Annotated in this window: 108 protein-coding genes, 1 tRNA gene and 2 pseudogenes (1 of these 111 cut by a window edge); 78 read left to right on the top strand and 33 right to left on the bottom strand. The window is 67.1% G+C overall.

From position 1 onward, the window contains the following. Window positions 1–298 carry the final stretch of a homoserine O-acetyltransferase MetA gene (gene metA / locus IEW15_RS05250; RefSeq protein WP_188575636.1) on the top strand. It extends 623 nt beyond the left edge of the window, so 298 of the gene's 921 nt are visible here — the last part of the coding sequence; its start codon lies off the left edge, out of view; its stop codon occupies window positions 296–298. A gap of 8 nt (window positions 299–306) precedes the next feature. Here metA and IEW15_RS05245 read toward each other — a convergent pair whose 3' ends face one another. Further along, window positions 307–1236, bottom strand: a complete 930-nt coding sequence (locus tag IEW15_RS05245; RefSeq protein ID WP_188575634.1) for a LysR family transcriptional regulator — start codon at window positions 1234–1236, stop codon at window positions 307–309. A gap of 108 nt (window positions 1237–1344) precedes the next feature. On the opposite strand from IEW15_RS05245, the gene IEW15_RS05240 reads away from it, so the two are divergent. Both IEW15_RS05240 and IEW15_RS05235 read left to right on the top strand, forming a co-directional pair. Then, a complete protein-coding gene (locus IEW15_RS05240) occupies window positions 1345–1821 on the top strand; it encodes an ester cyclase (RefSeq protein ID WP_229707837.1) in 477 nt (158 codons plus the stop codon). Next, window positions 1818–2741 (top strand): NADP-dependent oxidoreductase, encoded by a 924-nt coding sequence (locus tag IEW15_RS05235; protein WP_188575631.1) that lies wholly within the window; start codon window positions 1818–1820, stop codon window positions 2739–2741. Before IEW15_RS05240 ends, IEW15_RS05235 begins: the two co-directional genes overlap by 4 nt. A gap of 18 nt (window positions 2742–2759) precedes the next feature. Here IEW15_RS05235 and IEW15_RS05230 read toward each other — a convergent pair whose 3' ends face one another. Then, complete coding sequence (locus tag IEW15_RS05230; protein WP_188575629.1) at window positions 2760–3227, bottom strand: Rrf2 family transcriptional regulator; 468 nt, start codon at window positions 3225–3227, stop codon at window positions 2760–2762. 162 nt (window positions 3228–3389) lie between these two features. Between IEW15_RS05230 and IEW15_RS05225 the strand changes: the two genes are divergently transcribed. Continuing rightward, entirely contained in the window at window positions 3390–4373 is a 984-nt protein-coding gene (locus IEW15_RS05225; RefSeq protein WP_188575627.1) for an NAD(P)/FAD-dependent oxidoreductase, read from the top strand. Here IEW15_RS05225 and IEW15_RS05220 read toward each other — a convergent pair. Next, complete coding sequence (locus tag IEW15_RS05220; RefSeq protein WP_188575625.1) at window positions 4288–4995, bottom strand: glutathione S-transferase N-terminal domain-containing protein; 708 nt, start codon at window positions 4993–4995, stop codon at window positions 4288–4290. The two genes, IEW15_RS05225 and IEW15_RS05220, sit on opposite strands and share 86 nt — an antisense overlap. After that, on the bottom strand, window positions 4988–6292 hold the full coding sequence (locus tag IEW15_RS05215; protein WP_188575623.1) for a DUF763 domain-containing protein: 1305 nt from the start codon (window positions 6290–6292) through the stop codon (window positions 4988–4990). The genes IEW15_RS05220 and IEW15_RS05215 overlap by 8 nt, the downstream gene beginning before the upstream one ends. Window positions 6293–6466: 174 nt before the next feature. On the opposite strand from IEW15_RS05215, the gene IEW15_RS05210 reads away from it, so the two are divergent. The 7 genes from IEW15_RS05210 to alkB all read left to right on the top strand — a co-directional run bounded on the left by IEW15_RS05210 (window position 6467) and on the right by alkB (window position 16030). Continuing rightward, a complete protein-coding gene (locus tag IEW15_RS05210; RefSeq protein ID WP_188575621.1) occupies window positions 6467–7450 on the top strand; it encodes a zinc-dependent alcohol dehydrogenase family protein in 984 nt (327 codons plus the stop codon). Between the two features lie 124 nt (window positions 7451–7574). After that, window positions 7575–9248, top strand: a complete 1674-nt coding sequence (gene ilvD, locus IEW15_RS05205) for a dihydroxy-acid dehydratase (RefSeq protein ID WP_188575619.1) — start codon at window positions 7575–7577, stop codon at window positions 9246–9248. Between the two features lie 173 nt (window positions 9249–9421). Then, the gene (locus IEW15_RS05200; RefSeq protein ID WP_229707836.1) at window positions 9422–11932 is read left to right on the top strand and encodes a membrane-bound PQQ-dependent dehydrogenase, glucose/quinate/shikimate family; all 2511 of its coding nucleotides are present in this window, start codon (window positions 9422–9424) and stop codon (window positions 11930–11932) included. Window positions 11933–11947: 15 nt separating this feature from the next. Next, window positions 11948–12979: a cation diffusion facilitator family transporter gene (locus tag IEW15_RS05195; RefSeq protein WP_188575616.1), complete on the top strand. Its 1032-nt coding sequence runs from the start codon at window positions 11948–11950 to the stop codon at window positions 12977–12979. 51 nt (window positions 12980–13030) lie between these two features. Further along, window positions 13031–14452, top strand: a complete 1422-nt coding sequence (gene pyk / locus IEW15_RS05190) for a pyruvate kinase (protein ID WP_188575614.1) — start codon at window positions 13031–13033, stop codon at window positions 14450–14452. Window positions 14453–14559: 107 nt separating this feature from the next. After that, on the top strand, window positions 14560–15333 hold the full coding sequence (locus IEW15_RS05185) for a 2OG-Fe(II) oxygenase (RefSeq protein ID WP_229707835.1): 774 nt from the start codon (window positions 14560–14562) through the stop codon (window positions 15331–15333). 16 nt (window positions 15334–15349) lie between these two features. Continuing rightward, on the top strand, window positions 15350–16030 hold the full coding sequence (gene alkB / locus IEW15_RS05180; protein ID WP_188575613.1) for a DNA oxidative demethylase AlkB: 681 nt from the start codon (window positions 15350–15352) through the stop codon (window positions 16028–16030). A 20-nt stretch (window positions 16031–16050) separates the two neighbouring features. Here alkB and IEW15_RS05175 read toward each other — a convergent pair whose 3' ends face one another. Next, window positions 16051–16299: a DUF2218 domain-containing protein gene (locus IEW15_RS05175; RefSeq protein WP_188575611.1), complete on the bottom strand. Its 249-nt coding sequence runs from the start codon at window positions 16297–16299 to the stop codon at window positions 16051–16053. A gap of 294 nt (window positions 16300–16593) precedes the next feature. Continuing rightward, window positions 16594–18537 (bottom strand): TonB-dependent siderophore receptor, encoded by a 1944-nt coding sequence (locus IEW15_RS05165; RefSeq protein ID WP_188575609.1) that lies wholly within the window; start codon window positions 18535–18537, stop codon window positions 16594–16596. Between the two features lie 233 nt (window positions 18538–18770). Between IEW15_RS05165 and IEW15_RS05160 the strand changes: the two genes are divergently transcribed. Beyond that, window positions 18771–19715, top strand: a complete 945-nt coding sequence (locus IEW15_RS05160; protein ID WP_188575607.1) for a helix-turn-helix transcriptional regulator — start codon at window positions 18771–18773, stop codon at window positions 19713–19715. 103 nt (window positions 19716–19818) lie between these two features. Beyond that, window positions 19819–20865, top strand: coding sequence for a zinc-binding dehydrogenase (locus tag IEW15_RS05155; RefSeq protein WP_188575605.1), 1047 nt, complete (start codon window positions 19819–19821; stop codon window positions 20863–20865). Between the two features lie 51 nt (window positions 20866–20916). Here the strand turns inward: IEW15_RS05155 and IEW15_RS05150 are convergent, their stop codons facing one another. After that, window positions 20917–22218 carry a hypothetical protein gene (locus IEW15_RS05150; protein ID WP_188575603.1) on the bottom strand — a complete coding sequence of 434 codons (1302 nt, stop codon included), beginning with the start codon at window positions 22216–22218 and terminating at the stop codon, window positions 20917–20919. A gap of 260 nt (window positions 22219–22478) precedes the next feature. Beyond that, complete coding sequence (gene thpR, locus IEW15_RS05145) at window positions 22479–23231, bottom strand: RNA 2',3'-cyclic phosphodiesterase (protein WP_188575602.1); 753 nt, start codon at window positions 23229–23231, stop codon at window positions 22479–22481. 66 nt (window positions 23232–23297) lie between these two features. On the opposite strand from thpR, the gene IEW15_RS05140 reads away from it, so the two are divergent. After that, window positions 23298–24710, top strand: a complete 1413-nt coding sequence (locus IEW15_RS05140; RefSeq protein WP_229707833.1) for a patatin-like phospholipase family protein — start codon at window positions 23298–23300, stop codon at window positions 24708–24710. A gap of 21 nt (window positions 24711–24731) precedes the next feature. On the opposite strand, the gene IEW15_RS05135 is transcribed toward IEW15_RS05140, so the two are convergent. Then, the gene (locus IEW15_RS05135; RefSeq protein WP_188575601.1) at window positions 24732–25079 is read right to left on the bottom strand and encodes a winged helix-turn-helix transcriptional regulator; all 348 of its coding nucleotides are present in this window, start codon (window positions 25077–25079) and stop codon (window positions 24732–24734) included. Between the two features lie 134 nt (window positions 25080–25213). On the opposite strand from IEW15_RS05135, the gene gstA reads away from it, so the two are divergent. From gstA to IEW15_RS05120, 3 genes are read left to right on the top strand one after another with little or no spacing between them, the layout of a single operon-like run. Then, on the top strand, window positions 25214–25840 hold the full coding sequence (gstA, locus tag IEW15_RS05130) for a glutathione transferase GstA (RefSeq protein WP_188575599.1): 627 nt from the start codon (window positions 25214–25216) through the stop codon (window positions 25838–25840). After that, entirely contained in the window at window positions 25837–26226 is a 390-nt protein-coding gene (locus IEW15_RS05125; RefSeq protein ID WP_188575598.1) for a nuclear transport factor 2 family protein, read from the top strand. Before gstA ends, IEW15_RS05125 begins: the two co-directional genes overlap by 4 nt. Window positions 26227–26231: 5 nt before the next feature. After that, window positions 26232–26444 carry a tautomerase family protein gene (locus IEW15_RS05120; protein WP_188575596.1) on the top strand — a complete coding sequence of 71 codons (213 nt, stop codon included), beginning with the start codon at window positions 26232–26234 and terminating at the stop codon, window positions 26442–26444. A gap of 194 nt (window positions 26445–26638) precedes the next feature. On the opposite strand, the gene IEW15_RS05115 is transcribed toward IEW15_RS05120, so the two are convergent. Continuing rightward, window positions 26639–27112 carry a MucR family transcriptional regulator gene (locus tag IEW15_RS05115; protein ID WP_188575594.1) on the bottom strand — a complete coding sequence of 158 codons (474 nt, stop codon included), beginning with the start codon at window positions 27110–27112 and terminating at the stop codon, window positions 26639–26641. A 525-nt stretch (window positions 27113–27637) separates the two neighbouring features. Here IEW15_RS05115 and rpiB point away from each other — a divergent pair. The 11 genes from rpiB (at window position 27638) to IEW15_RS05060 (ending at window position 36511) form a co-directional block, all read left to right on the top strand. Further along, window positions 27638–28081 carry a ribose 5-phosphate isomerase B gene (rpiB, locus tag IEW15_RS05110; RefSeq protein ID WP_188575592.1) on the top strand — a complete coding sequence of 148 codons (444 nt, stop codon included), beginning with the start codon at window positions 27638–27640 and terminating at the stop codon, window positions 28079–28081. A gap of 135 nt (window positions 28082–28216) precedes the next feature. Further along, window positions 28217–29515 (top strand): serine hydroxymethyltransferase, encoded by a 1299-nt coding sequence (glyA, locus tag IEW15_RS05105; RefSeq protein WP_229707831.1) that lies wholly within the window; start codon window positions 28217–28219, stop codon window positions 29513–29515. 53 nt (window positions 29516–29568) lie between these two features. Continuing rightward, window positions 29569–30063, top strand: a complete 495-nt coding sequence (nrdR, locus tag IEW15_RS05100) for a transcriptional regulator NrdR (RefSeq protein ID WP_188575590.1) — start codon at window positions 29569–29571, stop codon at window positions 30061–30063. Window positions 30064–30151: 88 nt separating this feature from the next. Beyond that, a complete protein-coding gene (gene ribD / locus IEW15_RS05095; protein ID WP_188575662.1) occupies window positions 30152–31270 on the top strand; it encodes a bifunctional diaminohydroxyphosphoribosylaminopyrimidine deaminase/5-amino-6-(5-phosphoribosylamino)uracil reductase RibD in 1119 nt (372 codons plus the stop codon). Between the two features lie 33 nt (window positions 31271–31303). After that, complete coding sequence (locus IEW15_RS05090; protein WP_188575588.1) at window positions 31304–31936, top strand: riboflavin synthase; 633 nt, start codon at window positions 31304–31306, stop codon at window positions 31934–31936. 71 nt (window positions 31937–32007) lie between these two features. Continuing rightward, window positions 32008–33156, top strand: coding sequence for a 3,4-dihydroxy-2-butanone-4-phosphate synthase (gene ribB / locus IEW15_RS05085; RefSeq protein ID WP_188575584.1), 1149 nt, complete (start codon window positions 32008–32010; stop codon window positions 33154–33156). A gap of 7 nt (window positions 33157–33163) precedes the next feature. Continuing rightward, window positions 33164–33613, top strand: coding sequence for a 6,7-dimethyl-8-ribityllumazine synthase (locus tag IEW15_RS05080; protein ID WP_188575583.1), 450 nt, complete (start codon window positions 33164–33166; stop codon window positions 33611–33613). A gap of 145 nt (window positions 33614–33758) precedes the next feature. After that, window positions 33759–34223: a transcription antitermination factor NusB gene (nusB, locus tag IEW15_RS05075; protein WP_188575660.1), complete on the top strand. Its 465-nt coding sequence runs from the start codon at window positions 33759–33761 to the stop codon at window positions 34221–34223. Between the two features lie 47 nt (window positions 34224–34270). Then, complete coding sequence (thiL, locus tag IEW15_RS05070) at window positions 34271–35302, top strand: thiamine-phosphate kinase (protein WP_188575581.1); 1032 nt, start codon at window positions 34271–34273, stop codon at window positions 35300–35302. A gap of 136 nt (window positions 35303–35438) precedes the next feature. Further along, window positions 35439–36008, top strand: coding sequence for a DUF4865 family protein (locus IEW15_RS05065; protein WP_188575579.1), 570 nt, complete (start codon window positions 35439–35441; stop codon window positions 36006–36008). A gap of 38 nt (window positions 36009–36046) precedes the next feature. Further along, window positions 36047–36511, top strand: a complete 465-nt coding sequence (locus IEW15_RS05060) for a hypothetical protein (protein ID WP_188575577.1) — start codon at window positions 36047–36049, stop codon at window positions 36509–36511. Between the two features lie 189 nt (window positions 36512–36700). Here the strand turns inward: IEW15_RS05060 and IEW15_RS05055 are convergent, their stop codons facing one another. Next, window positions 36701–37225 (bottom strand): outer membrane protein assembly factor BamE, encoded by a 525-nt coding sequence (locus IEW15_RS05055; RefSeq protein WP_188575575.1) that lies wholly within the window; start codon window positions 37223–37225, stop codon window positions 36701–36703. A 243-nt stretch (window positions 37226–37468) separates the two neighbouring features. Here IEW15_RS05055 and IEW15_RS05050 point away from each other — a divergent pair, with 243 nt between their 5' ends. The 13 genes and pseudogenes from IEW15_RS05050 to IEW15_RS04990 all read left to right on the top strand — a co-directional run bounded on the left by IEW15_RS05050 (window position 37469) and on the right by IEW15_RS04990 (window position 47961). After that, window positions 37469–38074, top strand: a complete 606-nt coding sequence (locus tag IEW15_RS05050) for a ubiquinol-cytochrome C chaperone family protein (RefSeq protein WP_188575573.1) — start codon at window positions 37469–37471, stop codon at window positions 38072–38074. Between the two features lie 127 nt (window positions 38075–38201). Further along, entirely contained in the window at window positions 38202–38846 is a 645-nt protein-coding gene (locus IEW15_RS05045; RefSeq protein WP_188575572.1) for a DUF177 domain-containing protein, read from the top strand. Between the two features lie 119 nt (window positions 38847–38965). Next, complete coding sequence (rpmF, locus tag IEW15_RS05040; RefSeq protein WP_188575570.1) at window positions 38966–39151, top strand: 50S ribosomal protein L32; 186 nt, start codon at window positions 38966–38968, stop codon at window positions 39149–39151. 80 nt (window positions 39152–39231) lie between these two features. After that, entirely contained in the window at window positions 39232–40290 is a 1059-nt protein-coding gene (plsX, locus tag IEW15_RS05035; protein WP_188575568.1) for a phosphate acyltransferase PlsX, read from the top strand. Continuing rightward, window positions 40287–41264 (top strand): beta-ketoacyl-ACP synthase III, encoded by a 978-nt coding sequence (locus tag IEW15_RS05030; protein ID WP_306432585.1) that lies wholly within the window; start codon window positions 40287–40289, stop codon window positions 41262–41264. Before plsX ends, IEW15_RS05030 begins: the two co-directional genes overlap by 4 nt. 189 nt (window positions 41265–41453) lie before the next feature. Next, the gene (locus tag IEW15_RS05025; protein WP_188575566.1) at window positions 41454–41792 is read left to right on the top strand and encodes an integration host factor subunit alpha; all 339 of its coding nucleotides are present in this window, start codon (window positions 41454–41456) and stop codon (window positions 41790–41792) included. 50 nt (window positions 41793–41842) lie between these two features. Then, window positions 41843–42136, top strand: a pseudogene (locus IEW15_RS26720) (MerR family transcriptional regulator); the annotation flags it as partial. 793 nt (window positions 42137–42929) lie between these two features. Continuing rightward, window positions 42930–43007: transfer RNA gene (locus IEW15_RS05015), tRNA-Pro, on the top strand. A gap of 95 nt (window positions 43008–43102) precedes the next feature. Continuing rightward, a complete protein-coding gene (locus IEW15_RS05010) occupies window positions 43103–44326 on the top strand; it encodes an NAD(P)/FAD-dependent oxidoreductase (RefSeq protein WP_372402772.1) in 1224 nt (407 codons plus the stop codon). An 85-nt stretch (window positions 44327–44411) separates the two neighbouring features. After that, on the top strand, window positions 44412–44813 hold the full coding sequence (locus IEW15_RS05005; RefSeq protein ID WP_188575563.1) for a response regulator: 402 nt from the start codon (window positions 44412–44414) through the stop codon (window positions 44811–44813). Further along, window positions 44810–45568, top strand: a complete 759-nt coding sequence (cutA, locus tag IEW15_RS26465) for a divalent cation tolerance protein CutA (protein ID WP_188575560.1) — start codon at window positions 44810–44812, stop codon at window positions 45566–45568. Before IEW15_RS05005 ends, cutA begins: the two co-directional genes overlap by 4 nt. 51 nt (window positions 45569–45619) lie before the next feature. Beyond that, entirely contained in the window at window positions 45620–46888 is a 1269-nt protein-coding gene (locus tag IEW15_RS04995) for an HD domain-containing protein (RefSeq protein WP_188575558.1), read from the top strand. Between the two features lie 17 nt (window positions 46889–46905). Beyond that, window positions 46906–47961: a nucleotidyltransferase family protein gene (locus IEW15_RS04990; protein WP_188575554.1), complete on the top strand. Its 1056-nt coding sequence runs from the start codon at window positions 46906–46908 to the stop codon at window positions 47959–47961. Window positions 47962–48041: 80 nt separating this feature from the next. On the opposite strand, the gene IEW15_RS04985 is transcribed toward IEW15_RS04990, so the two are convergent. From IEW15_RS04985 to IEW15_RS04970, 4 genes are all read right to left on the bottom strand, one after another. Then, the gene (locus IEW15_RS04985; RefSeq protein ID WP_188575551.1) at window positions 48042–48791 is read right to left on the bottom strand and encodes an SDR family oxidoreductase; all 750 of its coding nucleotides are present in this window, start codon (window positions 48789–48791) and stop codon (window positions 48042–48044) included. A gap of 159 nt (window positions 48792–48950) precedes the next feature. Further along, on the bottom strand, window positions 48951–49883 hold the full coding sequence (locus IEW15_RS04980; protein ID WP_188575549.1) for an AraC family transcriptional regulator: 933 nt from the start codon (window positions 49881–49883) through the stop codon (window positions 48951–48953). 34 nt (window positions 49884–49917) lie between these two features. Further along, a complete protein-coding gene (locus IEW15_RS04975; protein ID WP_188575547.1) occupies window positions 49918–50490 on the bottom strand; it encodes a flavin reductase family protein in 573 nt (190 codons plus the stop codon). After that, window positions 50487–51464, bottom strand: coding sequence for a LysR substrate-binding domain-containing protein (locus IEW15_RS04970; RefSeq protein ID WP_229707829.1), 978 nt, complete (start codon window positions 51462–51464; stop codon window positions 50487–50489). The genes IEW15_RS04975 and IEW15_RS04970 overlap by 4 nt, the downstream gene beginning before the upstream one ends. 89 nt (window positions 51465–51553) lie before the next feature. Between IEW15_RS04970 and IEW15_RS04965 the strand changes: the two genes are divergently transcribed. Then, complete coding sequence (locus IEW15_RS04965; protein WP_188575545.1) at window positions 51554–52183, top strand: FMN-dependent NADH-azoreductase; 630 nt, start codon at window positions 51554–51556, stop codon at window positions 52181–52183. Window positions 52184–52209: 26 nt separating this feature from the next. Here the strand turns inward: IEW15_RS04965 and IEW15_RS04960 are convergent, their stop codons facing one another. From IEW15_RS04960 to IEW15_RS04945, 4 genes are all read right to left on the bottom strand, one after another. Continuing rightward, on the bottom strand, window positions 52210–52818 hold the full coding sequence (locus IEW15_RS04960) for a histidine phosphatase family protein (RefSeq protein ID WP_188575543.1): 609 nt from the start codon (window positions 52816–52818) through the stop codon (window positions 52210–52212). A gap of 111 nt (window positions 52819–52929) precedes the next feature. After that, window positions 52930–54267 carry an O-acetylhomoserine aminocarboxypropyltransferase gene (locus IEW15_RS04955; RefSeq protein ID WP_188575541.1) on the bottom strand — a complete coding sequence of 446 codons (1338 nt, stop codon included), beginning with the start codon at window positions 54265–54267 and terminating at the stop codon, window positions 52930–52932. Next, on the bottom strand, window positions 54264–54782 hold the full coding sequence (locus IEW15_RS04950; protein ID WP_188575539.1) for a CoA-binding protein: 519 nt from the start codon (window positions 54780–54782) through the stop codon (window positions 54264–54266). Before IEW15_RS04950 ends, IEW15_RS04955 begins: the two co-directional genes overlap by 4 nt. A gap of 4 nt (window positions 54783–54786) precedes the next feature. Continuing rightward, a complete protein-coding gene (locus IEW15_RS04945; protein ID WP_188575537.1) occupies window positions 54787–55605 on the bottom strand; it encodes an enoyl-CoA hydratase in 819 nt (272 codons plus the stop codon). A gap of 361 nt (window positions 55606–55966) precedes the next feature. Here IEW15_RS04945 and rplM point away from each other — a divergent pair, with 361 nt between their 5' ends. The 8 genes from rplM to dnaE all read left to right on the top strand — a co-directional run bounded on the left by rplM (window position 55967) and on the right by dnaE (window position 65355). Beyond that, on the top strand, window positions 55967–56425 hold the full coding sequence (rplM, locus tag IEW15_RS04940; RefSeq protein WP_188575535.1) for a 50S ribosomal protein L13: 459 nt from the start codon (window positions 55967–55969) through the stop codon (window positions 56423–56425). Between the two features lie 55 nt (window positions 56426–56480). Then, complete coding sequence (gene rpsI / locus IEW15_RS04935; protein ID WP_306432587.1) at window positions 56481–56927, top strand: 30S ribosomal protein S9; 447 nt, start codon at window positions 56481–56483, stop codon at window positions 56925–56927. Window positions 56928–57111: 184 nt separating this feature from the next. Beyond that, window positions 57112–58014, top strand: coding sequence for a LysR family transcriptional regulator (locus IEW15_RS04930; RefSeq protein ID WP_188575530.1), 903 nt, complete (start codon window positions 57112–57114; stop codon window positions 58012–58014). 138 nt (window positions 58015–58152) lie between these two features. Next, complete coding sequence (locus IEW15_RS04925) at window positions 58153–58452, top strand: YciI family protein (RefSeq protein ID WP_229707828.1); 300 nt, start codon at window positions 58153–58155, stop codon at window positions 58450–58452. Between the two features lie 3 nt (window positions 58453–58455). Continuing rightward, on the top strand, window positions 58456–59094 hold the full coding sequence (locus IEW15_RS04920; RefSeq protein ID WP_188575528.1) for a DNA-3-methyladenine glycosylase I: 639 nt from the start codon (window positions 58456–58458) through the stop codon (window positions 59092–59094). 93 nt (window positions 59095–59187) lie between these two features. After that, window positions 59188–60231 carry a helix-turn-helix transcriptional regulator gene (locus IEW15_RS04915; protein WP_188575526.1) on the top strand — a complete coding sequence of 348 codons (1044 nt, stop codon included), beginning with the start codon at window positions 59188–59190 and terminating at the stop codon, window positions 60229–60231. A gap of 88 nt (window positions 60232–60319) precedes the next feature. Then, on the top strand, window positions 60320–61747 hold the full coding sequence (locus IEW15_RS04910; protein ID WP_188575523.1) for an amidase: 1428 nt from the start codon (window positions 60320–60322) through the stop codon (window positions 61745–61747). Window positions 61748–61848: 101 nt separating this feature from the next. Further along, window positions 61849–65355 carry a DNA polymerase III subunit alpha gene (dnaE, locus tag IEW15_RS04905; protein WP_188575521.1) on the top strand — a complete coding sequence of 1169 codons (3507 nt, stop codon included), beginning with the start codon at window positions 61849–61851 and terminating at the stop codon, window positions 65353–65355. A gap of 10 nt (window positions 65356–65365) precedes the next feature. Here the strand turns inward: dnaE and IEW15_RS04900 are convergent. Next, window positions 65366–65581: pseudogene (locus IEW15_RS04900) on the bottom strand (amidohydrolase family protein); the annotation flags it as partial. A 284-nt stretch (window positions 65582–65865) separates the two neighbouring features. Here IEW15_RS04900 and IEW15_RS04895 point away from each other — a divergent pair. From IEW15_RS04895 to lpxB, 17 genes are all read left to right on the top strand, one after another. After that, the gene (locus IEW15_RS04895; RefSeq protein ID WP_229707827.1) at window positions 65866–66837 is read left to right on the top strand and encodes a hypothetical protein; all 972 of its coding nucleotides are present in this window, start codon (window positions 65866–65868) and stop codon (window positions 66835–66837) included. Window positions 66838–67022: 185 nt separating this feature from the next. Beyond that, window positions 67023–68087 carry a LysR family transcriptional regulator gene (locus tag IEW15_RS04890; RefSeq protein WP_188575516.1) on the top strand — a complete coding sequence of 355 codons (1065 nt, stop codon included), beginning with the start codon at window positions 67023–67025 and terminating at the stop codon, window positions 68085–68087. A gap of 215 nt (window positions 68088–68302) precedes the next feature. Then, a complete protein-coding gene (gene rpsB / locus IEW15_RS04885; protein WP_188575514.1) occupies window positions 68303–69136 on the top strand; it encodes a 30S ribosomal protein S2 in 834 nt (277 codons plus the stop codon). Between the two features lie 259 nt (window positions 69137–69395). Then, window positions 69396–70319, top strand: a complete 924-nt coding sequence (gene tsf / locus IEW15_RS04880; protein WP_188575512.1) for a translation elongation factor Ts — start codon at window positions 69396–69398, stop codon at window positions 70317–70319. A 293-nt stretch (window positions 70320–70612) separates the two neighbouring features. Further along, the gene (pyrH, locus tag IEW15_RS04875) at window positions 70613–71341 is read left to right on the top strand and encodes a UMP kinase (RefSeq protein ID WP_188575510.1); all 729 of its coding nucleotides are present in this window, start codon (window positions 70613–70615) and stop codon (window positions 71339–71341) included. A 42-nt stretch (window positions 71342–71383) separates the two neighbouring features. Continuing rightward, complete coding sequence (gene frr, locus IEW15_RS04870; protein ID WP_229707826.1) at window positions 71384–71905, top strand: ribosome recycling factor; 522 nt, start codon at window positions 71384–71386, stop codon at window positions 71903–71905. A gap of 32 nt (window positions 71906–71937) precedes the next feature. Beyond that, window positions 71938–72660 carry an isoprenyl transferase gene (locus IEW15_RS04865; RefSeq protein ID WP_188575506.1) on the top strand — a complete coding sequence of 241 codons (723 nt, stop codon included), beginning with the start codon at window positions 71938–71940 and terminating at the stop codon, window positions 72658–72660. Further along, entirely contained in the window at window positions 72626–73549 is a 924-nt protein-coding gene (locus IEW15_RS04860; RefSeq protein WP_229707825.1) for a phosphatidate cytidylyltransferase, read from the top strand. The genes IEW15_RS04865 and IEW15_RS04860 overlap by 35 nt, the downstream gene beginning before the upstream one ends. Then, on the top strand, window positions 73546–74727 hold the full coding sequence (gene dxr / locus IEW15_RS04855; protein WP_188575502.1) for a 1-deoxy-D-xylulose-5-phosphate reductoisomerase: 1182 nt from the start codon (window positions 73546–73548) through the stop codon (window positions 74725–74727). The genes IEW15_RS04860 and dxr overlap by 4 nt, the downstream gene beginning before the upstream one ends. Window positions 74728–74870: 143 nt before the next feature. Then, a complete protein-coding gene (gene rseP / locus IEW15_RS04850; protein WP_188575500.1) occupies window positions 74871–75998 on the top strand; it encodes an RIP metalloprotease RseP in 1128 nt (375 codons plus the stop codon). Between the two features lie 133 nt (window positions 75999–76131). Further along, on the top strand, window positions 76132–78420 hold the full coding sequence (bamA, locus tag IEW15_RS04845) for an outer membrane protein assembly factor BamA (protein WP_188575497.1): 2289 nt from the start codon (window positions 76132–76134) through the stop codon (window positions 78418–78420). A gap of 3 nt (window positions 78421–78423) precedes the next feature. Further along, entirely contained in the window at window positions 78424–79002 is a 579-nt protein-coding gene (locus IEW15_RS04840) for an OmpH family outer membrane protein (RefSeq protein WP_188575495.1), read from the top strand. A 122-nt stretch (window positions 79003–79124) separates the two neighbouring features. Continuing rightward, window positions 79125–80150: a UDP-3-O-(3-hydroxymyristoyl)glucosamine N-acyltransferase gene (gene lpxD / locus IEW15_RS04835; RefSeq protein WP_188575492.1), complete on the top strand. Its 1026-nt coding sequence runs from the start codon at window positions 79125–79127 to the stop codon at window positions 80148–80150. A 39-nt stretch (window positions 80151–80189) separates the two neighbouring features. After that, window positions 80190–80714 carry a 3-hydroxyacyl-ACP dehydratase FabZ gene (gene fabZ / locus IEW15_RS04830; protein ID WP_372402782.1) on the top strand — a complete coding sequence of 175 codons (525 nt, stop codon included), beginning with the start codon at window positions 80190–80192 and terminating at the stop codon, window positions 80712–80714. Window positions 80715–80725: 11 nt separating this feature from the next. Next, on the top strand, window positions 80726–81595 hold the full coding sequence (lpxA, locus tag IEW15_RS04825; RefSeq protein ID WP_188575490.1) for an acyl-ACP--UDP-N-acetylglucosamine O-acyltransferase: 870 nt from the start codon (window positions 80726–80728) through the stop codon (window positions 81593–81595). Continuing rightward, window positions 81592–82410: an LpxI family protein gene (locus tag IEW15_RS04820; RefSeq protein WP_306432582.1), complete on the top strand. Its 819-nt coding sequence runs from the start codon at window positions 81592–81594 to the stop codon at window positions 82408–82410. The genes lpxA and IEW15_RS04820 overlap by 4 nt, the downstream gene beginning before the upstream one ends. A gap of 5 nt (window positions 82411–82415) precedes the next feature. Continuing rightward, window positions 82416–83621, top strand: a complete 1206-nt coding sequence (gene lpxB, locus IEW15_RS04815; RefSeq protein ID WP_229707824.1) for a lipid-A-disaccharide synthase — start codon at window positions 82416–82418, stop codon at window positions 83619–83621. Here lpxB and gltX read toward each other — a convergent pair whose 3' ends face one another. Continuing rightward, the gene (gltX, locus tag IEW15_RS04810) at window positions 83622–85019 is read right to left on the bottom strand and encodes a glutamate--tRNA ligase (protein ID WP_188575485.1); all 1398 of its coding nucleotides are present in this window, start codon (window positions 85017–85019) and stop codon (window positions 83622–83624) included. 117 nt (window positions 85020–85136) lie between these two features. Here gltX and IEW15_RS04805 point away from each other — a divergent pair, with 117 nt between their 5' ends. Continuing rightward, window positions 85137–87359 (top strand): ComEC/Rec2 family competence protein, encoded by a 2223-nt coding sequence (locus IEW15_RS04805; protein WP_188575483.1) that lies wholly within the window; start codon window positions 85137–85139, stop codon window positions 87357–87359. A gap of 159 nt (window positions 87360–87518) precedes the next feature. Here IEW15_RS04805 and lexA read toward each other — a convergent pair whose 3' ends face one another. The 6 genes from lexA to IEW15_RS04775 all read right to left on the bottom strand — a co-directional run bounded on the left by lexA (window position 87519) and on the right by IEW15_RS04775 (window position 92918). Further along, on the bottom strand, window positions 87519–88370 hold the full coding sequence (gene lexA / locus IEW15_RS04800) for a transcriptional repressor LexA (protein WP_188575481.1): 852 nt from the start codon (window positions 88368–88370) through the stop codon (window positions 87519–87521). A 252-nt stretch (window positions 88371–88622) separates the two neighbouring features. After that, window positions 88623–89855: a molybdopterin molybdotransferase MoeA gene (locus tag IEW15_RS04795; RefSeq protein ID WP_188575479.1), complete on the bottom strand. Its 1233-nt coding sequence runs from the start codon at window positions 89853–89855 to the stop codon at window positions 88623–88625. A 25-nt stretch (window positions 89856–89880) separates the two neighbouring features. After that, complete coding sequence (gene moaC / locus IEW15_RS04790) at window positions 89881–90402, bottom strand: cyclic pyranopterin monophosphate synthase MoaC (RefSeq protein ID WP_188575477.1); 522 nt, start codon at window positions 90400–90402, stop codon at window positions 89881–89883. A 7-nt stretch (window positions 90403–90409) separates the two neighbouring features. Continuing rightward, window positions 90410–91243, bottom strand: coding sequence for an indole-3-glycerol phosphate synthase TrpC (gene trpC / locus IEW15_RS04785; protein ID WP_188575475.1), 834 nt, complete (start codon window positions 91241–91243; stop codon window positions 90410–90412). Between the two features lie 5 nt (window positions 91244–91248). After that, window positions 91249–92310 carry an anthranilate phosphoribosyltransferase gene (trpD, locus tag IEW15_RS04780; protein WP_188575473.1) on the bottom strand — a complete coding sequence of 354 codons (1062 nt, stop codon included), beginning with the start codon at window positions 92308–92310 and terminating at the stop codon, window positions 91249–91251. After that, window positions 92307–92918: an anthranilate synthase component II gene (locus tag IEW15_RS04775; protein ID WP_188575471.1), complete on the bottom strand. Its 612-nt coding sequence runs from the start codon at window positions 92916–92918 to the stop codon at window positions 92307–92309. Before IEW15_RS04775 ends, trpD begins: the two co-directional genes overlap by 4 nt. Window positions 92919–93150: 232 nt before the next feature. Here IEW15_RS04775 and IEW15_RS04770 point away from each other — a divergent pair, with 232 nt between their 5' ends. Genes IEW15_RS04770 through IEW15_RS04755 form a run of 4 tightly spaced genes read left to right on the top strand, consistent with a single transcriptional unit; the run spans window position 93151 to window position 97989 of the window. Then, entirely contained in the window at window positions 93151–95457 is a 2307-nt protein-coding gene (locus IEW15_RS04770; protein WP_229707823.1) for a heavy metal translocating P-type ATPase, read from the top strand. Continuing rightward, the gene (gene cueR, locus IEW15_RS04765; RefSeq protein ID WP_188575469.1) at window positions 95454–95960 is read left to right on the top strand and encodes a Cu(I)-responsive transcriptional regulator; all 507 of its coding nucleotides are present in this window, start codon (window positions 95454–95456) and stop codon (window positions 95958–95960) included. Before IEW15_RS04770 ends, cueR begins: the two co-directional genes overlap by 4 nt. Before the next feature lie 54 nt (window positions 95961–96014). Then, window positions 96015–97769, top strand: a complete 1755-nt coding sequence (locus IEW15_RS04760; RefSeq protein ID WP_188575468.1) for a divergent polysaccharide deacetylase family protein — start codon at window positions 96015–96017, stop codon at window positions 97767–97769. Window positions 97770–97776: 7 nt separating this feature from the next. Then, window positions 97777–97989: a heavy-metal-associated domain-containing protein gene (locus IEW15_RS04755; protein ID WP_188575465.1), complete on the top strand. Its 213-nt coding sequence runs from the start codon at window positions 97777–97779 to the stop codon at window positions 97987–97989. A 19-nt stretch (window positions 97990–98008) separates the two neighbouring features. Here the strand turns inward: IEW15_RS04755 and trpE are convergent, their stop codons facing one another. Together trpE and IEW15_RS04745 are read right to left on the bottom strand one after the other, a co-directional pair. Then, a complete protein-coding gene (gene trpE, locus IEW15_RS04750; protein WP_188575463.1) occupies window positions 98009–99526 on the bottom strand; it encodes an anthranilate synthase component I in 1518 nt (505 codons plus the stop codon). Between the two features lie 76 nt (window positions 99527–99602). Then, window positions 99603–101519 carry a peptidyl-prolyl cis-trans isomerase gene (locus IEW15_RS04745; protein WP_188575461.1) on the bottom strand — a complete coding sequence of 639 codons (1917 nt, stop codon included), beginning with the start codon at window positions 101517–101519 and terminating at the stop codon, window positions 99603–99605. 355 nt (window positions 101520–101874) lie between these two features. On the opposite strand from IEW15_RS04745, the gene tpiA reads away from it, so the two are divergent. The 5 genes from tpiA to eno all read left to right on the top strand — a co-directional run bounded on the left by tpiA (window position 101875) and on the right by eno (window position 107384). Then, window positions 101875–102633 (top strand): triose-phosphate isomerase, encoded by a 759-nt coding sequence (tpiA, locus tag IEW15_RS04740; protein WP_188575459.1) that lies wholly within the window; start codon window positions 101875–101877, stop codon window positions 102631–102633. Window positions 102634–102735: 102 nt separating this feature from the next. After that, the gene (gene secG, locus IEW15_RS04735; protein WP_188575457.1) at window positions 102736–103158 is read left to right on the top strand and encodes a preprotein translocase subunit SecG; all 423 of its coding nucleotides are present in this window, start codon (window positions 102736–102738) and stop codon (window positions 103156–103158) included. Between the two features lie 228 nt (window positions 103159–103386). After that, entirely contained in the window at window positions 103387–105021 is a 1635-nt protein-coding gene (locus IEW15_RS04730) for a CTP synthase (protein ID WP_188575454.1), read from the top strand. Window positions 105022–105095: 74 nt separating this feature from the next. Further along, a complete protein-coding gene (gene kdsA, locus IEW15_RS04725; protein ID WP_188575452.1) occupies window positions 105096–105950 on the top strand; it encodes a 3-deoxy-8-phosphooctulonate synthase in 855 nt (284 codons plus the stop codon). Window positions 105951–106094: 144 nt separating this feature from the next. Then, the gene (gene eno, locus IEW15_RS04720; protein WP_188575450.1) at window positions 106095–107384 is read left to right on the top strand and encodes a phosphopyruvate hydratase; all 1290 of its coding nucleotides are present in this window, start codon (window positions 106095–106097) and stop codon (window positions 107382–107384) included. A 161-nt stretch (window positions 107385–107545) separates the two neighbouring features. On the opposite strand, the gene IEW15_RS04715 is transcribed toward eno, so the two are convergent. Continuing rightward, a complete protein-coding gene (locus tag IEW15_RS04715; protein ID WP_188575449.1) occupies window positions 107546–108115 on the bottom strand; it encodes a PAS domain-containing protein in 570 nt (189 codons plus the stop codon). A 155-nt stretch (window positions 108116–108270) separates the two neighbouring features. Here IEW15_RS04715 and IEW15_RS04710 point away from each other — a divergent pair, with 155 nt between their 5' ends. Further along, window positions 108271–109113 (top strand): FkbM family methyltransferase, encoded by an 843-nt coding sequence (locus tag IEW15_RS04710; protein ID WP_229707821.1) that lies wholly within the window; start codon window positions 108271–108273, stop codon window positions 109111–109113. Between the two features lie 75 nt (window positions 109114–109188). On the opposite strand, the gene IEW15_RS04705 is transcribed toward IEW15_RS04710, so the two are convergent. The 3 genes from IEW15_RS04705 to IEW15_RS04695 all read right to left on the bottom strand — a co-directional run bounded on the left by IEW15_RS04705 (window position 109189) and on the right by IEW15_RS04695 (window position 113076). Further along, window positions 109189–110238 carry a glycoside hydrolase family 18 protein gene (locus IEW15_RS04705; protein ID WP_188575447.1) on the bottom strand — a complete coding sequence of 350 codons (1050 nt, stop codon included), beginning with the start codon at window positions 110236–110238 and terminating at the stop codon, window positions 109189–109191. Window positions 110239–110255: 17 nt separating this feature from the next. Then, complete coding sequence (locus tag IEW15_RS04700) at window positions 110256–111692, bottom strand: undecaprenyl-phosphate glucose phosphotransferase (RefSeq protein WP_188575444.1); 1437 nt, start codon at window positions 111690–111692, stop codon at window positions 110256–110258. A 70-nt stretch (window positions 111693–111762) separates the two neighbouring features. Beyond that, window positions 111763–113076 carry a lipopolysaccharide biosynthesis protein gene (locus IEW15_RS04695; RefSeq protein WP_188575442.1) on the bottom strand — a complete coding sequence of 438 codons (1314 nt, stop codon included), beginning with the start codon at window positions 113074–113076 and terminating at the stop codon, window positions 111763–111765. Between the last annotated feature and the right edge of the window lie 220 nt (window positions 113077–113296).

The following is a 113296-nucleotide window of genomic DNA, read 5'->3' as shown; positions in this document are numbered from 1 at the left end:
CACCGTGCTGGCCGACAGTGACGACGCCGGCTTGTGCCTGCTCGACGATCCGCGGCACCGCTCGCTGCACATGTTCAATCATCTTGAATACGACCGGACCTCGCTTGCCGAGGAATACCAGCGCGATGTGGCGACCGGCGATGCCATTCAGGTGCCGAAGAACTACTTTCCCAAGGACGACCCGACCCGGGAGCCGGAGAACCGCTGGCGCAGCCACGCCCATCTGCTGATCGGCAACTGGATCAACGAGATCTACCAGACCACGCCATTCGACATCGAGGCCATCGGCGCCGATTGACGGCACGGTCAATCGCCATGGTCGCGGCCGGCATCGCCAAGGGCGGCGATTCGGCCGCGCAGCCAGTGCTGGCCGGGATGGGTGTCGTTGCGACGGTGCCATGACATGACGAACGGCACGGTCGGCAGATCCAGCGGCGGTGGCAGCATCACCAGTGCATCGGCATGGCCCGAGGCCATGATCACGCCTTCCATCAGGGTCGCGATCAGGTCCGACCGCGCCACCAGCAGCGGCGCCGCGTACATGTGGGGCAGGGTCAGGGCCAGGTGCCGTTTCAGACCCCGTCTCGCCAGAGCCGCGTCCACCTGCCCGAACTGGTCGCCTTCGGGCGAGACCAGCAGATGCGACAGCGTGAGGAAAGCGGTCAGATCCAGCGGTGCCTGTGCGGCCGGGTGATCTTTCCGCAGCACACAGACGAAGCGTTCCCTGAACAGCGGCTGGTGCAGGATCCGACCGCCGCCGGTTGCGGTGGGCGGAACGCCAACGGCGATATCGACCGTGCCGGCATCCAGCATCGCGATTGCATCGTCTCGGGCCGCGATGTCGCGGACATGCAGGGCCATGCCCGGTGCGTCATGCCGCAGCCGGTCCAGCAGTCGTGGCAGCATCAGAAGGCCCGGATGATCCGATATGCCCAGCGAGATCGCGGTTGTCGCGGTCGCGGGATCGAAAGTCCGGTCAGCGCCCAATGCCCGGTCTATCTGGGCCAGCGCCTGAGCCAGCGGTTCGGCCAGATCGATCGCCCGTGGTGTCGGTTGCAGACCGTGCGGCGCCCGGACGAACAGGTCATCCCCGATCAGCGCGCGCAACCGCGCCAGTGCCGCACTCATGGCCGGCTGGCTGCGCCCGATCCGGGTACCGGCGCGGGTGACGCTGCGTTCCGTCATCAGTGCGTCGAAGGCGATGAGCAGGTTGAGGTCGATGCGATGAAGATCCATGCGGTGGATGTTCACATATATTCTCTATCGATTTCAATGATGATGCAGCCGGGCCTATTCCTGTGGGGGTGACGCTGACATCAACTCTCATTCAGGACGACCGGACCCATGGCCATGTCGCTACACCATCAGGAACAGCCCGGCCCGCAGGGGCTGGGCGCCGACGACCGCCGTGTCGTCGAGCTGCTCTATCGCGCCTTCAGTGACGGCAATCCGGATCTTCTGGACCAGGCGGTGGCCATCGACTGGCAGGACATCCCATTGGCACCGCACCAGCAGCCGGGCCGCGCGGGGATGAAACCGCTGATCCTGGCGTTCGCTGCCGCCTTCAGCGATCTGCAGATCACTATACTCGACATGATCGGCCAGCCCGGTCGCGTGGCGGTGCGGGCCGTCATCACCGGCACCCATACCGGCCCTTGGTTCGGGGTGGCGCCGACCGGGCGATCGTTCCAGATCGCGATCCACGAATTTCATGCCATCGCCGATGGCCGGCTGACCCATACCTGGCATCTGGAGGACTGGTTCGGCTGGCTGGGGCAGGTGGGCGCCTGGCCAGTGGTGTCGACGGAGGCCGGGTCATGAAGGCGGCACGATTCCATGCCTATGGTGCCGAGGTTATTGTCGAGAGCGTGGCACAGCCCGCGATCGGCCCCGACGAGGTTCTGGTCGAGGTCAAGGCCGCGGCGTTGAACCCGCTGGACGTGAAGATGCATGCCGGCTGGATGCATGAGGTGTTTCCGGTGGATCTTCCACACACCATCGCCACCGATCTGGCCGGTGTCGTGACACGGGTGGGCGACCAGGTGCAGCGGTTCAGGCCCGGTGATCATGTTGTCGGCCGCAGCGATCCCACCCGTGGTGGCGCCATGGCCGGCTCTGCGGCGATACCCGCCGATCATCTGGTGCCCGTGCCGGCAGGGCTGTCGCTGACCGATGCCGCCGGCATTCCCACCGCCGCCGGCACCGCATGGCAGGCCCTGATCGAGATGGCGGCTCTGCGCGCGGGCCAGACGGTTCTGGTACATGCGGGGGCGGGCGGCGTCGGCGGTTTTGCTATTCAGTTCGCTCGCATGGCCGGCGCGCGGGTGATCGCAACGGCATCGGGAACCGGCATCGACATTGCCCGCCGGCTCGGTGCCGACCAGGTTATCGACTATCGCACCGACGAGTTCGCCGCGGTGGCCTCAGGGGTCGATGTCGTGCTCGACACCATCGGCGGCGAGACCCAGCGGCGGTCATTCGGCGTGCTGCGGTCCGGTGGCCGGTTGCTTGCGATCTCGGAGGCGCCCGATCCGGCGCTGGCCGCCGCATATGGGGTTGAGGCGGATTTCGTCTTCCATCGCTCCAGCGGCCGGCGGCTTCAGGCCATGGTCGACGCCATCGTGACCGCGGGCCTGACGGTTCCAATCGATCGCGTGGTGGCCCTGGATGATCTGGCCGCGGCACTGCGTCATCAGGCATCGGGCAGGGCGCGGGGCAAGATTATCATTGCCATGGGCTGATACCTAGAGCCGGCGCCATCAGCCTTGCTCCATCACCAGCCGTCCGGCCGTCGCACCGGTCAGGGCGCTGAAGCGGCGGTCGAAATCGCGCGCGATATCGGCGATGCTCACCTGGCCCAGGCGGTCGAGCAGGACGGCTTCGGCCGCCTGCATCGCCTGGGCGAGCGTGGCGTTGACCGCCTGTTCCACCAGACAATCGGGCTGGTCGACCGACGGCCCGATGGCGAACACCGGCGGATCGCCCAGCGCGCGATAGACATCGAGCAGGGTGATGTCGTCCAGCCGGCGAGCCAGGGTCCAGCCGCCGCCATGGCCTTTTTCCGACCGCACATAGCCTTGGTCGCGCAGGCCGGCCATGGTCCGGCGCACCACCACTGGGTTGGTGTTCAGCATCCCGGCAATGGTTTCGGATGTCGCGACGCCGTCATGGCGATCCATGTGGATCAGCACATGCAGCATGCGTGACAGGCGGCTGTCGGCGCGCATCGGGTGGGGTGCTCCTTCATCACGGTCGATTGGCTCGGCTGTCCCGCGATGATAGCAGGGCACCGCTATCGTAACCAGAAAAGTGGCGTGATGGCTTGTGTCGCCGATATACGTAACTTATAAAGATGCGTGATATTCAGGCATGACCGGAGACCCGCAGCCATGAACCATGACGTGATCATTATCGGGGGCAGTTTTGCCGGCTTGTCCGCCGCCATGCAGTTGGCACGTGCCCGTCGCCGGGTGCTGGTGATCGACGCTGGACGCCCACGCAACCGTTTCGCTGCCGCATCCCATGGCTTTCTGGGCCAGGATGGTCAGAGCCCGCAGGCGATCATGGATCTGGGCGCCCGTCAGCTGCTGGCCTATCCGACCGCGCGGATGATCGGGGGCGAGGCGATCTCGGCCTGGAAAACCGATGACGGCTTCAATGTCATGCTGGCCTCCGGCGAGGCGTTGACCACCCGCCGGCTGATCCTGGCCGTGGGCGTCGCCGACGATCTGCCGCCCGTGCCGGGGCTGGCCGAGCGCTGGGGCGTGGGCGTGATGCACTGCCCCTATTGCCACGGCTATGAGGTGGCGGGGCGCGATCTGGCGGTGCTGGCCTATGACGCGCGGGGTGTTCATCAGGCGATGATGCTGCCCGATTGGGGCCCGACCACGCTGCTGGTCCATGACGGTTTCACCCCCGATGCCGATCAGGTGGCCGGGCTTGCCGCGCGCGGCGTGACCATCGAGACCACGCCGATCGCGCGGCTGACCGGACCGGCACCGGTGCTGGCGGCCGTGGAACTCGTCGATGGTCGGGTTCTGCCGGTTGCGGGTCTGTTCGTCGCGCCAAACACCCGCATCGCCAGTCCTCTGGCCGAACAACTGGGCTGCGCGGTCGAGGACGGGCCGATGGGGCCATATCTGCGCGTCGACGACTGGAAGCAGACCAGCATCGCCGGGGTGTTTGCCGCTGGCGACGCGGCAGGGCCGATGCACAACGCCACATTGGCCTCTGCCGCCGGTGTCATGGCCGGTGTCGGCGCCCATCAGTCGCTGATTGCGGCGGCGATCAATCGGGCCGTTTCGGGATCTCCATCCCCCGCTGCACCGCCGGCCGCGCCAGTCCGCGCGCCAGCCACGCCGGCACATGGGTGAGGCTGGCATAATCGACCAGATCACCGGCGCTATAGAAGCCGATCAGATTGCGCACCCAGCCCAGGGTGGCGATATCGGCGATCGTATAGTCATCGCCCATGATCCAGTCGCGGCCATCAAGCCGCGCTTCAAGAACCGCCAGCAAACGCTTGCTTTCGTCGCGATATCGGACAAGCGGCCGCTTGTCTTCGATCTCGCGGCCGGCGAATTTGTGGAAATAGCCAAGCTGGCCGAAGATCGGGCCGATCGCCGCCATCTGGAACATCACCCATTGCACGCACTGCCAGCGTGCCGCCGGGTCGGCCGGCAGGAACCGGCCGGTCTTTTCCGCCAGATAAAGCAGGATTGCGCCAGATTCAAATAGACCAAGCGGCGCGCCGCCGGGGCCGTCCGGATCGATGATCGCCGGAATCTTGCCATTGGGGTTCAACGACAGAAAGGGTGGCGTCCAGGTCTCGTTCTGGCCGATATCGATCAGATGCGGTTCATAGGCGAGGCCGGTTTCTTCCAGCATGATCGAGACCTTCACGCCGTTTGGCGTGGGCAACGAATAGAGCTGAATGCGGTCCGGGTGTTGTGCGGGCCAGCGGGTGGTGATCGGGAAGGATGAAAGATCAGCCATGGATGGGCTCCTGCTGCGGTGTCGGGTCATGCTCTGCCTGGGCGTCGGTTACGGCGGACCGGCCGAAGACGGTGCGCCCGCCATAGCTGGCGGAGCGGCGGCGCTCTTCGGCTATGAAGGCGTCGACCGAGGGTCCGGTTGCATGCCGTTCCAGCCGCCGCGCCTGTTCGTCGAGGCGCCGGATGGCATCGAGCCGCTCGTCATTGCCGAGCCGCGCGGTTGAAACCGCCGCCTTCAGCACCGTGATCGTCTGATCGTAAACGGTGAGCGGCACCGGAAAAGGTGCGCCATCCTTGCCGCCATGGGCCAATGAGAACCGGGCCGGATCGGTGAAACGGCAAGGGGCACCATGAACCACCTCGGCCACCAGCGCCAGTGACCGCACCGTGCGGGCACCCACGCCCGGCACCAGCAGCAGTTCGGCGAAATCCGCCGGACCATTGCTGGCGGCGGCGGCAAGCGCGCCATGCAGGCGCCGGCTGACCACGTCTTCCGGGCGGACGTCGTGACGCGCCGGCATCACCAGATGCGGCAGCATCGGCTGGTCGGGGCAGGGTGGGGCAGCCGTCGCCACGGCCGGCACGGCCGCACGGTCGATCGCCGCCATCTCGCGCAGGATGCCGTCGGGCCCCAGATCGTGAAGCAGATCCAGTTGGCCATGCCGCGAGGCGGCGGCGCGATGGTCGGTCAGGTTGATGATCCGGCCCTGGGTCTGGCCGTCGATCGCCGCATGGGGGGCCTCGACGAAGCTGGTCAGATCTTCCGACAGCCAGTGATAGCGGCGGGCCATGCGGCTGTCGCCATTCATCCCCTGCTGCACCACCACCCAGCACCCGTCATCGCTGACGATGAAGCCATGAAGATAGAGGTCGAAGCCGTCCTGCACGGCGGCGCTGTCGACCTTGGCGACCAGCCGGCTGGCCCGTGCCAGCGCCGCACCGTCCAGGCCCGTCCTGTCGCCAACCGCCAGCAATTCCTGAGGCGTGCGTCGCGAATGGCTGCCGCGCCCACCGCAGACATGAATGCCCAGCGCCGCCCCCTGGTCGCCCAGCCCGCGTTTCAGCGCGCCCATCACCGAGGTGGTGATGCCCGAGGAATGCCAGTCCATTCCCATTACCGCGCCGAAAGACTGGAACCAGAAGGGATGGGCCATGCGGCGCAGGAATTCGTCGCGGCCATAGTGATGAATGATCGCCTCGGCGACCACGGCGCCGAGGCGCGCCATGCGCTGGGCCAGCCAGCCCGGCACCCGGCCATTATGCAAGGGCAGATCGGCACGTCCGGCCCGTTTCGCCACGATTTTTTACGCCTCTCCAGGAACAGATATCGAACGATTTTATCATATCGACCACGCCCGGGCCATGACCGGCAGCGATGACGGCGGCGTAATTCGCGGGCGACTTGATCGGTGTCAAGCTGCGCGGCACCAGGCCGTGCGACCATCGCTGCCGCATCAGGCGAGGGAGATCCGATGAAAGCGATGGTTCTGCATGGCCCAGGCCAGGCTCTTGTCCTGGAAGACCGGCCCGATCCGCAGCCGGGTGCGGCCGAGGTGGTGGTGCGGGTGGAGGCCTGCGCAGTCTGCCGCACCGATCTGCATGTGGTGGATGGCGACCTGCCCGATCTGCTGCGGCCGGTGGTGCCGGGCCATGAAATCGTCGGCATGGTCACCGCCGTGGGCGCGGATGTCGACCCGTCACGGCTGGGACGGCGGGTGGGGGTGCCCTGGCTTGGCCATACCTGCGGATGCTGCCGGTTCTGCGAGACCGGGGCCGAGAATCTGTGCGACCATCCGGTCTTCACCGGCTATACCCGCGATGGCGGCTTCGCGACCCATGTCGTGGCCGATGCCGCCTTCACCGTGCCGCTCGACGGACCCCGCGACCCGATGACGACCGCCCCCTTGATGTGCGCTGGGCTGATCGGCTGGCGGGCGCTGTCGATGGCGGGTGATGCGCGGCGTATCGGTCTCTACGGCTTCGGCGCCGCCGCCCATATCATCGCCCAGGTCTGCCGCTGGCAGGGGCGCGAGGTCTATGCCTTCACCAGCCCCGGCGATCACGCGGCACAGGATCATGCCCGGTCGCTGGGCGCGGTCTGGGCCGGAGGTTCCGACATGGCGCCGCCCGCGTTGCTGGATGCGGCCATCATCTTCGCGCCGGTGGGCGCGCTGGTGCCGGCGGCGTTGGCGGCGGTGGTGAAGGGCGGCATCGTGATCTGCGGCGGCATCCATATGAGCGACATTCCGGCCTTTCCCTATCGGCTGCTATGGGGCGAACGCCGGCTGGTGTCGGTCGCCAATCTGACCCGGGCCGACGCGACCGCATTCATGGCGGTGGCACCGAAGGTGGGCCTGCGCGTGGCGGTGACGGTGTATCCGCTGGCCGACGCCAACCGCGCGCTCGACGATCTGCGCCATGGGCGGTTCCAGGGCGCGGCGGTGCTGGTGCCCTGACCCGCCCTGGCCCGCTCTTCCGGCCGATCCGGCGGCGAGGCCTTCTCACCGGCCGGAAAACAGGAAACACTGTCCCCACAAGCCCAAGACCCGCCAAGGGTCCGCGGCAGTGGGGAGGATCGATATGCCATATAATGAACGGTCAAAGCACATCACCGGCGGCATCGCGCGGTCGCCGAACCGGGCGATGTATTATGCGCTGGGCTATCAGACCGAAGACTTCGACAAGCCGATGATCGGCATCGCCAACGGTCATTCCACCATCACCCCCTGCAATGCCGGGCTGCAACCGCTGGCCGATGCCGCGATCGCGGCGGTGAGGGCGGCGGGTGGCAATCCGCAGGTCTTCGGCACGCCGACGATTTCCGACGGCATGGCCATGGGCACCGAGGGCATGAAGTATTCGCTGATCTCGCGTGAGGTGATTGCCGACTGCATCGAAACCTGCGTTCAGGGCCAGTGGATGGACGGCATTCTGGTCGTCGGCGGCTGCGACAAGAACATGCCCGGCGGCATGATCGCGCTGGCCCGCGCCAATGTGCCCGGCATCTATGTCTATGGCGGCACCATCAAGCCCGGGCGTTGGAAGGGAAAGGATCTGTCGATCGTCTCGGCGTTCGAGGCGGTCGGCGCGCGCATGGCCGGCCGCATGGACGATGAGGATTTCGAGGGCATCGAGCGCAATGCCTGCCCGTCCACCGGCTCCTGCGGAGGCATGTACACCGCCAATACGATGAGTTCGTCGTTCGAGGCGCTGGGCATGTCGCTGATGTCGTCGTCGACCATGGCCAATCCCGACCCTGAAACCGCCGACAACGCCGCCGCCTCGGCGCGGGTGCTTGTGGAGGCGGTGAAGGCCGGCATCCGGCCGCGCGACATCATCACCCGGCAGTCGATTGAGAATGCGGTGGCCCTGATCATGGCCACCGGCGGATCCACCAACGGCGTGCTGCACTATCTGGCGATCGCCCATGCGGCCGAGGTGGAATGGACCCTGGATGATTTCGAGCGGGTGCGCCGCAAGGTGCCGGTGATCTGCGACCTCAGGCCGTCGGGCCAGTATATGGCGGTGGATCTGCATCAGGTGGGCGGCGTGCCGCAGGTGCTGAAGATCCTGCTGAATGCCGGGCTGATCCATGGCGACTGCCTGACCATCACCGGCCGCACACTGGGGGAGGAGCTTGCAGGCGTGCCCGACGCGCCGCCGGCGGGCCAGACCGTCATCCGCCCGATCGATCAGGCGCTGTATGGCGAGGGTCATCTGGCGATCCTGAAGGGCAACCTCGCGACCGGTGGTGCCGTCGCCAAGATCAGCGGCCTGAAGAATCCGGTGATCTCAGGCCCGGCGCGGGTATTCGACGACGAGGCATCGGCCATGGAGGCGATCCTGTCCGACCGCATCCGGCCGGGCGACGTGCTGGTGTTGCGCTATCTGGGCCCCAGGGGCGGCCCGGGCATGCCCGAGATGCTGGCGCCGACATCGGCAATCATCGGCCGCGGGCTGGGCGAGAGCGTCGGGCTGATCACCGATGGCCGGTTCTCGGGCGGCACCTGGGGCATGGTGGTCGGGCATGTGACGCCCGAAGCCTTTGACGGCGGCACCATCGCCCTGGTGCGCGAAGGCGATACCATCACCATCGATGCCCACCGTCAGTTGTTGGAGCTGGAGGTGGACGCCGAGGAAATCGAGAGCCGCCGTCAGGCCTGGCGCCAGCCGCCCCCACGCTATACCCGCGGCGTGCTGGCGAAATTCGCCCGTCTGGCACGCTCGGCGAGCGAGGGCGCCGTCACCGACTGATCGCACGGCATCTAATCCTTTGCGAATTCCACGGGAACGGCCGGCGCATCCGGGCGTTGGGGACATGTCACCCATGGCGGCCGCGGCACAGCGGCCGCCATGGCGCACGCATGGGGCACAGCCCGCCCCGGCGGGCGACCGACAGCTTGCCCAATTGCCGAGGAGAGGATGCCATGGCCGACAGACGCGACATGTCCGCGAACCCGGAACGGCGCGAAGACGGTGGCCGACCTTCCGGGGCCGGTGTCTGGGTGGTCAGGGCTCTGGCCCTGGTCATCTTTCTCATTGGTCTGGTGCTTGCGGGCGGCGGCACGTGGCTGCTCAGCCTGGGCGGATCGGCCTATTACGTCCTGGCGGGGCTGGGGTTGATCGTGGCCGGCGTGCTGCTGGCGCGGGGGCGTATGTCCGGCGCCCTGGTCTATGCGGTGGTGTTCGCGGCCACCGTGATCTGGGCGTTCTGGGAGGTCGGCATCGCCAATGGCTGGGCGCTGGTGCCACGGCTGGTCGGGCCGCTGGTGCTGATGATGCTGGTGGCGGCCGTGCTGCCGCTGCTGCGTCCGGGGCGGATCGGCTGGGGCGGCGCGCTGGGTGGGGTGGTCGGTCTGGCCGTGCTGGCGGTGGTCGTGACCGTGATCTCGATCCAGGCGGCGCCCGATCGACAGATGGCGGCGGTGCCGCGCGCCGACGCCGGCTCCATGCCCGACCCGTCGATCCGCGAGACGGGGGCCGACTGGCCGGCCTATGGCGGCACCTACAGCTCCAGGCGGTATTCGCCACTGTCGCAGATCACGCCCCGGAATGTCGGGCAGTTGCAGCGGGCGTGGCTGTACCATACCGGCGACCTGCCGAGCGAAGAGGCGAAAGACAGCTATGGTGCCGAGACCACGCCGCTGAAGATTGGCGACACGTTGTATCTGTGCTCGGCCAAGAACATCCTGATCGCGCTGGATGCGGCGACCGGCGAGGAACGCTGGCGCCATGATCCGGGGGTCGAGGACAAGTACATTCCCTATACCGCCGCCTGCCGTGGCGTGAGCTATTTCGAGGGTGCCGACGCGCCGGCTCCGCCCGCGGCGCCCGGCGAGGCGGCACCCGGCGGCGCCACCGAAGCCGCCACCGAAGCCGCCACCGGGTGCGCGACCCGCATCATCGAGGGCACGCTGGATGGCCGGATCATCGCGGTCGATTCCGAGACCGGCACGCCCTGCGCCGGCTTCGGCACGAACGGACAAGTCGACATCAAGGAAGGCATGGGCGATGTGGTGCCCGGCATGGTGTCGATCACTTCGCCGCCGGTCATCGTCCAGGGCGTGATCGTCACCGGCCATCAGGTTCTGGACGGCCAGAAGCGGAGCGCGCCATCGGGCGTCATCCAGGGTTATGACGCCATCACCGGCGAGCAGCGCTGGGCCTGGGACATGACCCGTCCCGATCTGACCCTGCCGCTGCCCGAGGGTGAGGCATATACCCGCGGCACCCCCAATATGTGGACCACGGCATCGGGCGACGAGGAACTGGGGCTGGTCTATCTGCCGATGGGCAATTCGGCGGTCGATTACTGGAGCAGCGATCGCAGCGAGGCCGAGAACCAGTATTCGACATCGCTGGTGGCAATCGACGTCAACACTGGCCGCCCGGCCTGGTCGTTCCAGACCGTGCACAAGGATGTGTGGGATTACGATCTGGGGTCGCAGGCGACGCTGGTCGATTATCCCACCGCCGACGGCCCGGTGCCGGCCCTGATCCTGCCCAGCAAGCAGGGCGACATCTATATTCTGAACCGCCGCACCGGCGAACCGCTGACCGGGGTCGAGGAACGCCCCGTCCCGCAGGGCGGTGTGGAGCCCGACGAACGGTCGCCGACCCAGCCGGCATCGCTGTTCCACACCCTGCGCAAATCCGATCTGACCGAGGCGCGGATGTGGGGCATGTCGCCGATCGACCAGATGATCTGCCGCATCCAGTTCCGTCAGGCCAGCTATAAGGGCTTCTATACCCCGCCGACCACGGATCAGCACTGGATCGAATATCCGGGCTATAACGGCGGCTCGGACTGGGGCGGGGTCGCGGTCGACCCGCTGCGGCGTGTGATCATCGCCAACTATAACGATATGCCCAACCACAACATCCTGGTCCCGCGTGAACGGGCCGACGAACTGGGCTGGGCGCCGCGATCGGAAAGCCGCGGCGAGATCGGCGGCCAGGAAGGCGCCGGCGATCCGCAGGCCGGCACGCCCTATGCCATCAACGTCAATGCCGGCTGGCGCCTGCCGGTCACCCTGCTGCTGTGCAAGGAGCCGCCCTATGGCGGGATCCGCGCCATCGACATGGACACCGGGCAGACCCTGTGGGACCGGCCCTTGGGCGAGGCGCGCACCAATGGGCCGTTCGGCATTCCGTCGATGCTGCCGGTCACCATCGGCACGCCCAATAATGGCGGATCGGTGGTCACCGCCGGCGGGCTGATCTTCATCGCCGCCGCCACCGACAACCTGATCCGGGCCATCGACATGGAGACCGGCGAAACCGTCTGGCAGGACACGCTGCCGGCCGGCGGTCAGGCGACACCGATGACCTATGAGGCGGGTGGCCGGCAATATCTGGTGATTATGGCCGGTGGCCATCACTTCATGGAAACCCCGATCGGCGATGAGCTGATCGCCTATGCGCTGCCCGCGCAATGAGGGGGTGTTGACGCCATGGCTGCCGGTTCAGGGCAATCCGCGACGCCGGGGGCGGGGTCGGCAAAGGCCGGATCGAAGCGCACGATCTATACGGCCCTTGCCGGCAACCTGCTGATCGCGATCACCAAGTTTGCCGCCGCCTGGTACACCGGCAGTTCGGCGATGCTCAGCGAAGGTGTGCATTCGCTGGTCGACACCAGCAATGAAATCCTGCTGCTGCATGGCATCCGGCGCTCGACCCTGCCGCCGGACGCCGTACATCCCATGGGCCATGGCCGCGAGCTTTATTTCTGGAGCTTCGTGGTCGCGGTTCTGGTCTTCGCGCTGGGGGCCGGGGTGTCGTTCTATGAGGGCGTCAGCCATGTCCTGAACCCCGAACCCGCCACCAACCTCACGGTCAGCTATATCGTGCTGGCGGCCTCGGCGGTGTTCGAGGGCTATTCCTGGTGGGTGGCGCTGGTCGAGTTCCGGCGCCGCAAGGGCGGGCTCGGCTATCTTGAGGCGGTGCGCGCCAGCAAGGACCCGACCAGTTTCACGGTTCTGCTGGAAGACAGCGCCGCCCTGCTCGGCATCGGCATCGCCTTCATCGGCATTCTTGCCGCCGACCTGCTGGACATGCCGGCGCTGGACGGTGTCGCCTCGATCGGTATTGCTCTGGTCCTGGCGGTGACGGCGACCCTGCTGGCGCGCGAAAGCATGGGCCTGCTGATCGGCGAGCGTGCGTCCCCGGCGCTTCAGGCCGCGGTGCTGGCGGTGGCCAATGGCGATCCGGCGATCCGCCGCGCCAATGGCGTGATCACCGTCCATCTGGCGCCCGATCAGGTGATGGTGGCATTGAGCGCTGAGTTCGAGGATCACGTCTCGACGCCCGATATCGAGGCCTGTATCGAGCGGCTTGAACGGCATCTGTACCGTAGCCACCCTGAAATCCGGGCCCTGTTTGTGAAACCGCAGATGCCCGATGCCTGGCGGCGGCAGATATCGTCGGCCGGCGGCACGGAAAAGGCGGGTCGCGATGGAGGATATGAGCCGGCAGGCGTAGACTGAACGACTGCTCAACCGTCATGCAGGGAGCCGGCCCCCCGGCCGGATGATGCGATGCGCCGATATCGCCGTGCCAAGATCGTCGCCACCATCGGCCCGGCCAGTGCCGATCCGGCCATGCTGAAGGTCCTGTTCCTGGCGGGCGTCGATACCTTCCGGCTGAATTTCAGCCATGGCAGCCATGACGACCATGCCCGGGTTCATGCGTCGATCCGGACGCTGGAGGCGGAAGCCGGCCGGCCGATCGGCATTCTTCAGGATCTTCAGGGCCCCAAGATCCGTGTCGGCACCATCCGCGACGGACGGATCACGGTCACCGCCGGGCAGGCGGTCAGCTTCGTGCCCGAGGGGACCGACGGCGATGCCGGGGCAATTCCGCTGCCCCATCCCGAAATCTTCGCGGCCGTGATGCCCGGCCATCATCTGCTGATCGATGATGGCCGGGTCGATCTGCGCGTGACCGGGGTCGACGATCAGCGGATCGCCGCCGAGGTGATCACCGGCGGGGTGATCTCCAACCGCAAGGGGGTCAATCTGCCCGGCACCGTGCTCGACCTGTCGCCGCTGACGCCCAAGGACCGGGCCGATCTGGCCTTCGGGCTGGCGCTTGGCGTCGACTGGGTGGCGCTGTCCTTCGTGCAGAAGCCGGGCGATCTGATCGAGGCGCATGGATTGATCAAGGGTCAGGCCGGGCTGGTCGCCAAGGTCGAGAAACCCTCGGCCCTGGATCATCTGGACGACATCGTCCGGCTGGCCGATGCGGTGATGGTGGCGCGGGGCGATCTGGGGGTCGAAATTCCCCATGAAGAGGTGCCCGGCCGGCAGAAGGAAATCGTGCGCGCCTGCCGGATGGCGGCAAAGCCGGTGATCGTGGCCACCCAGATGCTCGATTCCATGGTCCATGCCCCCACGCCAACCCGCGCCGAGGCATCGGATGTCGCCACCGCGATTTATGACGGCGCCGATGCGGTGATGCTGTCGGCTGAATCCGCGGCCGGAGACTATCCGGTGGAGGCGGTCGAGATGATGGACCGGATCATCCGCCGCACCGAGCAGCACAAATATTACCGCGCGATCATCGACGCGTCCGGTCCGGGCGAGGAACGGACCGCGCCCCATGCGATCGCCTCCGCCGCCGCCGATCTGGCGGCGGCGATCGGGGCGCCGGTGATCGTGGCCTTCACCTCTAGCGGCACCACCGCCGCCCGCATCGCCCGCAAGCGTCCGGCCATGCAGATCCTGGCGATCACGCCCGACCAAGCGGTGTCGCGCCGGCTGTGTCTGGTCTGGGGCGTGCACGCCATCCGGTCCGAAGACATCCACACTTACGAGGACATGGTCAGCCGCGCCACCGCCATCGCCGTCGCCGAGGATTTCGCGGCACCACCCGCCGAGATTCTGGTGGTGGCGGGCATTCCCTTCGCCCAGGCCGGCACCACCAACAATCTGCGGGTGGTGCAGATCGACGGACGCTGAGCGACGGGCCGCCTGCCGTGACTTTGGCGACCGGTCACGGGAAGCGCCGGCCGGTGATCGGCGCCATGATGCCGGTCTGCCCTTCAGCCGTGGAGATGCCGGCGCCGATGACCACCACCTTGGAGACAGCAATGCCCACTGCCGCCGATGCCATTGCCGGGCGGACAGGCCGCATCGACTGGGCGGCCGTCGCCACAGCCCTCGACCGTCAGGGATCGGCGATCCTGCCCGGTCTTCTGATGCCGAATGACTGCGCGGCGATCAGCGGTCTCTACCCTGATGACAGCCGCTTTCGCAGCCATGTGGTGATGGCGCGTCATGGGTTCGGACAGGGCGCGTATAAATACTTCGCGCGGCCGCTGCCCGATCTGGTGGCGGCGCTGCGCGGTCAGATCTATCCGCATCTGGCCGCCATCGCCAATGGCTGGGCGGCACGGATGGGGCTCGACGTTCGCTATCCCGATGATCATGCCAGCTTCCTGGCGCGCTGCCATGCGGCCGGGCAGACCCGGCCGACGCCGCTGCTGCTGGAATACGGGCCCGGCGACTATAACTGTCTGCATCAGGATCTGTATGGCGCGCTGGCCTTTCCGCTTCAACTGGCGGTGCTGCTGCAGCGGCCGGGCGCCGAGGCGGTGGTGGCGGCCGGCGATGCCGATTTCAGCGGCGGCGAATTCGTGCTGACCGAACAACGGCCGCGCATGCAGTCGCGCGCCGAGGTGGTGCCGCTGGGGCAGGGGGATGCGGTGGTGTTCGCGGTCAATCAACGGCCGGTGCGCGGCACCCGCGGCGATTACCGGGTGACCATGCGCCACGGTGTCAGCCGGGTGCGTGCCGGTCGGCGCCATACGCTCGGCATCATCTTTCATGACGCGCAATAGGGTTTGTCTGTCTGTCATGACCATCACCCGCCAGACCGGCCTGCTGCCGGACCTGTTCGATGACCGGGGAGCACCGGCGCTTTCGGTGCCACCGGTGGCTGTGCCAGGGCTTACCGTGCTGCGCGGGCTGGCCACGCCGCAGGATCGGGCGTTGCTGGCCGCCGTCGATGCCATCACCGCCGGCGCGCCGTTCCGGCATCTGGTCACCCCCGGCGGCTATACCATGTCGGTGGCGATGACCAATTGCGGCAGACTGGGCTGGGTCAGCGATCGCGGCGGCTACCGCTATGATCCGCGCGATCCGCAGACCGGCCGGCCCTGGCCGGCGATGCCGGAGCTGTTCAGCCGTCTGGCGCGGCAGGCGGCTGATGCGGCGGGCTTCGCGGATTTTGTCCCCGATGCCTGTCTGATCAATCTGTATGAGCCGGGCGCGAAGCTCAGTCTGCATCAGGATCGCGACGAAGGGGATTTCACCGCGCCGATCGTGTCGGTATCGCTGGGTCTGCCCGCGATCTTCCTGTTCGGCGGGCTGAAGCGCACCGACCGCCAGATGCCGGTGCCGCTGATCCATGGCGATGTCGCGGTCTGGGGCGGGGCCTGGCGACTGGCCTATCACGGCGTGCGGACGCTGAAGGCGGGCACCCATCCGCTGCTGGGCGCCCGCCGGATCAATCTCACCTTTCGCAAGGCCGTCTGAACCCGAAAGGCGATGCGGGCTCAGGCCTCGTCCAGCGTCTGCCAGACGATCTCCGGCCGGTCGCGGAAGGCGAAGCGGGCCAGATGGATGGCGATCACGTCCTGTGTGCGGGCCAGTTCCGGCAGGGCGGGTGCCGTGCAGATGATGTCGAGCCGGTCGGCCGCGACCCGCATCTCGGCCCTGGCGCCCCAGGGAAAATCAGCGCGGGCGGTGTCGCCGGTCACCTCCGCTGGCACCTTGTGGCGGAAATGCCGGCAGAGCAGGGTCATAGCGCTGGCCGAGGGTGGTGGCGATGCGCGCCTCGGAACGGGGCATGGGCTGGCTGTCCTCGGAGATGTCGGGGGCGGCTCGTTCAACGGGCCGCGCGGGGTCAGAAGCTGGCCTTCAGCGACAGCATGGCGTTGCGCGGCGCGCCGTAATAATTGAACAACCCGGCGCCGCCGACCCGGTCGTAATAGGTCTCGTCGAAGACGTTGTTGACCGACAGGGTCAGGTCATAGCCGGGCGCGAAGCCCCAGCCGGCCTGAAGATCGGTGACGACATAACCGTCCCCTCCTCGATCTTCAGCGCGCCCGCCATGTTGTAGAAGCTACTGAGCCAGCGCACCCCGCCGCCGACATGAACCCCCGCCATCGGGCCGTTCTGTTCTGAAGCGTATAGCGGGTGAAGGCATGGACGACATGCTTGGGGGTATAGGTGCTGAAGGTGGTGCCCGACGTGCTGGTCGCCGCCTTCAGATATTTGGTGCGGGTGAAGGTATAGCCGCCCTGAACCTCCCAGCCCGGCAGAATGGTGCCGGAGACCTCGGCTTCGATGCCGCGCACCTCCACCTCGGCGCCGGCGGCATAGCGGGTGCTGCCGCTGATCGCCATCGCGCGGTTGCTGTCGCGCAGTTGGAAGGCCGCCAGAGTGGCGATCAGGCCGCTATTGCCCAGCGCCGCCTTGACGCCCAGTTCGTATTGCTCGCCGCTGCGCGCCTCGATCGGGTTGCCGGCCTCGTCGAGCTGGGTCTGGGGCTGGAAGATGCCGGCATAGCTGGCATACAGCGCGATATCATCGGTCAGGTCATAGACCAGCCCGACGTCGGGGGTGAATTCGGCATCGGCATCGACCGTGCTGGTGACACCGGTGTTGCGGTCGGTGGCGGTGCTCTCGTACCACGACAGCCGGCCGCCCAGCAGCACCGTCACATCCTGAACCGGCCGCAGGGTCAACCGGCTGTACAGGCCATATTGTTCCGGCTCGACCCGGGTCCGCTCGGTCATGGCGATGTCGGGTTCGGCGATGTCGGAAGACGGGCTGTAGACATTCACCATGCCGAGCCCGCGGGCTGTACCGCTATCCAGCGACTGGACATAGCGGCGCCAGTCGGCACCGATCAGGATCTCGTGGCGCCCGCCCAGCGCCTCGAAGGGTTGGCTGTAATGGGCGTCGAGGGCGTAGCTCCGCTCCTCATAGGCGCGCTGGATGGCGATGATGTTGGTGGTGCCGATGGCGGGATCGACGGCCGTCGAGCCATAGGCATATTTCAGGTCGACATTGCGATCGGTCACCCGGCCCGAAACCTCGGCCCGCCCGCCATCGTCGAAATTGTGGGTCAGGCTGGCGATGGCTTCGTTCGAGCTGTTCTCGAACCGGTTCCAATCGGCGCCGACGAAGGTTGAGCGGCTGATATCGAGGAATTCGCCGGTGGTGGAAACCGGCAGGCCGTTGAACGGCGTGCCCTCGCGTTCCTGGCGCCACACCCCCAGCGACAGCATGGTGTCTTCGGTGATGTCGGCATCGATCGCGGCATAACCGACGCCGACCTGGGTATCGGTGGTGTCGGTGAAGCTCTCGCGGTCCTGATAGGCGCCGACCACCCGGCCATCGCCGGTGATGGGGCCGCTGACATCGGCAACACCGCGATAATTGTTCCAGGATCCGGCTTCCAGAGTGCCGCGCGCGCCGAAGGTTTCGGTCGGGCGTTTGCGGATCAGGTTCACCGTGCCGCCGGGCTCGCCGGTGCCGCCGAACAGGCCGGTGGGGCCGCGCAGCAGTTCCACCCGGTCGAAGATCGCAAGATCCGGCTGGGTGCCATAGATGCTCGACAGCGGCGCCGGCAGGCCATCGACCAGGGCATTGTCGAACTCGAACCCGTGCGAGAAAATGCTCGACCGGCCGGGATCGTTGCTCAGCGCCAGAAAGCCGGGGGTGCGCCGGGCCACGTCTTCAAGCTGGGTCAGGTTCTGGTCGTCGAGCCGCGCGCGGGTCATCACCGTCACACTGCGCGGCACCTCGCGGATCTCACGCACCGATTTGCCGCCGACGCTGATCCGGTCGGTGCCATAGCTGGTGCTGCCCTCGGTGCGGCCGGGATCGGCCGGATCGGTGCGGCGCTCCTCGATCTGGAGCGAGGGCAGGGGCTCGGCCTCATCGGCGCGCGCCATGCCGGTCATCAGCGCCGCCGTGGCCGTGGCGATCGGCACGCCAAGCGACAGGAACAGCAGCGGGCAGGATTGGCGCATGACGGGCCTCCGGATGACAGGGTTGACGCAGAATGTTGCGACTGCGTATCAATTACAATGTTGCCGGCTGGTATCGCCAGATCGATGGCTTGTGCGGGACGCGCTCAGTTTTGTGCGAATGCGTCAGCCTGCGCCCGCATGTCCGGGCAAACATGCAGGCCAGGCTTGCCTCTCTGTGGTTAATGATTGAGAATAAGTCGCAATTGCGAAATTGACACCGGGAGCGAATCATCATGCGGGCACCGGAGCCTCTGGAGAGTGCGGCGCTGGCCGGTGCGCTGACCGTCGCCCATCCACGTCCGGGGCTGATGGTCCACACCACCGATGGCATCGAATGCGACGACCGGGTGCATGACCGCGAGATCGCGCCATCGATCACCGCCGTGATCGTGCTGGACGGGCTGGTGGAGGCGAGCTTCGGCGGCCGGCGCCAGATCTGCCGGGCCGGGCCGGGCCGGGCGGCAGCTTTTGCGGTGTCTCTGGCCGAGCCCGACCGCCTGTTGCGGCAGTTTCACGCCGGCGCCCATGTCCGTAAGCTGACCCTGCGTCTTGAGCGGGGCTGGCTGGAGGCGGCAGGGATCGCCGCCGAAGCCCCGGCCGGCCGGTTCTGCGGCCGTCATCTGGCAGCCCTGCGCTGGACACCGTCGCCGCGGCTGGTGGCGCTGACGGCCGGGCTGATCGCCGCCGAACCGCCGGGCGATCCTTTCAGTCACCTGATCGCCGAGGCCAGAAGCCTGGAGACCGCGGCGGCGGTGCTGGCCGCGGTCGCAGATCATGACGCCGATGCCGGCGGCGATGCTGCGGGCGGCGATGTCCCGGGGCCGGGCGGTTTGCGACCGGCCGATCTGCGCCGGGCCGCCCGGCTGCGCGAGCGGCTGGAAACCTTGTGCGATGCCCTGGAACGCGATGGCATTGCGCCTTCTCTGACGGCGGTGGCGGCGGATTGCGGGGTCAGCGTCAGCGCCATGCAGCGACTGTTCCGCGCGGCCCATGGCCAGTCGATCGCCGGCTGGCTGCGCGGCCGGCGGCTCGATCATGCGCGCGATGCCATTGCGTCGGGCCATAGCAGCATCGCCGAGGCCGCGTTTCATGCCGGCTATGGCGATGTCGGCAATTTCACCACCGCCTTCCGGCGCCGCTTCGGCATCACACCCGGGCGGGTCGCACGCGGCGGCTGATGTGCCTCGGCACTTGACGGCGGCGGGGCCGCGGCGTGGTATGGGACGGATCGATGACAGACATCGATGGCAACAGCCCTGCCCAGACCGGAAAGCCCGCTCCATGACCACCGCTGCGCCGCCGCCGATCCCGTCCGAGACCCTGGTCATGCGCGTCGACCGGCCGGGCGGGCCGGAAGCCCTGGTGCCGGCGATGGTGCCGCTGCGCCGGCCGGGGCCGGGCGAGGTGCTGATGGCCACCCGCGCCATCGGCGTCAACCATCTGGATCTGTATTACCGCGACGGTACCTTGCCTTTCGATGCCATACCGGCACCCGCCGGTGCGCCGGCCCATGTTCCGGGGCTGGCATCGGTGGGGGAGGTTCTGGCGGTGGGCGCCGGCGTCGACCGCTTCGGGCCCGGCGACCGTGTGGCCCATGCCGGCCCGCCGCTCGGTGCCTATGCCGCCCACCGTGTGCTGCCGGTCGGCCGGCTGGTGCGGTTTCCGCACATGATTCCCTGGGATGTCGGCGCGGCGGCACTTCTGCCGGGCATCGCCGTGCATATGATGGTCTATGGGCTCGGGCTGCGGCTGGATGGCCGCACGGTTCTGGTGCGCGGGGCCGCGGGCGGAGTGGGGCTGATCCTGGTGCGCTGGGCCTCTGCCATGGGCGCGCGGGTGATCGCCATCGTCGGCACCCAGGCCAAAGCCGAGGCGGCGCGCGAGGCGGGAGCCGAACATGTCGTCATCGGCGGGTCGGCGGCGATCGCCGATGCCGGCCGTGCGGTGCTGGACATGACCGGGGGTGCCGGGGTGCATCTGGTATTCGATGCGATCGGCGGCGCCAATTTCGCCCGGCTGCCGGCATTGGTGCGGCCCTTCGGGCGGATCGTCAGCTTCGGTCAGGTGGCGGGGCCGATCCCGCCGCTGGATGTGGGGGTTCTGGGGCCGCAGCGGTCGCTGGGCCTGGACCGGCCCGGCGTGTTCGCGCATATCGATGATCGTGAGCGGCTGCGCGAGGCGACATCGGCATTGTTCACGGCGCTCGTGGAAGGCCTGCTGTCACCGACCGTGGCCGGGGTTCTGCCGCTGCGGCAGGCCGCAGACGCCCACCGCCGGCTGGAAGCCCGCGATGTCATCGGCTCGCTGGTGCTGGTGCCCGATGCCTGAGATATCCGATGCCTGAGGTGCCCGACGGCCGATATCGGGCGACGCCTGATCTCAGCCGGCGCTGGCCGACGGCTCCGCATCGCTCACCGGATCATCGGGCCACAGCATTGCCGGTTGCGGCTGCGGGCTTTCATAAACCGTGGTCGTGCCCGGTGCCCGGCGGATCCGTTCATTCTGAAGCCCCAGAAACACCGGCGGTGCGTTCAGCCGGTGCAGGGTGCATTTGGCATTGAAGAACCGGCAGGGCAGACCGTCCGGCCGATCCAGTTCGTAACGCTTGATGGTGAACACGCCCTCGATCAGCCGGTCGCCGGTCAGATAGGTCACCAGACGGTTCAGGGCGGCACCGCCCATCTTCTCGCCCTCGATCCGGTCCAGCAGGCCCTGGGCGTGGCTGATGAAGCGGGGGGTGTCGACCATCCGATAGATCCGCCCCTGACGGATCGGCCCTTCCGCCAGCGGTGCTGCGAACTGACCGATCAGAAGCTGATCATCGGTTGCGATCGTCAGCATCTGGCGGATCATCCGCACCGCCTCGCCCATGGCGACCGGTATCGTGCCGGGGCGATCGCCTTCGGGCGGATACATCTCGACATGGCTGCCGACATGGAATGCCGCCACCAGGCCGCTGCCATGATGCGGGTCCAGCCCGTCCTCGGCGGCCTGTTGTGCTGGCGTGGGCGGGGCCGGGGGCGGCGTCAGGCCGGCGGCGATGGCGGCGGCGCGGGCTGCGGCGGCCTGGGCTTCGGCCACAGCCTCGGCTTCGGTCATCCGGTCCAGTGTCGCATCGGCCAGCACCAGCAGCAGCAGGGCGAACAGGGTGGTGTCGGATTTGTGGCCGATCTGGCGGCTCCACAGCAGCAGCGTGTCGCCGCTCTGCTGGCTGACCAGATCGATATCGAGCCCGGAGCGCACCAGCAACTGCCGCGCCCGCACCACCCGTGACCACAACACCGCGGTCGCCTGTGCCGCCTGCATCGGGTCCAGCTTCTGAATGCCGCGGATCTCGAACCCGGCGATGCCGCGGTGCTGCACCTCGGTGCAGCCATAGCGGCGGACGGCGGCATCCACCGCGGCTTCCGGCAGATCGACGCCGGGGGTGAAGGGCAGTTCGATCGTGACCGGCCGCAGGCCCAGGGTCTGCAGCGCCCGGCGCATGCGGGCATAGCTGAACTTGCGCGGCCCCACCATCAGAAACGGATCGCGGGCGATCGCGTCGTGCAGATGTGACGTCGACAACATCAGCAGATCCAGCCGGACGCCATAGCTGTTCCAGGCCAGGATCTGCATGCGGCCCTGACGCCAGCGCTCGGCCAGTCGCCGGTCCAGTTCGGCGATGTGGTGGCGCATCATCCGGCGTGGGTCACCCGCCACGGCCGATCCATCGGCTGCACGGCTGCCATCGGCGGGCAAGGATGATGCGGGAGCGACAGGTGAGGCCATGCGATCTGAACTCGCGTCGAAAAGCTTAAGAGCGGGACCAGGAGACGGACCGGATCGTCTATGACCGGCCCGATCCTGGCGTCTGGCTTCACCCTAGGCCGCTGTTGGTATCGAAGTGGTTAAGACGGTCACAGAATATCCATGGGCAGCATCGTCACGAACCGCCCGGCTCAGCGGCGTCGACGGCGGCGTGACACGCCATGCGGCCAGATATCGGCGTCGCGCCACGGCGATGGCGGGCCGCCCCAACTGGTCGTCGCATGGCCGCGGCCATCGAAGCCCGGCTGCACGCGTCCGCCCGACGTGGCGAGCATCGGATACTCGCTGTCGTCGGGTGCGTCCAGTTCGGCGAAATCGTCCAGATCGTCGAGGCTGCCGCCGACATGAGCCAGGCCGCCGAAGGCACCGAGGCTGCTGTAGACCGGCCCCTCATGGCCGAGCCGGCTTTCGAACAGGTGCATCGCATCCACCGTGAACGGCGGCACGGCCGCGGCCGCATGGGTGGTGAGATAGCGGTCGAGCCGGTCATCGGCGGCGCGGCGCAGCCGGGCGAGGGTGATATGCGGCGTGAACCGGCGCCGGTCGCGGGGCAGGCCGGCACCGTCGATCGCTGCATCCACACGGCGCTGCAGTTCGATCAGTTCAGGGCCGCCATCGACGTCGATCCACAATATTCCGGGCCGTCTCGCCGGCCCGAACAGACCAAGCCCCTTGAGAGACAGGGTCAGCGGCACGACATCTATCGTGCCGAGGGCGTCGAGCGCGTCGGCAACCGACGGCCCGTCGACCTCGCCAATGAAGCGCAATGTCAGGTGCAGATTGGCCGGCGCCGTCCAGCGGGCGCCGGTGAGCCCACCCCGGAGGCCGGACAGCGCCTCCCTGACGGCTTCGGGGAGGGGAAGAGCGACGAACAGCCTGGGCATCGGGCATTTCCTTTCGCTCGCGCTGTCGGCCGGGCGATCCGGACCGCCATCGGAGACGAGCATCGCATGACCAGACCCGTCGCGCCAACCCGAACCAGCAACGATCCTCAAACTTCTGCCGCAGCGCACAACCCGCCGGTGCGCCCCGGACCGGCACCGGCAGCCATGGCGGCAGCCGATCCGACACCCAGATCGCCCCCTGTGGCGGACCCGTTGCCGGCGGCCGATCCGGTGCCGCCACGGCGCCGGCGGCGCCGGCGTGCCGATGCCGCCGCCCGTCGCGGCGATCCGGCGCCGCAGGCGCTTCGCCCGCCGGTGATCGGCGTGGCGCTGGGTTCAGGGTCGGCGCGCGGCTGGGCCCATATCGGTGTTCTGGACGGCCTGCTGCGCGAGGGCGTGACCCCGACGGTCGTGGCGGGCGCCAGCGCCGGAGCGATTGTCGGTGCGTTCTATGCGGCCGGCCGGCTGGATGAATTCGAAAGCTGGGTACGGGCGCTGACTCGGCTGAAAGTGGTGCGGCTGGGTGATTTTCGGATGGGGGGCGGTGGTCTGGTCGCCGGCGACAGGCTGGCATCGGTGCTGCGCGAGGCTTTTGGCGATACCCGGATCGAAAGCCTGCCGATGCCGTTCGGTGCCATCGCCACCGATCTGGCAAGTGGTCAGGAGGTCTGGCTGACCGAAGGCGATCTGGTCGACGCGCTCAGAGCATCGATGAGCATTCCCGGCATCTTCGCGCCGGTGCGCATGGGCGGGCGATTGCTGGTCGATGGCGGGCTGGTCAATCCGGTGCCGGTCTCGCTCTGTCGTCATCTTGGCGCGGAAGCGGTGATCGCCGTCACCCTGCATGGCGATCTGGCCGGCTATCGTCGCCGCTTGCGGATCGATGCCGCGCGGCAGGCCGCAGCGGGCCCGTCAAGCGCCCGCCCGATCGATGGCGCCGATGCGATCGCGCGGGCGGCAGATGAAGACCGGCCGTCGGGCCACGCGCACGGCCCATCGCTGCAGGCCCACCCGTCGGCCCATGCCCACGGGCTTGCGCGCGGGGCACCGGCCGGTGTGGCGAGCGCGGTGCCGGATCGTCGCGGGGCCCGACGGCTGCTGGGGTTCGGTGGCCGGTTGATCGGCTTCGGCCCCCGTGGCGCGGCCGAGATCGAACGCCGGGCAGTGGCACAGGCCGGCCGGGCCACGCATCCCGGCATCGGTGACGTGATGATGAGCGCGATCGCGATCATGCAGGACCGGATCAGCCGCAGCCGTATGGCCGGCGACCCGCCAGATCTGGTTCTGGCGCCCCGTGTCGGCCACATCCGGTGGATGGAGTTCGATCACGGCGCGCAGGCGATCGGTGAAGGGACGGCCTGTGTCGTGCGCAGCCGTGCGGCACTTCAGGATCTCCGCCATCTTCACGATCCGGCGCCAGGCACGCGGCCCGGCGACCTTGCCGACGGTGGTGACCCCGATATCGGGAACGGATCCTGATGATCATCCGCCACCACGGACCTACCGCCGTTCGGCTTTCAACTTGTGTCCCACCGCGACGATCGCGTCGAGTGCCGGGACGAGTTCGTGCCCGAGCACTGTGAGGGCATACGCGACCGACGGAGGCGTCGTCGGTTGGACGGCACGCGACAGGACGCCGCGGCCTTCGAGTTCCTTCAATCGCTGCGAAAGCACCTTGGCTGAAATCGGCGGGATGTCGGACCGCAGCTCGCTGAAGCGCCGTGGTCCGGCACGCAGGTGCCAGATCACATTCGGTGCCCACGCACCGGCGATGATCGACATGCATTCTGTCAGCGCGCAGGTCTCGGGCGGCGGCGCGCTTCGGTTCTTCCGGACTTTCAAACTCATATCGGACAGCAGTCTCAGATCGGGCAGGCGTTACCGCGGGGAAACCTGAAAATGAAGTAACCAGGGGAAACTAAATTGTCAATGGTAACGCCAATTCGTAGTCTTGGCGTTGCCCATCCACACATGAGGTTTCCATGTTGCTCTACTTCAAACCCGGCGCCTGCTCGCTCGCGTCTCGCATCACCCTGACCGAGATCGGTCGGGATTTCGACGCGATCAAAGTTGATACCGAGACCGCCAGAACGGCAATGGGGACCGATTATCTGACGGTGAACCCGAAAGGCTACGTGCCCGCTCTGGAGATTGAACCGGGGGTGATCCTCACGGAGAACGCGGCCATCTTGCAGTATCTCGCAGACATCGCTCCGGAAGCGGCGATTGCGCCCGCCGCGGGAACGATCGAGCGGGTCCGGTTGCAGGAGTGGCTCAACTTCACCGCGTCCGAACTGCATAAGAGCTTCAGCCCCTGGTTCAGCGGTCGCACACTTGAAGACGATGAGACATCCCGTGCCGAGGCAATGCTTTTCCGCCGCATCGGCGATGTCGAGCGCGCGCTGTCGGACGGACGGCCCTTTATCCTCGGCCCGACCTTCACGATCGCCGACGCTTATCTGTTCGTCGTCCTCAACTGGAGCAAGTTTATCGACATCAGTCTGGCGCGCTGGCCGGCTGTCGCCGCTTATGTCGGCCGCATTGGTTCACGTCCGGCGGTGCGCGCTGCGCTGGTGGCCGAGGGCCTTATTCAGCCGGAGGCAGCATGACGAACGACACGCTCGACCATCTCAACCAGGTCATTCAGGATTATTTCGACGCGCTCTACGACTGCGACGTCAGCAAGCTCCAGCGTGTCTTCCATCCCAGGGCCATCTATGCCACGGCGGACGAGACACCGTTCCTGTATCGGACCATGGATGAGTATTTTCCGGTTGTCGCCGCGCGGCAATCCCCGGCATCTCGCGGCGAACGGCGTCGTGATCACATCGACGGGATCGATCTTGCCGGAGACAATACGGCCGTTGCGCGCGTGCGCTGCTCCATCGGCTCACGAGATTTCGTGGATTTCCTGACATTCGTCCGGGTGGACGGAACCTGGCGGATCATCGCCAAGGTTTTCCAGATCACCGAGACCAGACAACCGGAGGTGTGACGCACATGCCCTATGTCAACATCAGGATCACGCGCGACGGCGCGACACCCGAACAGAAAGCCGAATTGATCAGGGGCGTCACCGACCTGCTGGTGCGCGTGCTCGACAAAAATCCCGCCACCACCTTCGTCGTCATCGATGAGGTCGCGATGGAAGACTGGGGCGTCGGGGGGCTTCCGGTCGAGGACTATAACAGATCGCTCGAACAGCCGTCATAGAGTGCGAGCGAGGGATCGTGTATTGCCCGCGAGGCGCCAGGGCATTCGTCCACAGCGCCAGACCAGCCGCCGCATAAGCTGCAAACCACAAGCTGTAAACCACACGCTGCAAAGGGGGGCGCCGCCGTCATGCGGAGCCCCCCTTTGCTTCGACGTCGCGACGACGGCCTGTGTATCCGGCCGCAGGGCCGGGATCAGGCCTGGGCGGCGCGGCGGCCGCCACGGGCGCGGGGTGCGTTGGTGGCGCGGCCAAGGCCGATCTTCTTGGCGAAGTCCGACCGCTGCTGGGCGTAATTCGGCGCCACCATCGGATAGTCCGGCGCCAGGCCCCATTTCGCGCGATATTCTTCCGGCGTCATCCCGTAATTGGCGCGGAGATGACGCTTCAGCATCTTCAGCTTCTTGCCGTCTTCCAGGCACACGATGTAATCGGGCGTGATGGACTTGCGCACCGGCACGGCCGGCTTCTGCGCCTCTTCGCGCACCGCTTCCTGTGGCGACGTGCCGCCATTGCGCTGATCGCTCAGCGCCGAATACACCGTCTGGATCACTTCGGGCAGTTGCTGGGCGGGCAGGGTATTGTGGCTGACATAGGCCGCCACGATCTGCGCTGCCATGCTCAGCAGTTTGTCATGGGCGATGATACTGGTCTCGGAACTATCCGACATGGAACGCTCGCTTTCCGATGGCTGTCCGCCGTTAAAGTCACCGTGCAAAAAACCGCTGAAGGGCCAGATGCGGCCGCTATGGACGCCCTGATATCGGAAGCCCGTCTATCGGTGGCATCGTCGGATCTTGATCCGCCTCTGCAAATAGCCCCCGCGGCAAATATCACCTACCGCATGATGACTTGGTCAAACAGATATCACAACAGAAATATCATCGATAGCGTGCCCTTTTGCAGTAATGGACACACTTCTTCCGGGTGTTCTTGGTGCTCAGCCTTTCTCGAACGACGAATCTGGCCCCCTGTAGCGTCCCGCCGAACGGAGCAGCGGCCGGCTGCGCGGTTCCGTGATCCGGCCATGACCGGCGCCTCATGCACCCGATGGCTGGTTACCATGTGTGCGGCGCAGTTGGCGACACGGGCGGGGTGTGTTAAGGGAAGGGGCACCGCGGCCGGCGCTCGCGCGACGGCCGTATCCGGGCCGGAGAGGTTCCGGCCGGCGTTCAGGATCAAGGAAGGGATCGGCATGTCCATTGACAGCACCCGCGTCGTGGCGATCGCCTCGGATCATGGCGGCGTCGATCTCAAATCCACGCTGAAGAAAGAGCTTGCCGCCCGTGGCCTGGAGGTTCTCGATCTCGGCACGGATGGCTCTGCATCGGTCGACTATCCCGATTTCGCCAATGCGCTGGCGGCGGCCATGGCCGAAGGCCGTGCGGCCCGCGGCGTGCTGATCTGCGGATCGGGCATCGGCATCTCGATCGCGGCCAACCGTCACCCCCATATCCGTGCGGCCCTGGTGCATGACGCCTTGACCGCGCGCCTGTCGCGGCAGCACAACGACGCCAATGTTCTGGTGATGGGCGAACGGGTGATCGGCCCTGAAACCGCGCGCGATGCCCTGGATGTCTTCCTGACCACCGCCTTCGAAGGCGGCCGTCATCAGCGGCGGGTCGACAAGCTCGGCTGACCGCTCAACCGACCGCGGTGCGGTGGCCGATGCCGAACGGCAGGCTGCCGCACCGTTTCTGCTTAGGCGGACACCCGGCCCGGCTGGCACCGGCGCCGGGTGTCCGCGCCTCACCTCCGGACAGGTGCGCGACCGATGACCGACCAGACCCCCAGCTATAATGCCCAGGCGTTCTTCCGCGCCTCGCTCGCCGATGACGCCGAGCTGATGCGCTCGATCGACGGCGAACTGACCCGTCAGCGCGACCAGATCGAGCTGATCGCCTCCGAGAATATCGCCAGCCCCGCGGTGATGGCCGCCCAGGGCACGGTGCTGACCAACAAATATGCCGAGGGCTATCCGGGCAAGCGCTATTACGGCGGCTGCGAATTCGTCGACATCGCCGAGGCGCTGGCGATCGAGCGCGCCTGCACGCTGTTCGACTGCACCTATGCCAATGTTCAGCCGCATTCGGGGGCCCAGGCCAATCAGGCGGTGTTCCAGGCGCTGCTGAAGCCGGGCGACACCATCCTTGGCATGTCGCTGGCGGCCGGCGGCCACCTCACCCATGGCGCCGCCCCCAACCAGTCGGGCAAATGGTTCCATGCGGTTCAGTATGGCGTGCGTCTTCAGGACGGCCGTATCGACATGGACGAGGTCGAGCGCCTGGCCCTGGAAAGCCAGCCGAAGCTGATCATCGCCGGCGGTTCGGCCTATAGCCGCATCTTCGATTTTGAACGCTTCCGCGCCATCGCCGACGCGGTCGGTGCCTATCTGATGGTTGACATGGCCCATTTCGCCGGGCTGGTCGCGGCCGGTGTTCATCCGTCGCCGCTGCCGCATGCCCATGTCGTCACCACCACCACCCATAAGACCCTGCGCGGTCCGCGCGGCGGCATGGTGCTGTCGAATGACGAGGCGCTGGGCAAGAAGATCAATTCGGCGGTGTTCCCCGGCCTTCAGGGCGGCCCGCTGATGCACGTCATCGCGGCCAAGGCGGTGGCGTTCGGCGAGGCGCTTCGGCCCGACTTCAAGGGCTATGCCGGGCAGGTGGTGGCCAACGCCCAGGCACTGGCCGAAACTCTGGTCGCAGGGGGCCTCGACATCGTCACCGGCGGCACCGACAATCATCTGATGCTGGTCGACCTCAGGCCCAAGGGTCTGAAGGGCAATGCCACCGAGGATGCGCTGGAGCGGTCGGGGATCACCTGCAACAAGAACGCGATCCCCTTCGATCCCGAAAAGCCGATGGTGACCTCGGGCGTGCGCCTTGGCACACCGGCCGGCACCACCCGCGGTTTCGGTGAAGAGGAATTCCGCGAGGTCGGGCGGCTGATCGTGCAGGTGCTCGACGCGCTTGCCGCCAACCCTGAGGGCGACGCGGTCGTCGAGGCGGCGGTGCGGGCCGAGGTCAAGGCGCTCTGCGACCGCTTCCCCATCTATCCGGCGCTCTGATCGGATCGGCGCCCTGATCGGGCGCCGATCGTCCTGACATATCCGGAGGTGCGATGCGCTGCCCGTTCTGTGGCAACGAAGAGACCCAGGTGAAGGACAGCCGCCCGGCTGAAGACGGTGCCGCCATCCGGCGGCGCCGTCATTGTGCTGCCTGTGGCGCCCGCTTCACCACCTTCGAGCGCGTCCAGCTTCGTGATCTGGTGGTCGTGAAGAAGGATGGCGTCCGCGAACCGTTCGAGCGCGAGAAGCTGGCGCGATCGATCCGGATCGCGGTGCGCAAGCGCCCGGTCGAGGCCGAGCAGGTGGAGCGGATGGTCAGCGCCATCCATCGCCGCCTGGAAGGCATGGGCGAGACCGAGATCGAGAGCCGGATCATCGGCGAACTGGTGATGGAGGCTCTGATCGGCGTCGACAAGATCGCCTATGTCCGTTTCGCGTCGGTCTATCGCGACTTCCGCGAGGTGGGCGACTTCCAGGCCCTGATCGGCAGCCTGGCGGGCGGCATGCCGACGCCGATGGCCGATGGCGGCGGGAATGACGATGTCTGATGCGGTATATGCCGGCCTGCAGGCGCCTGAAACGGACGGGCCGGCGGTGTCGGTCCCGGTGATCTGGTCCGATGCCGACCGGCACCACATGACCCATGCGCTGGCGCTGGCCGGGCGTGGCCTCGGGCGGGTCTGGCCGAACCCCGCCGTCGGTTGCGTGCTGGTGTCGCCCGACGGCCGGGTTGTCGGGCGCGGCTGGACCCAGCCCGGCGGGCGCCCCCATGGCGAGGCCGTGGCGCTTGCGGCGGCAGGCGGTGCGGCGCGCGGCGCCACCGCCTATGTCAGCCTTGAGCCCTGCGCCCATTGGGGCAAGACGCCGCCCTGTGCCGATGCCCTGGTGGCGGCGGCTGTGGCGCGGGTGGTGATCGCGACCGGCGATCCCGATCCGCGGGTCAGCGGCCGTGGCATGGAAACGCTGACCCGCGCCGGCGTCACGGTCGATCTGGGGCTGATGGCGGCCGAGGCCGGGGCGCTGAATGCCGGATTCTTCTCGCGCATTCTGACCGGGCGGCCGCTGGTCGCCTGGAAGGTCGCGACCACGCTGGATGGCCGCATCGCCACCCACAATGGCGAGAGCCAGTGGATCACAGGCCCGGAAGCCCGCGCCATGGGCCACATGCTGCGCGCCTCCCACGATGCGATCATGGTCGGCGTCGGCACGGCGCTGGCCGACAATCCGCGCCTGACCGTGCGGGTGCCGGGGCTTGAGGACCGCTCGCCGGTCCGGGTGGTGATCGACAGCCGCCTGAAGCTGCCCCTGACCCATGCGCTGGTACGTGAGGCTGCCCGCGGCCGCGACACGGGCGTGGCGCCGGTCTGGCTGGTGACGCGCGACGATGCCGATGTCACCCGCCGGGCCGCACTGGTTCAGGCGGGGGTCGAAGTGCTGGGTGTGCCCGACGGCGCCGATGGCCGCCCCGACCCGCTGCGGGTGCTGGAGGTTCTGGGCCAGCGCGGCATCACCCGGGTGCTGCTGGAAGGCGGCGGCGAGCTTGCGGCGTCTCTGCTCCGCGATCGGCTGGTCGACCGGGTCCACTGGTTCAGGGCGCCGGTGGTGGCCGGCGGCGACGGGTTGGCGGCGGCGCGCGCTTATGGTGTGGACCATCTGGTCGACATGGCGGCGTTCGAGCGGCTGGACGTCCTGTCCCTTGGACCCGACATATACGAAACCTATGCGGCGACCGGCACCGTCGCCCCCCGGATCTGACAGCGTCCCTCCCTTCAGAAAGCGCGTTCAGCCATGTTCACCGGCATCATCACCGATATCGGCGAGATCGTCAGCGTCACGGCCCCCGGGGCCGGGGCTGCCGAAGACCGCCGGCTGCGGATCGCCACGGCCTATGATCCAGACGGCATCGATATCGGCGCATCGATCGCCTGTTCCGGCTGCTGCCTGACGGTGATCGAGCGCGGGCGCGACAGCGGCGGGCGGGCCTGGTTCGATGCCGAAGCCTCGGGCGAGACGCTGTCGAAGACCACGCTCGGCGGCTGGATCGAGGGTCGGCAGATCAATCTGGAGCGGGCGGCGAAGGTCGGCGACGAACTTGGTGGCCATGTCGTGCTGGGCCATGTCGACGGTATTGCCCGTCTGATGTCGGCGATCCCGGAGGGCGGGTCCTGGCGGCTGGTCTTCGAGGTGCCGGCCGATCTGGCGGGCTTCATCGCCCCCAAGGGCTCCGTCACCCTCGACGGGATCTCCCTGACGGTGAACGAGGTCGACGGCATGCGGTTCGGTGTCAACATCATTCCGCACACCTGGACCAACACCACCTTGTCCGAGCGGAGGCGCGGCGATGCGATTAACCTTGAGATCGACGTGCTTGCGCGCTATGTGGCGCGATTGAACGAATGGCAGGCCGGCATCCGCGGCTGATCATCCGGCATCCCCAGCCGATCACATGTTGCGGACCTGAAGAACACGGCGCAACGGGAGAGGACGACGACATGACGGTGATCAAGGACCAGGCGGCCGACGATACGCGCGCCTATATCTCCGACATCGAGGACGTGATCGAGGACGCCCGTGCCGGCCGCATGGTGGTGCTGGTCGATGACGAGGACCGCGAGAACGAGGGCGATCTGGTCATTCCGGCCGAGATGGTGACGCCTGAGGTGATCAACTTCATGGCCAAGCACGGCCGCGGGCTGATCTGTCTGACCCTGACCAGCGAGCGGGTCGAGGAACTGGGCCTGCCGCTGATGACACAGCGCAACGCCTCGCGCCATCACACCAATTTCACGTTGTCGATCGAGGCCCGCGAGGGCGTGACCACCGGCATTTCGGCCGCAGACCGTGCCCACACCGTGAAGGTGGCGATCGACCCCGAGGCGGGGGCCCGCGATGTGGTGACCCCCGGTCATATCTTTCCGCTGCGTGCCCGCGACGGCGGGGTGCTGGTCCGTGCCGGCCATACCGAGGCGGCGGTCGACATCGCGCGCCTGGCCGGTCTCAACCCGTCGGGCGTGATCTGCGAGATCATGAACGATGACGGCTCGATGGCGCGGATGCCCGATCTGGTACCCTTCGCTCAGTTGCACGGCCTGAAGATCGGCACCATCGCCGATCTGATCGCCTATCGCCGCCGCACCGAGAAACTGGTGGAGCGCCTGACCGACGGCCTTTTCCGCAGCCATTTCGGCGGCGACTGGCGCATGATCGTCTATGCGAGCAAGATCGACGGCGCCGAGCATATGGCGCTGGTGAAGGGCGATCTGGCCGCCGCCGGCGATCAGCCGGCGCTGGTGCGCATGCATGTGGTCAATGCCTTCGACGATCTGCTTGGCGATCGCAGCAGCGGCCGCGCCGGTGCCGTGCGCGCCGCCATGGAGCAGATCGACCGCGCCGGGCGTGGCGTGCTGGTCCTGCTGCGCGAGCCGCGCCCCACAGGCCTGTCCGAGATGGCGCGGCTGCGGCTGGAAAGCCCGCAGGCGGCATCATCGCTGCGCGATTACGGCACCGGCGCGCAGATCCTGCTGGATCTGGGCGTGCGCAACATGATCCTGATTTCGAACTCGCGGCAGACGGTGGTGGGGCTGGACGGTTACGGCCTGCACATCGTCGGCTATGCCCCGCTTACCATCGAGAAGGTCTGAAGCCCCCATGGCCACGGCACCTGCATCCGATCTGCGCGTCCTGATCGTCGAGGCGCGTTTCTACGAAGACATCGCCGATGCGCTGGTCGAAGGCGCCGTGGCGGCGCTGGAAGCCGCGGGTGCCCAGGTGGAACGCCTGGCGGTGCCGGGGGCCTTCGAGATTCCGGCCGCGGTCCGTTTCGCTATGGACAGTGGCCGTTTCGACGGCTTCGTGGCGCTTGGCTGCGTGATCCGCGGCGAGACCAGCCATTATGATTATGTCTGCGGCGAAAGCGCCCGCGGGCTCAACCAGCTTGCGATCGAGCGCAAGGCCTGTATCGGCTATGGCATCCTGACGGTCGAGAATCGCGAGCAGGCCTGGGCCCGCGCGCGCGTCGACCGTGCCAACAAGGGTGGCGACGTGGCCAATGCCTGTCTGCGCATGATCGAGATCAAGCGTCAGTTCCAGCAGGGCTGAAGGATTTCCGACCATTATGACCGACAAACAGCGTGACGCCGCCGCAAAAGGGGCTCCGGCACCCGGCATCCGGGCGCCGGAACCCGCGCGCAGCCCCAAGCCCATACCGCGCGCCGGTCGCGGCGACGGCACGCGTGAAGCCGGGATGGCGCGGCGGACCGCTGCCCGTCTCGCCGCCGTCCAAGCGCTCTATCAGATCGACTTCAGCGCCCTGAAGCCCGAGGTGGTGGTCACCGAGTTCCTGAACCACCGGATCGGCAAGGTCATCGACGATGGCCTGGAGCTTGATGCCGACCGCGACCATTTCCGCGACATCGTAATGGGCTTTGCGGCGGCGGCGGCCGAGATCGACCCGATGCTTGAGGCGTCGCTGGCCGAAGGCTGGCGGCTGGAGCGGGTGGAGCAGACCCTGCGCGCCATTCTGCGCGCGGGCGCCTATGAACTGACCGCGCGCACCGATGTGCCGACAGCCGTGATCATCAATGAATACGTCAACGTGGCGCATGCCTTTTTCGCCGGTGGCGAGCCCGGTTTTGTGAACGGCGTTCTAGACCGCCTGGCGGGGCTGCTGCGCAAGGACCATCGCGGCGGGCGGCCGACGGCGCGGTGAGCGGCGGCGGCGAGGGCGGCGGCGAAGCGCCGGATGATGGGGCACCAGTGGCGCGCGCGCGCGATGAGGGCGAGCCCCGATTCGGCGAGTTCGGGGCTATCGAACGCTGGCTGCGGCCGCTGGCCCGCACGCTGCCCGGCGCGCTTGATCTGACCGACGATGCCGGCTGGCTGGCGCTGCCGCCGGGCCGGATTCTGGTGGCGGCCAAGGATGCGATGGTCGAGGGCCGGCATTATTTCCCGGGCGAGCCGCCGGAGCAGGTCGCCCGCAAACTGCTGCGCGTGAACCTGTCGGATCTGGCGGCGATGGCGGCGACACCTGTCGCCTATCTGCTGGCGCTGGCCGTTCCCGGTCCGGATGCGGGCGAGTGGATGCGGCGTTTCGCCGCGGGACTGGCGCAGGATCAGGCGCGCTATGGCGTGGCGCTGCTGGGTGGCGACACGGTTGGCACCGACGGCCCTGCGGTGATGAGCCTGACCCTGTTGGGGCATGCGCCGGCGGCGGAGCGTTTGCTCACCCGTGGCGGTGCCCGCCCGGGTGACGATGTCTGGGTGTCGGGCACCATCGGCGATGCGGCGCTTGCGGTCGAGGGCGGCTATGGTCGTATCGATCTGGCGCTGCTGGGGCTGGACGAAGCGGCCTGTGCCGCTGTCGAGGCGCGGCGCCTGCTGCCCGAACCACGGCTGGCCCTGGGATCGGCATTGGCCGGCATCGCCACCGCCTGTGCCGATGTGTCCGACGGCCTGCCGGCCGATCTTGGCCATATCGCCGAAACATCCGGCGTCGACATCCGCATGCGTGTCGATCTGGTCCCGCTTTCGCCGGCAGCACGCCGGGTTGTGTCGGCCGGGGCCGGGCTTGCCCCTGTGGCGTGGACCGGCGGTGACGATTATGAACTGGTCTTCACCGCACCGCCCGCTGCCCGCCGCGCCGTGATGATGCAGGGCACCCGCGTCGGTGTCGCCGTCACCCGGATCGGGCAGGTGACCGGGCAGGCCATGGGGCGGGGGCGGGTGGTGCTGGCCGACGCCGGTGGGCCGATTGTTGCGGGCGGGCAGCACGGACATGTGCACTTCTAACAGCTTCCTGCATGGGCGGCATGCGTGAATGACCGTTCTCGCGACGGCAACGATGGCGTAACGTCCGCGGATACACCATGTGGCGGTCCCGCCATATGGATTCTGCCGATCGATCGCGGGGGGACGAACGCAGACGATGCTGGCGCTTCAATATACCGTGCGTCTGAAGGCGGATCTGGACGCGGAGACCATCCGCAACCGGGTTGCCGAGCGCGGACAGCTTTATGATGCTCATCCCGGATTGGTGATGAAGTCGTTCCTCCTGAACGAGGAGGATCAGGTCTACGCGCCATTCTATATCTGGCGCTCGGAAGAGGACTGGAAGCAGTTCGTCTTCGGGGATCTGTTCGCCGATCTGGCGGCGGCCTTCGGGCGGCCGCGGGTGCGGACCTGGTTCGTGCTCGGCTTCGGGCATGGCACCTGTGCCGACAGCCCGCGCTTCGCGGTGCGCGAGGTGGACGTCATCCCGCCCGAGATGTCGCTGGATGCGATGCATGAGCGTGAGGCCGCCCTTCAGGCCGACATGCTGGGCAAGCCGGGCCTCTATGCCCATTCCATTGCGCTCGACGCCGATCGCTGGGAGCTTGTGCGTTACAGTCTATGGTGTAATGAGGCGGCATCGCGCGCTGCCGCGGTGGGGGCGCAATCCGATTGCGTCAACACCTATGAAGTGCTGCACTTCTCCGAGCCAGGCGGCCGCGGCTGATCCGGCTGCCCTGATCACCACCACCGGACCACTTGCCGATGCGCCCCTTGCTGATCGTGATCGTGGTCATTCTGCTTGCCGTTGCCGGCGGGGGCGGCTGGTTGCTGTATCAGGCCGATCCGCTGGGCGTGCTCCACGGCATCAGATCATCGCAGCCGTCTGCTGTGGCGCTGCCCGTGTTCATCAAGCCGGAACCGGTCAGCGTGCCGATCTTCCGCAATGGCGTGGTGTATCGCTATCTGGTGATCAACATCATGCTGGAATTGGAGCCGGGGGTCAGCAGCGACGACATCGTCCCCGCGGTCGCGCGGATGAGCCCGGTCTTTGTCAACGCGGCCCATATCGTGGCGTCCGATGCGGCCCGATTCGGGCGTGAGCCGACCCTCGATGAGATCAAGCGTGGCCTGGCCGATGCCGCCAATGCGTGGTTTGGCCGCAAAGTCGTGCGCGATGTTCTGGTGCAGGGGACCAATGATGTCGCCGCACAGCGCCATGCAGGATGAAGCGCCGATCGGAGTGATAGCTGGTCGGGTCTCCTGCGCGGCGATCATAATCTCCCGAATGATGAAACGGCCGGAAGATGATGATCTTCCGGCCGTTTCATCATTCCGTCTTCTCCATCCCACCATCTTCTCCATCCCGGCGGGCTGATGCTTGCGGTGGTATTAAGAGCAGATGCGGGGCGCGTCGGATCAGCGTCGGCCGCCCATGCCACTGGGATTGCCGGGCCGGTTGGCGCTGTCTTCCGAGTTGAACCGGCCGATATTGCCGACGAACTGTTCAAGAACCGTCAACTCGTTGCCCGAGGTCGGGGTGACCCGGTCGACATAGCTGATGGTGCGCCCGTCATCGAGGCCGAAGCGCACGATATCTGCCAGCCGGCCATCATCGCCGAACCGCAGGCCAAGCACGTCCTGTTCGGTCACGTCGGCCGAATAGAACGCAATCGTGCTGGTGCGGCGCTGGATATAATACCAGGTATCCGTTTCGAAGGTGCCGGTGGTCGACGGCGCCCCCAGAATGGCCCGCACATCCTCGCGGGTCTGTTCACCCGGCCGGAGCTGGGCGATTTCATCGGTGGCCGGCATGAAGCCGTGGGTGCGCACCACGGGCTGGCAGGCGGCGAGGGCGATCGACGCCATCACCACCGCGGCCATGGACGCGGAGCGGAGAACGGGGCGGGCGATGGAGCGGCGCCGGGGCGCAGACCGGATCATCTTGGCGATGTCACCGTTGACGCTGTGGTGCGTCGCCGCCATAACCACCCCGACGATGTGTCGATGCGGATGAGGGATCCGGGCGCATCGGCCCGGCCGGATCCGAAACAAGGTGTCGGCTGCGACGGCCCGTCTGCTTACGGGCGGCCCAAGATTGCATTCCGCGGCGCGGGGTGTCAATCGGCCGACCGGGGTGCAGATCATCTGCCGGTGGCGAGCGAGCAACAGGAGGACACGGCCCCCATGTTTCTAGACAGGCTGTTCGGCCGGACGGGCCCGCGTGCGGCTGCCGAGGCCCAGTACGATACCGCGGTGGCCCAGGCCCGCTCGATGGTGTTTTATCGCGATCTCGGCGTCCCCGACACCGTCGACGGCCGTTTCGACATGATCGTGCTGCATGTCTTCATGATCCTGCATCGGATGAAGCGCGAGGGCGATGGCGGACGGCGCACCGGTCAGGCGCTGTTCGACCGGATGTTCGCCGATATGGACCGCTCGCTGCGTGAAATGGGTGTGGGTGACCTCAGCGTCGGCAAGCAGGTCAAGCGCATGGGAGAGGCCTTCTATGGCCGCGTGAAAGTCTATGACGCGGCCGTGGCGGCGGTGGCGGGCGATGGTGGCGCCGCATTGAACGAGGCGATCGCACGCAACGTCTTCGGTATCGAAGCCGCGGGTGCGGCCCGGCCGTCGGAGGCGACACTCCAGGCCCTCGCGGCCTATGTCATGGCCAGCATCGGCGTGCTCGACGCCATGGCGTCCCAGGACATCCTTGAGGGCCGCGTCGCCTTCGCCGCTGTCCCGGCGACCCGGGCCGATGCCGAGGATGCGTCCGACGCTGGTGAGGGCTGATCCCGGCACATGCCAGGCTACCCTGCCAAGACTGGCGGAGCGCCATTCAATAGGGTAGTGTGCGCCGCCACAGCCGCTTATGGCGGTTACCACCCATCTATCTGTTCCGACACGAGGATCTGCCGCCATGACCGGCCCAACCGCAGCACCTGGTCCGTCCGCAGCGCCTGGTGCGACCCCGGAATTCTCGCGCATCATCGAGATCGATGCACTCGATCCATCAGAGCCGCGTGTGTTTCGCCATTCAGCCGATGCGGCCGAATGTGCGGCGCTGGCCCGGCGTCTCGACCTGCCGGCGCTCAATGCCTTCGATGTCACGGTCGCCATCGGCCGGGTGCGCGGCGGTGCCCATATCGAAATTACCTTCTCTGCCCGGTTGATTCAGACTTGCGTCGTGACCAATCTACGGTTTGAGTCCACGGTCTCGGACACGGTGGCGGTGGATGCGTTGGCCGAACCGGAATATGGCCGGCGTCTGGCCGCCATCGATGCCGCCGAGCCCGGGGAGGCGCCCGAACCGCCGGAGCTTCTGGTGGACGGTCGGGTCGATGTGGGGGAACTGGCGACGGAATATCTGAGCCTGGCGATCGATCCCTATCCGCGGGGGCCCGAGGCGCCGGCGGAGGCGGTCGAACGTGAAGTCTTTGCCCTTCGGGCCGGCACGTCCGGGGGCGAAAAGCCGCGTGAGCATCCATTTGCGAAGCTGGCGGTTCTCAAGCAGCAGGGCGGGAAAGGACGGTCCGACGAGGACGGTTCTTCCGGATCTGCATGACACCGGACGTGAATTCCGGGAGAAGCCTTGCCATCGCGCCGGTTTTTCGCTAACTAAGCGCGCTATTCGGCTTGTGCCCGTCACCGTACCGAAAAGTCCCATCCTGAAAGGCGAAGACTATGGCCGTCCCCAAGAAAAAGGTCTCCAAGTCGCGGCGTGACATGCGTCGTGCCCATCACGCGCTCACCGCCACCAACGCGAACGAGTGCCCGAACTGCGGCGAGCTGAAGCTCCCCCATCATGTCTGCGGCTCGTGCGGCTTCTATGACGGCCGTGACGTCGCGACGGAGGCGGCGGCCGGCTGACGCCGGTCGATGCCTTTGGGTATCGGTACGTGGCGTCGGGCCGGTCCAGGCCCGGCGAAAGGCGCGGAGGTGAGGTGGCGTTGTCCGGTGATGTAACCATCGCACTCGATGCGATGGGCGGCGATCAGGCACCAAAGATGGTGGTCAAGGGCGCCGCCATTGCGCTGAAGCGCTATCCCGGCCTCCGGTTCCTGATGGTCGGCGACGAGCCGCGGCTGCGTGCGCTGATGAAGCGCCGCAAGAAGCTGCTCGCCGCGACCGTGTTTCTGCACACCGACGAGGTCGTTCCCGGCTCGATGCGGCCGTCGGTGGCCTTGCGGCAGGGGCGCAAGTCCAGCATGGGGCTGGCGCTTCGGGCCGTGCGTGAAGGCCGGGCGCATGCCGCGGTCTCGGCCGGCAATACCGGTGCGTTGATGGCGATGGCGCGGATGATGCTGGGCATGCTGCCTGGTATCGACCGCCCGGCCATCGCCGCCACCATGCCGACATTGCGCGGCGAAACCGTGGTGCTGGATCTTGGTGCCAACACCGAATGCGACGTGCGCAACCTGATCCAGTTCGCGATCATGGGTGAGCTGTTTGCGCGCATCGTGCTCGGGTATCAGAATCCCAGTGTCGGCCTGTTGAATGTCGGCGAGGAAGAGGTCAAGGGGCTGGAGGCCGTCAGGGAGGCAGCAGCCCGCCTGAAGACCATCGATGGCATCCGCTTCCATGGCTTCGTGGAAGGCGACGATATCGCCAAGGGCACGGTCGACGTCGTGGTGACCGATGGCTTTACCGGCAACATTGCGCTGAAGACGGCGGAAGGCACGGCCAAGCTCTACAGCCATTATCTGAAATCGGCGTTCCGCCGGTCGCTGCTGGCCCGGATCGGCTACCTCTTCGCCCGGGCGAGCCTGAAGGCGCTGCAGAAGCAGACCGATCCGCGTCATCACAACGGTGCCATGTTCCTGGGGCTGGGCGGCATCGCCGTCAAAAGCCACGGCGGCACCGATGCCTTGGGCTTCGCCAATGCGATCGGCGTGGCCTACGACCTGGTGGCGCACGGCTTCAACGACCGTATCAGTGGCGAATTCAAACGGATCGCGGCGGGCCAGATCGATGGCGCCTCCGTTCAGCAGAAGGCGGCTACGGCATGACGGTTATGCGCGCGCGCGTGCTCGGCGTCGGCGGCTATTTGCCCGCCAGGGTGTTGACCAACGAAGACCTGTCGAAGATGGTCGATACCTCGGATGAATGGATCCAGGAGCGGACCGGCATTCGCGAGCGCCGCATCGCCGCTCCCGACGAGTTGACCTCGACGCTGGGGCTGCATGCCGCACGTGCGGCGCTGGCCAATGCCGGGATCGATGCGCAGGAGGTCGATCTGATCATCCTCGCCACATCGACCCCCGACGAGACCTTTCCTGCCAGCGCCACCAAGATCCAGGCGGCGCTGGGCATCACCCGCGGTGCCGCCTTCGATCTTCAGGCGGTGTGCGCGGGTTTTGTGTTCGCGCTCTCGACCGCCGACAATTTCCTGAAGAGCGGCCAGTTCCGGACCGCGCTGGTGATCGGCGCCGAGACCTTCTCGCGCATCCTGGACTGGAAGGATCGTGGCACCTGCGTGCTGTTCGGCGACGGCGCCGGTGCGATGGTGCTGCGTGCCGAGGCCGGCGCGGGGACCAATGCCGATATCGGTGTGCTGTCGACCCATCTGTTCTCGGATGGTCGACATCATGACGCGCTCTATGTCGATGGTGGCGTCTCGTCCACCCAGACCGCCGGCCATCTCAGGATGGAAGGCAAGGAAGTGTTCCGGCACGCGGTCGTCAAACTGGCCGACAGCGTGACCGAGGCGCTGACCGCCAACGGCCTGACCGCCGACGACATCGACTGGCTGGTGCCCCATCAGGCCAATGCCCGGATCATCATCGGCACCGCCCGCAAGATGGGCCTGCCGATGGACCGGGTGGTGATGACGGTCGACCGCCACGGCAACACCTCGGCCGCATCCATCCCGCTGGCGCTGGCGGAGGCGGCCGCCGATGGCCGTATCCAGCCGGGGCAGGTGGTGCTGGTCGAAGCCATCGGTGGTGGTCTGTCCTGGGGGTCGGCGCTGATCCGCTGGTAATTGTCCATCATGGCCGGCCGGGCCCTGTGCCTGCCGGTGACGCAGACGGCCCCCGGGCCGTCCCCCGCATTTCGACAATGACACAACCGCGTGTCGCAAGGCCCTGAAGCGCAAGGCGTTTGACAAGCTTGTCCGCCATGGCGCATAAACAGGGTGAAGCTGCGCGCGCAAGTATTTGAGGACAAGACGATGGCACGCACCGTCACTCGCGCGGACCTGGCCGAGGCGGTCTATCAGGAAGTTGGTCTGTCGCGGCACGAATCCGCTCAGCTGGTCGAGGCGGTGCTGGCCGTTGTCTCGGACAGTCTGGTCGAAGGCGACACGGTCAAGATCTCGTCCTTCGGCACGTTCGCGGTGCGCCAGAAGGGCGAGCGCGTCGGGCGTAATCCGAAGACCGGCGAGGAAGTTCCGATCCTGCCGCGCAAGGTGCTGGTGTTCCGGGCCTCGAACGTGCTCAAGGACCGTATCGGCAAAAGCCTGATCGATGTCGACGACCTTGAGGAAGATCTTGAGGACGCCGAAGCCTGACCAGCGGATCGGCATTGTGGACATCAGGGTGAGATGGAGGCGTTGACGAGATGACCGACACCACCGCCAATGATGGCGAACGGCGGCGCGGCGGCGGCAAGGCGCCGGGCGCGTACCGCACCATCAGCGAGGTGGCGGAGGAGATCGACGTCCCCGCTCACGTCCTCAGATTCTGGGAAGGCAAGTTTCCCCAGGTGAAGCCGCTGAAGCGGGCAGGCGGCCGGCGCTATTACCGGCCCGAGGACGTGGTGTTGCTGCGCCGTATCCGCAGCCTGCTCTATGATGAAGGCTATACCATCAAGGGTGTGCAGAAATTGCTGCGCGAGGGTGGTGTGAAAGCGGTGGCCGAGCGGGTCGAGGCTGGCACCGCGGGAACCGCGGCTCAGGATCCCGATCTGCTCGATGCCCTGGCAGCACGTCTCGATCGTGACGGCGATGATGTCGACGATGCGTCGGATGGCGACGAGGGCGGCGACGAAGATGATGCCGGGCACGACGATATCGACCTGGATGACGTCGACGATCCCGACGACATCGGCGATGACGGCCTGATCGCCGCCGCCGCCGATGACGCGCCGTCCCCGGCCGACCTGGCCGCTTCGCCGACCACCATTGCTGCACAGGCCGCGCCGCCGGTTGTCGCTGTGCCTGTGGCCGGCCTCGCCGATCTGTCGGCCGCCCGTATCCGGGCTCTGCTGGCGGAAGATGAGCGACGCCAGGGGCTGATGCGCGAGGCCTTGGCCCATCTGGAGCGGGCGCGTGCGTTGCTGCATGGCGAGGACGAGGCCGCCACCGCCGACGGACTTGTGGATGGCGATGTGGCCGGCACCGACGAAAGTTTTGCCGAAGATGTTCTGGTGATCGAGCTTCCGGGCGAAGGTGCCGGTGCATCCGGTACCGCTGGCGGCGCGAAGCCGGCAGACGGCCATGAACAGGTTCAGGCGGCAGATGAAGCCACCGCTGAAACCATCGGAGATGACACGACGTCCCCGGACGTCGATGGCGAGCGCGGGCGGGATGGGGTGGCCTGAATTTTTCAGGCCGTAACCTGTCGCAGAAGGGTTGCGCGGGATGATCCGGTTGGATATAGTCCGCGCACTTCGCAGGGGGCAGTCAAATGCCCCCAGGAAGATCGGTCGGAGCGTGGCGCAGCCTGGTTAGCGCACTAGTCTGGGGGACTAGGGGTCGGAGGTTCGAATCCTCTCGCTCCGACCATTTCTTCTCTTGGCATCATCTTCCCCGGATGATGCCCGCAGACGGCGAAGTCTGCATCATTCGACGGCCGCGGCCCTGCACAGGGTTCGCGGCCGTTGTGCTTTGGGGCTTGTGTCTGGTTCAATGCCGGCCGGCAGGCGGCCGGCAAGGGGTCGGGAGCGGCGGACAGAGGGGATGCGTCGGGTATGCGGAAGCCGGATCTGGATGCGGTGGTGGTTGGTGCCGGTGTCGTCGGGCTGGCGGTGGCCGAGCGCCTGGCGCGTGCCGGCCGCTCCGTGGTGGTGCTGGAAGCCGGTCCGCGGTTTGGTGAGGGCGCCAGCAGCCGGAATTCGGAAGTGGTGCATGCGGGGCTGTATTACCCGCCGGGCAGTCTGAAGGCCGTATGCTGTCTGGATGGTCGTGATCGGCTGAAGGCCTTCGCCGCTGCAACCGGCGTCGGCTATCAGGCGGTGGGCAAGCTGGTGGTCGCCGCCACCGCCGACGAGGCACCGCGGCTGGATGCGATCCTGGCGCGGGCTCATGCCAATGGTGCGACCGAAGTGCAACCGGTGTCGGCGGTTGCGGCACGGACGCTGGAGCCGGCGCTGGCGGTCCATGCCGCGCTGTTGTCGCCCGCCTCGGCGATCATCGACAGCCACGGCCTGATGGCGGTGTTGCTGGCGCGGCTGGAGGCCGCTGACGGCATGCTGATCACCCGCACCCCGGTGATCGGCGGCCGCGCGGATGCTCAGGGCATCCGCATCGCCACCGGCGGCGACGACCCGGCCGAGATCACCTGCGACATCCTGGTCAATGCGGCCGGGCTGGGCGCGCCCGCCTTGTCGCGGGCGATCGAGGGACCGGCGGCGGCTGCGGTCACACCGCCCCTGCGGTTCGCCAAGGGTAATTATTTCCGCCTCGATAGCGGCCGGCCGCCGTTTCGCCGGCTGATCTATCCGGTGCCCGAGGCCGGCGGCCTTGGTGTGCATCTGACACTGGATCTGGCCGGGCAGGCCCGGTTCGGGCCGGATGTCGAATGGGTCGACGACCCGGCCGATCTGGCCGTGGATGCCGGCCGGGCGCCACGGATCGCCGAGGCCATCCGGCGCTGGTGGCCCGCCATGCCCGACGTGCCGCTGGTGCCGGATTATGCCGGCATCCGGCCCAAGATCGTGAGCCCGGGCGAGGCGGATGCCGATTTCCGGATCGATGGTCCGGCAGATCACGGCGTCGGCGGACTGGTCCATCTGCTGGGGATCGAAAGCCCGGGGCTGACCGCGGCACTGGCCCTGGCCGAGCGTGTGGCGCTGGTGCTGGGCGTCATGTCGCCTGAAATATGACGGGCGGCGGCGCACGGCTTTCCCCGGCGCGCGTCCCGGCCTATTCTTCGTTCATCCACATGGGGTCGATGGCGTGGGGGCCGTGATGGCTGACCTGAGACATATACTGCTGGCGGAAGACGAGCCGGATCTGCGCGAACTGGTGCGGATCTCGCTGGCGGTGGTCGGCGGGCTTGAGGTGACGGTCTGTGAAGACGGGGCCCAGGCCCTGGCGGCTTTCGATGCCGTCCGCCACGACCTGGTGGTGCTGGACGTGACCATGCCGGGCATCGACGGGCCCGAAACCCTGGCACGGCTGCGCCGTCTGCCCGGCGGTGAGCGGGTGCCGGTCGTATTTCTCACCGCCCGCCAGCAGCCTGAGGACAATCTGGCCTTTCTGGCGATGGGGGCGCTGCACGTGATTGGAAAGCCGTTTGATCCCATGACCCTGGCCAATCATCTGCGTGTTCTGTGGGAACAGGCCAGTGTGGCAGGAGAGGACGCGTGACCGATAAGCTTGAGACAGCCATGGCCACGGCCGGCGACATCATCGCGACACTGACCGAGGAATTCCGCCAGGGCCTGCCGGCACGGCTCGATCGGGTGCGTGGCGGATTGATCGGCTGGCGGGTGTCGGGCGATCGCGAGGCGCTGGAGGAGGCCGAGCGCGCGACCCATTCCCTGGCCGGGGCCGCGGGCAGCTTCGGCTTTCCCGGTATCGGCGATGCCGCGCGTATCCTGGAGCGGCTGCTGGAGGCGGCGCAGGCCGGCCGCCCCGATGCCGGCGCCATCGATCATGCCATCGGCCATCTGCAGGCCGCCATCGACACGGCGGCAGGCGCGCCGGTGGATACCGCCGGGTCCGACATGTCCATGCAACCACCGGCCACAGGGCCGGACATCGCATCCGGGGGCGGGTTGGATATACGGGCCCGGTCGGACGGCGACCAGCCGATGGTGGTCTACATCACCTGTGGCAGCCGCGACGAGGCGACGGCCATCGGCCGGGCGCTGGTCGATGAGCGGCTGGCAGCCTGCTGCAACCTGATCGCCGGCATGACCGCGATCTATCGCTGGCAGGGCGCGATCGAGACCGGATCGGAGGTGGTGCTGCTGGCCAAGACCGTCGATCGCCTGGTTCCGGCGCTGACAGACCGTGTGCGGGCGCTGCACAGCTATGACCTGCCAGGCATCTCGGCCTGGCCGATCACCGGCGGCAATGCGGACTTCCTGGACTGGATCGCCGCCGAATGCCGTGCATGACAAGGCGGTCCGGTGCATGATCGGTGGATGGGGTCAGTGAGCGGAGCAGGCATGAGCGGACGGCAGATCACGATCTGGGACTTCGGTGTCGAGACGGTCGAAGCGCCGCATGTGCCACCGGCCGTCGATGCTTTCGATGATCTGGCCGACTGGGCACCGGTGTCGTGGCCTGACGCCGGCACCACCGCCGGCGACCTGTTCCCCGAAGCACCGCGCTTCCGCTTCCGGCTGGACGACGCCGCGATCGCTGCCGCGTTTCCGCACAGCCTGCATCGCGACCTGATTGCCAGCGCCGGGTTTCAGCGGCTGCGCGACGTATCGTTTCTGGGCGTGATCGACCGGCTGTTTCATCCCAATGGCCGGCCGTCCTTCGTCCGCCACAACCGCTTTCATCACTCGCTGGGCGTGGCGCTGCTGGCGGTAAGCTATTGCCGGATGGCGGCGGCGGCACCGCGCGACCGCGACATCCTGATCGCGGCGGCGCTACTGCATGATGTCGGCCACGGCCCGCTGTCGCATACGCTGGAGCCGGTCTTCGCCGACCGGTTCGGGATCGATCATCACGCGGCGACCGCGGCGATCATTCGTGGCGAGGTATCGCTGGGCCTGGACATCCGCGCGGCTCTCGACCGCCATGGTATCGATCCCGACGAGGTGGTGGGGCTGATCGCCCGCCGGTCCAGCCGTCCCCACGCCCATCTGTTCTCGGGCCCGATCAACATCGACACCATCGATGGCATCTGCCGGGCCAATACCTATCTGCACCGGGCCCCGGTCGATGCCCATCCGCTGATCTCGGTGCTGGCGCTGGCGCGGGTCGATCGGGCCGGCGTGCGGCGGCTCGACGGGTTCTGGCGGCTGAAGGAACAGATCTACGAGACCTTCATCTATGGCGATGTCTGCCGCTCGGCGGATGCGCTGGTCCAGCGCCATGTCGACAAGACCATCGATCGCTATCGGCCCGAGGATTTCTTTCTGTCGGAACGGGCATTGCTGGGGCGTGCCCGCGACCTTCAGACGCTGATCACCATCCTGGTCGGTCATATCCACGCCGATTTCCGGGCCGCGCGTGCCGCGGCGGCGGCTGGACGGCGGCGTGGCGCGCCGGCGCCGGTGCCGACGATGGAGACAGTGATGGGGCGCGAGCGTCGCTTCACCATCGAACCCGATGTGGTGCTGGACAGCCCGGAGGCCTATGCCCGGCGGTATCGTGAGATCAAGGCCCGGCGGAGGCGGCCGCTCTATGGCCTGTCGGCCCTGGCCGCGATCGCAGGCGATGGCGGGGGCCGGCGCCAACATGATCTGTTCGCCGCCGCATGATCGCCGGCGACCCGGCCGTGGATGGCTTGGCACACGACTGGACCGCGCTCACCGATACCGCCCCGCATCTGGTGCGGCTGCGCCGACGGACCGAGGATCTGCTGTCCGGTCTGGCGGCGGCGCTTCCGGCCATGCCGGTGCTGGACGAGGACGACCTGTTTCGCGATGCCGACACCGAGCGGCCGCCGCCGGCAGCCGGTCTGGGTGTGGTGGTCTGTGGATCCTATGGCCGTGGCGAGGCCGGACCGCAGGCGGATTTGGACAGCTATGTGCTGTATGATCCGCGAGACGCTGCCGGAAGGCGCGGCGACGGTTGCGCGTTGGCCGCGCGGCAGCTGGCCGGGCGCGTGCATCGCGCGGCCGCAATCGCCGGCATTCGCCAGCCCGCCGATGGCGGAGCCTTCGAGGCCACGCAATCTGCCGACGCGCTGATCAACACCATCGGCGGGGTCGAGGATGGCAACCAGATCACCACCCGCCGGCTGCTGATGCTGCTGGAAGGCCGCGCCCTGGCCGGAGCGCCGGTGTTCCGTCGCGGCCTGGACGGGCTGATCGCGACTTATGTGCAGGATCATCACGGCCGCGACGATCCGGCGACCTTTCTGCTCAACGACGTGATCCGTTATTACCGCAGCATCTGCGTCGATTTCGAGATGAAGACGCGGGGTGCCGCCGCCAAGGGCTGGGGCCTGCGCAATGTGAAACTGGTGTTCTCGCGCAAGCTGCTCTATGTGTCCGGGGTCGTCGCCGCGGGGGAAACGGCGGGGCTGGACGTGCCGGCCAAGCGCGCGCTGCTGTCGCGGCTGCTGGGCCGGCCGCCGATCGACCGGCTGCTCGACATCTATGGCCCGGGCCCCCTGCTGCCGGCACTGGCCCGCTATGATCGCTTTCTTGCCGCCCTGGATGATCCCGTCAACCGGGCCGCCCTCGACGTGCCGCCGGCGGAGGCGCGCGGCCTGCCGCTCTATCGCATGCTGAAGGACGAGGCGGCCGGCTTCAGCCGCGATCTTCTGACGTTGATCAACAGCCGCTACCCGGCCGATCACCCGCTGCAATTGCGACTGGTGCTATAGGGCTGGTGCTATGGGGCTTTGCGTCGCCATGACCATGCGGCCGGCCGCCTGAGGTGGCCGGCGGCTGCATGAGCGCGGATCTACCAACCCTGCTCGGTCGGCAGAACGAAGAGTTCCGCGACGTTGACATGGCCCGGGGCCTGGAGCGCGAACAAGATTGTGTCGGCGATGTCCGCGCTCTGCAGGAAGGTCATCTGCCGGGCGAGGTCGTCCATCTGCTGGCGATAGCCGGGGTCGGTGATCTGATCATAGAGTTCGGTGGCGACGGCGCCCGGTTGAATGCAGGTGACGCGGATATTGTGTTTCTGCCCGATCTCCATGCGCAGTCCATCGGAGAATGCGGTTACCGCATGCTTCGTCGCACAATAGACTGACAGACCCTTGAAGATCTTGCGGCCGGCAATCGACGACGTGTTGAAGATGTGGCCAGAATGCTGCCTGATCATCTGTGGCAGAACCGCCGCGGTTGTGTTGAGAAGACCTTTGACGTTGACGTCGACCATGCGGTGCCATTCATCGGTCTTGAGCTGGTCAATATCGGAAAGCGGCATCAGACCGGCATTGTTGACGAGAATGTCGATCGAGCCGCAAGCATCGACGAGTGTCCTGACGCCGGCCTCGACGGAGGCGGGTTCGACCACATCCATCTCGATCGCCAGGGCATTGCCGCCCCGTTCCGCGATGTCGGCTTTCAGCGCATCCAGGCGATCGGTGCGCCGGGCCGCGAGGCCGACCGTTACGCCGGCCGCGGCCAGCCTTGTGGCTGTGGCTGCGCCGATACCGCTCGATGCGCCGGTAATCAGGGCGATTTTTCCGTTGACGGTCGTCATTGGTGTCTCTCCTTGTTGCAGGCAGGCCCATGCCGGGAGGAGGGCGGGCCTTCGCCTTCGACAGGAGGACATCTATGACGTCCCGGCTTTTCCATCTCGCGGGGGATTGCTCAAGCTGTCGGGGTTTTGCTCAATTGACGACGGGACGGTCGCTTTGCCTCAGCCCCGGCGATAGTCGCCGGGTGAAAGACCCGTCTCACGCCGGAAAACCTGCGCGAAATGGCTCGGGCTTGAATAGCCGACCGTCATCCCGACCTCGATGATGCTGATGTCGGTTTCCTGCAGCAATCTCTGTGCCCTGGCGACACGCTGCCGGATGAAATACCGCGAGGGTGGAAGCCCGGTCGCGGTCTTGAACAACCGGCTGAAGTGGAACGCGCTCATCCCAACCTCATGCGCCAGACCGTCGAGATCGAAAGGTCGATCGAGCCGATCGGCCATGACGGCGACTGCCCGGCGCAGTTTCGCACCGGGCAAGGCATTTCGCGGCCGCGCCGGCGTATCCACGACCGCATAATGGCGCAGAAGATGCACGGCCAGGCTCTGCGCCAGCCCGTCGACGAACAGCCTGCTGCCACCGGCATTGTCGGCAATCAGTTCACGGTACAGGAGGCTCAGGATATGCGAGATCGTCGAGTCGCGGCCACCTGATACATCCTTCAGGGCGATGATGCCGCTGGCCCGTCCCGGCATCTCTCGCGCCACCTTTTCGAACAGCGGCACAGAGACGTATAGATGCATCACCTGAAACGATTGATCAGCTTCGGCCTGCCATCGCATTTCATAGGGCGCCGGTGATCGGGTCAGGAAGAAGTCGCCCACCTGCACGTGGCTCGCCTGCCAGTCGCCGCCGACATCCCGTTCCTCGACAACGGCCCTGCCCGACATGACCCAGACGAGCAGCGGTTCAGCGACGGCGGGAACCAGAAAGGGATGTTGGACGCGGTTGCGTGCGAAGACCTGTATGAAAACGTCTTTCCATGCCGGGCCGTCGCTGCTGATCAATCTGTTGCCGCTGATATGACGTTCCAGCCCGAGCGGCGACGTCCGCTCAGGGATGCCCGCTCCTGTCCGCATGTCATCCACAGGCATATGGACCTCCCGATTGCCGGTCGCGGCGCCACCCTCAAAGCATGCGCGGGTCGAACAAGGCCGATTTGTCGATCCGCCGTCCTGAGATCATGAACACGCCGTCACCGGTATAATGCAGGGTCGCAGGTCGACGCCGCAGTGTCGCCACATGTGCTGCGACCACCTCGAACACGAAGAAATTATGGCTGTCGACCAGCCGGTCATCCGAGATGCGGCATTCGATGCTGGCGAAGCATTCGGCGATCGCGGGCGCCTCGATTTCAGTGGAGGATGTCGGCGTCAGGCCGAAGGTCCGGAACTTGTCGATCGCCGCACCGCTGGTGTTGCCGATGCCGACCACCGCGTCGATCAGCGAGGCCGGCGGCAGATTGATCACGCAGCCGCCGCTCCGCCGGATCAGATCGAAGCTGTGATTGCCGGCCGAGATCATGCATCCCACCAGCGACGGGGTGAACTCCATCACCGTGTGCCAGCCCAGCGTCATGATGTTGGTCGCCCCACCATGGGCCGAGGTGACCAGAACCACCGGCCCGGGCTCCAGATAGCGCCGCACCAGATGCACGGGCAATGGCGACTTGGCGAAGCGGCGGTGCCGGTGGGTATTCATTCTGCGGCAGTCTCCGACAGGCCGGATTCGCCATTGAATTCGTCGGCCAGACGATCGATCAGGCGGCGCACCGCGGGAACCAGACCGCGGCGCGAGGGGAAGGCCGCATGGACGGCGCCAGAAGGCGGCCGCCAGTCGGGCAGGAGTGTGACCAGCCGCCTGGCAGTCAGATCGTGTTGAACCAGATAATGCGGCAGGATCGTGATGCCCAGACCGGCACGGACCATATGGTGCAGGGTCGGCAGGTCGTCGGCGGCGAAGCGTGGCTCGTGCGGTATCCGGACGGCTTCCCCCCCAGGGCCGGTCAGCGTCCAATGGCGGATCGCGGGCGCGACGGCCTCGATACTGCCGCGTCCGCCGGGTGGCATCTGGGCGACGGTCGGCAGGCGGGCAAGATCGTCCGGATGACGAACCGGGGCATGGCGGTCGAGCAGGGCAGGTGCCGCCACGATCGCGACCGTGCTGTGACCCAGGATGCGCACCACCAGGTCGCTGTCTTCCAGCGGCAGTGGCCGGACCCGCAAGGCGAGATCGAAACCTTCCTCGACGACATCGACCCGGCGCTGGGTGGCATCGACCTCGATGCGCACCTCGGGGAAATCGGCCATGAAGCGCGCCAGGATCGGCGCGATCGCGGTCGACAGCAATGGCAGCGGGCAACTCATCCGGATCAGCCCGCGCGGTTCGGCCTGATTATGGGCGATCACCTCCTGTGCGGCATCGGCGGCGGCAATCATCGCCTGACAATGACGGTGATAGGCGCGCCCGACATCGGTCACCATCCATGCCCGGCTGGTGCGCTGGATCAGGCGGACGCCCAGCCGGTCTTCCAGTGCCGACAGCCTGCGGCTGACGGTTGATTTCGGCAGGCCCATGGCCCGCGCCGCCGCCGCGACACCGCCATGCTCGACGATGCGGGCGAAGATCATCAGATCGTTCAGGTCATGCATGGTTCCATATATGGAACCTATCATCCAGGTTTTGTCATCTGGCGTCATGATCGTTCCACCCGTAGCTATAGGGCAGGAAACTAAAGTCCTGACCATACCTGGAGACCTGACCCATGAAGCTGCTTCAGATCCATTCCAGTGTCGCTGGTGCCCAGTCGCTGTCGCGCCGGCTGACCGACAGCATCACCAATGCCATTGCTGATGCGATGCCGGGGCTGGAGATCGTGAGCCGCAACCTCGCCGCCGATGAACTGCCGCATCTGCCGGGCGAACGCCCGCCGGTGGTCCGCGCCGGCAAGACCGAGGATCTGACCCCGGTGCAGACCGAGGAATATGCGTTGGCCGAAGCGGTTCTGGCGGAATTCCTGGCAGCCGACATCATCGTGATCGGCGCGCCGATGTACAATTTCGCCGTGTCGTCGCAGTTGAAGGCCTGGATCGACCGTCTGGCCCGTGCCGGCCGCACCTTCCGTTATGGCCCGAACGGGCCTGAGGGTCTGGCAGGCGGCCGCAAGGTGATCATCGCGTCCAGCCGCGGCGGCGTCTATTCGACCAGTGCCGCCGGTCAGGCGGCCGATCATCAGGAAAGCTGGCTGAAGCTGGTCTTCGGCTTCATCGGTATCACCGATGTCAGCATTGTCCGAGTCGAGGGCGTCGGTATGGGGCCGGACGCGCTTGCCGCGGCCTTCACGGCCGCCGAGGCCGAGATCTCGGCCCTGGCCCCGGCGGCCGTGGCTGCCTGACCGCACGATCCAGACTGGCTGCCGGGTCAGCGGCCCGGCAGCCAGCAGCGCCACGACCGGTCGCGGGCGCGCTGGAAGATCAGCGGCACGGCGTTCTGGGCCTTGTCGACCGGCATCGGGCAATCCAGCAGCCGTGACAGGGCCAGCGCGGTGCCGGAATGCGCCACGATCAGCGGCCGGCGTGGCGTGCCCATCATCTTCAGGGCGCCGGCCAGAGCATGGGCGGTGCGGTCGACGAAGGCGGGCCAGGGCTCGCCGCCTGGCGGGGTCTCCTCGTAAGGCGGCCGCTCGCCCAGCGGCGCACCTTCATACATGCCCCAGTTCCGTTCGCGCAGGCCCGGCACCAGTTGCACCGCATCGTCGCCGAAACCCAGACCGGCGGCGACGATAGCGGCGGTGACCCGCGCCCGCTGCATCGGGCTTGCCGCAACCGCATCAACGCCGAGCGGCCGCAGGGCCTCAATCGCCGCCCAGGCTTCGGCGCGGCCGGTATCGTCCAGCGGGATATCGGTCTGTCCGGCGACACGGCCTTCGGCGTTGAAGGCCGTGCGGCCGTGGCGCAGAAAGATCAGGCGGTCAACCGCGGCAAGGGCAGGGGCGGCCGGCCCGGCAGCGGCCGGGATTGATGTCGGCATGGCGATGGCGGGCTTTCGGACAGAGGCGGGTGGCGGACAGAGGCGGGCGGCGGACAGGGGCAGGTGGCAGGCAGGAAGCAGGTGGCGGCAGTGGTCAGGAGAGACGGGGGGTCAGCAGCGCGTCAGCGCCTGATCCAGATCGGCGATCAGATCCTCGACCGCCTCAATGCCGATCGAGATCCGCACCACATCGTCGCCGGCGCCGCTCTGGGCACGGTCTTCCGGCGACATCTGGCGATGCGTGGTCGATGCCGGATGCAGGATCAGCGAGCGGGTGTCGCCGACATTGGCCAGATGGCTGAACAGTTCCACGCCCTCCACCAGCCGGATGCCGGCGTCATAGCCACCGGTCAGGCCGAAGGTGAAGACCGGCGCCACGCCGCGCGGCATCTGGCGCAGGCCCAGATCGTATTGCGGGCTGCTGGGCAGGCCGGCATAGGATACCCAGGCGACCTTCGGATGATCGTGCAGCCAGGCGGCGACCAGTTTGGCGTTGGCGACATGGCGCTCCATGCGCAACGGCAGGGTCTCGATGCCGGTCATGATCATGAAGGCGTTGAACGGCGACAGGGTCGGCCCGAAATCGCGCAGCGCCACGGCATGGGCATGCACCGTGAAGGCGAAATCGCCGAAGGTCTCGTCGAAGCGCAGGCCGTGATAGCCGGGATTGGGTTCCGACAGCGACGGAAATTTGCCTGAGGTCTTCCAGTCGAACCGGCCGCTTTCCACGATCGCGCCGCCCAGCGAATTGCCGTGTCCGCCCAGGAACTTGGTCAGCGAATGGGTGATCAGGTCGGCGCCCAGGTCGAAGGGGCGGCACAGATAGGGGCTGGGGATGGTGTTGTCGACGATCAGCGGCAGGCCGTGGGCATGGGCGACATCGGCGAGTGCTGCGATGTCGGTCAGCACGCCCGACGGGTTCGACTGGCTTTCCACGAACACCGCCTTGGTCCGGGGCCCGATGGCCGCCGCAACCTGATCGGGGTCGCGCGCATCCACGAAGGTGCACCCCCAGCCGAAGCGCTTGAAGCTCTGGCTGAACTGGGTGAAGGATCCGCCATACAGGAAGCGCGACGCGACCAGATCGTCGCCGGTTTCCATCAGGCTGGTCAGGGCCAGGAACTGGGCGGCATGGCCGCTGGCGCAGGCGGTGGCACCGCGGCCGCCTTCCAGCGCCGCCACCCGTTCCTCAAGTGCCGATACCGACGGATTGCCCAGGCGTGAATAGATGTTGCCGAAGGTCTGAAGGTTGAACAGCGATGCCGCGTGATCGACGCTGTCGAACACGAAGGACGATGTCTGATAGATCGGCGTGATCCGGGCGCCGGTATGCGGCTCGGGCCGGTTGCCGGCATGGACGGCCAGGGTTGCGAAGCCGAAATCGCCGCCGGATGCCGGCCTTTCCCTGCCGTCTCGGGCGCTGTCGGGCGTCTTCGACTGATCGGTCATCGTGGTGGCCCCATGCGCTTGGCGCTGATCACGCCGGTGTTCACGCCGCTCCAGCCCAGTTCGCCGGACAGGCGGCCATATTCGATCTTCGGGCAGCGGTTCATCACCACCTTCAGCCCGGCGGCCTCGGCGCGGGCGGCGGCGGCATCATTGCGCACGCCAAGCTGCATCCACACCACCTTGGCGCCGATGCGGATGGCGTCGTCGGTGGCCGGTCCCGCCGCCTCGGAATTGCGGAAGATGTCCACCATGTCGGGCACCACCGGCAGGTCGTCGAGCGTCGCATAAACCGGCTCGCCCAGAATGGTCTGGCCGGCGGCGACCGGGTTCACCGGGATCACCCGATAGCCCTTTTCCTGCAGATATTTCATCGCGAAATAGCTGGGCCTGTTCCAGTTGGGGCTGGCGCCGATCATCGCGATCACCCGGCACTGGCGCAGGATGTCGCGGATATAGGCGTCGGGATAGCGGTCGTGGTTCACGGCGCCGGCTGGCGAGATGGTATCGGCGGTCATCGGCTCAGCGTCCCTGCCAGATCGGCTTGCGCTTGCCAAGGAAGGCATCGATGCCTTCGACCGCGTCGTTGGTCTGCATGTTGTCGGTCATCACCTTCGATGCATAGGCATAGGCATCGTCCAGGGTCATCTCGACCTGGGCATAGAATGCCTCCTTGCCGGTGCGCAGCGTCAGCGGAGATTTCGATGCGATCAGCCGGGCCATGCCCATGGTGGTGTCCGACAGCGCCTCAGGTGCCACCACCCGGTTGACCAGCCCGAAGCGGTGCGCGGTTTCGGCATCGGCCATTTCGCCCATCAGCAGCATTTCCATCGCATGCTTGCGGCCGACGGCCCGCGACAGTGCCACCATCGGTGTCGAGCAGAACAGGCCCAGATTGACACCCGGGGTCGCGAAACGGGCAGTGGTGGCGGCGACCGCCAGATCGCAACTTGCGACCAGCTGGCAGCCGGCGGCGGTGGCGATGCCACCCACCTCGGCGATCACCGGCTTGGGCAGACGCACGATCCGGGTCATCATCCGGCTGCACTGGGCGAAGAGTGCGGCGTGGGATGCCTTGTCAGGATCGGCCCGCATCTCCTTCAGATCATGACCGGAACAGAAGGCCGGGCCCTCGCCGCGCAGCACAACGGCGCGCGCGGCCGGGTTGCGCGCGATCTCGTCCAGCGCCGCCTCGATCGCGCTCATCATCGCCAGCGACAGAGCATTGCGCTGGGCCGGGCGGTTCAAGGTCAGGACCGCGACGCCATCGTCATGAATATCAAGACGGACGAGCGTATCGGCTGCGGCAGCCTGGGTGCGGGCGGGGGTCTGATCAGTCATTGGGCGCATCCTTGAACCCTGGGGGCGCCACACCCGTCCCCGGTCGTCAATGGTTGCCGGGGCTGCCTGGGGATGTGGTCGAACCGGAGATGTGGTCGAACCGGGCCTGATCCGGCGGTTGCGGAGCGGCCCTCGCTGGCCATCATAGCGCCGCAGGGGCGCCGCGTCCAAGCACCGCGCGCGGGGCCATAATTGCGCCCGATCGGCCTCAAACCGGCGGCCTGCCTGGGGCCTGCTGTGTGGTAAAATAATACCGATTTGATAATGCATTGAAAACAAAAAGTTCTTTGCCGTTGACGGCGCAAAGATCCGTGGCATACTCCGCCTCCAGTTTCCCGAACCCATCTCGGTGCCCAGGCTCATGAAGACCTATACCGCCAAGCTGGCAGACATCGAGCACAAGTGGTCGGTGATCGACGCGAACGGTCTCGTTCTCGGTCGTCTCGCCGTCCTTGTTGCCAATCGTCTGCGCGGCAAGCACAAGCCGATGTTCACGCCCCATATGGATTGCGGCGATCATATCGTGATCGTCAATGCCGAAAAGGTGGTGCTGACCGGCCGCAAGCGTGCCCAGAAGACCTATTACTGGCACACCGGTCACCCCGGTGGCATCAAGGAGCGGACCGCGGACAAGATCCTCGACGGCCGCTATCCGGAGCGTGTGATCGAGGCCGCCGTGCGCCGCATGGTGCCCCGTGGTCCGCTGGGCCGCGACGTGATGCGCAAGCTGCATGTCTATGCCGGCCCCGAGCATCCGCATGTGGCCCAGACCCCTGAGCCGCTGGATGTCGCCGCCCTGAACCGCAAGAACGTGGGGTAATCGAGCCATGACCGAAACCAACGTTCAGGCCCAGGGTCTTGGCGCGCTGAAGGACATGGCCCAGGCGGCCGGTCTGATGGCGGACGAGCAGCTTCCCGAGCCGGTGCGCGATGCGCAGGGCCGGGCCTACGCCACCGGCAAGCGCAAGAACGCGATTGCCCGCGTGTGGGTGAAGCCGGGTTCCGGCAAGATCACCGTCAACGGCCAGGAAGCCGACGCCTATTTCAAGCGTCCTGTGCTGATGATGGTCATCCGTCAGCCGTTCTCGGTTGCCAACGTCGTCGATCACTTCGACATCGTTGCCACCGTGGTCGGTGGTGGTCTCTCCGGTCAGGCCGGCGCGGTTCGCCACGGCATCAGCAAGGCGCTGATGCTGTACGAACCGAACCTGCGCAAGCCGCTGAAGAAGGAAGGCTTCCTCACCCGCGACAGCCGCGTCGTCGAGCGCAAGAAGTACGGTAAGGCCAAGGCCCGCCGCAGCTTCCAGTTCTCGAAGCGCTGATCCGGGACGCGCCCTTCGGGGCGCGGGCCGCCTCTGCCATTATGAAAAGCCGGCAGTCCTTATGGGCTGCCGGCTTTTCATTGTGGCGGATGCGGCAGGGCTGGCGGGCAGGGGACGATCTGCGCTATAGCGATCGTGGTAGGCGGCCGTCGTCCGTCAACCATCATCAACCGCGGTGCTCGGCATGGCGTCGTCTGCGAACGGCCTGAACTGGGACGATCTGCGGCTCGTGCTGGCGGTGGCCGAACATGGCAGCTTGTCTGCCGCGGCACTGGCCTTGCGGATCAGCCATCCGACCCTGTCGCGACGCTGCCGGCTGGTCGAAGACCGGTTTGGCGTGCGCCTGTTCGAGCGCATGCCCGGTGGCTGGACGCTGACCGATGCGGGCGAGGATATGCGCGCGCTGGCTCTGCGCATGCGCGGCGATATCGCCGCCCTTGAAGCACGGATCGCGGGGCGCGACAACAATCTGCACGGCAGCGTGCGGTTGACGGCCCCCGATGCGGTGTCGGATCATCTTCTGCCGGCAATTCTGGCCGATCTGTGCCGGGATCTGCCGCGGATCACCATCGATCTGATGGTGAACAATCAGACGCTGCCGCTTGCCCGGCGCAGTGCCGACATTGCCTTGCGCGTCACCAACAGCCCTGATCCGGCTCTGAAAGGCAGACGGGTCGGCACTATTGCCATGGCCGTTCATGCACAGGCGGCACTGGCGGCGCGGCATGCCGATCCGGCCCATGGCCCCTGGATCGGCTATGACGACACCCTTGCCTGTTCCGGTCCGGGCGCGTGGGTCACGGCAAAGCTGCCGCCGGACGCGATCCGCTTCCGGGCCAATACCTTGCCCGGTGCCGCTCAGGCGATCCGCGCCGGTATCGGCTTCGGCCTGCTGCCCTGTTTCGTGGGCGCGGCCCTGCCGGATGTCGTCAGGGTCGCACCGCCGGTTCCCGAGCTGTCGACCGAGTTGTGGTTGCTGGTTCATCCCCAGATGGCCCGTGTGCCCCGGGTGCGGGCGGTCTGTGATGCGCTGGCCGCTGCCTTGAAGGCGCTGGCGCCGCGTCTGTCGGGTGATGACGGCCTCTGACATGAAGGATGCTGAAACATTCTTGCAGGGGCCTGTTCAGTTTCTTGTGTCTTCCGCCCGTCGCCGTGATGGCAGACTGATGCACGAAACCAGCCGCGGCGCGGTGCCGCCGGACCAATCACCGGGAGATATCCGATCGTGTTCATCGTGCTTCTGACAGCCACCGTCCCGGCGCCCGGCAATGGTGAGGCCGCGCGTCGTCTGATGGCGGATCACAACGCATGGCTTGCCCAGGGCTTCGACGATGGTGTGTTTCAGCTCGCCGGCAGCCTGAGGCCGGTGGCGGGTGGCGCCATCCTGGTCCATGGCGTCTCACGCGACGAAATCGAGGCGCGGGTGATGGCCGATCCCTTCGTGGTTGGCGGCGTGGTCACGCCGCAGATCCTTGAGGTGGCGCCGGCACGGTCCGATGCCCGGCTCGCCTTCCTGGCCGCGTAACCCATGACCATGATGACGATCCAGGGGCCGGACGGCCTGCCGCGGTGTCGCTGGTGCGCGGCGGCGCCGGATTTTCTGCGCTATCACGATACCGAATGGGGATTTCCTGTCGGCGACGATCAGCGTCTGTTCGAGAAGCTGTGCCTGGAGACGTTTCAGTCGGGCTTGAGCTGGCGGACCATTCTGGCCAAGCGCGAGAACTTCCGTGCCGCCTTTCATGGCTTCGACATTGCGCGCGTGGCCCGCTTTACCGCCATCGACGTCGAGCGTCTGCTTGGTGATCAGGGTATCGTGCGCAACCGGTTGAAGATCATGGCGGTGATCAACAATGCGCAACGTGCCGCCGATCTGATCGATGCGGAGGGCTCGCTTGCCGCCTGTCTGTGGCGCTATGAAGCCGACCCCGCGCGTGCGGCCCCGATCGAGGCGGTGGCGACCTCGCCGGAATCGGTCGCCTTGTCGGCGGATCTGAAGCGGCGCGGCTGGTCGTTCGTTGGGCCGACCACGGTCTATGCCTTCATGCAGGCGATGGGGTTGGTCAACGATCATGTCGCGGCCTGTGTGACCCGTGCGGCCGTGACCAGAGCGCGTGCGGCCTTCACCTCGCCCGTGTCTGCGGTGATTTCCCCCAACCTGCCGTGATTTCCCCGGTCTGCCAGCCGGATAGCCCGGTTGCGGCATCCGGTGCCGCATGTCACGATATCCGGCGATCGTTCCGCAATCTGGGACAGGCCGATGACCTTCGGTATCCGGACCTTCTCGGCCTATCTCAAGGATGCCGACGGGTTTCTTGAACAGGCACCGCCGCTTGCGGCCCTCGACCAGTGCGTCGACCGGCTGGCCCAGGTGCTGGGCTTCGATTCGGCGTGGTACGGGTTCATGAGCTGGGGGCAGGCGGCGGCCGGCGGTGGTGCGCGGGCCGGAGCCGGTGGCCCCGGCGTGGTCGTTCATGGCACGGCGACCCTGAACCTGCCCGGCGGATATTTCCAGGCCTGGCAGGCGATGCGTCACGACGATCTGCTGCTCGACCAGATCAGCCGGGCGCCGCGGCAGGTGGCGATCTGGCGGCGGGGTGAGCACCACGAGACTGAGGGGCTGGCGGCGATGGCGGATCGTTACGATCTGGGCGCCGTCGCCTCGGCCACGCAGATCCGTGCCGATCTTCCGGGGGCGTTGTTTCTCGCCTGCTATCGCCGGGGTGGCGTCGGTATCCGCAACTGGCATGCGGATGAGCAGGATTTCATTTATGCAGCGGTCGAAGTGCTGGACCGCCAGATCCGTGACCGGGCGGAGCGGCCGATGGTTGCCGGTGGCACAGGCGTCGACTTGCTGGTGTCTATGGCCGGCCACTGCATCTTTGGCGGCGCGCGGCTGCGCGCGGTGCTGGGCATCGATGTCGACGGCCCGCTGCGCCATCGGTTGCAGTCGGGCTTCCGCGCCGCACTGGCCGGGCCAGACCCTGTCTCGATGGACGATCTGGGGCTGGTGGTCACGGCGATGCCGAAGGCCTGCAGCGACGATGCCGGACTTCGGGCGGTGCATGTCGCAAGCCTCACGCCGGCCAGCCGGTTGAGCCCGCGTGAGGCCGAGGTCGCGGCCCTGCTGGTGCAGGGGCTCAACCACAAGCAGGTTGCCCGGCAACTGGGCGTGGCCCCCGCAACCGTGCGCAACCAGACCAGCCGGATCTATGACAAGCTGGGGGTCGGCAACCGCGCGACCCTGGCCGCCGCCCTGGGGGCCGCGGCCCCGGCTGGCCGCAGCGGCCCGGGGCCGGCATAGGTCATTTGCACCATGGTCCTCTGATCGCGGACGGCCGAAGATCACCCTGTCCGGCAACAGACCGGCAGACAACAGGGAGGAGCCACCCATGGATCTGAAAGACTATGCCGCACAGGATGCAACCGGTCTGGCAGCACTGGTCAAGGCCGGCGAGGTCAGCGGCGCCGAGCTTGCCGATTGCGCCAACCGGGCGATCGATGCCGTAAACGGCACGATCAATGCCGTCATCCGCCGGCTGGACCCGCCGGTGGCGGGTGATGATGCCGGACCCTTCGCCGGCGTGCCGTTTCTGGTCAAGGATCTGGTTCTGGCCGTGGGCGGGATACCGCAGATGATGGGCACGCGCATGCTGGCCGAGGGTGGCTTCGTGCCCCCGGTCGACAGCGAGCTGTTCACGCGCTTTCGCAAGGCCGGCCTTAATACCATTGGAATCACGGCCACACCGGAATTCGGCTTCAACGCCACCACCGAGGCGGTGCTGAACGGACCGACACGCAATCCGTACAACACCGAACGCTCGCCCGGCGGGTCGTCGGGTGGGTCTGCCGCCGCGGTGGCGGCCGGGATCGTGCCTGTGGCCCATGCCAATGATGGCGGCGGCTCGATCCGGATTCCGGCGGCGTCCTGCGGACTGGTCGGCTTGAAGCCGTCGCGTGGCCGGATCCCGTTCGGGCCATATTATGGCATGCCGCTGCTGGGCATGGCGAACGAGTTCGTCGTCACCCGCACGGTTCGCGATTGCGCAGCGCTGCTCGATGCCGTCTCCGGCCCCGATATTGGCGCCACCCTCGGCATCGCGCCGCCGGCCATGCCCTATGCCGGTGCCATTGCCGCCGACACCCGACCATTGAAGGTGGCGCTGGTACGGCACTGGCCGAAGGCGCCGGCGGTTGAACCGCAGATCGACGAGGCGCTGTCACGCACGGCGCGTCTGTTCGAGGCGAATGGCCATATGGTCGAGGAGGCGGCGCCGGACTACGACGTCGATGCCTTCAATCGTGCGAACTTCGCGGCCTGGATGTCGTTCCTGGCCGTTGGCCTCAACGGCGTGAGTGCCGCGATGGGCCGTGAGCCGGGGCCGGATACGGTCGAGGCGGTCACCCTGGCCTGCGCCCGCGCCGGCAACCGGCTGACCGCCATGGACATCGAGGACGTGTTCATGGTGATGAATACGGTATCCAGGAGTATTGGCGCATTTCTAACGCAGTACGACGTTATCCTGATGCCGGTTCTGAAGCGTACACCACTGCCGCTGGGCTATCTTAACCAGAACGATCCGGATCTGGACGCCCAGGGCTGGTATGACCGGCTGTTCGATGCAGTGCCATTCACAGCCCCGTTCAACATGACCGGCCTGCCAGCGATCACCGTGCCGGCCGGCATGCATGACGCCATGCCTGTGCCGATCCAGATGGCGGCGGGCATGGGGCGCGAGGACGTGCTGCTGCAACTGGCCCATGATCTGGAACGGCAGCAGCCCTGGCGGGATATTCGGCCGGGGGTGTTCGCCGGCTGACACGGGCCGACATCAGCGGGGCCGGGCGAGGTTGCCGCGGGCGGGGATTTGGTCCAGATTTCGAGGGCCGATCCCCGCCGCCGTCAGGAGTGCCCGGTCCCGTGTCGCATGCCGATTTCGTCCATCTCCGCGTTCACACCGCCTATTCGCTGTCGGAAGGGGCGGTGAAGACCAAGGATCTGGTCAAGCTGGTCAAGGCGCAGAAGATGCCGGCGGTGGCGGTCACCGATACCGGCAATCTGTTCGGCGCCATGGAAATCTCGTCGACTCTGCCGAAAGAGGGCATCCAGCCGATCCTGGGCATGGTGATCCGGCTGACCCGCAGCGCCGGCGAAGACCGCTTCGGCCGCAGGCCCGAGCCCGAACCGCTGGTGCTGCTGGCCCAGTCTGGCACCGGCTATGACAATCTGGGCCGGATCGTCAGCCATGCCTTCATGAAGACGCCCACCGGCGATACGCCGCAGGTGTCGGAAGACGTGCTGGCGCAATTCGCGACCGATCTGATCTGCCTGTCGGGTGGTCCGGCGGGGCCGGTGGGCGCGCGCGTGCTGGAAGGTCGCGACGACGAGGCCCGCGCCCAGGCCGAACGGCTGGCGACGATCTTTCCCGGCCGGTTCTATATCGAATTGATGCGCCATTGCGGGCCGGGGGAAACCCCGCCAGCCCTGGAAGCCGACAGCGAGCCGGGCCAGGTCGATATCGCCTATGATCTGGATCTGCCGCTGGTTGCCACCAATGACGTGTTCTTCACCACCGAGGCGATGTACGAGGCCCATGATGCCTTGCTGTGCATCGCCGAGGGCCGGCATATCGAAGACACCAACCGGCGCCGACTGACCCCCCATCATTATTTCAAATCGGCCCGGCAGATGCGGGAACTGTTCGCGGATCTGCCGGAAGCGGTTGATAACACGCTGGTCATCGCGCGGCGCTGTGCCGCCAAAGCACCCTTCCGCAAGCCGATCCTGCCCAAATCGACCCGCGATCCGAATGCGCGCGAGGAAGACGAGTTGCGGCGCCTGTCGCGTGAGGGACTGGAGGCGCGGCTGGAAAGCATCGTCTATACCTATACCCCCGGCCTGGATGCGGCCGGACGCGAGGCGGCAGCCAAACCCTATCGCGACCGGCTGGACTATGAGTTGGACGTGATCATCAAGATGGGGTTCCCCGGTTATTTCCTGATCGTCGCCGAGTTCATCCAATGGTCGAAGACCCATGGCATTCCAGTCGGTCCCGGCCGTGGATCGGGCGCCGGGTCTGTGGTCGCGTGGTCGTTGACGATCACCGACCTCGACCCGCTGCGCTTCGGGCTGCTGTTCGAGCGGTTTCTGAATCCGGAACGCGTGTCGATGCCCGACTTCGATATCGACTTCTGCCAGGACCGGCGCGACGAGGTGATCCAGCATGTCCGTGATCTGTATGGCCACGACCGGGTCGCCCAGATCATCACCTTCGGTAAGCTTCAGGCCCGCGCGGTGCTGCGCGATGTCGGCCGTGTGCTGGGTATGCCCTTCGGTCAGACCGACAAGATCTGCAAGCTGGTGCCGAACAATCCGGCCAATCCGGTCACCTTGCAGGAGGCGATCGACGGTGAGCCGGCATTGCAGCGGGCGCGGAATGAAGACGAGCAGGTGGCGCGGCTGATCAACATCGCGCTGAAACTGGAAGGACTTTATCGCCACGCCTCCACCCATGCCGCCGGCGTGGTGATCGGCGACCGGCCGCTCGATGAACTGGTGCCGCTCTATCGCGATCCGCGCTCCGACATGCCGGTCACCCAGTTCTCGATGAAATATGTCGAGCAGACCGGGCTGATCAAGTTCGACTTCCTGGGCCTGAAAACCCTGACCGTGATCACCACCGCCGAGCGGCTGATCCGCGAGGTCGATCCGGATTTCGACATCAACCGGGTGCCGCTCGACGACAAGCCCAGCTTCGACATGCTGGCGCGCGGCGAGGGCGTCGGCGTGTTCCAGCTGGAAAGTTCCGGCATGCGCGACGTGTTGCGCAAGCTCAGGCCCGACAAGTTCGAGGACATCATCGCGGTGGTGGCGCTGTACCGTCCGGGTCCGATGGACAATATCCCGCGCTATATCGCGGTCAAGCACGGCTCCGAGAAGGCCGAATACCTGCACCCGCTGCTGAAGTCGATCCTGGAGGAAACCTATGGGATCATGATCTATCAGGAACAGGTGATGCAGGCGGCCCAGGTGCTGGCCGGCTACAGCCTGGGACAGGCGGATCTTCTGCGCCGCGCGATGGGCAAGAAGATCAAGGAGGAGATGGACGCCCAGCGCGAGAGCTTCACCAAGGGAGCGGTCGACCATGGCGTCGACAAGGACACGGCCGGGCTGATCTTCGACCAGATCGCCAAGTTCGCGGGCTATGGCTTTAATAAATCACATGCCGCCGCCTATGCGCTGGTCGCCTATCAGACCGCCTATCTGAAGGCCAACTGGCCGGTGGAATTCATGGCGGCGTCGATGACCTTGGATATGCACAACACCGACAAGCTTGCCGGATTCCGTCAGGAGCTGAACCGGCTGAAGATCGGCGTGGTGCCGCCGGATGTGAACCAGTCGGATGCCATGTTCGCCGTGCGCCGGACAGCGCGGGCGCCGCGCGGCGACATTCTGTATGCGCTGGGCGCGCTGAAGCAGGTGGGGCCGCAGGCGATGGCCGAACTGGTGGCGGAACGCCGGCGGGGCGGCGCCTATGGCGATCTGTTCGATCTGTCGGCGCGGCTGGGCACCAAGGTGATCAACAAGCGCATGATGGAAAGCCTGACCAAGGCCGGCGCCTTCGATCATCTGAACGCCAACCGTGCCCAGGTGATGAACGCCATCGACATGGTGCTGCGCTATGGGCAGGCGGCGCAGGAGGAACGCCAAAGCAACCAGGTCAGCCTGTTCGGCGGACCGGGCGGCGAAGCAGTCCCCAAACCGCCGATGCCGGCGATCGACCCCTGGATGCCGATGGAACAGTTGAAGCGCGAGCTGGAGGCGGTGGGCTTCTATCTGTCCGCCCATCCGCTGGATGCCTATGACAAAGTCATGGACCGGCTGGGGGTGGTGCGTGCCGGCGATCTGGCGGCGAAACTTGAGCGGGAAGGGGCGGCGGGGTTGAAGCTTGCCGGCACCCTGATCGCCAAACAGGAGCGCCGCTCCGCCAAGGGCAGCCGCTTCGCCTTCGCCCAGATGTCGGACCCGACGGGGGTGTTCGAGGTGACGCTGTTCTCGGAGGTGCTGTCCCAGGCCCGGGATCTGCTTGAACCGGGCGTGCCGCTGCTGATCGAGGCCAGCGGCGAATGGCGCGACGATACCGTGCGGCTGACCGCCCAGAATGTCCGGTCGCTCGACGACGTCGCCGCATCGTCGTCGTCACGCCTGACCATTCAGGTGGCGGAGGAACGCGCCCTCGCTCAGATCCGCCGGGTCATCGAGCGCGAACCGGAAGGTCGCGGCCGCATCACGCTGGAACTCGACATCGATCTTGAGGGCGAACGCCAGGTGGTCCGGCTTGAACTGCCCAAGCCGGTGTCGATCACCCCGGCCCTGCGTGCGGCGCTGAAGCTGACGCCCGGCGTGACGGATGCGATCGAGACCTGAGAGCCGTCTGTTATTGGCGCGATGGCGAGAGGAGCACCGGCAGGCGCTCGGCGGGGGGCGTGTTGCGTGAGGGGGCGACCAGGATCTCGCCATCGATGATCACCATGCCGATGCCGGGCAGGTCGCCCAGTTCCACTGCCTCAAGCAGGGTCCGGCCGGCGCTGCCGGCCGGCCGGTCCATGATCACGGGATCGGCGGCGTGGCCGGGCTGGATCAGCCCGATATCATCGTGGTGACGCCGCCATGCAGGCAATGCAGCACCCAAGCGCCATGATCGGTTCGCGGCGACCATTCGCCGAGGGTTGGATGAACATGGCTGTCGATCATGGGGCTGGCCGTTTTATGCGGCGGCTGTGGCCGGTATGCGTGGGGTGGATCATGCGGATCCCGCATGACGATGTGTTGAGAGCGCATTGTTCCGAACCAGTGTCCGGCGGATAGGATGCGGAGAACATCAACGTCGTCTGCCGGCATGATCGGTGGCGCACGCGCTTTGAGGACCGCCTGCCGATGCCTTCGCGCGGAATTACCGGATTGGCCGCCCTGTTCATCGACCGCATGACCCGCCATGGCACGACGTTTCTGGCAAGCTGTGTGTGTCTGGGACTGATCTGGCCGGCCGCCGCCGATGCGGTGCGCCCGGCAATGCCGGTGATGGTCTTCATCTTTGTATTGGGCACGCTTTTGCGGGTCGAGCCGCCGGTGGTGGTCGCCACGGCCAGACGCGCCGGCGTTTCGGTGGTTCTTCCGGTCTTCGTGATGATCGCCTGTCCGATCCTTGTCGGTGTCGCAGCGATTGTGGCCGGGCTGCGGATGGATCTGGTGTTGGCGCTGGTGCTGGCGGTGTCGGCGCCGCCATCCTCGGGCACATCGGCGGTTGCCCGCATGCTTGGTCTCGATCCGGCGGTACCCCTGGTCGCGACGCTGGCATCGATGGTGTTGACTCCCCTGACGGCGCCGGTGATCGCCGATCTGTTCTCAGCCGGCAGTTCCTCGGCGGTTGCCCCCCTTGACCTCGCGCTCCGTCTGGCGCTGCTGATCGGCTCGGCCGAAGGGGCGGCACTTCTGCTGCGTCGTTTCATGGGGCGCGCACTGAACCGCCACGCCCGCGCGGTCGATGCCGTCGTGGTGACCGCACTGATCCTGTTCGCCCTTGGGACGATGTCGGGCGTGCGGGCGATGATCGAGGACGACCCCGAATTCGCCGCGGGTGTCGTCGCCTTGGCATTCGGGTGCAACATCTTCCTTCAACTCGTGGCAGGGCTGATCTTTCCCGGCAATCTGCGGATGCGGTTCACCACCGGACTGATCGCGGGCAATCGCAATGTCGGTTTGTTGTGGTCGGCGTTGGGTGCTGCGGTCACACCGACCATGGCGTTATACTTCGCGGCGAGTCAGCTGCCGATCTTCACGCTGCCGAGGTTGATCCAGTCGGTGCTGTATCGTCTGGAAGTGGGCCGCCGGACCAGGTCCGCGACCTGATCCGGCGTTGGTCGCACCCGTCGGCGAGGGTATGTCCCCGTCCGCCGCGTTCGGGTGGGGTCCATGAAAGCCGGCGTAGTTCATAAGGCCGGCGTGGTTTATCTGGAATGGGGGAGGAAAAGACCGGCTGTTCCGTGGCACCCTGTCCATCCTGCAATGGCGCGCCACAGCAGAGGGACCGACCGATGCTCGATATCCGCTGGCTGGAAGATCTGATCGCCCTGGCCGAGACCGGCAGCTTCACGCGGGCGGCTGACCGGCGCAATGTCACGCAGTCCGGCTTCAGCCGCAGGATCCAGTCACTGGAGCAGTGGGCGCGCGCACCGCTTGTCGATCGGGCGGGCACCCCGCTTCGTCTGACCAATGCCGGCTATGAGGTACTGGGCGTCGCTCAATCGGTTGTTGGCGAGGTGACGCATCTCCGCGACCGGCTCACCTCTCATGCGGCAAGCGGGCGATCGACCACGATCCGGATCGCCGCCCCTCACCTTATGGGTGTCAATTTCTTTCAGGGATGGTTCCCGCAGGTCGAGGCCGTCCTCGGTCATCTTCCACTGGTGGTGATGTCGCTGAACGTTCAGCCATGTTTCGCGGCCCTTGATCGGGGCGATGTCGATTTCGTCATCTGCCTCGCCGATCAGGCCGGACATCTGTTTGAGCGGCTGCCTCAGGCGCTGCGTCCCGATCCCGCGGCCCGTGCTCTTCTGGGGCGCGATGTTCTCATACCGCTCACCGCATGCGACGAGGAGCAGCGGCCAAGATATCGCCTGGGCATCGGTCGGGCGCCGGTGCTGGACTACCTGGAGGATTGTTCCCTGAACTGGTCGCTCGATCTGGCGCGGGCGCATTGGCCGGACATCGATCTCTGCCACGCCGGCTCCGCGCATTATTCCGACGGGCTCCGCCTCATGGCGAGACGGGGGCTCGGTGTCGCCTGGCTGCCCGAGAGCATTACGGCCGCCGACCGGAGCGAGCGGCGGCTGGTCCGCGCGGGCGGTCCTGAATTCGATGTGCCGCTCGTCGTTCAGGCGATCCGGCGTCAGGCGCGCCTGTCCGCCGATGCCGAAGCCTTCTGGCGGGATCTCGTGGCGGGCAGGCTTGGCAGGCCCGAGGCGCCCGCCGCCGGGCTGGCGCCTCGGGCGGCGGGCCTGATGAGGACCGACCAACCGGAGCCCTTGACGGGGGCCTGCTCTGAGGCGAGGGGCGTCCGGCCGCTAAACTCTTGCCAAATGCGCCCCGGCGGGCTATAGAGCGGCCGTCCCGGTGACCTTATCGCCGGGGCGTTCACACGCACGCGAGGCCCGCGGCCCGATGCAGTGGATCAGCCGGATGTCCGGCGCGGTCCGGTTATCGGTGTCGCTCCGGTGTCTTCGTCGGGGCCCGTCGCACGACGTCTTGTCTGGTCGCGCGATGCCGGCGAAGATCTCAACCTCGCGGAGGCCGAACCGGAAAAGGACCGTTTTCCATGGCACTCCCCACCTTTACGATGCGCCAGCTGCTTGAAGCCGGCGTCCATTTCGGGCATCAGTCCCGCCGCTGGAACCCGCGTATGTCGCCGTATCTGTTCGGCACCCGCAACGGGATCCACATCATCGACCTGCGCGAGACCCAGCCGCAGATGTATCGTGCGATGGAAGCGGTGCGCGACATCGTCGCCAATCGCGGCCGCGTGCTGTTCGTCGGCACCAAGCGTCAGGCACAGGATCTGGTTGCCGAAGGCGCCAAGCGTTGCGGCCAGTACTATGTCAACCGGCGCTGGCTGGGCGGCATGCTGACCAACTGGCAGACCATCTCGAATTCGATCCGTCGTCTGCGCGAGATTGAGCAGCTCCTCGACCAGCAGGCCGATCTGGGCCTGACCAAGAAGGAACTGCTGAAGCTGACCCGTCAGCGCGACAATCTGGAATCCTCGCTCGGTGGCATCAAGGACATGGGCGGCCTTCCGGACGCGCTGTTCGTGATCGACACCAACAAGGAAGAGCTGGCGGTCCGCGAGGCGACGAAGCTGGGCATTCCGGTGATCGCGATCCTGGACAGCAATTCCAACCCCGATGGCGTCACCTTCCCGGTTGCCGGCAACGACGACTCGACCAAGGCGATCCAGCTGTATCTGGAGCTGATGTCGGGCGCCGTTCTCGACGGCATCCAGCAGGAGATGATCCGCTCGGGCGCCGACATGGGCGCGCTGTCCGATCCGGTCGCGGTCGATCTCGACGACGAGGGCATGGCTGACGAGGCCGCTGCCGAAGAGCCGGCCGCCGCCGAGGCGCCCGCTGGTGAGGCGCCGGCTCAGGCCTGACGCATCCGGCGGTTCGGATGAGCGGTCGCCTCCCCCCAGGGTGCGACCGGCGATGCGGCGGCGCCCAGGGGGTGCCGCCGTTCGTGTTTCCGGCAACCGGATGCGCACGCCCCGCGCATTCGGCGGGGCGGGGCTCGACAAGGCAGAAGACGGGTGGGTGCTGGTGGCATCACGCTGCATGGCATCCGGCCCGCGATGATTTCCGTGACGCGACGCACACAACGCGACTGCGCTCGATAGAACTTACACGAGGTGGATTATGGCTGAGATCACCGCTGCCCTGGTGAAGGAGCTTCGCGAGAAGACCGGCGCCGGCATGATGGACTGCAAGAAGGCGCTGACCGAGAACAGCGGCGACCTGGATGCCGCCATCGACTGGCTGCGCACCAAGGGTCTGTCGCAGGCGGCCAAGAAGGCGAGCCGCGTTGCTTCCGAGGGCCTGGTCGGCCTGAAGGTTGCCGGCACCCGCGGCGCCGTGGTCGAGGTGAATTCCGAGACCGACTTCGTTGCCCGCAACGAGAAGTTCCAGGACTACGTGGCCAACGTCGCCGGCGTTGCCCTGAGCACCGGCGCCGAGCTTGAGGCGCTGAAGGCCGCGTCGTTCCCGGATGGCGGCACCGTCGCTGAAAAGCTGACCGACCTGATCGCCACCATCGGCGAGAACATGAACCTGCGCCGCGCCGCGGTGCTTGAGGTGTCGGACGGCGTGATCGCGGCCTATGTCCACAACCAGATCACCGACGGTCTCGGCAAGATCGGCGTTCTGGTGGCGCTGGAATCGACCGGCGACAAGGCCAAGCTGGAAGAGCTGGGCCGTCAGATCGCGATGCATGCCGCCGCCGCCCGCCCTGAGGCGCTGGATGTCGGCGATGTCAGCACCGATGCGCTGGATCGTGAGCGTGCCGTTCTGATCGAACAGGCCCGTGAGAGCGGCAAGAACGAGAGCATCATCGAGAAGATGGTCGAGGGTCGTATCCGCAAGTATTACGAGCAGGTCTGCCTTTTGGAGCAGGTGTTCGTGATCGACGGCGAGACCAAGATCCGCAAGGTGGTCGAGAATGCCAAGGCCACCGTCGGTGCGCCGGTGACCCTGACCGCCTTTGCCCGCTTCGAGCTGGGCGAGGGTGTCGAGAAGAAGCAGGAAGATTTCGCCGCCGAGGTTCAGAAGACCCTGGGTGCGTGATCGCCTGAACAGGCAGGGTCCGGTGCAAACCGGGCCGGAGAGGGGCGTCCGCTGCGGGCGCCCCTTTTTTGTCGCCACCATCCGGCGTGGATCGGCGGTTGCGGCGGTTGCCATGCCGGGCCGGCGCGGCTATACGTTACACGGCCCGTGCCCGGCATATCCGCCGCGGTAGGTGGGCCGTGCCCATGCCATGAGCCGGCGGGCGCCATCACCGCCGGATTGCCGGACGTCAGCCCCCGAACGTGCGCGCGCCGCCAGGCCGCCGATGAGCGTCGTCGAACAGGAGACATCCCATGTCGTTCTCCACCCCGCGGTTCCGCCGGGTCCTTCTGAAGGTCTCGGGCGAAGCGCTGATGGGCAATCGCCAGTACGGCCTGGACGTCGACATGGTCGAGCGGGTCGCCGGCGAGATCCGCGGCGTACAGGCGATGGGTGTGCAGGTCTGCCTGGTGATCGGCGGCGGCAACATCTTCCGCGGCATCTCGGGTGCCGCGACCGGCATGGAGCGGGCCACGGCCGATTATATGGGCATGCTGGCGACCGTGATGAACGCCCTGGCCATGCAGAGTGCGTTGGAGCGGATCGGCGTGGCTACGCGTGTGCAGTCGGCGATCCCCATGTCGAGCATCTGCGAGCCCTATATCCGCCGCCGTGCCGTCCGCCACATGGAGAAGGGGCGGGTGGTCATCTTTGCAGCCGGCACCGGCAATCCGTTCTTCACCACCGACACGGCGGCAGCCTTGCGGGCGGTGGAGATGGGCTGTGATGCCCTGTTGAAGGGAACGCAGGTCGACGGCGTCTATACCGCCGACCCCAAGAAAGATCCGCGTGCCGAGCGCTACGACAGCCTTGGCTATCTGGAAGTGCTTTCGCGCGACCTCAAGGTGATGGATGCTTCTGCCATCACGCTCGCACGCGACAACAATATCCCGATCGTGGTGTTCAACCTGCATCACGCCGGCGGCTTCGCCGAAGTGATCCATGGTCGGGGGCCGTTCACCATCATTGCCAACGAGGCCTGAACCGTGTCCAAGGATGACATCATCAAGGACGTCCGCCGTCGGATGGACGGCGCGATCGACGCCCTGAAGCACGAACTGGCGGGTCTGCGGACCGGTCGCGCATCGACGAACATGCTGGAGCCCGTCCGGGTCGACGCCTATGGTTCCGAGATGACGGTGTCTCAGGTGGCGACGATCAGCGTTCCCGAACCGCGGATGCTGTCGGTACAGGTCTGGGACCAGAGCCTTGCCAAAGCCGTCGACCGTGCAATCCGCGACAGCGGTCTCGGCCTGAACCCCATCGCCGAAGGTGCTGTCATCCGGGTGCCGATTCCGGAACTGACCGAGGATCGCCGCCGTGAAATGGGCAAGGTTGCCGCCCGCTATGGCGAGCAGGCCCGGATTTCGGTGCGCAATGTCCGCCGCGATGGCCTCGACAAGCTGAAGAAGCTGGAAAAGGACAGCGAGATCAGCCAGGACGAGCTTCGTGGCGCGTCGGATCGGGTGCAGGCCGTCACCGACGAGCGGATCAAGCAGATCGACGACTTGGTGAGCGCGAAGGAAAAGGAGATCATGCAGGTCTGAGCCCAGAGGCAACGTCAATGGAGCCGAGCCCCATGGCGCTGGCCACCGAGCCCACCCTGCGCCACATCGCGATCATCATGGACGGCAATGGCCGCTGGGCGAAATCCCGCGGCCTGCCGCGTACGGTCGGCCATTACCGTGGCGCCGAGTCGGTCCGCAAGGTGATCGATCGGGCGATCGACCACGACATCGCCTATCTGACGCTGTTCGCCTTCTCGTCCGAGAACTGGAAGCGCCCCATGGATGAGGTCCGCGACCTCATGGGGCTGCTGCGTTTTTATCTGGATCGTGAAGTGCGGTTGCTGGCTGATCGCAACGTGCGCCTGAATTTCATCGGCGACCGATCCCGGTTGTCCAAGGATATGTGTGATCTGCTGGTGAGATCCACCGAGCGGACGGCGCATTGCACCGGTATGGTGCTGACCATCGCAATCAGCTATGGCGGGCGGGCCGAGATTGCCGAGGCGGCCCGTCAGATGGCGGCCGAGGTGGCGTCGGGTACATTGTCGATCGACCAGATCGACGAGGATGCGATCACCGCCCACCTTCAGACCAACACGCTGCCCGATCCGGATCTGGTGATCCGGACCAGTGGCGAGCAGCGGATCAGCAATTTCATGCTCTGGCAGCTGGCCTATGCCGAAATGATCTTCCTGCCGGTGCTGTGGCCTGATTTCGATGCGGCCGCCTTCGATGCCGCGATCGATGAATACAAACGCCGTGAACGTCGCTATGGCGCTGTTTCGCCGGCGTGATCCGGCGGCCCTGGCCGTCGCCGATATGGACATCACGGCCGAGGAACGCGCCGCAGCGGCCGGATTGAAGGCCGAGCGCAGACGGACCCTGGAACTGCGCCTTCTGACGACGCTGGTGCTGGGACCGCCGGTCCTGGCCCTGATCTATGTCGGCGGGCCCGCCTTCCATCTGTTCGGTGGTGTGCTTGCGGTGCTGCTGCTGAACGAATGGCGCCGGCTGGTCGACCTCAAGGGCGGTCTGTGGACCGCCATCGGGCTGGCCCTGGGCGCGGTTCTGGGGGCAGCGGCCTGGATGGCCGGGCAGGGGCGGTTCGATGTGGCGCTGGCGCTTGTGGCCACGTCCGCGGCCTGTGCGGGCTTTGTTCATATCCAGGGCGCACGCCGGCGCTGGCTTGGTGCCGGCGTGGTCTATGTCGGGCTGCCGATTCTGGCGCTGATCTGGCTGCGCGCCCGGCCACAGGGGCTGGAACTCACCCTTTGGCTGATGCTGGTGGTCTGGGCGACCGATATCGGCGCCTTCGTGTTCGGGCGGGCGATCGGCGGCTTTCGTCTGGCGCCGCGGATCAGCCCGAACAAGACCTGGGCGGGGCTTGGTGGCGGCATGTTTTCGGCGGCGGTCGTCTCGATGCTGATCACCGTTCTGGCGGGCGGGCGCGAACCGTCGGATCTGGGCTGGATCGCGGCGGCCGGCGCCATGCTTGCCGTGGTGGAACAGATCGGCGACCTTGTCGAGAGCGGCGTGAAACGCCATTTCGGCGTCAAGGACAGCGGCCGGCTGCTTCCCGGCCATGGCGGTCTGCTCGATCGCCTGGACGGCCTGTTATTTGCAGCACCCGCGCTGGTGATCATGCTGCTTCTGACCGGTGGTCTGATTGCCGAGGGATTATGACCGACACATCCGCGACCGCGTCCACGCCCCGTCATGTCTCGATCCTGGGGGCCACAGGGTCGGTGGGCCGACAGACCATCGACCTGATCGCCCGTGACCCTGAGCGGTATCCGGTCGAGGCACTGACCGCCAACGGCAATATCGACCAGCTGGCCGAGGACGCGATCCGGCTCAGGGCGCGCTTCGCGGTGACCGCCGACCCGGCGCGCTATCTGGAGCTGAAACAGCGCCTGTCCGGCACCGGCATTGCGGCAGGCGCCGGTCCCGATGCGTTGATCGAGGCCGCGGAGCGACCGGCCGGATGGGTGATGGCGGCGATCGTCGGCTCGGCCGGGCTGGCGCCCACGCTTGCCGCCGTGCGGCGTGGCGCGCTGGTGGCACTGGCCAACAAGGAGTGCCTGGTCTGTGCCGGCGACCTGTTCACAGCCGAGGTCGAACGCCACGGCGCCCGTCTGCTTCCGGCCGACAGCGAGCACAATGCCATCGCCCAGATCCTTGAGCCCGACCGGATCGATGCGGTTGAGCGCGTGGTTCTGACGGCGTCGGGCGGGCCGTTCCGGTCCATGCCGCTCGACGAGATGCGGCGCGTGACGCCTGAGCAGGCAGTGGCCCATCCGAACTGGTCGATGGGCGCCAAGATCTCGGTCGACAGCGCCACGATGATGAACAAGGGGCTGGAACTGATCGAAGCCCATCATCTGTTTCCGGTCGGCATCGATCGCCTGGATATCCTGGTGCACCCGCAATCGATCGTCCACGGTCTGGTCTATTACGCCGACGGATCGGTGCTGGCGCATCTGGGCGCACCCGACATGCGCACGCCGATTGCCTGGACCCTGGCCTGGCCCGACCGGCGTCACGCCCCCAGCGACCGGCTCGATCTGGCCCGGATCGGGACATTGTCGTTCGAGGCGCCCGACGACCGTCGGTTCCCCTGTCTGGCGCTGGCCCGCGATGCCTTGAAATGCGGCGATGGCGCCGCCACAATCCTGAATGCTGCGAACGAGGTGGCGGTGGCGGCCTTCCTGAACCGGCGCATCGGCTTCCTCGACATCGCCGGCATCGTTGCAGACACACTTGATGGCGAAGCCAGGCGCGCGCCAACGTCGATCGACGAGGTGATCGCGCTCGATCAGGCGGCACGCCGGCGCGCGACGGATCTGGTGGCGGCACGCTGACCCCGCCGTGCCCGGCAAGGCGTCAGGAGGCGCGCGCCGGGATCTGCCCGATCCGTGCCGCTCGACCCCGCCGCTCTCGGACCACCCTTTGCGCCGGCGCCCACAGGCTGTCGCCCACTTAATCGCTGGACCTGAAGCCACAGATGGACCAATTGATCCAATCGCTGAGCTACCCCATCGGCTTTGCCGTGGTGCTCGGCATCGTCGTCTTCGTTCATGAGTTTGGTCATTACTGGGTGGCGCGGCGTTGCGGCGTGACGGTCGAGACGTTCTCGATCGGGTTCGGCCCCGAGATCTTCGGCTGGACCGCCCGATCCGGCACCCGCTGGAAGGTGTCGCTCCTGCCACTCGGCGGTTACGTGAAGATGTACGGCGATGCCAATGCCAGCAGTGCCGGCGGCAGCGCCGCCGACGACCTTGAGAACGGCAAGGTGTCGTTCCAGGGGCGGCCGCTGAAGGCGCGGGCAGCCATCGTGGCCGCCGGTCCGGTGTTCAATTTCATTTATGCGATCGTGGCGCTGGCGGCGCTGTACATGATCTGGGGTCAGCAGACCACGCCGGCCGTGATCGGCACGGTGGTCGAGAGCAGCCCCGCCGCGGCCGCGGGCCTGCAGCCCGGCGACAGGGTCGTCGGCATCGACGGCCAGCCCGTCACGCGATTTGAAGAGCTTCAGACCGCTGTGATGGCTGGAAACGGCGCGCCGGTGACGCTGGCCGTCGACCGGGACGGCCGTATGCTCGCCATCGGACTGACGCCCGAGATGGTGTCGGTGGAGGACCGCTTCGGCAACACCCATCAGATGCCGCGCATCGGCATCGCGGCATCGGGCACCGAATGGGTCCGTCAGGGACCGGTGGAGGCCATCGGTGGTGCGGCGCGTGAGACCGTGTCGATCGTCGTGCTGACCTTCACCTCGGTGGGGGAGATGATCGCCGGCGACCGCGGCACCGAAGAACTGGCTGGTGTGATCGGTATCGCACAGATGTCGGGCGAGGTGGTCCGCATGAGTGTCGCAACGGTGATCTGGTTCACGGCGATGCTTTCGATCAATCTGGGTCTGATTAATCTTTTGCCTGTCCCCTTGCTAGACGGCGGACATCTGGCATTCTATGCCGCCGAGGCGGTGCGCGGCCGGCCGTTGAGCCAGCGTTCGCAAGAATATGGTTTCCGCCTTGGGCTGGTCTTGGTATTGACGTTGATGGTGGTCGCCACCTGGAACGACCTCGTCAGGTTGCGGGTGGTCGACTATCTTTCCGGCCTGTTCAGCTGACCCGGCGCTTCGGCGCGGGCTCTGCCGGACGGCCATACCGGCGGGGCGTCCCGGCGGGAAACATGAATGTTCTGATCGCGTCGGACGGGCGACACTGCCTGTCCGACAACAGGCTTGAGGTGGGAGGCCCCGCGTGCCGCGTTCTTGGCTGGCCATGACCCTGACGGCGACATTGCTCGCCAGCACGGCAATCGCGCATGCACAGGCGCCGGTGGCGCCGCAAGCCGCATCCGCCCGGATCGACCGGATCGAGGTCAACGGCAATCAGCGCATCGAGGCGGAGACCATCCGGTCCTATCTTGCGCTGCGCGCCGGTGACCCGGCCGATCCGGCATTGATCGACGACAGTTTGAAGACCCTGTATGGCACCGGCCTGTTCGCCGACGTCGCCCTCAGGGTGCAGGGCGGCACCCTGATCGTCGATGTGGTCGAGAACCCGGTGATCAACCGGATCGACTTCGAGGGCAATCGGCGGCTTGAGGACTCAGATCTTGAGCGCGAAGTGCTGCTGCGCCCGCGCACGGTCTATACCCGCACCCGCGTCTCTCAGGATGTCGAGCGGCTGCAGGAAGTCTATCGGCGCAATGGCCGCTATGGCGCCCGGATCGATCCCAAGATCATTCAGCTGGATCAGAACCGCGTCGATCTGGTGTTCGAGATCGAGGAAGGGCCGCGCACCGAGGTGCGCAAGATCAGCTTCGTCGGCAATGACCGGTTCAGCGACGGCGCACTGCGCGACGTGGTGCTGACCACCGAGGCGCGCTGGTACAACTTCTTCACCTCCAACGATACCTACGATCCCGACCGTCTGAACTATGACCGGGAACTGCTGCGCCGCTTTTATCTGAAGAACGGCTATGCGGATTTCACGGTGCAGTCGGCCGTGGCCGAACTGGCGCCCGACGGCGAAGAATTCTTCGTGACCTTCGTCGTCGACGAGGGTGAGCGCTACAAGATCGGCTCGGTCGATGTGGAGACGACCCTGCCGGGGCTCGATACGTCGACCCTTCAGGATCTGGTTCAGCTTGAGGCTGAAGACTGGTACGACGCCAGCAAGGTCGAGACCACTGTCGAGGCGTTGACCACCGAGGTCACTGATCGCGGCTTTCCTTTTGTACGGGTCGAACCGGCGGTCACCCGCGACCGCGCCACCCAGACCATCAACGTTGCCTACCAGATCGATGAAGGGCCGCGCAGCTTCGTCGAGCGGATCGAGATCAATGGCAATGCCCGGACGCTGGACGAGGTTATCCGGCGCGAATTCCGGCTGGCCGAGGGCGATCCCTTCAATGCCGAGCGGGTGCGGGTATCGCGCGACCGCCTGCGCAACCTCGACTATTTCGACAAGGTCGAGGTCACGACCGAGCCCGGCAGCGACCCCGACAAGACCGTGGTGAAGGTCGACGTCGCCGAGAAGTCGACCGGCGAAATCTCGTTCGGCGTCGGCTATTCAACCGGCTCAGGTCCGCTGGGCGATATCGGCATCCGCGAACGCAACCTTCTGGGGCGTGGCCAGGATCTGCGCGTCGGCTTCACCCTGTCGGGCGAGGAACAACTGGTCGATCTCAGCTTTACCGAGCCCTATTTCCTCAACCGCGACGTCGCGGCCGGCTTCGATATCTTCCGTCGCGAAATCGATCGCGAGGACGAGTCTAACTATGTCCAGAAGACCACCGGCGGCGCGCTTCGGGCCGACTACTGGCTGACGCCGAGCCTGCGTCATGGCTTGAAATACACTCTGCGCAACGACGAAGTGACGGATGTCGGCGAGAATGCGTCGCGTTTCATCCGGGAACAGGAAGGCGAGCGGCTGAGTTCTATCGTCAGCCAGACCTTTACCTATGACAAACGCGACAGCCGCATCGATCCACGGTCCGGCTATCTGCTGCGCTTCACGCAGGATCTGGCCGGTCTGGGCGGCGACGCCCGCTATGCCCGTCATCGCGCTGAAGCCGGCTGGTACTATCCGATCACCGATGACGTGGTCGGCAGTCTTTCGGGGCAGGTGGGTTATATCGTTGGCCTGGGCGATGACGTGCCGATCAACGATCGCTTCTTCCTTGGTGGCGACAGCCTGCGCGGTTTTGCGACGGCCGGCGTGGGCCCACGCGATTCAGTGGCCGACGATGCGCTGGGCGGCAATCTGCTCTATGCGGGCTCGGTCGAGCTGGGCTTCCCGCTTGGCCTGCCGGATGATTACGATGTGCGCGGCCGCGTGTTCTCCGATTTCGGCACGGTGACCGAGATCGATGACAGTGGCTCCGAGATTCAGGACGTCAACTCGATCCGCGCCTCCGTCGGCGTCGGCCTGACCTGGATTTCGCCATTTGGCCCTATCCGCCTGGATGCCGCCCAGGCGGTTCTCAAGGAGGACTTTGATGACACCGAGGTCTTCCGTTTCAGCTTCGGCACGAGGTTCTAACCCATGACTCCCATGATCGGCCGGCGCCTGCGTGAAATTGCGCTCGCCGCCGGGCTTGCCTTCAGCGCCACCGCCCTGGTGGCTGTCGGCCCTGCCGCCGCACAGCAGACCCTGAATGTCGCTGTGGTCGACGTTCAGAAGGTGATGGAGGAGACCAGCGCCGCGAAGAGCCTTCAGGAACAGCTCGGCAGGGTTCGGGCCGGCTTCCGTGACGGCATCGCCAAGGACGAGGAAGCGCTGCGCAAGGAGCAGGAAGACCTGCAGAAGCAGCGGTCTCTGTTGTCGCCTGAGGCCTTCCAGAAACGTCGTGAGGATTTCGAACGCAAGTTCGGCGAGATGCAGAAGGCGGTTGCCGAGCGTCGCCGGTCTTTCGACGAAACCAGCGCCCGTGCTCAGGTGGAAATCGACCGGGTGTTTCTGCAGATCCTGGCTGCGCTGGCCGAGGAGCGCAGCTACACGCTGGTGCTGCCGCGTCAGACCACCATCCTGGTCGACAACAGCCTGGACGTGACCGACGAGGTCATCCAGCGGATGAACAAGGCGGTGCCACGGCTGGATCTGCCGAAGGCCCAGAGCAAGTAGCACACGACCTCATGGCGACGATACGCGGGCTGCGTCCTGCGGCGTCGAGGGTCGATCGAACCGGCAGCGGCATCGTGATGGCAACGTCACGGTGCCGCAGCCGACATGAGGGACAGGCAGAGATGGCCGATCCGCGCTTTTTCGAAACCGCAGGTCCGTTCACCGCCGAGGCGCTTGCCGCAGCAGCGAATGGCGTGCTCGATGGTGCCCAGCCGGCGGGGCTTCTGACCGGCGTTGCTTCCATCGACAGCGCCGGTCCCGGGGACGTCACTTTTCTCAGCAATCGCAGCTATATTTCCAAGCTGGCCGAGTGCCGGGCCGGGCTGTGCATCATGGCTGCGGCCGATGTACCGCGCGCGCCCGAACATCTCCCGCTTCTTGTGGCACCGGCGGCCTATATGGCGTTTGCCCGGGTGTCACGCTGCTTTTACCCGCCGCGCTCAGCGAATCCCGGCACACATCCTCGCGCTATAGTTGAAGAAGGCGCCGTGATCGGGCAAGGTGTCGAGATCGGCCCGGGTGCTGTCGTGATGGCAGGGGTCGAGATCGGCGACGGCACCATTGTTCAGGCAAATGCCGTCATCGACCGGGGCACGGTGATCGGGCGGAATTGTGTGATCGGGGCCGGTGCCTATGTCGGCTTTGCCTGCCTGGGTGACCGGGTCTATATCTACACCGGTGCGCGGATCGGCCAGGACGGTTTCGGTTTCGCCAGCGATCCGGCCGTGGGTCATGTGCGTATTCCCCAGGTGGGGCGGGTGATCATCGGCAATGACGTCGAGATCGGGGCAAATTCCACCGTCGATCGTGGCGCCGGTCCGGATACCGTGGTGGGCGACAACTGCATGATCGACAATCTGGTGACGTTGGGCCACAACGTCCGTCTCGGGCGCGGCTGTGTGGTCGTGGCCCAGGTCGGCATTTCCGGTTCGACCGAGTTCGGCGACTATGTGGTCGCAGGGGGGCAATCGGGTTTCGCCGGCCATCTGAAGGTGGGCAGCGGCAGCCGGATCGCCGCCCGCAGCGGGGTGACCCGCGCCATCGCGCCCGGCTCGGAGATGGGGGGCTTTCCGGCCATCCCCATCCGGGACTGGCATCGCCAGACGGTCGCTCTCGCGCGGCTGGCCAAACGCAAACACGAAGACTGACATCAACAGACCGCAGGTCAGACGACGAGAACACGAGGGATGTCGACGAAGATGAGCGAGGCCCCCATGCCAGATGCAACCGTGTCGCCCGATGCTGCATCCACTGTGATCGACGCGCCGTCCGAGGTGATCGAGATCGAGCGGGTCATGGAAATGATCCCGCATCGCTATCCGTTCCTGCTGATCGACAAGGTCGTCGACGTGAAGCCGAACGTCAGCGCCGTCGGCATCAAATGCGTCACGATGAACGAGCCGCAGTTCCAGGGGCATTTCCCTGGCGCGCCGATCATGCCTGGCGTGATGATCATCGAGTCGATGGCGCAGACCGCGGCGGTCTTGGTGGTGCGCACGCTGGGGCCCGACAGCGAGGGCAAGCTGGTTTATTTCATGACCATCGAGGAAGCCCGGTTCCGCCGCCCGGTCAAGCCGGGGGATGTGATGCGTGTCATCGTCATCAAGAAACAGAGCCGTGGTAATGTCTGGAAGTTCGAATCCCGGGTGACCGTCGACGACAAGGTGGTGGCGCAGGCAACCTTCGCCGCCATGATCGTCGACCGCGCATGAATGTGGATCCGATGAGCGCAGACAATCCGGACCATCCCGCTGCCGATGTCCCTGAAACCCAGATCCATCCGTCGGCGATTGTCGAGCCGGGCGCCATCATCGGCGCGGGCAGCCGGATCGGGCCGTTCTGCCTGATCGGTTCCGGTGTGGAACTCGGCGCGGGCGCCGTGCTCCACAGCCATGTCGTGATCACCGGCGCCACCCGGATCGGCCGTGGCTTCCGGGCGTTTCCGTTCGCGGTCATCGGCCATCAGCCCCAGGATCTGAAGTACCGGGGCGAGCCCAACCGGATAGAGATCGGCCGTGACGTGACAGTGCGCGAGCATGTCACCATCAATCCGGGAACCGAAGGTGGCGGGGCTATGACCAGCGTCGGCGACCGGGTGCTGCTGATGGTGGGCGCCCACGTCGCTCATGACTGCCATGTCGGCAATGACTGCATCCTGGTGAACAACGCCACGCTGGGCGGGCATGTCCGCATCGGCGATCACGCGATCATCGGCGGGCTGTCGGCGGTGCATCAGTGGGTCCGCATCGGCCCACATGCGATGATCGGCGGGATGTCCGGTGTCGAGGCCGACGTGATCCCGTTCGGCACCGTCACTGGCGATCGGGCACATCTGGCGGGCCTCAATATCGTCGGCATGAAGCGGCGCGGATTTTCGCGCGACGACATGCACGCCCTCAGAGCCGCCTATCGCCGCCTGTTCCAGGGAGACGGCACCCAGGCCGACCGTCTGGCGGCTGTGGTGGCCGAGTTCGGCGGCAATCCTGTGGTCGATCAGCTGATCGATTTCGTCCGTGCCGAGGCCGACCGGACGCTGACCCGCCCCCGTGCCAGAACCGAGGTGGCCAGGACCGAGGTGGATGGCGCATCGTGAGCGGCGATACGCTCGGTGTCATCGCCGGCAATGGCCGACTGCCTGAACTGGTGATACAGGCGGCGCGTGATGCCGGGCGGGCGGTTTTCGTCGTGGTGCTGGATGGCACCGAAAATCCGGCACGGTTCGCGGATCTTCCCCATGCCGTCATCCGCATCGGTGCGGCGGGGCGGATCATTGCGGCTCTGAAGCAGGCGGGTGTCGGCGATCTGGTTCTGGCGGGCGGGATCAAGCGCCCGTCCTTCTCGACCGTGATGCCTGATGTGCGCGGCGCCCGGCTGCTGGCCCGGGTCGCGACACGGATCGGGCAGGGCGATGACGCGCTGTTGAAGGCGGTGATCGCCGATCTTGAGACCGAGGGCTTCCGGGTGGTCGGCGCCGATCAGGTGGTCGAGGGTCTGAACGCCCCCCCCGGCATCTGGGGCCGTGTTCAGGCCGATGATCAGGCGCGCGCCGATGTCCGCCGTGGCATTGAGGTGCTGGAGGCGCTGGGCCGGCTGGATATCGGCCAAGCCGTGGTGGTGCAGCAGGGTGTGGTTCTGGGGGTGGAGGCGATCGAGGGCACGGCGGCCTTGATTGCCCGCGCCGGCGACCTTGCCCGCCCGGGCGCGCGCCCGGTGCTGGTCAAGACCGCCAAGCCCGGTCAGGAACGGCGTGTCGACTGGCCGACGATCGGGAGCGAGACCATCGATCAGCTGGCCCGCGCGGGCTTTGCCGGCCTGGCGGTCGGTGCCGGGCGGGTTCTGGTGATCGATCGGCCGGCGCTGATCGCCGCAGCCGATCGGGGCGGGCTGTTCATCATGGGGGCGACATGAACCCGGTGTCACCCACAGTTGGCGCCGGTTCCGACCAGGGGCCGCTGATCGCCATCATCGCCGGTGAGGCGTCGGGTGACCTGATCGGCGCACGGTTGATCCGGGCGCTGGTTGAACAGACCGGCGGCCGGATGCGGCTGATGGGGGTGGGTGGCGAGGCGATGGGGGCCGAGGGCTTCGACAGCCTGTTTCCCATGGAGGAACTCAGCCTGTTCGGGCTGCTGGAGGTGCTGCCGCATCTGCGCAATCTGCGCCGCCGCCTGGATCAGACCGCTGGCGCGATCGCGCAGGCGCGGCCGGACATCGTGGTGACCATCGACAGCCCGGGCTTCAACCGCCGGCTGGCCACGCGACTGAAGCCGCTGGGGCTGGTTCTGGTGCATTATGTGGCACCGACGGTCTGGGCGTGGCGGCCGAAGCGGGCGGAGAAATTCGCTGCGATCTTCGATCATCTTCTGGCCTTGCTGCCGTTCGAGCCGCCCTGGTTCACCCGCGTCGGATTGCCCTGCACCTTTGTCGGCCATCCGGCCGTCGAGGATGCGGTGACGACGGGCGACGGGCCGGGCTTTCGGGCCCGGCATGGCATCGCTGTGGAGGATACGGTGGTGCTGGCGCTACCCGGCAGCCGCAAGGGCGAAATCAGCCGGCTTCAGGGGCCGATGGGCCAGGCCTTGTCGATGATGGCCGCGACCCGGCCCGGATTGCGCGTGGTGGTGCCGGCGATCCGGGCGGAGGCGGATCGGGTGCGGGCTGCGGTGGCGCAGTGGGGCTTGCCGCAGCCGGCGGTGGTGGTCGACGATGCCGCGGGCCGGCGCGATGCTTTTGCCGCCGCCGATGTGGCGATCGCCGCATCCGGCACCGTCACGCTGGAACTGGCCCGGCAGGGCGTACCGATGGTGGTGGTCTACCGGGTGAACGCCCTGACCGGAGCGATCGCCCGCCGGCTGGTGCGGGTGCCGCATGTCAGCCTGCTCAATCTGGTGATGGCGCGGGAGATCGTGCCCGAGCTGTTGCAGGCCGAGGTGACGGCGGACCGGATCATCGCGCTGGCGGCGCCCCTGATCGACCAGCCGGCGGCGCGCCAGACCCAGGCCGCTTTGCTGCGTGAGGCGCTGGCGCGCCTCGGCGGCCCCGCCGATGACGGCCTGAAGCCCAGCGCCAGGGCCGCCGCCGTGGTGCTCGATCTGGCAGGCCGCCGCCGGCTGTCGTGATCAGAGGGCCGCGTCGAGCCGGCGCAGGCATTCGCTGGGCCCCAGCACGCGCAGCACCTCGAAGATCGGAGGCGACACGGTCGTACCGGTCATGGCGGCACGCAGCGGCTGGGCCACCGCGCCAAGCTTCAGGCCGTTCGCCTCAGCATGGGCGCGGGCAGCCTCTTCCAGGGCGGCATCATTCCAGTCGGGCAGCGCGATCAGCGCCGGGCGGAGGGCTGACAGGACGGTACGACCGCCGTCATCCAGAATCTTCGCTGCCTTGGCCGTGAAATCGAATGGTGGTTCGGCGGCATAAAATGCCGCACTCTCAGCCAGTTCGAGCAAGCTCTTCGCGCGATCCTTCAAGCCGGGCATACCGGCGAGCAGGCGCGCCCTTGCATTCTCGGTCAGACCGCGGCCCAGAGCCTTCTCGATAAACGGTACGACCAGCTCGACCAGCCGGTCATCCGCAGCACTCCGCAGGTAGTGATAGTTCAGGTTGGTCAGCTTCGCCATGTCGAAGCGCGACGGGCTGCGGCCGATCGCCGACAGGTCGAACCATTCGATGGCCTGGGCATCCGAGATGATTTCATCGTCGCCATGGCCCCAGCCCAGACGCAGCAGATAATTGCGCACGGCTTCGGGCAGCAGACCCATATCGCGATAGGCATCGACCCCGAGCGCACCATGGCGCTTCGACAGTTTCGCACCGTCGGGGCCATGGATCAGCGGGATGTGGCTGAACACCGGCAGCGCCCAGTCATTGGCCTGAGAGATCAGGATCTGACGGGCGGTGTTGGTCAGGTGGTCATCGCCCCGGATGACATGGGTGATACCCATATCGTGATCGTCGACCACCACCGCCAGCATATAGGTGGGCGTGCCGTCGCCGCGCAGCAGCACCAGATCGTCGAGCTGGTCGTTGGCGAACCGCACCGTACCCTGAACCTGATCCTCGACCACGGTCTCGCCCTCGGACGGTGCCAGCAGCCGCACCACAGGCTTCAGCCCGGCCGGAACGGTCGCCGGGTCACGGTGACGGCAGCGGCCGTCATAGCGCACCGGCCGGCCCGCGGCACGCTGCTCGGCGCGCTGGGCCTCAAGCTCTTCCGGCGTGCACCAGCAGTGATAGGCCCGACCGCGCGCCAGCATGTCGTGGGCGACGGCCGCGTGGCGATCGGCACGGGCGGCCTGATAGGTCTCGGGCGCGTCCCAGTCCAGGCCCAGCCAGCGCAATCCATCCAGAATGGCATCAATCGCCGCTTTGGTTGACCGCTGGCGATCGGTATCCTCGATCCGCAGTAGAAAGACACCGCCGGTATGTCGCGCATATAGCCAGTTGAACAGCGCGGTGCGTGCACCGCCGATATGCAGATAGCCGGTGGGCGAGGGGGCGAAACGGGTGACGACGGTCATGGAACACGGCTTTCGAATGGGCGCCGCGCCGGGCACGGCGAGTGGCCCCCTGATTAGCATGAAAAACCGCACCGCGCATCCCGGTTGCCGCGGGTCGTTATCCGGTGGGCGGCTGCGATGACCCTGATTGGTGTAGATGGCGGCGTCGACAAGGATGATGGCCGGTTGCGGCGGCTGTGGCGGCAGAGCGGCGGCCGCCTGACCGGCTGGATCCAGACCAGCCTTGGCGCGGAACAGGACCGCTGGCGTCTGTGGGGCGCCGTGCTGTTCGCCACCGGTTGCGGCATTCATGTCGATCTGGTCCGCGATCCGCCGCTCTGGCTATTGTTCGCGGCAACCGCCGCGATCTGGTCGCTATCGGCCATGGCGCGGGCATATCGGCCATGGCTGGCGCTGACCTGCCTGGGGTTAGCCTGGATGGTTGGCGGCATGGCGGTGTCGGGGCTCGGCACCGCGCTGGTCGCGGCACCGGTGCTGGAACAGCCCTATCGCGGGCCGCTGGCCGGCCGGGTTCTGGCTGTGGAGCCCGATGGCATCGGCGGCGGCCGGTTGCTGATCGTGCCGGCCTGGATCGATGGCCTGACCCGCGACACCCTGCCGGCACGGGTGCGGGTGACGGTGCGGCCGCAGGCGGACGGGCTGCCCGCGCCGGGCGATGGCGTGCGGATGAGGGTCAACCTGTCGCCACCGTCGGCGCCGGTCGTACCCGGCGGGTATGACTTTGCCCGTGCGGCTTATTTTCAGCAGCTTGGCGCCATTGGCTACGCGTATGGATCAGCCATGATCACCCGCCCGCCGGCACCGCGCCTGACCCTGCAGACCATGCGGGAAGCGGTGGAGCGCGGCCGCCTGGCCCTGGACCGCCGTATCCGGCAGGCGGCGCCCGGCGCCGGTGGCGCGGTCCTCTCGGCCATGGTCACGGGCCTGCGCGGTGCGATCCCCGACCCGGTCGATCAGGCGATGCGCGACAGCGGCCTGGCCCACCTGATCTCGATCTCGGGCCTGCACATGACCATGGTCGCCGGGCTGATCTTCGGCGTGGTCCGGCTGGCGATGGCGCTGTTGCCGGCAGTGGCCGACCGGATTTCCGGGCGCAAGGTCGCAAGCCTCGCGGCACTTGCCGGTGCCGCCGGTTATCTGGCGCTGGGTGGCTTCGCGGTCCCCACCCAGCGCGCCTTCATCATGACCGGGCTGGGCCTGCTCGCGATTCTGGCCAATCGACCGGTGCTGTCGATGTCGCTAATCGCGAGTTCGGCCATCGTGGTGCTCGCGGTTCAGCCGGCGGCGATCATCGGCCCCAGCTTTCAGATGTCGTTCGCGGCGGTGGTGGCGCTGATCGCGCTGTATGAAAGCCCGGCGATCCGGCGACTGGCAGGCATGGATGCGGGCGAGGGCCGGCCGGCGTTGTCGCGGGCCGGCGCCTGGATCTTCGGCATGCTGGCGACGTCGAGCATCGCCGGCCTCGCCACCGCACCCTATGCGGCCTATGCCTTCGGGCGCGCCACCGGTTACGGGCTGGTGTCGAACCTGATCGCGGTGCCGCTGACCGGGTTCTGGATCATGCCGACCGCCCTGGCCGGCAGTCTGGCGACGCTGCTGCCACTGCCGGACGGCTTCAACGCCGACCTGCTGTTCACCCTGTCGGCACGCGGCATGGATCTGGTGATTGCCACGGCGACTATGGTCGCCTCGTGGTCCGGTGCCGTGGTGCTGGTGCCGGCCTTCGGCGCCGGCGCCTTGCTGCTGATGACCTTTGGCGGATTATGGCTGGCCATCTGGCGCCGACCGTGGCGCTGGGCCGGGCTGGTGCCGGTGCTGGCCGGCGTGATCATCGCGGCGCATCCGGCTCTGCCTGATATCCTGGTCAGCGATGATGGTCGAAGCCTTGCCATCCGCGGCCATGACGGTGCGCTGCTGGCGACCGATCATCGCCGCAACCGCTTCGTTCTGAACCAGTGGGCCGAGGCTCTGGGCACCGATGTGATCCGCCCGCTTGCGGCCGATACGACGGAGCCGGGCCTTGCTTGTCACGCGGGCCTGTGCCGCATGACCCGACAGAACCTGACGGCTGCCCTGGTGCTGGATGGCGGCCGGCTCGCCGAAGCCTGCGGCACGGCACAGCTGGTGGTGGTCGCCGCCAGCGCTGCCGGGCCCGACGACATCGGAACCCCGCCCTGCGCCGCCCGGTTGATCGACCGGCGGCGACCGGACCAGACTGCCGGCAGCCTCGCGATCAGACTGGGTTCGGGGCGGGTGTCGGTCGACGAGGCCGGATCGGTGCGCGGGCAGCGCCCCTGGGTGCGTGCCGCCGTGACACCGGTCGATGATGTCGGTCGATGATGCCAGGCTGTCCGATAACCGACCGGATGAGGTCGGCGTCGGTGATCATCATCGGCAAGGCGGGGCATTGGCGACGCCCCGGCCACCAACGACACAAGGCCGCCGCCGGAAGCCGGCGGACGGCCTTGTCATCCTGTCATGATGCCGGACTGGCCGCCGTCAGGCATAGCGACGGAACAAGGCCACCAGCTGACCCTGAACCTTCACCTGATCCGGACGATAGATCCGGGTCTCATAGGCCTTGTTGGCGGGCTCCAGCGCGATCGCCTGACCGCGGCGGCGCAGGCGCTTCAGCGTCGCCTCGCCACCATCGATCAGGGCGACCACGATGGTGCCGTTATCGGCCGTATCGGCGCGACGGATGATGACGGTATCGCCGCTCATGATCCCGGCTTCGATCATCGAGTCACCGTCGACTTCCAGCGCGAAATAGTCGGCACCAGATGGCACCAGCCCGGCCGGCACCTCAACCGTGCGCTCGGCATCGGACAGCGCTTCGATCGGCGTGCCGGCGGCAATCTTGCCATAGAGCGGCAGGACGATGTTGTGCGCGTCATCGGCTTGGGTGCTGCGCGGTGGCGCGCTCAATGGCGGGCGGGTGATGCTGCGCAACCGGGCACCACCGGCGCCACTGCCGTCGCCACCTTCGGCCACAAAGCCGCGACCGGTGGTGACGTCGACCAGTCGGGGCCCGCGCGGCTGCGCTTGCGGCATGGCAGCGCCGGCCGGTGCATTGCTGACCTGACCGCCATGATGGGTGCCGGGCAGCACATCCCCCGGCATCTGGAAGGCGGCGCCGTCCGGCAGACGGATCACCTCGATCGCGCGGGCGCGATGGGCGAGCCTGCGGATGAAGCCACGCTCCTCCAGCCCCAGAATCAGGCGGTGAATGCCTGATTTTGACTTCAGATCCAGCGCATCCTTCATTTCCTCGAAGGATGGGGCGACGCCGGTGGCGCGCACCCGGTCGAGGATGAACCGCAGCAGTTCATGCTGCTTGCGTGTGAGCACCAGCACCTCCCCCGAAATCGATCCTAGGCCGGCCTCACGCCACGCCGATGGGGATGGCGGGCCCGCCTGTCTGGTCGGTCTGTCGGCGCCCAGAACAAAGACGCAACATCGAATTGAAGCTACGCCCGGTCAGGGCGGGCGTCAAGCGCGGTGTCGCTGTTTTGTTTCAGTCTTGTTCACGGCTGTTCGCAAAATACAACTGGCGCGCGCGAGGAGTGCTGCGCCACACGTTTTATGTACCGACGCATGCGGTCAACCCACGGGCGACAAGCGCAGAACCTCGACCTCGGTTCCCGGCTCTGCGGCCAACGCATGCGGTCGACGCAGGATCAGCGCATCGGCATCGGCCAGCGCCGAAAGCAGGGAACTGTCCTGATCACGCACCGGCAGCACGGTCTGGCGCCCGTCGGCGCCGGTCTGGAGCCGGGCGCGCATGTAATGCTGGCGCATGGTGTTCTGCGCCACGGGTGCCGCCAGGGGCAGGCGCGCCGGTGCCGGATCACGTGGCGTGCGGCCGGCCAGCCGGTCGATCAGCGGCAGGGCGAACAACCAGCTGCAGATGAAGGCCGACACCGGATTGCCCGGCAGGCCCAGCACCGGCATGTCGCCCATCCGGCCGTACATCAACGGCTTGCCCGGCCGCATGGCGATCTTCCAGAAGTCTATGCTGGCGCCGTGGCTGATCAACGCTGCCTGCATCAGATCGTGATCACCGACCGAGGCGCCCCCGATGGTGAGCAGAAGATCGCAGCCATGCGCGGCGGTCAGTGCCGCATCGATCCGGTCGCGGGCATCGGGTGCGATGCCGAGATCGACCGGCACGGCGCCGGCATCCTGGATCAGCGCCATCAGTGCCGGGGTCACGGCATCGACGATGGTGTCGGGGCCCATCGGCTCTCCGGGCCGGACCAGTTCGTCGCCGGTCGCGAGCACCCCGACCCGTGGCTGCCTGATGACCTGCAACCATGGATGGTCCATGGCCGCCGCAAGGGCAATGGCGCGGGCATCCATCACCCGTCCGGCCAGCAGGCCGACGGCCCCGGTGGCGAAATCGATGCCGGCGGGGCGGATATTCGCGCCGGCTACCGGCTCGACCCGGTCGGTCAGCGCCATCCGAAGCGGCTGCCCGTCATCATCATGAGCGGCAACGTGGGTGTCTTCCTGGATGACCACGATATCGGCCCCGTCCGGGACCGGGGCGCCGGTGAAGATGCGCGCCGTCTGTCCCGCATCGACCATGCCGGTAAAACCGCTGCCGGCCCGCGACACCCCGACCACCCGAAACTCGGTACGGCCGACGGCCAGATCGCTTGTGCGTAATGCCCAGCCATCCATCGCCGACATCGTCTGCGGCGGCTGGGTTCGCCGCGCCACCAGATCACCCGCCAGAACCCGGCCGCGGGCATCGGCCAGGGCGACGGTCTCGGTGCCAAGCGGTCTGGCCTCGTCGAGTATGCGGGCGCGGGCGTCGTCGACGGTCAGCATGATCGGGCTCTCAGCATGATGGGGCTCAGGGCTCCGGAATGAGGGACGGTGCCGTCCAGTGACCCGAACGGCCGCCGCGTTTCTCGATCAGCCGCACGGCTTCGATGGTCATGCCACGATCGATCGCCTTCAGCATATCGTAAACCGTCAGGCTTGCGACACTGGCTGCGGTCAATGCCTCCATTTCGACACCGGTACGCGCCGTGACCCTGGCGGTGGCCCGGATCGTCAGGCCGGGCAGCGCGTCGTCCGGCTCGATATCGACCGTCACCGATTGCAGCGGCAGCGGATGGCAGAGCGGAATGAGATCGGCGGTCCGCTTGGCGCCCATGATACCGGCGAGCCGGGCGATGCCGATGACGTCGCCCTTCCTGGCATCACCGCGCCGCACCACCGCCAGGGTCTCGGGCGCCATGCGCACCCGGGCTTCCGCGATCGCGACCCGTTCGGTCACATCCTTGGCCGAGACATCGACCATGACCGCCGCACCCGTCGCATCGAAATGGGTCAGGCCACCGGAGCCGCCGTTATCCGTGCTGTCGGTCATCAATCCCTCACTCAGCCGCGGCCGGCGCGCGGGCGCTGAGGAGATGGCGGGTGGCCGCCTCCACATCCGCCTGCCGCATCAGGCTTTCGCCGACCAGGAAACGATGCATGCCATGAGCCATCATCCGCTCCAGCACGGCGGGACCGTCGAGGCCGCTCTCGCAGACCAGTTCCCGATCGGCCGGCACCCCTGCCGCAAGATCGATCGATGTCTGAACATCCACGACCAGGGTCTTGAGATTGCGGTTGTTGATGCCCAGAAGCGGGCTGGTCAGCTTGAGCGCGCGATCAAGCTCGACCCGATCATGAACCTCGACCAGAACATCCATGCCCAGGCTCGTCGCCAGCGCTTCCAGCTCGGCGGCAAGCCCGTCGTCGAGCGCCGCCATGATCAGCAGGATGCAGTCGGCGCCGAGTACCCGCGCCTCGACCACCTGATAGGGATCGAGCATGAAATCCTTGCGCAGCACCGGCAGAGCGGTGGCCGCGCGCGCCGCGATCAGATAGGCGTCCTCACCCTGGAAATACGGCGTGTCGGTCAGCACCGACAGGCAGGCGGCCCCTGCGGCCTCATAGGCGCGCGCCAGAACCGCCGGATCGAAATCGGCCCGGATCAGGCCCTTGGACGGCGACGCTTTCTTGACCTCGGCAATCAGCGCCGGCTGGCCGGCGGCGATGCGCGCTGCAAGTGCTGCGCGAAAGCCGCGCGGCGGGGCCGCGTCTGGCAACAGGGATTCCAGCGTGGCGAGAGGTCGCTGCGCCTTGCAGGCGGCGATGTGAATACGCTTGTCGTCGCAGATCCGGGCCAGGGTATCGGCGGTCGCCGGCGAAGTTCCGGTCATGGCAATCAGCCCTCCCGGCCGTTGGTGATGGCAATGACCCTGTCGAGCACGGTCGTGGCGCGCCCGCTGTCGAGTGCCTCACGGGCGCGGTCGACGCCGGTGGCAAGGTCGGGCGTGGCCCCGGCAATGACCAGGGTCGCCGCGGCATTCAGCAGCGCCACATCGCGCAACGCGCCCGGCGCACCGGCCAGCATGGCCTGGATCGCCGCGGCATTGGCGGCGGCATCGCCGCCCTTGAGGTCGTCCGGCGCGTAGCGGTCGAGGCCGACCATCTCGGGCGCGATCGTGAACCGGCGAACCTCGCCATCGACAAGCTCGGCGACATCGGTCTCGCCGGTGATGGTGATCTCGTCCAGCCCGTCGCGGCCATGGACCACCCAGGCGCGCTCGGAGCCCAGATTGCGCAGCACATGCGCCACCGGCTCCACCCAGCGGGCCGCAAACACCCCCATCAACTGAAAGCGGGTGCCGGCCGGATTGGCGAGTGGCCCCAACAGGTTGAAGATGGTTCGTGTTCCAAGCTCGACGCGAGGCCCGGCGACATTCAGCATGGCCGCATGATGCCGTGGCGCCATCATGAAGCAGAAGCCGGCGTCGCGGCCGGCACGCTCCACGCGCTCAAGATCGGCATCGATGTTCAGACCCAGTGCCTTCAGCACATCGGCCGACCCGGATTTGGACGACAACGCCCGGTTGCCATGCTTGGCGACCGGCACCCCGCAGGCGGCCACGATCAGCGATGCGGCCGTGGATATATTGAACGTGCCCCGGGCGTCGCCGCCGGTGCCGCAGGTGTCGACCGCGCCGTCGGGCGCCCGCACCGACATCGCCTTGGCGCGCATCACCTCGGCGCCGGCGGTGATCTCGTCGACCGTTTCCCCGCGCACGCGCAGCGCCATCAGGAAGCCGCCGATCTGGGCCGGCGTCGCTTCGCCACCCATCATCAGGCGGAAGGCACTGCGCGCCTGATCGCGGGTGAGGGGATGTCCGTCGGCGACGCGGGCGATCAGCGCACGGAAATCTTCAGGGGCGGGCTCGGGCGGCTGGCCGGTCGTCTGGGAACTCATACGCTCTCCGTCGCGGATGCGGTCGCAAGGGTTGGGGTCTGGGTAACGGTCAGGAAATTGGCGATCAGGGCATGGCCATGGGCCGATGCGATGCTCTCCGGGTGGAATTGTACCCCATGGATCGGCAGGTCGCGATGCGACAGGCCCATGATCACGCCGTCATCGTCCTCGGCGGTGATCCTGAGGCTGTCGGGCAGGCCGTCGCGCGCCACCACCAGAGAATGATAGCGGGTGACGGGAAACTGCGCCGGCAGACCATCGAACAGCACGCCGCCCAGATGCCGGATCGGCGTCACCTTGCCATGCATCGGCCGGGGGCCGCGCACCACCCGGCCGCCGAAAGCCTGGCCGATGGTCTGATGGCCCAGGCACACGCCCAGCAAGGGCAGCCGGGCACGAGCCGCCGCCGCCACCATGTCGAGGCAGATACCGGCGCGATCGGGATCGCAGGGGCCGGGGGAGAGCACGATGCCTTCAGGGGCAAGCGCCATGGCCTCGGCCACGGTCAGCTGATCATTGCGCACCACCTCGACCTCGGCGCCCGCCTCGCCCAGATAATGGACGAGATTCCAGGTGAAGCTGTCGTAGTTGTCCACCAGCAGGATCATCGGGCCTGTGCCCCTTCCAAGGATGTGCGGCATGCGCGACCGGGCCACAGGAAACCCCGCGCGTCCCGCCGCGTCAAGATGTCCCGCAGCCGGGCTTCCCGTCGATGCCGCTTGACCTTCCAGTCGCTGGAAGCTGCACACTGCCTGTCGAATGGTTCCCAACGCCACCGCATCGCCGATGGATGCGCCGCTGTGGTGGGGGCCGCCGCACGGAACAGCCAGGACGACGATGATGACCATGATTGCAGACGAACACGATCTCGACCGACCGGCCGATGCGGCGGGTGATGTGGTCGAACGGCGGCTGGCGGTCGAGGGCATGACCTGCGGCACCTGCGTGAACCGGGTGGGACGGGCGTTGCGCAAGCTGCCCGGTGTGCACGATGCCGAGGTCAGTCTGGCGACCCATGAGGCGCTGGTGACGCTGGAGCCCGGCGCCGGTCAGCCCGACGACGATGCCCTGCTGGCGGCGCTGACCCGCGCCGGCTATCAGGGCGCGATCATCACGGAAGGTGCCGCCGATGGCGGGATCGGTGCCGATCCGCGCGATGCCCGCCAGGCGCAGGAGGTGGTCGACAGCCGCCGTCTGGGTATCGAGGTGATCATCGGGGCCGTGCTGGCAGTGCCGCTGGTCGGCCAGATGGTCTGGATGCAGTTCGGTGTGCCGCCGCTGCCGGGCTGGGCGCAGCTGCTGCTGGCCACGCCGGTCCAGATCGGCCTTGGGCGGCGCTTCCTGCGTCCGGCCTGGGGTGCCTTGAAGGCCGGTGTCGGCAATATGGATCTGCTGGTGGTGCTGGGCACCTGGGCGGCATTCGGATTGTCGGTCTATCTGTGGCTGGCGCGCGATCACGAGATGCATCTGTACTTCGAAGCCGCTGCGGCGGTGACGGTTCTGGTGCTGTTCGGCCGCTGGATGGAAGGCCGGGCGCGCCGCGCCACGGGTGCGGCAATCCGTGCACTGGCGGCGTTGCGTCCCGACACCGCCCGCCGCCGCAATGCCGATGGTAGCGAGAGCGACGTGGCCGTGACAGCATTGCGGGTGGGCGATGTGCTGTCGATCCGGCCGGGGGAGCGGATCGCCGCCGATGCCCGGGTGATCGAGGGCGAGGGCAGCGCGGATGAATCCATGCTGACCGGCGAAAGCCTGCCGGTCGACAAGGCGCCGGGCGCGAGCCTGTCGGCCGGCACCGTCAATGGCAGCGATCCGCTGCTGGCGCGGGTGGTGCGGGTCGGGCGCGACACGACGCTGGCCCAGGTGGTGCGGATGGTGGAGCATGCCCAGGCGACCCGGGCGCCGGTTCAGGCGGTGGTCGACCGGGTGAGCGCGGTTTTCGTGCCGGTGGTGGTGGTGATCGCGCTTTGCACCGTCGGTGGCTGGCTGATCGCCGGTGCCGACTGGCCGGATGCCGTGATCGCGGCCGTGACGGTGCTGGTGATCGCCTGCCCCTGTGCCATGGGGCTTGCGACGCCGGCGGCGATCGTGGCCGGCACCGGCGCCGCCGCCCGCGCCGGCATTCTGGTGCGGTCGCCGGCTGCCTTCGATCATGGCGTCGGCATCGATCTGGCGCTGATCGACAAGACCGGCACCCTGACCGAAGGCCGCCCCCGGCTGCTGCGCCAGATCGACGGCGGCACCCCCGCGGTCGCGGCGGCCGCTGCCCTGGCCCGTGCCGCCGGCCTGCAGCAGGCGAGCGAACATCCGCTGGCCCGCGCGATCAGGGCGGCGGCCGAGGATGAGGACGTGGTTCCGGCCGTGGTGACGGGGCGCCGCAACCGGCCCGGTGCGGGTGTGGAAGGGCTGATCGGCGATGTGCCGCATCGCCTCGGATCCCGGCGCTTCATGGCCGATGCCGGCATTGCGCTGCCCGATGCGGCCGCCGCCGAGGCCGATCATGCGGAGGCCGATGGCGCGACGGTGGTGTGGCTGGCGGCGGTACCTGACGGGGGCGCCCCCCGGCTTCTTGGCGGCTTCGTGCTGGCCGATGCGCCGCGCGCGGACGCGGCCGATGCCGTGCGTGCCCTGACCGGGCGGGGGATCACCGTCAGGATGTTGAGCGGCGACGCGCCCGCGACCGCGCGTGCCGTTGCCGCCAGACTTGGCATCGCCGAGGCGACCGGCGGCGCCGATCCTGCCGCCAAGGCCGATGCGGTGACGGCGGCCAAGACCCAGGGCCACCGGGTGATGATGGTTGGTGACGGGGTGAATGACGCACCGGCGCTGGCCGTCGCCGATCTGTCGGTGGCGATCGGCGGCGGCACCGATGTCGCGATGGCGGCGGCCGATATCACGCTGATGCGCCAGAGCCCGTCGCTGCTGCCCGCGACCCTGGACATCTGCCGGCTGACCCGGGTGAAGATCCGCCAGAATCTGGTGTGGGCCTTTGGATACAACACGATCGGGATTCCGCTGGCGGCGCTGGGGCTGCTGGATCCGGTGTTTGCCGGTGCCGCGATGGCGCTGAGTTCGGTGAGCGTTCTGGCCAATGCCCTGCTGCTGGCGCGCTGGCGCCCGGCGGATCTGGAGCGAGGTGTGGCATGAGTGTTGTGACCACTGACAGTGTTCTGGCCATCGGCGCGCTGGCCGCCGCCGCCGGCACCAGCCCCAAGACCGTGCGCTATTACGAGGAGATCGGCCTGTTGCCGCGGCCTGACCGGCAGGCGAACGGCTATCGCCAGTACCCGCGGGCCGCGGTGGACCGGCTGCGGTTCGTGCTGCGCGCCCGGCGGCTGGGCTTCGCGGTCGACGAGGTCCGCGACCTTCTGGCGTTGTGGGATGATCGCGACCGGGCCAGTCGCGATGTCCGCGAACTGGCCCTGGCCCGGATCGCCGAACTGGACCGGCGCATGGCCGGGCTTGCGGCCATGCGCCGGACGCTGGCGCATCTGGTGGAGACATGCCATGGCGACGGCCGGCCGGACTGCCCGATCCTCGACGATCTGGCCGACCCTCATGAAAACACCTGCCGTCATGATGATGGCGCCGGTGACCAGTTCGGGGCCGCAGGCGCATCTGATCGGCACACATCGCATGATCCGGTATAGTGCGCCCGCCGGCCGCGGGCCGGCCCAGAACAGATCGGACACGGACCAGACACGATGACCAAGGGCGAGGACGGCAGCCGCACGGGCAGTGGCGCCGGCCGGAAGGCAAGAACCGGCACCACCGGCGGCCAGCAGACGGGCAAGGCGGCTTCATCGAAGCCCCAGGCCAAAGCGGGCCCCAGGGCAGCGACCCCCGCCTCGAAGGCGGCGGCCACGAAGGCTGCCGCTACCAAGGGCGGCGGTGCGAAGACGACGGGTGCAAAGGCCGCAGGCACCAAGAGTACGGGCGCCAAGGCTGCGGGCCCGCGCACCCAGCCGGCAAAGCCCGGCGCGCGGCCGAAAACGCTGCGCGGGCCCACCGGTGGCGGCCGGCGACCTGCAGGCCTGTTGGCACGCTTCGGTGCGGCTTTGCTGGCCCGTCGACAGTTCGCCGCCTATGGGCTGGTCGGCATTGCCCTGCTGGTGGTGGCGGGGGCGGTGATCGGGTCGCTGATCACGCCCGCACGTTACGAGCAGGTGGCACGGCCGACGCTGCCGGCCGGTGCCGCGGTGCCGGCACCCGATGCCGCACCTGCCCCTGCGCCGGCCAATGCCGCCGCCGAAAGGCCGGCCGCTCGCCCCGAATGGCGCCCGGATCTGGCCGGCAGCGGCGCCACCATCACCGGCGAAGATGCGAGCCGCGAGTCCCGGCCGCAGGCGGCCGCGTCGGGCGCGGCTTCCGCGCCTGTCCCGGCTCCGGCGCAGACCGCCGCCCAGGCTCCCGCTCTGATGCAGGCTCCCGCTCCGATGCCGGCTCCCGCTCCGATGCCGGCTCCCGCTCCGACGCCGGTTCCGGTGCCGACACCTGCGCCGCCCGCGGCTGGTCCGGCACAGGCGGCACGGGCACCGGATGCCGCAGCGCCACAGCCGCCGGCGGAACCGGAACGTCAGGTCGCAGCTCTGGTGCCGCCGGTGCCGGATGCGGCCGTGCGCCCGCCCGAAGGCGGGGGCATGCCCACCTGGCAGCGCTTTGCGATCAAGGCCCCGGCCGTGCCGAAGGGGCCGAGGGTCGCGATCGTCATCGACGATATGGGGGTGAACAAGCCGCAGAGTGCCGCCGCTATCGCCCTGCCGGGGCCGATCACCTTCGCCTTTCTGCCCTATGCCCGTGATGTCGGCGCCCAGGCGGCCAAGGCTCATGCCGCCGGCCATGAATTGCTGGTGCATATGCCGATGCGGCCCAGCGGCCCCGCCGATCCCGGACCCCGGGCCCTGGATCCGGCGCTATCGGTTGCCGACAATGTCGCCCGGCTGAAGCATAACCTGGACATGTTCGGCGGCTATGTCGGCATCAACAACCATATGGGCAGCCGCGCCACTGAAAGCGCACCGCTGATGCAGGCGGTAATGGCCGAGTTGAAGGCCCGCGGCCTGCTGTTCCTGGACAGCCGCACCACCGCGAAATCGGTGGGCGCCAGCAGCGCGATTGCGACCGGCATTCCCAACGCCACCCGCGACATCTTTCTGGACCACGAGATTGACGAAGCCAAGATCGCGGGCCAGTTGGACAAGCTGGAAGCCGCGGCACGCCGCCATGGCGGCGCCATCGCCATCGGCCACCCGCATCCTGAAACGCTGCGGGTGCTGACCCGCTGGCTGCCGGCAGCGCGGGCGCGGGGCATCGAACTGGTGCCGTTGACGGCCCTGATCGCGGTGCCCGGCGATGCCGGCACCGCGGAACCACGGACCGTGTCGGACCCGACGGAAGCAGCCCCCGCACGGGCTGAGGAGGGCGCCGTCTTCATGGACGGGCCCGTCGTCAAGGAGTGAGACCCGAATGAGTGCCCAGACGCATTATCACGTCGCGGGGATGACCTGCGAAGGCTGTGCCAAGGCGGTGCGCCGCGCCCTGTCATCCCGCCTGCCGGACGCTGTGATCGCGGTGGACCAGCCGGCCGGTCTGGTCACCGTGACCGGTGATCACGAGGAAGCCACGGTCCGCGAGGCGATCGACGATGCCGGCTATGATTTCGGCGGCAAAGCAGCCTGACGCCGCTTTCTGACCCGGCTCAGCGGGCGAGGCCGCCGGCATAGCGCCAGGCCTCGCCGGCCGCGCGGATCAGGGCCCGGGCCTTTGCCCGGGTCTCTTCATACTCCGAGGTCGGATCGCTGTCGGCGACCACGCCGGCGCCGGCCTGGACATGCAGTTCGCCGTCCTTGATCACGGCGGTGCGCAGCACGATGCAACTGTCCATGGCGCCGCCGGCCGAGAAATAGCCGACCCCGCCGCCATAGACGCCGCGCCGGTCCGGCTCAAGCTCGTTGATGATCTCCATGGCGCGGACCTTGGGCGCACCTGACACCGTGCCGGCCGGAAAGCCGCCGATCAGCGCATCCAGCGCGTCATGGGCCGGCGCCAGGTCACCCTCGACATTCGACACCAGATGCATCACGGCGCTGTAGCGCTCGATGATCATGTTCTCGGTGACCTTGACCGTGCCGATCCGGGCGAAGCGGCCGACATCATTGCGCGCCAGATCGAGCAGCATCAGGTGCTCGGCGACTTCCTTGGGGTCGGCGGCCAGTTCTTCGGCCAGCGCCTGATCCTCGACCGCATCCTTGCCGCGCCGGCGGGTGCCGGCGATCGGGCGGACCGTGATCACGTCGTCGCGCACCCGCACCAGAATTTCGGGGCTCGACCCGGCGACCTGGAAATGGCCGTAATCGAGATAGAACAGGAAGGGCGAGGGGTTCTGCCGGCGCAGCGCCCGATAGAAGGCGAAGGGCGGCAGCCGGAAGGGCAGGGTGAAGCGCTGCGACGGCACGATCTGGAAAGCGTCGCCGGCCAGGATGTAATCCTTTGCGGCACGGACCATGTCCTCGAACCGCGCCTGGCCGACATTCGACACCGGCTCGGTCGCGGGGGCCAGATCGGCCGCCGATGGCGCCAGCCCCACCGGCAGGCCGCGTCCCAGATCCGATACCACGTCCATCAGCCGTTCGCGCGCCAGCCGCCAGGCCATGGCGGCGGTACAGCCGGGTTCCGGGCGTACCGGGGTGATCAGGGTGACGGTGCTGTCGACGGCATCGAAGATCGCCATCACCGTCGGCCGGGTGAAGATGGCGTCGGGGATGCCCAGCGCGTCGCGGCGCGGTTCGGGCAGCCGCTCCATGAACCGCACCATGTCATAGCCCAGATAGCCGACCAGTCCCGCCGCCATCGGCGGCAGGCCCGCCGGCAGGTCGATGCGGCTTTCGGCGATCAGCGCGCGCAGCGAGGCAATCGGATCGGCGCCGTCTTCCACCACGAACCCGTCCAGGTCGGCCCGGGCGTCGCGGTTGATCTCGACCCGTCCGTCGACCACCCGCCAGATCACGTCGGGCTTCAGGCCGATCAGCGAATAGCGGCCGCGCACCGCGCCGCCTTCAACCGATTCCAGCAGAAAGCTGTAGGGTCGGCGATCGGCCAGCTTCAGCATCGCCGAGACCGGCGTTTCCAGATCGGCGGCCAGGGTCGTCGACACCACCTGCGCGCGGTTTTCGCCATAAATGGCGGCGAAATGGTCGAAATCGGGCGCGATATCCATCGGGGATCGAGGCTTTCTGGCGCGGCCGGGCGATCGGGGCCTGGCCGGATGGTGGCGAGACGGAGCGGCGGTGGGCTCAGGAGCCCTGGGCCGGATACATCTGATCGATCAGGGTGGTGTTGATCGTGGCCGGATGGCGGGCGCGCAGCACCTTCTCGTACTGCGACAGAATGCCCTGCGACAGCCCCTGTTCTAGCCGCGCACCGGCGGCGGCGGCCTCGGCGCCCTCAGGTGCCGGCGGGGTGATCACATCGGCCACGACCGCGACGATCCGGCCGCCATTGGCGGTCTCGGCCATCACCGCATCACCGGTGCCAGCGGCGAAGGCATCCTGGACCAGCTCGGCCGGCAGGTTGACCGGCTGCGGCTGTACCGCGGCCTCGGCACCGGCGATGCGGCCGCGGCGATCGATCGCCGGCGGGGTCTCGACATCGATGCCGGCCTCGGCGGCGGCGGCGGCGAGCGTGCCGCCGGCATTCACCGCCTCGACCATGCGGTTGGCCGCGGCTTCGGCCCGTGTGCGGGCTTCCTCGGCACGCCAGTCGGCGATCACCCGATCCTTCACCGCGTCAAGCGGCCGCTCCTCGGGCTCGGTGACGCTGTCGACGCGCAGGATGAAATAGCGCCCGTTTTCCCATTCGGTCAGCGCCGTGGTGGCACCCTGGTCGGTCGAGAAGGCAAGGGCGGTGAAACGGTCGGTGTCGGGCGCGCGCTCGACCTCGCGGCCCAGGCCGTCGGTGCCGTCGGCGGCGATCGCGTCGATCTTCACCAGATCGAGGCCGAACTGCTGGGTCAACTGTTCCAGGGTGGCGCCGCCGGCCAGGCTGTCCTCGATGCCCGTTGCTTCCTCATAGACACGGTCGAGGGCGCGTTCGAGCTTCAACTCGTCGTCCAGACCGCGGCGAACCTCGTCGAAGCTCTGAACCCGGCCCTCCACGACATCGCGCGCGGTCAGCAGATGCCAGCCCAGTGGGCTCTCGACCGGCGCCGACACCTCGCCTTCCGCCAGCGCGAAGGCGGGATCGGCCAGTTCCGGCAGCATCTGTTCGCGGGTGACCTGACCCAGGTCGATCGTCGAACGGTCGAAACCCAGATCGGCGGCGACGGTGTCGAAATCCTCGCCGGCCGCGATACGAGCATGCGCCGCCTCGGCGGCGGCCTTGTCGGGGAAGGTCATCTGGCTGACCGAACGGCTGGCCGGGGTGGTGTAGCGGTCGAGATGGATGTCATAGGCCTCGCGCAGCGCCGCTTCGTCGACGGTGATCTCGGCGGCCAGCGCTTCGGGCGTCAGCGTCGCGAAGCTGACCGCGCGGCGCTCGGGGATGGCATAGCGGCCCTTATTCGCCTCGTAATAGGCGGCGAGCGCATCGTCGGACGGCGCTTCGACGACCGCCGGATCGGCGGGCACGCGGGCGGTGATCAACCGGCGCTGCTCGGCCGCGAACATATGGTCCAGCCGGACGAGCGGCTCTGGCGCCGGCACCGGCGCCGCGAGCGCCTGGATCAACTGCTGGCGGCGCAGGTCGCGGGCCAGCGAGGTTTCGTAATCGGCGGGCGTATAGCCGTTGCGGGCCAGAACCTGCTCATAGACCTGCCGGTCGAAGCGGTTGCCCAGCCCCTGGAACGCCGGCGCTTCGGTGATCGCGCGGGCGATCATCTCGTCGGTGACGCCAAGCCCCAACCGGTCGGTCTCGGCGCGGATCATGGCGTCGCCCACCGCCAGACCGACCGAGCGTTCAAGCAGACCCATGCTGCGGGCCATGGACTGGTCGAAGGTCGGGCCGAAGACCTGGCGGGCACGTTCGATCTCGCCCTGATAGATCCGGCTGAATTCGGCCGGCGTCACTTCGGCGCCACCGACATCGGCAATGACGTTGGTCTGGCGGTCGCGGAAGATGTCGCCGATGCCCCAGACCGCGAAACTGGCCGCAAGCGCGATCAGAAACACACGGAACAACCAGTGACGAGAGGCGGAGCGAAGCTGGTTCAACATGTGTGCTAGGTCCTGATCTCTGTAATCGGCGCCGTTGGCAGGATCTGCCGGGCGTGCCGCGCGGATGCGGCGCAGGGCGGTCCGGTTCGGGGCGCATCATAGAAGCGGGCATGCCTGCGTCGCAATCTTGAAACCGGCCGGCCGCATATCGGCCCTGCTGTATATGGTGCCGCGCCGACTGGAAATGGTGTTCAAGGCATGTTATAGCAGCCGCGACCGGACGCGGAGGACGCGTTTGCCGGAGGTGGATGCGTGCGTGATCGCATGGGGTTCTGCCGGCAAGGAACCCGGCACCGGTCTTCCAGGCTTCGGCCGGGCGTTTTGAACAAGCATCTTCTCGGAGGAGTCTTCAGGCATGCCGCATCGTCCAACGCCGCTGGTCGCCGGGAACTGGAAGATGAACATGCTGTCGGCCGATGGCCGCGCGCTGGCCGCCGCCGTGGCCGCCGGTGCCGGGTCGATCGCCGCCGAGCTTGCCGTCTGCCCGCCGGCGCCGCTGCTGCCGGTGGTGAGCGATGCGCTGAACGGCTCGACCGTGGCACTGGGCGCGCAGGATTGCCACGCCGAAGCCTCGGGCGCCCATACCGGCGATGTTGCGGCCGTGCTGCTGGCCGATCTGGGCTGCCGCTATGCGATTGTCGGCCATTCCGAACGCCGCCAGGACCATGACGAAGGCGATGAGCAGGTGGCGGCGAAAGCCGCCGCCGCCGCCGCCGCCGGCCTGATCGCGATCGTCTGCGTCGGTGAGACGCTTGACCAGTACAAGGCGGGCGAGGGGGTCGCGGTCGTGGAACGCCAGATCGCCGGCTCGATTCCGGCCGGGGCCTCGCCGGGCCGGCTGGTCATCGCCTATGAGCCGGTCTGGGCGATCGGCTCGGGCCTGGTGCCGGCCAATGACGATATCCGGGCGGTGCACGGCGCGATCCGCGCCCGCCTGGCCGAACGCTTCGGCGACGACGCCCACGGCATCCGCATCCTGTATGGTGGGTCGGTCAAGCCGGGCAATGCCGCGGAAATCCTTGCCATCGAGAATGTCGATGGCGCCCTGGTGGGTGGCGCCAGCCTGAAGGCCGCCGATTTCCTCGCGATCGGGGCGGCCGCCCCGGCGCGTTGAGCCGACGGCCACCCTTGACGATCGCACCCTCCGACACGAGATCCGCGGACAAGCCCTGAGACGGCCCCGCATCCACACTTTCGAGAACGGACCACACGCCCCATGGAAAGTGTTCTGCTGGTCATCCACCTGCTGCTGGCGATCGCGCTGATCATCACGATCCTTCTGCAGCGCAGCGAAGGCGGTGCGCTCGGCATCGGTGGCGGCGGTGGTGGCGGCGGCGGTCTGATGTCGGTGCGCGGCCAGGCCAATCTGCTGACCCGCGCAACCGCCGTGCTGGCCACGCTGTTCATCATCACCAGCCTTGGCCTGGCGATTCTGGGCGGAACCCATTCCAAGGGCAGTTCGGTCCTGGATCGCATCGAGACACCGACCGGCCCCGCGGCTCCGATCGGGCCGGCCGTGCCCAGCACACCCACGGCGCCGGCAGCACCCGCGACCTCCGATGCGGCCCCGGCAGCACCAGCGGCACCGGCACCGGCGGGTGACACGGTGACGCCGCCCACGGCGCCGGCCGCCGACTGAAACGACACCTCTTCGGGCCCCGCGCCGCTTCGGCCGCGGGGCTCGGAGCTTCCGGACCCCGCATGACGCGGGTTTGCAGATCGAGATCAGGTCAAGGGCCGGTGCGTCGATCGCCGGCCGCCTGTGGTTCCAGGTGCGGCAGCATGATGCCGGACGCAGACCCGCCAGGTGCCCACCTATCGACGTGCGCGCGCGCCCCCGCGCCAAAGACCAGGACGAGCTTTCCCCATGACGCGTTTCATCTTCATCACCGGCGGCGTGGTCTCCTCGCTGGGCAAGGGCCTGGGTTCGGCGGCGCTGGGTGCGCTGCTCCAGGCCCGCGGCTATCGTGTGCGCCTGCGCAAGCTCGACCCCTATCTGAACGTCGATCCGGGCACGATGAGCCCGTATCAGCATGGCGAGGTCTTCGTCACCGATGACGGTGCCGAAACCGACCTGGACCTTGGCCATTACGAGCGCTTCACGGGCGTCGCCGCCCGCCGCAACGACAACGTCACCTCGGGCCGGATCTATTCCGAGGTGATCGCACGGGAACGGCGCGGCGATTACCTGGGCGGCACCGTGCAGGTCATCCCGCATGTCACCGACTGCATCAAGGAATTCATCCTGGCCGATGCGGATGCCCATGATTTCGTCCTGTGCGAGATCGGCGGCACGGTGGGTGACATCGAAAGCCTGCCGTTCATGGAGAGCATCCGCCAGCTTGGCAACGAGCTGGGCCCCGAGGGGGCGGTGTTCATCCATGTCACGCTGGTGCCTTACATCAAGGCGGCAGGCGAGCTGAAGACCAAGCCCACCCAGCATTCGGTGAAGGAACTGCGCGGCATCGGCATTCAGCCGAACATCCTGCTGGTGCGCTGCGACCGCGAGATTCCGGCATCCGACCGTCGCAAGATCGCGCTGTTCTGCAATGTCCGCGAGGAAGCGGTGGTGCCGGCCTATGACGTCGAGACCATCTACGAGGTGCCGATCCGCTATCACGAGCAGGGCCTGGATACCCAGGTTCTGAAGTCGTTCGGCATCACCGGCGCGCCGCGCCCGGACCTGTCGGGCTGGGAACGTGTGGTCGACCGGGTGAAGCGGCCGGAAGGCGAGGTCACCATCGCGGTGGTCGGCAAGTATGTCGAGCTGATGGATGCCTACAAGTCGCTGAACGAGGCCCTGACCCATGGCGGCATCGCCAACAACGTCAAGGTCCGGACGAAGTGGATCGACGCCCAGGTGTTCGAGCGCGAGGACGCGATCGAGCACCTGAGCGGCGTGCATGGTATTCTGGTGCCCGGCGGTTTCGGCGAACGTGGCGCCGAGGGCAAGATCGCAGCGGTCACCTTCGCGCGTGAACGGCGCATCCCCTATTTCGGCATCTGCTTCGGCATGCAGATGGCGGTGATCGAGATCGCCCGCCATCTGGCCGGTCTGCCCAAGGCCTCGTCGACCGAGTTCGGCCCGACGGAAGAAGCCGTGGTCGGCCTGCTGACCGAATGGCAGCGCAGCGACGGCTCGACCGAAACCCGCAGCCATGGCGGCGATCTGGGCGGCACCATGCGTCTTGGTGCCTATGACTGCGCTCTGGTGCCGGGTACCCGTGCTGCCAGCATCTATGGCAATGTGGAACGGATCGCCGAACGCCACCGGCATCGCTGGGAAGTGAACGTCAATTATCGCCAGCGGCTTGAAGCGGCCGGTCTCAGCTTCTCGGGCCTGTCGCCGGATGGCGTGCTGCCCGAGATTGTGGAGATGCCCGGTCATCCGTGGTTCGTCGGCGTCCAGTTCCATCCGGAACTGAAGTCGCGGCCGTTCGAGCCGCATCCGCTGTTCGTGTCGTTCGTGCGTGCCGCGATGGACCAGTCGCGGCTCGTCTGACGCTCCGGCCCGGGCCATATCCGGTCATCCGGTGTGGCCCGGGCTGCCGACCATCGATGGAAGGCCCACCGATCATGACCGAGACCCCGAACACCCTGCGCCGCGTGCGTGTCGGCGCGCTGGAGATCGCCAACGATCTGCCGCTGGTGCTGATCGCCGGCCCCTGCGTTCTGGAAAGCCGGGCCCATGCGCTCGAAGTGTCGGCGGCACTCAAGGAGATGTCGGTCAAGCTCGGCATCGGCCTGATCTACAAGACCTCGTTCGACAAGGCCAACCGGACCTCGGCCAATGCCGAGCGGGGGCTGGGCTTGAAAGAGGCGCTGCCGATCTTCGCCGAGATCCGCGAGACCACGGGCATGCCGGTGCTGACCGACGTGCATCTGCCGGAACAATGCGCCATGGCGGCCGAGGCAGTCGACGTGCTCCAGATCCCGGCATTTCTGTGCCGTCAGACCGACCTTCTGGTCGCCGCAGCCGAGACCGGCCGGGTGGTCAACGTCAAGAAGGGCCAGTTTCTGGCCCCATGGGACATGGCCAATGTGGTCGCCAAGCTGGATGCCGCCGGCAACGGCAATGTCATGCTGACCGAGCGTGGCGCCAGCTTCGGTTATAATACGCTGGTGACCGATTATCGCGGCCTGCCGGTGATGGCCCGCACCGGCTGCCCGATCGTGTTCGACGCCACCCATTCGGTTCAGCAGCCGGGCGGCCTGGGCGGCCGCAGCGGCGGCCAGCGTGAATTCGTGCCGGTGCTGGCACGGGCGGCGGCGGCGGTGGGTGTTGCCGCGATCTTTGCCGAGACCCATCCCGACCCCGACAAGGCGCCCAGCGACGGCCCGAACATGGTGCCGCTGAAGGCCCTGCCGGCCATGGTGGAAGACTGGATGGCATTCGACGCCCTGGCCAAGGCCCGGCGACTGGTCGTCTGACCTGCCGCATCACCGCACCGACGCCGCAGTGTCACCTGATCCCGTTACACTGCCCATCATGCCGGGCTTCCTGCCATGATCCGGCCGATCCCCGGCCCCGCACTGCCCCCGAAGCCTTGCCTTGAACGGAGAGCGAGACATCTCATGACTGCCATTGTCGATATTCGTGCCCGCGAGATCCTGGACAGCCGCGGTAATCCGACCGTCGAGGTCGATGTCGAGCTGGAGAGCGGCGCCATCGGCCGCGCCGCCGTGCCGAGCGGGGCGTCCACCGGCATCCGCGAAGCGGTGGAGAAGCGCGACGGCGATGCCAGCCGCTATCTGGGCAAGGGCGTCGAGCAGGCCGTCGACGCAGTGATGGGCGAGATTTCCGATGAGTTGATCGGCTATGACGGCGAGGACCAGATCGGTATCGACCATGCGCTGATCGAGCTGGACGGCACCGAGAACAAAGAGCGCCTGGGCGCCAATGCCATTCTCGGCGTCAGCCTTGCTACGGCGCGCGCCGCGGCCGAGGAGGCCGGCTGGCCGCTGTTCCGCTATGTCGGCGGCGTGATGGCACATACCCTGCCAGTCCCGATGATGAATATCATCAATGGTGGCGCCCATGCCGACAACCCGATCGACATCCAGGAATTCATGATCATGCCGGTGGCGGCGGAGAGCATCGGCGATGCGATCCGCACCGGCGCCGAGATCTTCCATCATCTGAAGAAGCAGCTGTCGGCGGCCGGCCACAACACCAATGTCGGCGACGAGGGCGGCTTCGCGCCCAATCTGGGCAGCAATGCCGAGGCGATCGACTTCATCATGAAGGCGATCGAAGCCGCGGGTTACACGCCCGGCGACGACGTGATGCTGGCACTGGATGCCGCATCGTCGGAATTCTTCAAGGATGGCAAATATCATCTGGACGGCGAGGGCCGCGTGCTCGGCGCCGACGAGATGGTGCGCTTCTACGAGGATCTGGTCGGCCGCTATCCGATCGTGTCGATCGAGGACGGTATGGCGGAAGGCGACTGGGACGGCTGGGCGGCCCTGACCCGCGCGATCGGTGACAAGGTGCAGCTGGTCGGCGACGATCTGTTCGTCACCAACCCGGCGATCCTGGCCGAAGGCATCGAGAAGGGCGTCGCCAACTCGATCCTGATCAAGGTCAACCAGATCGGCACCCTGACCGAGACCCTGCGCGCCGTCGAGATGGCTCATCGTGCCGGCTATACCGCGGTGATGTCGCATCGCTCGGGCGAAACCGAGGACACCACCATCGCCGATCTGGCGGTTGCCACCAATTGTGGCCAGATCAAGACCGGCTCGCTGTCGCGGTCGGACCGGCTGGCAAAGTACAACCAGCTGATCCGGATCGAGGAAATCCTGGGCGATACCGGTTATTACGCCGGGCGCGGGGCGCTGAAGGCGCTGGCCCGCCGCTGAGCGGCAGGCAGGCGAGACTTAAGGCGAGACAATGGAAAGCCGGCTGGAGCGATGTCTTCAGCCGGCTTTTTCACGGGCCGGACCCGGCCGTGGCCTCGACACGACAGGTCCGGCCCGGCACCCGGCGGTCCCTGTCCCGACACAACCGTGCGTGGCGCCGCTCACGGCACGTCGGGTTTGTCCTCAATGTCGGGTTCGTCCCCGACCACATGGATTTCCGGGGCACGTGCGGTGGCGGGCCCATCGAGAACCAGAGTGATGGTGGCGAGCCAGCGTGGCATATCATCCAGGCCGGCCAATGGCGCGATCAGCCATTCCGCACTGCGCCATTCCCCGCGCGGCCATGTGGCACGGTCGATGCCCCACAGCACCACGCCGTCATCAATGGCGCGGGCATAGGTCTTCGCGACCACTTGCCAGCGATCGCCATAGAGATCGGGGCCGACAATCCTGCCGGTGGCATCGCGTCCGGCCAGAGTCACAATGGTGCTGCCGACATAGCGGTGCACGAACTGGCCGTCGGCCAGGCGCTCCAGAATGACCATCATGGGCAGCAGGCGCGGCCTGGCGATCAGGATATCGAAATCACGCCGCAGTGGCATGGGACGCCCATGTCTGCAGGCGCGCCAATAAGTGATCAGGCTGTCAATGCGCGGGTCACGGCGCCTGTCCGAACGGGCTGGCGTTGACGGGCCGGAAGCTGAGGGACAAACGGGAGCATCACCAGTCATCCCCCGATCATCAGCGCTGCCGTCCGGATGTGCAAGAGGCTCGTCATTGCAGGCGCCATGTTACCGGGCCTGTAAGTCGGTGATCCCTTGCCGATGGGTTCCATGTTATCCTGACACCTCTGTTTCAGCACTCTCGCAGCCGGGAGCACGTAGGATTGGCCGGTCTTAAAGCGATCATCGAACGTCGAATGCCGCGGCTTTATGCGCGGTTGATCGATCTCCGTGACCGGATGGCGCCGGATTATGGCGAGATGGAGCTGGCCCTTGTGCCGCTGCTGGCCGAAGCCGATGCGGATGCCTATGATATCGGTGCCAATCACGGGTCCTATACCGCGCCGATGCTGCATACGGCGGGTCGGGTGGTGGCTTTCGAGCCCAACCCGACGCTTGGCACCGTATTGAAAACACGCTTCGGCCGCGAATTGCGGGAGGGCAAGCTGGTGCTGATGGCCATGGCGCTGGGCGACGCCGATGGCGAAGCCGTGCTCCATGTGCCTGAGGCGGGCTCCGGCCTGGCCTCGATCAAGGCCGATGCGGTGGAGAGTGTCGCGACGCCGGCCATGCTTCACATCACTGTGGCGATCCGCCGCCTGGATGATCTGGCGGTCGAGATCGGTCGCAATCGGCGGGTGGCCTTCATCAAGATCGACGTCGAGGGTTTTGAGGGCACGGTGCTGCGCGGCGGCCTCGCCACCCTGCGCGAACAGCGACCAAGCCTGCTGATCGAGGCGGAGGAACGCCATACCCCAGGCACATTGGCCGATCTGCAGGCCATGTTGGGCCCGATCGGCTATCGCGGCCTGTATCTGCGCGATGGCCGTCTGCACGACATGACCGGCTTCGATATCGCCCGCCTTCAGGATCGCTCGGCCCTGAATGCCGATGGCACCCGGCGTCTGCCCGATCGGGTCTATGTCAACAACTTCATCTTCATCGCCCGGCCGGAACCACTTGCCCGGCTGGAAGCGACCTATGGGCCCGTAACCACCACAGGCTGAACGGGCGACCACAGGCTGAACGGCTCAGGGCAATTCCATGAGGACGGCCCGCACGGACACTGTGCCACCCGCGCCTCAGCAGGTTTCGCCGCCAAATCCCTCGCACACGGCCTGAAGCATCATCATGCCGCTGGGGCTGGACGGGTCACCGCCACCCGGCGGCGTGCCCAACATGCCATAGATCATGATGCCCGCCAGGTCGCGGGCGGCGATTCGCGCGGCGAGGTCACGGATGCCCGCCATATCCGGTACGGTCTGTCCGGTGGGGTCGGGCGGCACGATCAGCCCCAGCGCAAGCGGACCATCCCAGATCGCACGATAGGCATCGAAGGCACGTTCCGGCTGAAAGGCGGGGCCGCCCGCATAGGCCATGATCGAGACCATATCGACGGCGGCAGCCGCCTCGCGGTCGCGGCCCAGCCACAGCATCGATCCGGTGTGAGGGCTGGGTGGCCGGTCGTTCAGGAAGTCGCCGGTACCATAGGCGCCGGTGCTCCAGGCCGGCACCGCCAGCATCATCGGACGCGGCAGGGCGGCGCGGGTCTGGGCGATCAGCCGCGTCCATGTGGTGTCGGTCAGGCAGACGACGGTCGGTCCACGGCGAGCCTCGGCCGACTGGCATCCCGGGTCGGCCGGTTCGTAGTCCAGATCGATGCCGTCTGCGCCCAGGTCACGGACAAGCCGCGCCAGCGCCGCCGGATCGTAGAGCGACCAGCCTGTCATATAACCGGAGCCGCCGACCGAGATCAGCACCCGGATTGAGGGCGCGCGCGTCTTCAGGGCAGCGATCGCCTCTGCCAGAACCTGTCCCGACACCGGCACCTGAATGCCGGTGCCGTCCAGCTCCAGATCCCCCCGATACACCAGATCCGGCTTAGCAAAGCCGATCGCCAGCACATCGACATGGGCGGGTGTGGCGGCAAGCAGGGTGTCCGGGCCGGATACCCCCGGCAGTTCGGACCAGCTTTCATAATAGGCCATGGAAAACGGCGTCGGCAGCGGCACGCGCGGCTCGGCCGCGCCGGCCGGCACCGACATGACCGGTGCCAGCGCCAGCATCGACGCCAGCGCCATGGCGGCGCAGGCCGACCGTGGTTGCCGGTCTCGTCCTGTCTGCCTGTCCATGCGCCACCTCCTCGCGATCAGAACACGTCGCGGCCGGCCATGCCGCCGAACAGCGTGCGGACCATGATCCGGATGTCGAACCACAGCGTCCAGTTCTCGATGTATTGCAGGTCCAGTTCAACGCCCCGTTTGGCCTTGTCCGCATCGTGGATGCCGCCGCGCATGCCGTTGATCTGCCCCCAGCCGGTGATGCCGGGCTTCACGCGGTGACGGGCGGCATATTCCTGGACCGTCTCGAAATAGGTTCGCTCGCCGACCAGCATGTTGGGAACATGGGCGCGGGGGCCCACCACCGACATCTCCCCCCGCAGCACGTTGAACAACTGCGGCAGTTCATCGATGCTGGTCCGCCGGATGAACCGGCCGATGCGGGTGATGCGCGGATTGTCGAGCGGCGTGCCGCGTGAGCCGTCATCGGTTGGATCGACCGTCATCGACCTGAACTTGAACATGTCGAAATCGCGGCCGTTGAATCCGACCCGGCGTTGCCGGAACAGGATCGGTCCGGGGCTGTCGACCTTGACCATGATCGCCACCGTCAGCAGCAATGGCGACAGCAGGGCGATGGCGGTCCCGGCGACGATATAGTCCAGAATGCTCTTCAGGATCGCGTCGGAGCCCTTCAGCGGGCGGCGCGCGACCTGAAGGAAGGGCAGGCCGCCGACGCTGAACAGCCGGGCCCCGCGTAGATTGATCCAGTCGGCCTCGATCGGCAGCAGCACGTCGGCCGGGATCGAGCACAGTTTGCGCATCATCTCGGCGATGCGCTGGCCGGCGCGCCAGGGCAGGGCGATGATCACCACATCCACCCGCTCCTGCCGGGCGCGCTTGACCAGATCGTCGACCCCATGGGTGACGGTCAGCCCGGCGATCTCGACGGCACGCCGCGTCGCCCGGTCGTCGAACACGCCGATCAACTCGTACAAGTCGCGATGTCCGGGGGCCGCAAGATAGCGGATCGCGGCCTCGCCTTCTTCACCGGCACCGATGACGGCCACCCGCCGCTTCAGCGCGCCGCGGGTTTCCATGCCGGCCACCATCAGCCGGGCGACCGCGCGTCCGGTCATCTGCAACACCAGGGCGCCCAGCGCGAAGGCTGCCAGCCAGCTCTCAACGATGCTGTCGGGGAGGAAGACGACCGCGAACAGGCCGGTGACCGCCGTGGCGATGATCAGCGCCAGCACCACATCCACGACCTGTCCGCGCAGGCTGCGATACCGCTCCCAGCGATACACCCGGCGGGATTCGTTGATCTGCACCAGCGGGATCACCGCCAGAACGCCCAGCAGAAGAGATTGCGCCCAGGTGATATCCGTCAGGGTCGCTTCCGACAGCGGTCGGGCCAGCACCGCCGCCACCAGCAGCGTCAGGGCATCGACTGTCTTGACCGCCCGGTTCACCAGCCCGAAGGTCACATTGCGTACGCGTGGCGTAATGCTCTCGGATGTCGTCATGCGCGCCTGTAATCGGGTCGGGGGGCGGATCGGAAGCGCCGGGCGGGGAAGGGTCGCGCGAAATCCGGCATCAGCCGGTCCGCGCCGTGAGGAATGGCCGCAGGCGGGATGGCATCGGCAGTGCCGCCAGCGGACGGGCTGCCGGCAGCAGCCAGCGCACGACCATGGCGGTGCCGATGCCGCCCTGTGCCGTGGCAACGGCCGTCGCGATGGCCGCGCCGACGGCGCCTCCGAGCGGAATGAACACCAGGGACAATAGCAGAACCATCGCAAGCTGCGCGAGGTTTAGCCGCTGCAGGGTGCCGCCATTGCCGGTCATTGCCAGCAGCACGTCCTGGCCGGTATACAGCGCGTTGACCGCCTGACCTGCGGCCAGGATCATCAGTGGCAGGCTCGCCATCACGAATTCGGGCGACAATATGCCCAGCAGGGTTTCGGGGACGACGATCATCATCACGCAGACCCCGCCGCCGAGCCCGGCCCCGAGCAACTGGATCTGCCGGTTCAGGGCCGCGAGGCCCGCCATGTCGCCACGACGGTGCAGGGTGGCAAAACGCGGGCTTGCCACTGTTCCCAGGCTGACCAGAACCATCCAGACCAGCATCGAGATGCGAAGCGCGACGCTGAAGGCGCCGACATCGGCCGCATCCGCCACCATGCCCAGCAGCAGGACCGGCAGCGACACGATGGTGGCCTGAACCATTTCCACCACCATCAGCGGCCAGGCCGTCCGCATCAACGGCGGCATCGGCTCCAGAGCCTGACCCGATGCCAGATCCTCTGGCGGCAGGTTCGCCGCAAAGCGGGCATGGTCGGCCGCGAAGATGGCCAGCGCGATCGCACCGCAGATCCAGATGGCGACACCCATCGCGGTGACCAGCGTCGTGGCGTCCCGGGCGCCCAGCAACAGCGACAGCACGGTCAGCGCCGGCCAGAATGCGTTCTGAAGGAATTGGGCAGATGTGGTGCGACCGGCGCCGGCAAGGGCTGCCGTCAGTGTGAAGGTGGTCGCCATGCCCGATACGGCAATCGCCCCACACATCAACGGCGTGGCGAGGGCCGGGTCGTTGAAGACATGGAACGCCAGAATCCGGGCTGCCAGGACGGTCAGAAGACCCAGGGCAGCCCCGACCGCAGTCACCCGCAGCACGCCGATGACCAGGGTACGACGCGCCTCAAGGCCCTGATACAGGCCCAGCTCCGCACCCAGATGCCGGGTCAGGGCCCTGTCGATGCCCATGCGGCCGAAGGTGGAAAGCCAGCTGGCCCAGGTGAGGCACAGAAAGAACAGGCCGGCTTCCGCAGCACCCAGCATGCGGGCGGTGAGAAGATAAAGCGCCAGCTTGGAAATGATTTCGAACCCGCGTACCGCGAACCCGGCCACCACAGGGCCTCCCAAAAGGGTGGCAAATTTTCCCATGCTGCATCCATCTCTCTGAATGGTCCGTAGATCGATACGGCTGTCCGGTGCCGGTCAGGGGTCTGCGACACTATAGCCTGAGGGTGCATATCGCAGGGCAACGGAGCCTGTTGCAGAATGGGCTCCAAACCTGTCGATGTCCGCTTGCCCCCGCGCTGCGGGGCTGATTCCCTCGGGTGAGGTG

Origin of the sequence: Tistrella bauzanensis (assembly GCF_014636235.1) — a bacterium.
GTDB lineage: Bacteria > Pseudomonadota > Alphaproteobacteria > Tistrellales > Tistrellaceae > Tistrella > Tistrella bauzanensis.
Note: the sequence above shows the minus strand (reverse complement) of the source record. Positions and strands in the feature narration are given on the sequence as shown.

Excerpts from the sequence above, each read along its gene's own strand:
- IEW15_RS05245 (WP_188575634.1), bottom strand. The coding sequence starts at position 1,236 with ATGGATCTTCATCGCATCGACCTCAACCTGCTCATCGCCTTCGACGCA.
- IEW15_RS05240 (WP_229707837.1), top strand. The coding sequence starts at position 1,345 with ATGGCCATGTCGCTACACCATCAGGAACAGCCCGGCCCGCAGGGGCTG.
- IEW15_RS05235 (WP_188575631.1), top strand. The coding sequence starts at position 1,818 with ATGAAGGCGGCACGATTCCATGCCTATGGTGCCGAGGTTATTGTCGAG.
- IEW15_RS05230 (WP_188575629.1), bottom strand. The coding sequence starts at position 3,227 with ATGCGCGCCGACAGCCGCCTGTCACGCATGCTGCATGTGCTGATCCAC.
- IEW15_RS05225 (WP_188575627.1), top strand. The coding sequence starts at position 3,390 with ATGAACCATGACGTGATCATTATCGGGGGCAGTTTTGCCGGCTTGTCC.
- IEW15_RS05220 (WP_188575625.1), bottom strand. The coding sequence starts at position 4,995 with ATGGCTGATCTTTCATCCTTCCCGATCACCACCCGCTGGCCCGCACAA.
- IEW15_RS05210 (WP_188575621.1), top strand. The coding sequence starts at position 6,467 with ATGAAAGCGATGGTTCTGCATGGCCCAGGCCAGGCTCTTGTCCTGGAA.
- ilvD (WP_188575619.1), top strand. The coding sequence starts at position 7,575 with ATGCCATATAATGAACGGTCAAAGCACATCACCGGCGGCATCGCGCGG.
- IEW15_RS05200 (WP_229707836.1), top strand. The coding sequence starts at position 9,422 with ATGGCCGACAGACGCGACATGTCCGCGAACCCGGAACGGCGCGAAGAC.
- IEW15_RS05195 (WP_188575616.1), top strand. The coding sequence starts at position 11,948 with ATGGCTGCCGGTTCAGGGCAATCCGCGACGCCGGGGGCGGGGTCGGCA.
- pyk (WP_188575614.1), top strand. The coding sequence starts at position 13,031 with ATGCGCCGATATCGCCGTGCCAAGATCGTCGCCACCATCGGCCCGGCC.
- IEW15_RS05185 (WP_229707835.1), top strand. The coding sequence starts at position 14,560 with ATGACCACCACCTTGGAGACAGCAATGCCCACTGCCGCCGATGCCATT.
- alkB (WP_188575613.1), top strand. The coding sequence starts at position 15,350 with ATGACCATCACCCGCCAGACCGGCCTGCTGCCGGACCTGTTCGATGAC.
- IEW15_RS05175 (WP_188575611.1), bottom strand. The coding sequence starts at position 16,299 with ATGACCCTGCTCTGCCGGCATTTCCGCCACAAGGTGCCAGCGGAGGTG.
- IEW15_RS05165 (WP_188575609.1), bottom strand. The coding sequence starts at position 18,537 with ATGCGCCAATCCTGCCCGCTGCTGTTCCTGTCGCTTGGCGTGCCGATC.
- IEW15_RS05160 (WP_188575607.1), top strand. The coding sequence starts at position 18,771 with ATGCGGGCACCGGAGCCTCTGGAGAGTGCGGCGCTGGCCGGTGCGCTG.
- IEW15_RS05155 (WP_188575605.1), top strand. The coding sequence starts at position 19,819 with ATGACCACCGCTGCGCCGCCGCCGATCCCGTCCGAGACCCTGGTCATG.
- IEW15_RS05150 (WP_188575603.1), bottom strand. The coding sequence starts at position 22,218 with ATGATGCGCCACCACATCGCCGAACTGGACCGGCGACTGGCCGAGCGC.
- thpR (WP_188575602.1), bottom strand. The coding sequence starts at position 23,231 with ATGCCCAGGCTGTTCGTCGCTCTTCCCCTCCCCGAAGCCGTCAGGGAG.
- IEW15_RS05140 (WP_229707833.1), top strand. The coding sequence starts at position 23,298 with ATGACCAGACCCGTCGCGCCAACCCGAACCAGCAACGATCCTCAAACT.
- IEW15_RS05135 (WP_188575601.1), bottom strand. The coding sequence starts at position 25,079 with ATGAGTTTGAAAGTCCGGAAGAACCGAAGCGCGCCGCCGCCCGAGACC.
- gstA (WP_188575599.1), top strand. The coding sequence starts at position 25,214 with ATGTTGCTCTACTTCAAACCCGGCGCCTGCTCGCTCGCGTCTCGCATC.
- IEW15_RS05125 (WP_188575598.1), top strand. The coding sequence starts at position 25,837 with ATGACGAACGACACGCTCGACCATCTCAACCAGGTCATTCAGGATTAT.
- IEW15_RS05120 (WP_188575596.1), top strand. The coding sequence starts at position 26,232 with ATGCCCTATGTCAACATCAGGATCACGCGCGACGGCGCGACACCCGAA.
- IEW15_RS05115 (WP_188575594.1), bottom strand. The coding sequence starts at position 27,112 with ATGTCGGATAGTTCCGAGACCAGTATCATCGCCCATGACAAACTGCTG.
- rpiB (WP_188575592.1), top strand. The coding sequence starts at position 27,638 with ATGTCCATTGACAGCACCCGCGTCGTGGCGATCGCCTCGGATCATGGC.
- glyA (WP_229707831.1), top strand. The coding sequence starts at position 28,217 with ATGACCGACCAGACCCCCAGCTATAATGCCCAGGCGTTCTTCCGCGCC.
- nrdR (WP_188575590.1), top strand. The coding sequence starts at position 29,569 with ATGCGCTGCCCGTTCTGTGGCAACGAAGAGACCCAGGTGAAGGACAGC.
- ribD (WP_188575662.1), top strand. The coding sequence starts at position 30,152 with ATGACCCATGCGCTGGCGCTGGCCGGGCGTGGCCTCGGGCGGGTCTGG.
- IEW15_RS05090 (WP_188575588.1), top strand. The coding sequence starts at position 31,304 with ATGTTCACCGGCATCATCACCGATATCGGCGAGATCGTCAGCGTCACG.
- ribB (WP_188575584.1), top strand. The coding sequence starts at position 32,008 with ATGACGGTGATCAAGGACCAGGCGGCCGACGATACGCGCGCCTATATC.
- IEW15_RS05080 (WP_188575583.1), top strand. The coding sequence starts at position 33,164 with ATGGCCACGGCACCTGCATCCGATCTGCGCGTCCTGATCGTCGAGGCG.
- nusB (WP_188575660.1), top strand. The coding sequence starts at position 33,759 with ATGGCGCGGCGGACCGCTGCCCGTCTCGCCGCCGTCCAAGCGCTCTAT.
- IEW15_RS05065 (WP_188575579.1), top strand. The coding sequence starts at position 35,439 with ATGCTGGCGCTTCAATATACCGTGCGTCTGAAGGCGGATCTGGACGCG.
- IEW15_RS05060 (WP_188575577.1), top strand. The coding sequence starts at position 36,047 with ATGCGCCCCTTGCTGATCGTGATCGTGGTCATTCTGCTTGCCGTTGCC.
- IEW15_RS05055 (WP_188575575.1), bottom strand. The coding sequence starts at position 37,225 with ATGATCCGGTCTGCGCCCCGGCGCCGCTCCATCGCCCGCCCCGTTCTC.
- IEW15_RS05050 (WP_188575573.1), top strand. The coding sequence starts at position 37,469 with ATGTTTCTAGACAGGCTGTTCGGCCGGACGGGCCCGCGTGCGGCTGCC.
- IEW15_RS05045 (WP_188575572.1), top strand. The coding sequence starts at position 38,202 with ATGACCGGCCCAACCGCAGCACCTGGTCCGTCCGCAGCGCCTGGTGCG.
- rpmF (WP_188575570.1), top strand. The coding sequence starts at position 38,966 with ATGGCCGTCCCCAAGAAAAAGGTCTCCAAGTCGCGGCGTGACATGCGT.
- IEW15_RS05030 (WP_306432585.1), top strand. The coding sequence starts at position 40,287 with ATGACGGTTATGCGCGCGCGCGTGCTCGGCGTCGGCGGCTATTTGCCC.
- IEW15_RS05025 (WP_188575566.1), top strand. The coding sequence starts at position 41,454 with ATGGCACGCACCGTCACTCGCGCGGACCTGGCCGAGGCGGTCTATCAG.
- IEW15_RS05005 (WP_188575563.1), top strand. The coding sequence starts at position 44,412 with ATGGCTGACCTGAGACATATACTGCTGGCGGAAGACGAGCCGGATCTG.
- IEW15_RS04995 (WP_188575558.1), top strand. The coding sequence starts at position 45,620 with ATGAGCGGACGGCAGATCACGATCTGGGACTTCGGTGTCGAGACGGTC.
- IEW15_RS04985 (WP_188575551.1), bottom strand. The coding sequence starts at position 48,791 with ATGACGACCGTCAACGGAAAAATCGCCCTGATTACCGGCGCATCGAGC.
- IEW15_RS04980 (WP_188575549.1), bottom strand. The coding sequence starts at position 49,883 with ATGCCTGTGGATGACATGCGGACAGGAGCGGGCATCCCTGAGCGGACG.
- IEW15_RS04975 (WP_188575547.1), bottom strand. The coding sequence starts at position 50,490 with ATGAATACCCACCGGCACCGCCGCTTCGCCAAGTCGCCATTGCCCGTG.
- IEW15_RS04970 (WP_229707829.1), bottom strand. The coding sequence starts at position 51,464 with ATGATAGGTTCCATATATGGAACCATGCATGACCTGAACGATCTGATG.
- IEW15_RS04965 (WP_188575545.1), top strand. The coding sequence starts at position 51,554 with ATGAAGCTGCTTCAGATCCATTCCAGTGTCGCTGGTGCCCAGTCGCTG.
- IEW15_RS04960 (WP_188575543.1), bottom strand. The coding sequence starts at position 52,818 with ATGCCGACATCAATCCCGGCCGCTGCCGGGCCGGCCGCCCCTGCCCTT.
- IEW15_RS04955 (WP_188575541.1), bottom strand. The coding sequence starts at position 54,267 with ATGACCGATCAGTCGAAGACGCCCGACAGCGCCCGAGACGGCAGGGAA.
- IEW15_RS04950 (WP_188575539.1), bottom strand. The coding sequence starts at position 54,782 with ATGACCGCCGATACCATCTCGCCAGCCGGCGCCGTGAACCACGACCGC.
- IEW15_RS04945 (WP_188575537.1), bottom strand. The coding sequence starts at position 55,605 with ATGACTGATCAGACCCCCGCCCGCACCCAGGCTGCCGCAGCCGATACG.
- rplM (WP_188575535.1), top strand. The coding sequence starts at position 55,967 with ATGAAGACCTATACCGCCAAGCTGGCAGACATCGAGCACAAGTGGTCG.
- rpsI (WP_306432587.1), top strand. The coding sequence starts at position 56,481 with ATGGCCCAGGCGGCCGGTCTGATGGCGGACGAGCAGCTTCCCGAGCCG.
- IEW15_RS04930 (WP_188575530.1), top strand. The coding sequence starts at position 57,112 with ATGGCGTCGTCTGCGAACGGCCTGAACTGGGACGATCTGCGGCTCGTG.
- IEW15_RS04920 (WP_188575528.1), top strand. The coding sequence starts at position 58,456 with ATGACCATGATGACGATCCAGGGGCCGGACGGCCTGCCGCGGTGTCGC.
- IEW15_RS04915 (WP_188575526.1), top strand. The coding sequence starts at position 59,188 with ATGACCTTCGGTATCCGGACCTTCTCGGCCTATCTCAAGGATGCCGAC.
- IEW15_RS04910 (WP_188575523.1), top strand. The coding sequence starts at position 60,320 with ATGGATCTGAAAGACTATGCCGCACAGGATGCAACCGGTCTGGCAGCA.
- IEW15_RS04895 (WP_229707827.1), top strand. The coding sequence starts at position 65,866 with ATGCCTTCGCGCGGAATTACCGGATTGGCCGCCCTGTTCATCGACCGC.
- IEW15_RS04890 (WP_188575516.1), top strand. The coding sequence starts at position 67,023 with ATGCTCGATATCCGCTGGCTGGAAGATCTGATCGCCCTGGCCGAGACC.
- rpsB (WP_188575514.1), top strand. The coding sequence starts at position 68,303 with ATGGCACTCCCCACCTTTACGATGCGCCAGCTGCTTGAAGCCGGCGTC.
- tsf (WP_188575512.1), top strand. The coding sequence starts at position 69,396 with ATGGCTGAGATCACCGCTGCCCTGGTGAAGGAGCTTCGCGAGAAGACC.
- pyrH (WP_188575510.1), top strand. The coding sequence starts at position 70,613 with ATGTCGTTCTCCACCCCGCGGTTCCGCCGGGTCCTTCTGAAGGTCTCG.
- frr (WP_229707826.1), top strand. The coding sequence starts at position 71,384 with ATGGACGGCGCGATCGACGCCCTGAAGCACGAACTGGCGGGTCTGCGG.
- IEW15_RS04865 (WP_188575506.1), top strand. The coding sequence starts at position 71,938 with ATGGCGCTGGCCACCGAGCCCACCCTGCGCCACATCGCGATCATCATG.
- dxr (WP_188575502.1), top strand. The coding sequence starts at position 73,546 with ATGACCGACACATCCGCGACCGCGTCCACGCCCCGTCATGTCTCGATC.
- rseP (WP_188575500.1), top strand. The coding sequence starts at position 74,871 with ATGGACCAATTGATCCAATCGCTGAGCTACCCCATCGGCTTTGCCGTG.
- IEW15_RS04840 (WP_188575495.1), top strand. The coding sequence starts at position 78,424 with ATGACTCCCATGATCGGCCGGCGCCTGCGTGAAATTGCGCTCGCCGCC.
- lpxD (WP_188575492.1), top strand. The coding sequence starts at position 79,125 with ATGGCCGATCCGCGCTTTTTCGAAACCGCAGGTCCGTTCACCGCCGAG.
- fabZ (WP_372402782.1), top strand. The coding sequence starts at position 80,190 with ATGTCGACGAAGATGAGCGAGGCCCCCATGCCAGATGCAACCGTGTCG.
- lpxA (WP_188575490.1), top strand. The coding sequence starts at position 80,726 with ATGAGCGCAGACAATCCGGACCATCCCGCTGCCGATGTCCCTGAAACC.
- gltX (WP_188575485.1), bottom strand. The coding sequence starts at position 85,019 with ATGACCGTCGTCACCCGTTTCGCCCCCTCGCCCACCGGCTATCTGCAT.
- IEW15_RS04805 (WP_188575483.1), top strand. The coding sequence starts at position 85,137 with ATGACCCTGATTGGTGTAGATGGCGGCGTCGACAAGGATGATGGCCGG.
- IEW15_RS04795 (WP_188575479.1), bottom strand. The coding sequence starts at position 89,855 with ATGCTGACCGTCGACGACGCCCGCGCCCGCATACTCGACGAGGCCAGA.
- moaC (WP_188575477.1), bottom strand. The coding sequence starts at position 90,402 with ATGACCGACAGCACGGATAACGGCGGCTCCGGTGGCCTGACCCATTTC.
- trpC (WP_188575475.1), bottom strand. The coding sequence starts at position 91,243 with ATGACCGGAACTTCGCCGGCGACCGCCGATACCCTGGCCCGGATCTGC.
- trpD (WP_188575473.1), bottom strand. The coding sequence starts at position 92,310 with ATGAGTTCCCAGACGACCGGCCAGCCGCCCGAGCCCGCCCCTGAAGAT.
- IEW15_RS04775 (WP_188575471.1), bottom strand. The coding sequence starts at position 92,918 with ATGATCCTGCTGGTGGACAACTACGACAGCTTCACCTGGAATCTCGTC.
- IEW15_RS04770 (WP_229707823.1), top strand. The coding sequence starts at position 93,151 with ATGACCATGATTGCAGACGAACACGATCTCGACCGACCGGCCGATGCG.
- cueR (WP_188575469.1), top strand. The coding sequence starts at position 95,454 with ATGAGTGTTGTGACCACTGACAGTGTTCTGGCCATCGGCGCGCTGGCC.
- IEW15_RS04760 (WP_188575468.1), top strand. The coding sequence starts at position 96,015 with ATGACCAAGGGCGAGGACGGCAGCCGCACGGGCAGTGGCGCCGGCCGG.
- IEW15_RS04755 (WP_188575465.1), top strand. The coding sequence starts at position 97,777 with ATGAGTGCCCAGACGCATTATCACGTCGCGGGGATGACCTGCGAAGGC.
- trpE (WP_188575463.1), bottom strand. The coding sequence starts at position 99,526 with ATGGATATCGCGCCCGATTTCGACCATTTCGCCGCCATTTATGGCGAA.
- IEW15_RS04745 (WP_188575461.1), bottom strand. The coding sequence starts at position 101,519 with ATGTTGAACCAGCTTCGCTCCGCCTCTCGTCACTGGTTGTTCCGTGTG.
- tpiA (WP_188575459.1), top strand. The coding sequence starts at position 101,875 with ATGCCGCATCGTCCAACGCCGCTGGTCGCCGGGAACTGGAAGATGAAC.
- secG (WP_188575457.1), top strand. The coding sequence starts at position 102,736 with ATGGAAAGTGTTCTGCTGGTCATCCACCTGCTGCTGGCGATCGCGCTG.
- IEW15_RS04730 (WP_188575454.1), top strand. The coding sequence starts at position 103,387 with ATGACGCGTTTCATCTTCATCACCGGCGGCGTGGTCTCCTCGCTGGGC.
- kdsA (WP_188575452.1), top strand. The coding sequence starts at position 105,096 with ATGACCGAGACCCCGAACACCCTGCGCCGCGTGCGTGTCGGCGCGCTG.
- eno (WP_188575450.1), top strand. The coding sequence starts at position 106,095 with ATGACTGCCATTGTCGATATTCGTGCCCGCGAGATCCTGGACAGCCGC.
- IEW15_RS04715 (WP_188575449.1), bottom strand. The coding sequence starts at position 108,115 with ATGACTGGTGATGCTCCCGTTTGTCCCTCAGCTTCCGGCCCGTCAACG.
- IEW15_RS04705 (WP_188575447.1), bottom strand. The coding sequence starts at position 110,238 with ATGGACAGGCAGACAGGACGAGACCGGCAACCACGGTCGGCCTGCGCC.
- IEW15_RS04700 (WP_188575444.1), bottom strand. The coding sequence starts at position 111,692 with ATGACGACATCCGAGAGCATTACGCCACGCGTACGCAATGTGACCTTC.